The following is a 91876-nucleotide window of genomic DNA, read 5'->3' as shown; positions in this document are numbered from 1 at the left end:
GCAGGAGCGGCGAAACAATCGCCCACTCCTCGTCACTCAAATCATAGCGCGCCATCTTCGCCTCCTGGCTCAAACGCCCACGCCAAGAGTGAATCATGCGTCGCTCAATCTGAGAATCCCCGAATTGGGTACAGACTCTAGTTGTTGTCGCTCAGAGGCTCGCCACGATTTATGTCGCGGAAGGCGGTGTCCACATCACCTTCCATCCGCGCCCAGTCTTCCGGTGTCAGGCAGGTCTGCCGCCGGAACTGCGACCCGGTTTGACGACGCTCGCGGCAGACGAGTTCACCGCTCTCGATCGCAGCCTGACGCGCTGCTTCAACGCGTGACTCGGACGGACCGCCCGAGGTCGCACACGCCGTGAGAGCCAGTCCGGCCACACTCAATATCACTAGGTTTTTCATGGTGTATCCCTTCACTGTACCCGGCACGGCGTATCGCACCATCCCTCGCTCGCAGGTTGCCGCATATCTCGCGGCCTGTCACCTGCTTCACCGTCCGGCGTGCGGAAGTGGAAATCCGTGGCAGAGTGTGGAACAAGCCGGAAAAGCCGAGGGAGCTGCGCCACATGTCCGTTCTTGCCGTCATCCCGGCCCGCTACGGGTCAACCCGCTTTCCCGGAAAGCCGCTGGCGAAGATCGCCGGCAGGATGATGATCGAGCGGGTCTGGCGGATCGCGGCGGCGGCCGACGGCGTGGACCGCGTCGTGGTCGCGACCGATGACGCGCGCATCCTGGATGCCGTGACCGCCGCCGGCGGCGAAGCCGTAATGACGGACCCGGCCTGCCGTAACGGGACCGAACGCGCGCTCGACGCCGTGCGCCGCCTCGACAGCGATGCGGAAATCATCATCAACGTGCAGGGCGACGCGCCGCTGATCCCGCCCTGGGTGATCGGCGGCGTTGCCGAGACGCTGCGCGCAGATCCCTCGCTTCAAATGGCCACGCCCGCCATCGAATTGCCCGCCGATACCGAAGCCCGGATGCGCGCCGACAAGGCGAAAGGCTCAGCCTCAGGCACGACCGTCGTGTTCAACAAGGCGATGGACGCGATGTATTTCTCCAAGGCCGTCATCCCCTTCCGCCGCAAGCCCGCAGAAGGCGCGCCGGCCTATCAGCATATCGGCCTCTACGGCTATCGCCGCGACACGCTTGAAAAACTGGTCGCGCTGGAGCCGACCCCGTTCGAGCTGACCGAGAGCCTGGAACAGTTGCGCGCCCTGGAGAACGGCATCCCGATCCGCGTCGTGCTGACCGATTATCGCGGCCGCTCGGCCTGGTCGGTCGATGCGCCGGAGGATGCCGTGCGGGTGGAAGAGATCATCGCCCGCGAGGGAGAGCTGGTGGCATGACGAAAATCCTGCTCGCCCGCCACGGCAATACATTCGGCCCCGGCGACACGCCGGTCTGGGTCGGCGCGAAGGAAGACCTGCCGCTGGTCGAGAGCGGCGAGGCCCAGGCGCGGGCGCTGGGTGAAGCCCTGGCCGCGGCCGGACTGACACCGGGCCGTATCGTCTGCGGGCCGCTCAAGCGCACGCGCCGCGCCGCGGAAATCGTCGCGGGACTGACCGGCTTTGCCTGCACGCCCGAGATCGACGAACGCCTGAAGGAGATCGACTACGGCTCCTGGGGCGGCAAGTCGAATGACGAGATAGTCGCTGAGTTCGGCCAGGAGGCGCTGGACAGCTGGGACAAGCATCATCGCCGTCCCGACGCCGCCGACTGGTCGCCGGACGAGATAACGCTGAAGGCCAACGCGCTCGCGGCCATGCGCGATGCGGCACAGGGGCCCCTCACCCTCGTCGTCACCTCCAACGGCGTGCTGCGCTATATGCATGCCGCCCTCACCGGTGCAGACAGCAATGCCAAGGTGAAGACCGGCCATATCTGCGCCGCCGATATCGAGGGCGAGGCCGGCGCCCGGCTGTTCTGGAATGAAAAGCCGGATGCCACCCTGCTGACGCAAACCTTCGGTTAGTCGACCCGATCCAGGAAGGTACTGATCTCGGCCCAGGCCTCCGGCTCGGTCATGAAGGGGGCGTGGCCCACATCGGGCACTTCCACCACGCCCAGATCGGGCTTTCGCCGGCGCATTTCGGCCACCGTTTCCGGCGAGAGAAGGTCGCTGATCCCGCCACGCACGACGAGGGCCGGAATGGTGCGGAAAGGTTCCCAGAACTCCCAGAGCTCCGGCAGCGGGCCGTCATCGCCGCCCAGCATGGACAGGATCGCGCCGTCATAATCGAGCACGACCGCGCCATTCTCGCCGTCGATCCAGGTCTTCTTCGCGAAGTCGAGCCAGAAGGCGTCGTCGTCGGCGCGCGCCGGGAAGGCGGCCAGATTGCTCTCACGCGTGCGCACCGCCGCCTCGTCCCAGCTGGCCGCCGGATCGCGGCTGGACGTGTTCAGCTTGATCCGGTCCAGGCCCTCCTTCGAGACCACCGGTCCGACATCATTGATCACCGCCGCCGCGATGCGTTGCGGCTGGATGCCGGCGACGACGAAGGTCATCAGACCGCCCATCGAGGTGCCGACAAAGACCGCGCGGGCAATCCCCAGCGCGTCGAGCAGGCCCAGCATGTCGGCGGCATAGACCGGCGGCTGGTAGCGCTCGACCTGCGGATCGGGATCCGACCGGCCGCGGCCGCGTTGGGAGGCGACGATCACCCGCCGCCCCTTCGCCGCGATCCGCGGTGCCAGATCCTCGAAGTCCTTCACATTGCGGGTCAGCCCGTGCAGGCACAGCACCGGCACGCCGGTCTCCTCGCCCTGGGCCGGATAGTCGCGATAGTGGATGCGCAGCCCGTCGGCATTGGTGAAGAAGTGGTCTGTGAACATGGTACCCGTCATCAGCTGGGTTCAGCCTCGGTCGGCGGCTCCGCTTCCGGCACCGGCACGGTGTCGCCCCCGCCTTCCCAGTCACGGGCCAGATAACGCGATGCCCAGAACATGAAGAAGGCGGCCACCAGATAAAGGCTGGCACCGATCAGGATCGAGATCCGCAGCGAACCGTCCCCGAAAGCCGGCTGCAGCGCGGTCGACAACCGGCCCAGCACGTAGACGCCGCCGCCAATACCCAGAAGATTGTTGATCAGCAGGAAGACCGACGAGGCGCTGGTGCGCATGTGCGGCGGCACCAGGTGCTGGAAGGCCGAGAGAACCGGACCCAGCCAGGCCAGGCCGAGCGCCGTCGGGATGAAGAGCAGGGCGACCGCCATCGTCGCGGACGGCGACATCACGCCGGCCCAGTAAAGCGGCGCGCACAGCAGGAAGGCGACGGCGGGAACCGTGGCGAAGGCCGAGCGCTTGCGCTTGCCCATCCAGTCGCCCATCACGCCGCCCAGGAAGATGCCCAGGCTGCCGGCCACGAACAGCACGCCGCCGAACAGCCAGCCCGTCTCGGTCAGCGACAGCTGGAAGCTGCGCGCAAAGAAGGAGGGCAGCCAGAAGAAGACGCCATAGCCCATCATCGACGAGGCCGAGGCGCCCAGGATCATCAGCCAGAAGCTCGGCTTGCGCAGGGCCAGCATCATGAATTCGCGGAAGGTGGCGAAGAAGAAACCGATCAGCGCACCCGCGATGGCCCGGCCGATCAGCCAGGCGATCGCTGCCGTGCCGATGGGGGCACCGCCCGTCAGGGCCGGCACGAACCAGGCCACCAGGCCCGGCAGGACCATCAGGACAGACAGGCCCAGCGCCAGCGGCAGCCCTTTCGACTGGCGGCCGATCCACTGTCCGCCAAACCAGCCGCACACGGCCGCCACGGCAGCCGTCGCAGCAAGCAGGCCGACCGACTGCACCGGGGTCGCACCGAACACGACGGCATTGAAGATGGAGAGCAGGCTGGGCAGGGCGAGCAGGACCGCACCGGCAATCGAGAGAATGCGGATGCGATCGGCCGGATAGACATCGACCGTTTCGCTGGGTGCCTCGACTTTCGCGGCCACGGCCGGTGCGTCGTACTGACCGCGCTTGGGCTCACGCACGACGAGTTTGAAAATCGGCGCCAGAACGATGCCGGCAATACCGACGATGAAGAAGGCGGAGCGCCAGTCCAGCGCGTCAGAGATGCCGCCGCCGGCAATCTGCGAACCGGCGATGACGCCGAAGGCGCTGCCCACGGGAATGCCGAGCGAGTAGATCGCCAGCGCCCGGGCGCGCTTGGAGGGCGGATAATAGTCGGCGATGATCGTGTAGGCCGGTGCGACACCGCCCGCTTCGCCCACGCCCACGCCGACACGCGCCAGAAAGAGCTGCATGAAGTTCTGGGCGAAGCCGCTGAGCGCCGTGAAGCCGCTCCAGATGGTCAGCGCCGCGGTCATGATCCAGGTCCGGTTGAACCGGTCGGCAAACCAGGCGATCGGCACGCCGAGCGTGGAGTAGAGGAGTGCGAAAGCGATGCCGCCGAGGAGGCCGAGCTGTTCGTCGGTCAGGCCCAGATCTTCCTTGATCGGAATGGCCAGGATGGAAATGATCTGGCGGTCCAGGAAGTTGAACGCATAAACCAGGAACAGCAGCACCATGACCAGGCTGCGATAGCCCGCTCCGGGCAAGTTGCTGCCTTGCGCAGCACCTGCATTCGTATCCGCCATGATCTCTCCCCTCAGGCGTACCGGTCTTTCGACCCACTCTTCTTGTGTGTGGTCAACACCAAACATGAATGGTCATTCAGGTTTGGTCAAACCCCATTTCCGCGCGATCTCAGTGACGCCACCCCTTGTGTGCGACGAGCACGAATGCAGGATGTGCCACAGTTTTGCGCCAAAGCCCAAGGCCCAGTTGGCCGCAACATGGGGGAGAACCATGAAACGACTAGTTTTGAGCACTCTGGCAAGCGGGCTCCTGCTTGCCGCCTGCACACCGGCAGACGAGGCGGACACGGATGCCGCGCCGGCACCGGAGACGACCGCCGAGACAACCGACGCGGGACAGTCCGCGCCGTCAGAAGATACCGGAGTTTCCAGCGCCGCGATCGCGGAAGCCGATATGCGCCGCATGATCTCGACCCTCGCGGACGATGAATTCGAGGGCCGTGCACCGGCCACGCCGGGCGGGATCGCCGCCAGCCAGTGGATCGCCGACGAGATGGCCCGCATCGGTCTCGAGCCCGGCTATGAGGGCAGCTATTTCCAGCCGGTTCCGCTGCTGGAAGTCACGCTCGACGAAAGCACGTCCAGCTTTGACATTTCCCACAATGGCGAGCCGCTCGGCCTCACCACGAATGAAGACGTGGTCTTCTGGACCAAGCGCGCCGCCGGCGAAGTGTCGCTGGACAGCTCGGACCTGGTCTTTGTCGGCTATGGCGTCGTCGCGCCGGAATACGGCTGGAACGACTATGAGGGCGTCGATGTCGAGGGCAAAACGGTGGTCATGCTGGTCAACGACCCCGGCTATGCCGATCCCGATTCCGGCCTCTTCAACGGCAATGCGATGACCTATTACGGCCGCTGGACCTACAAGTATGAGGAAGCGGCCCGCCAGGGCGCGGCCGGCGTCATCCTGATCCACCAGACCGCCCCGGCCTCCTATGGCTGGAACGTGGTCTCGGGCTCCTGGACCGGCGCCCAGCTGGATCTCGCCCGCGAACCGGGCGAAGGCACGTTTGCCGCCGTCGAGAGCTGGGTCACCGAGGATGTGGCCCGCCAGCTGTTCGACCTGTCCGGTCTCGATTTCGACACCCTGACCGCTGCGGCCTCGCAGGCGGACTTCGAAGCCGTGCCGATGGAGGGCCTGACCGCCTCGGCGACGCTGCACAATTCCACCCGCACGCTCGATTCGCGCAATGTCGTCGGTGTCGTGCCGGGCACGACGCGGCCGGACGAGTACGTCATCTACACCGCGCACTGGGACCATATCGGCATCCGCGACGTCGCCGAGGGCGAGGACGGCATCTATAACGGCGCCGTCGACAATGCGACCGGCACCGCGGCCATCCTCGAGATCGGCGAGGCCTTCATGGCCAATCCGCCGGAGCGCTCGGTGATGATCCTGGCCGTGACGGCCGAGGAATCCGGCCTTTTGGGCTCGGCCTATTACGGCGAGAACCCGATCGTGCCCTTCAGCCAGACCGTGGGCGGGATCAATATCGACGCCATGCTGCCCACCGGCCGCTCGCGCGATATCATCGTCGTCGGCCATGGCGCGTCGGAGCTGGAGGAGGTTCTGGAGAGCGTCGCCTCGGAGCAGGACCGCTACATCGTGCCGGATCCCAATCCGGAAGCCGGCTATTTCTATCGCTCCGACCATATCTCGCTCGCCAAGCACGGCGTGCCGATGCTGTATGCCGATGGCGGCGAAGACCTGCGCGAGGGCGGTACCGAAGCCGGCCAGGCCGCCGGCGAGGACTACCGTGCCAACCGCTATCACGGCCCGGCCGACGAATACTCCGCCGACTGGCCGATGGACGGCATGATCGAGAATGTCGAGCTGTTCTACGAGGTCGGTTCGCGCCTCGCCAATTCGGACGACTGGCCGAACTGGTATGAGGGCAACGAGTTCCGCGCCCTGCGCGACGAACAGCGCAGCGAATAGCGCGGGCGCAGGCCTGACAGCAAAGGGGCGGCTCCGCTGGAGCCGCCCCTTTTTCATGTCCGGTATCTGATGCCCGCGATCAGAAGGTCCGGCGGAAGACGATCTTCTCGCCGCGTTCTTCCAGGCGCGAGGTGTAGCGGGACTCGTCCAGCACGGCGCCGGAATGGATGCAGTAGACAGTCCGGGCTTCGGAAATGCGCGGCCAGTGCAGGAAGTCGCACAGGCGCGACTGCATGCCCGAGGACACATTGATCTCCATCGACCCGAGGCTCTGGGCGTAGGCCAGATTGCTCTGGAACATGCCCTCCTCGCGGATCCGCTCCAGCGCCGACATGAAGTCGCCGCCGACGAAGTCGCGGAGATTGCGCCCCTCGATTTCGTGACGCGCCATGCCGAACAGTTCCAGCGCACCGCGCGAGATCGCCTTCACCATGCCCATCGAGTCCGTCACGAACTCGACCGACGGGTTCAGCGTGATGAGATCGACCCAGGTGGGTGCCGGCGCAACCACGAAGGCGTCCTGCACCAGTTCGGCCATGCGGCGCTTGACCCGTTCGGGCGGATCGCTGTCGCCGTTCTCCCAGCGCGAGATCATCGCCTGGGTCACGCCCAGATCTGCCGCCAGCGCAGCCTGTTTGAGCCGTTTCGACATCCGGAAGTTCCGGATCACCGACGGCCAGTTCACCTTGCTGGAAGACACAGACAGTTTGATATCCTGTACCAATTCTGCCCCCCCTTCAGGGCTCAGCGTGCCGGATGGAGCGCGACCTTGCCGGCCAGCTCGCGGCACAGTGTTTCGTATTCGCCCTCGTCGATCGGGGCACCGGACAGCATCCAGCGGATCGCCCCATCCTCGCCCGTGTGCGGCCAGTGCAATCCTTCGATGCACAGGCTGCTCACCTGTCCCTCGCGATCGACGAAGGTATATCGATCCACACTTTCGACGCTTTCGAGCCTGCCGTCAAAGAATCCCGACGCGCCAAGCGTTTGGAAGAGGTCCGGCAGGTCGCCGGAGACCACGTCTTCCAGCCTGGCGCCTTCAACCTCGGCGCGGTCGCGTCCCAGCAGACGCAGCAGCCCGGCGCTGGCTGTCTCGATCACGCCGGCCCGGTCGATCACCGCTGCAATGCCGGGCTGGGCGGCGGTGTGACTGCGCCAGTCGATCAGCGGCGCCGAGACCTCACCGGTCTCGAACATGTCCATGATGCGGGCGCGCATCTCGGCACTCGGGGTCACCACGCCGGACTCCCAGCGCGACACCATCGCCTGGGTGACCCCAAGATCGGCCGCCAGGGCGGCCTGCTTGATATTGTGCGTGAAGCGGAACCGCCGCAGGCGCGCACGCCAGAGATCCGGCGGTTCGACACTCATCGCCCTCTGCGCACGCCGGGGCATGTCAGATGCCCTTGCGGATCACGCGCGGCCCGCCGATCCGCGTCCGCACGTCCTCGAAGACGGCCGGGGTCACCTCGGCCGCCGACAGCAGCCAGACGATACGCGGACCGGGCAGGAAGGTGGGCCGGTGCAGGCCGTGCACGAGCCGTGTCACCGGCGCACCCCTGCCCGGCGGCAGGAACTCGATCCGGTCCATGCTTTCCGCCGACGCGACACGGCCCTCGAAGAAGCCGCTGGCATCGAACGTGTCGAACAGGTCGACGAGATCGCCCTGGAATGCCTCGGCCAGATAGCGCCCCTCGACAGCGTGTCGTTCGCAGCCCAGCGTCCTGACAAGACCGCGGCTGGCCCGCTCGATCCGCCCGCGCACATCGATCACGGCAACGAGAGAGGGGTGCCGCCCGATCCGGTCCATCCAGGCCGCGCGCGAGACCGATGTGTGTGACGACCAGTAGAGGTCGAAAATGCGTTCCTGGATACGGGGGCTGGGGAGCGCCATGCCGCTTTCCCAACGCGACACCATGGTCTGGGTGACATTGAGATCGTGCGCCAGCGCGGCCTGTTTCAATCCCTTGGACAAGCGATAATGGCGGATCACCGAAGGCCAGTGGATGGCCTGGGCCTCGATCGTGCGGGTCATAGAATTCATGTGCGCATCTCCGTTCTGGACGGCGCGCCGGCCACGAGGGGCAGCGGTTATATTTTATAACCCTAAACCGGCCCGATGTGAAGATGGAGGCTTAACGCTACCTTCCGGACGCAGCACCGGACATGCAACACGACAGTTTTGTGAAATTGTCACCCGGTTGCCGTTTGCCGATTGATCCGCCGACAGGGAACTTGCTACCTGCCCCCGCACTTCCCGGAAGAAAGGTAGTCCGTCATGGCTGATCTTACGCTTGCAGCCTGGGTCTTCTCGATTGTCGGCTTTTTGATCGCCTCCTACTCGATCGTGGCCAATGACGCGATCCAGACGCTGGGCACCTTTCTGTCCTCCAACGCCAAGCGCCCCTGGTGGATCCTCTGGCTCTACGCCTGCTCGATCCTCACGGCGGTGATGTTGTGGGGCTATTTCGGCGGCAATCAGGACATCGCCTTCGACCGGCTGAACGAGCTGCCCTATCCCGAAGGCGGCGTGAAATGGTGGCACGCCATCCCGCCGCTCTTCCTGCTGGTGCTGACGCGTTTCGGCGTGCCGGTCTCCACGACCTTCCTCGTCCTGACGATCTTCGCCCTCACCGGCGGCGCCGAGACCGAAGGCGTGCTGCCGAAAATGCTGACCAAGTCGGCCCTGGGCTACATCGTCGCAATCGGCGCGGCCTTCGCGGTCTATCTCGTCATCTCGCGCATCTTCGAGCGCTGGGTGCATCGCACCCACTCCGAGCCGCACAAGCCCTACTGGTTCCTGCTGCAATGGCTGTCGACCGCCTTCCTGTGGTCGCAATGGCTGATGCAGGACCTGGCGAACATCTTCGTCTTCCTGCCGCGCACGACCGAGCTCGTGCCGGTGATGGAAAACGGCGCACCGCTGCTGCAGGACGGTGTCGCCGTGATGCAGACCCAGGTCAGCTTCTCGCCGATGCTGCTGGTCTTCGCGACACTGGTCATGCTGGCGCTGCACGCGATCATCTTCGCGACGCGCGGCGGCGAGATCCAGAAAATCGTCCTGAGCAAGACCAATACGACCGATGTACGCGCCGCCACGCTGATCGACTTCATCTACGGCGTGATCCTGTATTTCTTCAAGGAACTGAACGACATCCCGATGAGCACCACCTGGGTCTTCCTGGGCATGCTGGCCGGCCGCGAGATCGCGATCTCCTATGTCGCCGGCCTGCGCTCGCACATGGACGCACTCTGGGACGTTGTGTCCGACGTCCTGCGGGCCTTCATCGGCCTGGTGATCAGCGTCGTCCTGGCCATCCTGCTGCCGGCCATCGCGCGCGGCGAGTTCGGCCTGTTGATGTCGGACCTGCCGGGCTATGTCGGCCGCGCGCTCGGCTTCTGAGTTTCATTCGCGAGCAAAGTTCATCAAATATGAGTGCCGTCCCGCGGCGGGCTTCCCTAAGACCGGATTCACCTTGGGGACTGGAAGTGACAGCGGGAATGGACTGGGCATCACGCGTTCGTACCGTGCGGCAGAGGCTGCACCTGAAACAGGTCGCCCTGGCTCAACTCATCGGGGTGAGCCAGACCTATGTATCAAGACTTGAGGCCGGCAGTGTCACGCCGCCCGACGACGTGGTGGCGGCGCTGGAACGCCTGAGCGAAGACCCGCGCACGCGCAGCCCGTTCGACGATCTGCTGGCACTGGTCCGCTTCAGCCCGTTTGCCTGTTTCGTTGCGCGCGCCCTTCCCGCCGAAGGCCGGTTTCCCGTCGAGGCCGCGAGCGCGTCGATGCGCGAGACCTATCTCGGGTCAGGCTGCCTTGATCTGGCGGATGATGACGGGCTCGCAGAGCTCTGCGCGCACGCTGCCGCGATCCACGGGGCCGGGCTTTGCGAAGGCCGGGTCCTCGCCGCAACGGCACCGTGGACAGCCCCGAACGGTGAGACCGTAACGCTGCACTATGTGCCGCTGCGTGACGGGGCCGGCGGTTGTTTTCTCCACGCCAGCCTGGCCGCGCATGACGGCTCGGACCGGCTGCGCATCACGCCGGCCGACCACCTCTCCGCCACCGGCTGACGCCGCTCAGCGATAGCGCTTCTGCAGGGCCGCCAGTGCGCCCGCGCCCGGGTTCAGCTGGTCATAGGGCAGCGTGTTGAGCGGTGCGTCCGGCAGCCGGTTGGCGGCATGCATGTCGGCCATATCCTCATTGAGGTAGAGCAGGCCGGTGCGGATCTCGCCATCGCCACTGCCCAGCATCAGCGTTTCGATCGCCTGGGCGCGGTCGCGCGGATCATAATCGCTGTCGGTCTTGCGCAGCCGCAGCTCGCCGCCATCATGCATGGTCACCCGCATCGCACCGTCATCGGCATACTCGCCGGTGATCTCCTCGGCATGGGCCACGAAATCCGTGTGCACCAGCGGGTGATAGTATTTGTAGGTATGGGCATAGCTCTTGGTCGAGCCGGCATGGTCGTTGAAGGTCACGCAGGGCGAGATCACATCGATCAGGGCAAACCCCTTGTGCATCAGCCCGGCCTTGATCAGCGGCACCAGTTGCGACTTGTCGCCGGAGAAGGCCCGCGCCACGAAGCCGGCCCCCAGGGTCAGCGCCTGCACGCACGGATCGATCGGCGTCTGCTCGTTCGGCACGCCCTTCTTCGACTTCGAACCATAATCGGCCGAGGCCGAGAACTGCCCCTTTGTGAGCCCGTACACGCCATTGTTTTCCAGCATGTAGAGCATGTTGAGATTGCGGCGGATGGCGTGGGCGAACTGGCCAAAGCCGATCGACAGCGAATCCCCGTCACCGGAGATGCCGATATAGTGCAGCTTGCCGTTCACGGCATTGGCGCCAGTCGCCACTGACGGCATGCGGCCGTGCACGCAATTGATACCGTGCGACTGGCCCATGAAATAGGCGGTTGTCTTGGACGAACAGCCGATGCCCGAGACTTTCGCGGCGCTTTCCGGCGCCAGGTCCAGCTCCCAGAAGGCCTGCACCAGGGCGGCCGTGACCGAGTCGTGGCCGCAGCCGGCGCACAGGGTCGACATCACGCCTTCGTAATTGCGCACCGACAGGCCCAGCTTGTTCTTGGGCAGGTGCTTGTCGATGAAGGGTTTCGGCATGGAGGTCATGCGGCGTCTCCTGAAGCATTTTCAGCGAAAGTGGGAACCGGTTTCGCGGTTCGAAAATGCGGCAAACAACGCGTTGGAACAGGATGATTGATCATGGAATCAATGATCCTGTTCCAAGGTTTCGAGGTGCGCGGTAATGCCCTCGACGATGAATTTCGGATTGGCGGCCATGCCGGCATAGTCGAGCACCGGAATGAGGCGCGTCTTGTCGGCCGAGGTCTCGTTGATCAGCAGGGTGCGCAATTGCGCATCGCGGTTCTGTTCGACGACGAAGACCTCGTCATAGCCGGCGATGAAGTCGTCGACCTCCTGGCTGAAGGGGAAGCCGCGTACACGCAGATAGTCCAGATGCACGCCGTCGGCAGCCATCCGGTCCATCGCCTCGCGCACCGCGCCGTCACAGCCACCGACCGAGACAATCGCCCGGCGCGCTGGCTTGCCGCACTTGATGACAACCGGCGCCGGCACAGCGGCGGCGGCGTTCTTCCACTTCTGCGTCAGCCGGTCGAGCACCTCCTTGTACTCGTCCGAGTCCTCGGTATAGCCGCCCTTCCAGTTATGCCCGGACCCGCGGGTGAAATAGGCGCCCTTGGGGTGCACGCCCGGCAGGGTGCGGTAGGGAATGGCGTCGCCGTCGCGGTCCTCATAGCGGTAGAATTTCTCGATCGCCTCGAGCTCGTCCTTGCCCAGCACCTTGCCGCGATCGGGCTGGTAGCTGTCATCCCAGGTGAGTTCCGGGATCATCCAGTCATTCATGCCGATATCCAGGTCGGTCATGAAGAAGACCGGCGTCTGGAAACGTTCGGCCAGATCGAAGGACTGCACCGCCATCTCGAAGCATTCCTTCGGATTGGCGGGGAAGACGAGGATGTGCTTGGTGTCGCCATGGCTGGCATAAGCCGCCAGGGTGAGATCGCACTGCTGGGTGCGCGTCGGCAGGCCGGTCGAGGGCCCCGCCCGCTGCACGTCGAACAGCACCACCGGCACCTCGCCATAATAGGCAAAGCCGATGAACTCGCTCATCAGCGAGATGCCCGGCCCGGAGGTCGGCGTGAAGGCCCGCGCGCCATTCCAGCCCGCGCCGATCGCCATGCCGATCGAGGCCAGCTCGTCCTCGGCCTGGATGATGCAGAACTTCTTCTCGCCGGTCTCCTTGTCGACGCGGAATTTCTCGCAGAACGACTTGAACCCGTCCATCAGCGAGGTCGAGGGCGTGATCGGATACCAGGCGCCGAAGGTCGCCCCGGCATAGACACAGCCCAGCGCGGCCGCCGTATTGCCGTCGATCAGGATGTGCCCGGCCGTCCCGTCCATCGCTTCCACGCGCAGCGGCAGCGGGTCGGGATAGTGCTCGCGCACATAATTCAGCCCCAGCTCGATGGCTTTCATGTTGGCATCGATGAGATGCGCCTTGGTACCGAACATCTCGGTCACCAGGCCGCGGATCACCTCGACATCGATCCCGGTCAGCCCCGCCACGGCGCCGACATAGGCCATGTTCTTCATCAGCACGCGGGTGCGTGCATTGTCGAACTGCTCGTTACACATGCGCGCCAGCGGCACGCCGATGGCGGTGATGTCGGTGCGGCCGTGCAGGTCCGGGCGCGGCCAGGTCGAGTCGTACAGCAGGAAGCCGCCCGGCGAGACCTCGGCGAGATCGCGGGCATAGGTTTCCGCATTCATCGCGACGACAAAATCCGCCGTGCCCGAGCGCGCGAAATAGCTGTCCTTGGTAATGCGGATCTCATACCAGGTCGGCAGGCCCTGGATGTTGGACGGGAAGAGGTTCTTGCCGACCACGGGCACGCCCATGCGGAAGATCGCCTTCATCAGCAGGCCGTTGGCCGACGCCGAACCCGTGCCGTTCACATTGCCGATCTTGATCACGAAGTCGTTCACACGCACTTCGCTCGGCGTTTCCACGACGTCCTTCATTCCGCCGCCACCTTTCCGGCTTCATTGTCGACATGCGGAATGAAAATGTCCGCATCCTGCATGTCCCACGCGGCGGTGGGGCAGCGCTCGGCGCACAGGCCGCAGTGCAGGCAGAGATTCTCGTCCTTCACCATCACCCGGCCGGTATCCTTCAGCGGTTCGGAGACGTAGAGCGCCTGGTCCTTGTTGGCCGCCGGCACCCGCATGCCCTGGCGCAGGTCCGCCTCCTCGCCATTGGGCAGGATCGACAGGCAATCGACCGGACAGATGTCCAGGCAGGCATCGCACTCCTTGCACAGGGGCGCCTCGAACACGGTCTGCACGTCGCAGTTCAGACAGCGCTGCACCTCGGTCGCGATCCGCTCGGCGTCGAAGCCCAGCTCGACCTCGGTCTTGCGGTTGGACAGGCGCTGTTTCAGCTCGACCAGCGGCATGTCGCGGCGATGGGCGCCGGTATAGGCGTTGGAATACATCCACTCATTCACGCCCATCTTGGCGGACTGGAGATTCACCCCGCGCGGCATGCGCTCGGTGATCGCCTCGTCCTGGCAGTGTTTGTGGATGGAGATGGCGGCCTGGTGGCCGTGCTCGACCGCCCAGATGATATTCTTCGGTCCGAAGGCACTGTCGCCGCCGAAGAAGACACCCGGCAGGGTCGATTGGTGCGTCGTCTCGTCGACGACCGGCACACCCCACTTGTCGAACTCGATGCCCAGATCGCGCTCGATCCAGGGGAAGGCGTTTTCCTGGCCGATGGCGAGGATCACGTCGTCGCAGGGGATCACTTTTGTGCCCGCCTTGCGCGTCTCGGTGATATTGCCGTCCGCGTCGAGCTCATACTCCATCAGCTCGAATTCCATACCCGTCAGCTTGCCGTTCTCGACGACAAAGCGCTTGGGGGAATGATTGACGACGATCTCGACATTCTCGTCCTCGGCATCCTCCAGCTCCCAGGGGGAGGCCTTGAAGAATTGCCGCGGCTTGCGGGCCATCACCTTCACATCGTCCGCGCCCAGGCGCAGCGAGGTGCGGCAGCAATCCATCGCGGTATTGCCGACACCGATGATGAGAACACGCTTGCCAATCTTGTCGATATGCTCGAAGGCGACGCTTTCCAGCCAGTCGATACCGATATGGATATTGGCATCGGCCTCTTCGCGGCCCTCGATCTGCAAGTCCTTGCCCTTGGGCGCGCCGGAGCCGACGAAGACGGCGTCATAGCCGCCTTCCATCAGGGCGCGCAGGCTTTCCACCCGGCTGTTCAGCTTCAGCTCGACACCCATGTTCAGGATGTAGCCGATCTCCTCGTCCAGCACTTCTTCCGGCAGGCGGAAGGCGGGGATATTGGCGATCATCAGCCCGCCGGGCCGGTGGTGCGCCTCGAAGATCGTGCATTCATAGCCCAGCGGGGCGAGATCGTTCGCCACGGTCAGCGAGGCGGGACCTGCGCCGATCAGGGCGATCTTCTTGCCATTCGTATTGTCCGGCTTTTGCGGCAGGAGATGACTTACCTCGTCGCGATGATCCGCGGCGACGCGCTTGAGGCGGCAGATCGCCACCGGCTCCTCCTCCACCCGGCCGCGCCGGCAGGCCGGCTCGCAGGGCCGGTCGCACACCCGGCCCAGAATGCCGGGAAACACGTTGGAGCGGCGATTGACGAGATAGGCCCCGGTGAAGTCACCCTGGGCGATCAGACGGATGTATTCGGGCACCGGCGTATGTGCCGGACAGGCCCACTGGCAATCCACGACCTTGTGAAAATAGTCGGGATCGCGCGTATCGGTCGGTTGCATTCTCCTCACCCCGGGCGATACCGCCCGTAACCTGTTGGCGCATGTGGTCCTTGCCGGCCACTTTCTTGCGCTCATTCTCACATGGTCACGGCCGCGCCGGTCAAGCGAATTCCCCTTGCATCACAGCGGATTTGAACGGGTTTGTTTGTTTATGAGAGTGAGTTGCAGAGTGTGAGTGCAGTCACGCCCGGTCGCGAGCGCTCTACATACACTGCAACACGCTCAATCCTCCCTCTCCCCCGGGAGAGGGATCGAGGGAGAGGGGGGAGACACCGCGGTGGCAAACAAGGCTCAACACAAGAACCTCAATCTCGCCCGCGCCCTGCGCCGCCGCCAGACACCGGCCGAAGCCCGCCTCTGGTCGCGCCTCAGGAATGGCCACCTGATGGGTGTGAAATTCAGACGCCAGGTTCCGATCGGCCCCTACATCGTCGACTTCGCCTCTCGCCAGGCCCGGCTGATCATCGAAGCCGATGGCGGGCAGCACGGCGAGAACGAAGCAGCCGACCGGGAGCGAACCGCCTTCCTCGAACACCGTGGCTACCAGGTGCTGCGGTTCTGGAACTTCCAGATCCTCGATGGCACCGACGCCGTGATGGAGGTGATCGCCGAAGCCGTGCATTGGGCGACCCATCCGGGAAATCCGGCCAACCGGCGCGAATAAGCCCACCGGGATGTCCCCCTCATCCGCCCCTTCGGGGCACCTTCTCCCCGGGGAGAAGGGGTTTCTTGGTGACGCTCACAAACAGAACTCCCTCTCCCTCGGGAGAGGGTCGGGGAGAGGGGGAAGACACCGTCCAAAAAACTACAACTCATCCACCGAGTGCTCATGCACCCGCGCCTCGCCTCTCAGCCAGGCGATGAACGCCTCGGCGTCCGGGCTCAAGGGTCGGTTGCGGGCCGTGACGATGTGGTAAGCCGAGCGCACGGGTGAGGTGCCGTCGGCGAAGAGGGCGACCAGGCGGCCGGAGGCGAGGTCGTTCTGGGCCAGGGCGCGTTTGGCGAGCGCCACGCCGCGGCCGGCCACGGCGGCATCGATCACCAGGGCGGACTGATTGAAGCGCACACCGCCCGCCGTATCGACCCCGCGGATATTGCGGGCCTTCAGCCAGGACGGCCAGTCGGCGCCATCGACCTCGCTTTCCGGCGAGGCGTCGTGCAGCAGGGTGTGACCGTCCAGATCGCGCGGCGTTGCCAGGCGCGGCCCGTCGCGCAAAAGGTCGGGCGAGCACACCGGCAGCACTTCCTCGGGCAGAAGGGTTTCCTCGTTCAGCGTCATGTCGCCGCCCGGCCCGTAGCGTATGCCCAGATCGGCGGCCCCGGCCGACAGGTCGACCCGTTCCGAGGTTGCCGCGATCCACACTTCCACGCCCGGCTGGGTCTCCTGGAAACGGTGCAGGCGCGGCGCCAGCCACTTGCCGGCAAAGGAGGGCGCCACCGACACGGTCAGCGCGCGGCGCTGCACGGGCTGGCGCATCAGCGACACGGCGCGCTCGAGTGTCTCGAAGGCATCGGAGGCGACATTGGCCGCCGCACGGCCGGCCTCGGTGAGGGAGAGGCCCCGCCCCTCGCGCACGAAAAGCGGGGTCCCGACATGCTCTTCCAGCGAGCGGATCTGCTGGGAAATCGCCCCCGGCGTCACGGCCAGCTCGTCGGCGGCGCGGGCGAAACTTTCCAGGCGCGCCGCGGCCTCGAAGGCACGCAGCGCATTGAGCGGGGGAAGGCGGGAGGATCGGGCCATGGCGTCAGTTTAGTTTTTCTAATCTGAAATGCCAAGAAACGTCGTTTGAAACCGGGGCATCGAATAGAAATATTGCACTCGTCGCGCCACGAAGGCGCAGGATCGGATGAGTGAACATGCAGGTCTTTCCAGCCTCCATTCCCCTAGATGGGCGCACGGTGATTGTCGTCGGACGTGGACCGATGGCCGAACCGAAGGTCCGCCTGTTCGCTGCCTCCCCTGCCCGGTTACTGTGGTTCACCGGAAACACGGACGATCCTGTTCCCGCGGATATCGCCCAATATGCGCGGATCGAACGCCGCATGCCGACGCGGCGGGACCTTCGTGGCGCGACTTTGCTTTTCATCGCCGGCGGCGACGGCATTCCCGTCGACGCGCTGGCCCGCACCGGCCGCCGCCTGGGCATTCCGGTCAATATCGTCGACAGCCCCTCGGCTTCCGACTTCCAGACCCCCGCCATTGTCGACCGGGACGGCATTGTCGTCGCCATCGCCTCGGGCGGTGCCGCGCCGGTCCTGTCGGTGGATATCCGCGCTGCGGTGGAACAGGTCCTGCCCGCGCGCATCGGCACGCTGGCGGACCTCGCCCGCGAGCTGCGCGGCACGGTGAAGTCGGTACTGACGAAATTCGACGATCGCCGCGCCTTCTGGGAACGCGCCCTGCGCGGCAAGGCCCGCGATCTGGCGCTCTCGGGCGACAAGGCCGGTGCCCGCCGCGAAATGCTGCGCGAGCTGAACGGTGAACGCGCCGAACGCCGCGGCATCGTCCACCTGGTCGGCGCCGGTCCCGGGGATCCCGATCTTCTCACCCTCAAGGCCGCCCGCCTCTTGCGCGAAGCCGATGTCATCGTGCACGACCGCCTGGTCTCCGAGGGCGTGATGGCGCTGGCGCGCCGCGACGCCGCGCGCATCGATGTCGGCAAGACCAGGGGCCATCACCCGGTCTCCCAGGAGGAGATCGGCGAAATCCTGGTGCGTGAAGCCCGCAAGGGTCAGCGCGTCGTGCGCCTCAAGGGCGGCGATCCCTTCATTTTCGGCCGCGGCGGCGAGGAGCTCGACGTCGTGCGCGCCGCCGGTATCGCCGCTGAAGTCACGCCCGGCATCACGGCTGCCATGGCCTGTGCCGCCTCGGCCGGCGTGCCGCTGACCCATCGCGATCACGCCCAGTCCGTCACCTTCGCGTCCGGCGTTGTGAAAAAGGACGGGCCGGATGCCGACTACCGCGCCCTCTCGGCCCCCAATTCCACCGCCGTCTTCTATATGGGCGTCGGCGCCGCGCCGGAGATCGAACGCAAGATGATCGCCGCCGGCCGGGCCCCGTCCACGCCCGTCGCCCTGATCGAGAACGGCACGCACGCGAATGAACGCCGCGTCTTCGGCACGCTGGGCGGCCTCGCCGCGCTGGTCGCGCGCGAAGGCATTGCCGGCCCCACCGTCATCATCGTCGGCGAAAGCGCCGGCACGGCCGCGGCCCAGGCCGCCGCCCAAGCCTCCCTGGAGAACTACGCATGAAAGCGATCACCGCAAACCGCCTGACCGACGGCCGCGTGATCTACCGCACGGCCGAGGGGCAATGGTCCAGCCGCCTGGACGAGGCCGAACATCTGGACGGCGACGCCGCCGAAGCCCGCCTGGCCCAGGCCGAGGCCGAGTTCGGCATCGCGGTCGGCCCCTATCTCATCGACATCGAGGACGAGCGCCCCGGCGGCCAGAAATGGCGCCGCGAGGCGATCCGCCTGACCGGCCCGACGACCGGTTCCACTCACGAGCCCGCCTGATCCCATGTACAAGTATGACGCCTACGACCATGCCCTGGTGCGCGAACGGATCGAGGAATTCCGCGACCAGGTCGCACGCCGCCTCGACGGCCGGCTGACGGAAGACCAGTTCAAGCCGCTGCGCCTGATGAATGGCGTCTATCTGCAGCTGCACGCCTACATGCTGCGGGTGGCCATCCCCTACGGCACGCTGAACGGTCCGCAATTGCGCACCCTGGCCCATATCGCCCGGCGCTATGACCGCGGTTATGGCCACTTCACCACGCGCACCAATATCCAGTTCAACTGGCCGGCCCTGGTGGATGTGCCGGACATTCTGGACCATCTCGCCAAGGTCGAGATGCACGCCATCCAGACCTCGGGAAACTGCATCCGCAATGTCACCGCCGATCCCTTTGCGGGCGCCGCGGCCGACGAGATCGAGGACAGCCGTCCCTGGGCCGAGATCATCCGGCAATGGTCGACCTTCCACCCGGAATTCACCTTCCTGCCGCGCAAGTTCAAGATCGCCGTCAATGGCGCCCGCGACGACCGCGCCGGCATCCGGGTGCACGATATCGGCCTGCAGATCGTGAAGAATGACGCCGGCGAGACCGGGTTCGAGGTCTGGGTCGGTGGCGGCCAGGGCCGCACGCCGCGCCTGGCGCAGAAGATCCGCGACTTCCTGGAGCCGCGCGACCTCCTGTCCTACCTCACCGCCATCCTGCGCGTGTACAATCAGCACGGCCGCCGCGACAATCTCTACAAGGCCCGGATCAAGATCCTGGTCGAGGCGCTGGGCGCCGAGGAATTCGGCCGCCAGACCGAAGAGGAATGGGTCGAGATCCGCGAAGGCGAGCTGGAATTGCCCGCCGCCGAGATCGCCCGCATCCGCGCCTTCTTCGACCGTCCCTCCGTGTCGAAGGCACAGCCGGTTCCGGTTTCCAGCAAGCCCGGTTTCGCCGGCTGGCTGCGCCGCAATCGCCGCGCCCACCAGGTCGAGGGCCTGTCCTCGGTCGTCATTTCGCTGAAACCGGTCAGCGGCACGCCGGGCGACATCACCGACGACCAGCTGGACATCGTCGCCGACCTGGCCGAGCGCTACGGTTTCGACGAGGCCCGCGCCACGCCGGACCAGAATCTGGTTCTGCCGCACGTGCGCAACGAGGATCTGGAAACCGTCTGGGATGCCCTCGTTGCTGCCGGTCTCGCCACCGCCAATGCCGGCCTAGCGACGGATATCGTCTCCTGCCCGGGGCTGGATTATTGCAGCCTGGCCAATGCCCGCTCCATCCCGATCGCCCAGGCGATCTCCAGCCTGGTGGAGGCGGAAGGCCTGGCCGAACCCGTCGGCGATGTGACGATCAAGATCGATGGCTGCATCAATGCCTGCGGACACCATCATGTCGCCCATATCGGCGTGCTCGGCGTCGACAAGCGGGGCGAGGAATTCTACCAGATCACACTGGGCGGCGCCTTCGGCAATGATGCGTCAATCGGTGGCATTGTCGGCAAGGGTCTGGCAGGCGAAGACGTACCCGGCGCAATCGTGCGGGTGCTGAAAACCTATCTGGAAATCAGGGACGAAAACGAACGCTTTATCGACACGCTGCGGCGCGTCGGTGCCGATGCGTTCAAGGAGTCGATCTATGTTGCAGCTTGAGCGCAATCCGCAATCCCGCAAGCGCGTCGAGGCCCAGATGGAAGCCGGCGGCGGCGCCGTGGTGGAAATCCCCGGCGAGACCGACTGGCGCGAGGCCGCCGAACAGGCGCGCGGCGCGGTGCAGGTCGATATCCGCTTTGCCAGCTTCAAGGACGGGCGCGGCTTCTCGCTCGCGGCCCTTCTGCGCGAACGCGCCGGCTATGCCGGCAAGCTGCGTGCCGTCGGCGATCTCATCCCCGACCAGGCCATGCATCTCAAGCGCGTCGGCTTTGACGATGTCGCCCCGGACAATGACAATCTGGACGATGACTGGGCCCGCGCCCGCGCACGCTTCACCCACGCCTACCAGCCCGCCCAGGACAAGCGCACCCCGGTCTTCCGCCACCGCCAGGCCGCGCCCGCCGGAGACGACCTCGCCGCACTGAACGCGCGCTATCGCGGTCTCGATGCGATGGAGATCCTGGAAGATGCGATCCGCAATGAGTGGACCGGCAGGATCGCCATGCTCTCCTCCTTCGGCGCGGAAGCCGCGGTCGGCCTGCACATGATCGCCCAGATCGCCCCGGACACGCCGGTCGTCTTTCTCGATACCGGCCGCCTCTTCGCCCAGACCGAACAGTATCAGCGCGCGCTGAGCGAACAGCTGGGCCTGACCAATATCCGCGTGCTGGCGCCCGACAGCGCCGAGGCCGCCACCGAGGACGGCGATGACCGTCTGTGGCAGCGCAATCCCGATGCCTGCTGCGCCCTGCGCAAGGTGCGTCCGCTGGCGCGCGCCATCGGCGATTACGACGCGCTGATCACCGGCCGCAAACGCTTCCATGGCGGCGAGCGCCTGGCCCTGCCTGTCGTCGAGCGCATCGATGGCCGCATCCGGGTCAATCCGCTGGCGGCCTGGGATGCCGAACGTGTGAACGCCTATTTCAAGCGCTTCGATTTGCCGCGACATCCCTTGAGCGATATGGGGTATGCATCCATCGGCTGCTGGCCGTGCACCGCCCCGGTCGAGGATGACGGCGATGTGCGCTCCGGCCGCTGGCGCGGACGCGACAAGACCGAATGCGGCATCCATGCCCCCGCCGAGCGTATCGCGGCGGAATAGGCTGGACAGACAAACCTGGAAGGACACACCCGCGTGTCACATGTGCTCGACCTGATCGGCAATACGCCGCTGATCCGGCTGGACGGCCCGTCGAAGGCCACCGGCTGCGAGATCCTCGGCAAGGCCGAATTCCTCAATCCGGGCGGATCCGTGAAGGACCGCGCCGCGCTGAACATCGTGCGCGAGGCCGAGGCCGACGGCTCGCTGAAGCCCGGCGGCACGATCGTGGAAGGCACGGCCGGCAATACCGGAATCGGGCTCGCCCTGGTCGGCGGCGCGCTGGGCTATGACGTCATCATCGTCATGCCGCGCACCCAGTCGGAAGAGAAGAAACAGGTCATCCGCTCGCACGGCGCCCGCCTGATCGAGGTCGATGCCGCGCCCTTCTCCAGCCCCAATCACTTCGTCCATTATTCGCGCCGGCTCGCCGAAGAGCTGAACGAGAGCCAGCCCAATGGCGCGATCTGGGCCAACCAGTTCGACAATCTCGCCAACCGGCGCGCCCACGAGAAGACCACGGGTCCGGAAATCTGGCAGCAGACCGGCGGCAAGATCGACGGTTTCATCTGCGCGGTCGGGTCGGGCGGCACGCTCGCCGGCGTCGCCGCCAGCCTGCGCGCCAACAGGCCGGACATCGCCATCGGCGCTGCCGACCCGGCCGGCGCGGCGCTTTATAATTACTACACAAAGGGCGAGCTGAAGGGCGAAGGTTCCTCGATTACCGAGGGGATCGGTGTCAATCGCATCACCGGCAATCTGGAAGGCCTGGATGTCGACCACATCTACCGCATCGAAGACGCGGAAATGCTGCCCATCCTGTTCGAACTGGTGAAGACCGAGGGCCTGTCGCTGGGCGGTTCGGCCGGGATCAATATCGCCGGCGCCATCCGCCTCGCCCGCGAGCTGGGTCCCGGCAAGACGATCGTAACGATGCTGTGCGATGCCGGATCCCGCTATGCCGGCAAGCTGTTCAATCCGGAATTCCTGTCCAGCCGGGGCTTGCCCGTCCCGCCCTGGGCCGATAGCGAAGCGCCGCGTGCCACGGCCTGATCTCGGGCCGCCAAGGTAGAAGAGACGATGATGAACGACATGACGATGACCTCGACCGCCCGCGTGAAGAACGCGATCAGCGCCAAGCCGGGCCCCTACACGATCGAGACCGTGCTCGAGGTGAAGCACTATACCGACCGGCTGTTCTGGTTCCGCATCACACGGCCGGACGCGTTCCGCTTCCGCTCGGGCGAATTCGTCATGATCGGCCTGCCCAAGGAAGACGGCAAGCCGCTGCTGCGCGCCTATTCCATCGCCAGCCCTTTCTGGGACGAGGCGCTGGACTTCTACTCGATCAAGGTCGCCGACGGTCCGCTGACCTCACGCCTGCAGCACATCCAGCCGGGCGACCAGGTCCTGTTGGGCAGGAAGCCGACGGGCACGCTCGTGCTCGACGCGCTCAAGCCCGGCAAGCGGCTCTACATGATCTCCACCGGCACCGGCATCGCGCCCTTTGCCAGCCTGATCCGCGATCCGGAGACCTATGAGAAATTCGACCAGGTCATCCTCACCCACACCTGCCGCGAAAGCGCCGAGCTGACCTATGGCAATGAGCTGGTCGAGGCGGTGAAGTCCGACGAGCTGATCGGCGAGATGGCGCAGGAGAAACTGGTGCATTTCGCATCGACCACGCGCGAGGACAGCCCGGTGAAGGGCCGCGTCACCGATCTCATCGAGAGCGGCGAACTGTTCGGTCATCTCAACGTCCCGCCGCTCGACCCTGCGGTCGACCGCGTGATGATCTGCGGTTCCGAAGGCCTGTTGAAAGACACCAGGCAGATCTGCCTCGATCGCGGCTTCATCGAAGGCTCCAACGCCGCCCCGGCCGATTTTGTTGTCGAAAAGGCCTTCGTCGCGACTTAGCAGACGCGCCCTCGCGCCCCTATATAGGTCGCACCATACAGGTCAGGACTGGCAGCGACGGGGAGCGAGCACGCCATGACGGGAATGATCAGGGCCGGGATCGGCGGCTGGACCTATGCGCCCTGGCGCGGCGTCTTCTATCCGGAAAAGCTGAGCCAGAAGCGCGAGCTGGAATACGCCTCGCGCCAGATGAACTCGCTGGAGATCAACGGCACCTATTATTCCGGTTTCAAGCCGGACACCTGGATGAAATGGCGCGACGAGACGCCTGAGGATTTCGTCTTCGCGGTGAAGGCCAGCCGTTTCTGCACCAACCGCAAACTCCTGTCCCAGGGCGGCGAGAGCGTCGAACGCTTTCTCGACCAGGGGCTGACGGCGCTGGGCGACAAGCTGGGCCCGATCAACTGGCAGTTCATGGCGACCAAGAAATTCGATCCGGAGGACTTCGAGGGCTTCCTGAAACTCCTGCCGCAGGAGAAGGACGGGATCCGCCTGCGCCACGCGCTGGAAGTGCGCAGCCCCACCTTCGACACCGAGGAATTCTACGATCTCGCCCGCAAATACGGCGCCGCCATCGTCTATGCCCATGACGACGAGGCGCCCGACTGGCCGCGCATCGACCGGGACACGGCGGACTTCAGATATGCCCGCCTGATGTCGAGCCGCGAGGACGAACCCACGGGCCTCTCCCCGGAAGAACTCGACGGCATCGCCGGCCAGACCCGCGCCTGGGCCAAGAGCGGCGACGTCTTCGCCTATTTCATCGCCGGCGCGAAGGTGCGCAATCCGGCAGCAGCGCAGGCGCTTCTGGCGAAGCTGGGGGAGTAGGCCGAGCGCGACTCCCCGGTTGCTCCCTTCCCACTTTCCCCGGCCTTGTGCCGGGGCCTGCCGGCGTTTCAGGTGCAGGCTCAACCGGGCCCCGGAACGGGGTCCGGGGAAAGCAGCGCTTTGTGCGTCGGGCGACCCGCACACACCGCTTGACACACATAAACATATCTTTATACGTGAAGACGCGCCGATTTGATGTTCAGCTTGCGGGCGCGGAATAAGTACGGCTAAAGCGGAGCGACCGAAGGCATCGAAGCGACTTGTCGCCACCCCCTTCGTTCCGCAAATCGGCGTTCGTTCTTTTCCGCGCATATGGAAAACGACATGACGCAACTTGCGGCCCTCGATTTCGAGCTTCCCTCGCACAATGTCCGTCCCCTCCGCACCCGCCTGCGGGCGGTGCTGCTGGGTTGCGGCACGGTGAATTCCGGTGTTCTGGACGGGCTGGCAGAGATGTCCGAAGCCGTCGAGGTGGCCGCCGTCGTCACACGCCGCCCGCGCGCCGGCAAGGATGGCCGCACCGCCTGGCTGACCGATATCCGCGACGCGTTCGACACCGGGCCGGACCTGGTGATCGAGGGCCTGCCGGACTGCCCGGCCGCCGAAAAGGCGCTGGAACTGGCCGTCGAGCGCGGCATCCATGTCGTCTCCGCCAACAAGGCCGTGATCGCCCGCCGCCCGGATCTGGAAGTGCGCGCCCGCCGCAAGGGCACGCGCTTTGTCTATTCCGCCGCGGTCGGCGGCGGCGTGCCTGTACTGGAAACCGTCATCCGCCTCACCTCGGCCGGCGAGCGTATTGCACGGGTGCGCGGCGTGCTCAACGGCACCTCCAATTTCGTCCTGGGCCTGCTGGAACAGGGCACCGGTTTTGACGAAGCCATCGCCGCCGCCCAGGCCGCCGGCTTCGCCGAGGCCGACCCGTCTGCCGATATCGACGGGCTGGACGCGGCGGCCAAGCTGGCCCTGATCGCCCGCAAGGCCTTTGCCTTCGCGCCGGACGCCGCCAGCATTCCGGCGCAAAGCCTGCTCTCGCTCGATCCCGGCCAGGTGTGCGGCGCCCGCGAGAACGGGCTGCGCTATCGCCAGCTGGCCGAACTGACCCGTCTGGAAGACGGCACGATCGACGCGCGGGTCAGCCTCACCGCCCTGCCGGAAGACCACCCGCTCGCGCGTCCGGAAAACGAAGAGAATACTGTCGAGATCGTCTGTGAAAGCGGCCTGAAGGTCGTGCTTCACGGCAAGGGCGCCGGCCGTTCCCCCACGGCCGGCGCCGTGCTGGCCGACATCCGCGATCTCGTCGAAGCCGGAGAGGTGTGATGGCCGTGACCCTGGAATGCATCCCCTCCACCCGATGTCGTGACATCACCACGATCGCCCTGGCCGGCAATGGTTCGCCCGTGCGCGTCACCGGCCGCGTCACCGGACCGGACGAAGCCCCGGCGGTCGTCGTGCTGGGCGGCATCTCCTCGGGCCGCGCCGTCACCGATCATGAGGGCGAACCCGGCTGGTGGGCCGCCCAGGCCGGACCGGCCCGCGCCATCGACACCGACCGCCGCCGCGTCCTCTCCTTCGACTTCATCGGCGAAGAGCTGTCCCCCTTCCCCACCACCACCGACCAGGCCCGCGCCATCCTCGCCCTGGCCGACGCCGCCGGGATCGAGCGGTTCGACATTATCGGCTCCTCCTATGGCGGCATGATCGGCCTCGCCCTGGCCGCGCTGGCTCCGGCACGGGTCGGCAAGCTGCTGGTGATCTCCGGCGCCCATCGCGCCTGCGCCATGGCGCAGGCCTGGCGCTCGATCCAGCGCGAAATCGTGGAACTGGCCCTGCGTCTGGGCGACGGCGCCGCCGGGCTCGACCTCGCCCGCCGTCTCGCCATGACCACCTATCGCACGCCGGACGAGCTGGAAGAGCGGTTCTACGCCCCCGATCCGGACAGCCGCGACGCCTGCGGCATTGCCGGCTATCTGGAAGCGCGCGGCCGCGACTATGCGCAGACCGTGTCGCCGCAGCGCTTTCTCGCCCTGTCCTGGTCCATGGACGCGCATGATGTGGACCCGGCCGGCATCGCCTGCCCGGTCACCTATCTGGCCGTGTTCGAGGACCGGCTGGTGCCCGCCTCGCAGATCGCCGAAGCCGCCGGCCGCACCCCGGACGGACGCCTGAAAACCCTGCATTCGCGCTATGGCCACGACGCCTTCCTGAAGGAAGAGACGGCCATTGCCGACGCCATCACCGACTTCCTGCGGAGCTGATATGAGCCAGGATCCCCGCACACGGGCCATCCGCGCCGGTCTCAATACCGACCGCAGCTGGAACGCCGTCATCCCGCCGATCTCGCTGTCGACCGCCTATCGCCGCGAGGACCCGGCCGTGCAGCCGGCCTATGATTATGCCCGCACCGCCAATCCGGGACGCTCCCTCTTGGCCGATGCCATCGCCGAGCTGGAGAACGCCGCCGGGGCCGTGGTCACCGGGTCGGGCATGTCGGCAATCGACCTTTTGCTGCACGATCTGCCCTTCGGCGCCCGGGTGATCTGCTCGCACGACGCCTATGGCGGCACGCGCCGCCTGCTCGATGCGCGGTCCTCGGGCGGACGGCTGGTGCCGGTCTATGTCGACACGTCCGACCTCGACGCCGTCTCCGCTGCGCTCAACGAGGATGCGGCCCTGATCCTGGCAGAGACCCCGTCCAATCCGCGCCTGCGCATCACCGATATCCGGGCGCTGGCCAAACTCGCCCGCAATGCCGGCACCGAGCTGGCCATCGACAACACCGTCATGTCGCCCGCCCTGCAGCGGCCGCTCGACTGGGGGGCGGATTATTCCGTCCAGTCGATCACCAAGCTGATCAACGGCCATTCCGACATGGTGGGCGGCGTGGTGTGCTGCGCCGATCCGGAACGCGTCGAGCGCCTGGCCTGGTGGGCCAATTGCGTCGGCACCGGCGCCGGGGCCTTCGACAGCTATCTCGCCCTGCGCGGCCTGCGCACCCTGCCCCTGCGGGCCAAGGCCCAGTGCGAAAGCGCCCAGGAAGTCGCCACCTGGCTCGCCCAGGACGCGCGCATCGCCCATGTCGACTATCCCGGCCTCGACAGCCATCCCGGCCACGACATCGCCGCCCGCCAGCAGGACGGGTTCGGCCAGCTGATCTCGATCCAGCTCTCCGACAGTGCCGCCAGCGCCCGCGATGTCGTCTCCCGGCTCGACCTCTTCACCCTCGCCCAATCCCTGGGCGGCGTGGAAAGCCTCGTCTGCATCCCCGCCCTGATGACCCACGCCTCCATGTCGCCGCAAGCGCGCCAGGAGGCCGGCGTGCCGGACACGCTGATCCGGCTGTCGGTGGGGCTTGAAGGTGCCGCCGACATGATCGCCGATCTGGATAAAGCGCTGGGTTAGGGGGGGGAGGTTTCCGCGCTCTGTTTCCCCAAATTGCTGCTTCCCCCACCACCACCTGCTTCCCCCACCACCACCTGCTTCCCCCGGATTTATTCCGGGGCCTGCCGCTCGTGACGCATCCTGGCACCGAGCCTTGACGGCCACCGCTGCTGGGCCCCGGAACGGGTCCGGGGAAAGTGGGGGGAGAAGGGGAAAGCGGGCGCGAAGTTATTCAACGCCCCTCCATTTTTCCCGGGCGAAAGCCTGCGAAGGCAGGCTGCAGATCCGGGACCGACCGAGGGTCATCTTGAGCGATGCGTTTCCCGTCGATCCCGGCGCTTCGCCCGGCCCAACGCCGGGCGTCCGGCCGGGAAAAGCGCGGAGTGGTTTTCACAGCGTCAGGGATGCAAATGCCGGCCACCGGACAAGGCTTCCCCTGCGTCAGCGGGGGAAGTGGCCGAGCCCGGCCTTGGGCCGGGTGAGGTCGAAGGGGGTGAGTCGCAGGTGCGCGCTGACGCGCTCTGCGCCGCTGCGCGCCGCCCCCTCAGTCCGCTGACGCGGACAGCTCCCCCGCAAGCGGGGCGAGCCCTTTGGTCCTGCACCTCTCCCCAACCCATACTTCCCCCGGATTCATTCCGGGGCCTGCCGCTGGTGACGCATCCTGGCGCCGAGCCTCAACGGCCGCCGCCGCTAGGCCCCGGAACGGGTCCGGGGAAAGTGGGGGGAGAAGGGGAAAGCGGGCGCGAAGTTATTCAACGCCCCTCCATTTTTCCCGGATGAAAGCCTGCGAAGGCAGGCTGCAGATCCGGGACCGACCGAGGGTCATCTTGAGCGATGCGTTTCCCGTCGATCCCGGCGCTTCGCCCGGCCCGAGGCCGGGCGTCCGGCCGGGAAAAGCGCGGAGTGGTTTTCACAGCGTCAGGGATACAAATGCCGGCCACCGGACAAGGCTTCCCCTGCGCCAGCGGGGGAAGTGGCCGAACCCGGCCAAGGGCCGGCTAAGGTCGAAGGGGGTGAGGCACAGGTGCGCGCTACGCGCTCCGCGGCGCTTCACGCCGCCCCCTCAGTCCGCTAACGCGGACAGCTCCCCCGCAAGCGGGGCGAGCCCTGGGTCCGCCCCCTCTCCCCAACCCATACTTCCCCCGGACCTGTTCCGGGGCCTGCCGCTGGTGACGCATCCTGGCGCCGAGCCTCAACGGCCGCCGCCGCTAGGCCCCGGAACAGGTCCGGGGGAAATGGAGCGGTGGGGGAGAAGGAGAAAACCCCGCCTATTCTCCGGCCAGGGCACCCGGCAGATGCGGCGGGGTGGTTTCGTTATTGGCTGCGGACCAGACGTTCGGCAGGATATTGCATTGCAGGCCTTCGGAGTCCTGGCCGATCTGGTAGGGGCCGTCATAGAGGGGGCATTTGCACTCGGCGAGGCCGTCGCCATCCTCGTCCGTGCAGGGCGCGGTCATGCAGCCGGCATAGAGGCGGATATCGTTCTCGCTGCAGTCCTGCGAACCGAAATTATGCACTTCGCTGGAATAGAAGGAGAAGGTGGAGATCAGCGTCGCTTCGCTCTGCGGGTAGAGCGACTGGGTGGCGCCGGTTTCCAGATCGCCCAGCAGGCTGCACACCGGTGCTTCCTGGCAGAATTCATACTCGTCGACATGCGGATCGTCGGCATTGTTGCAGATGCCCGAGGCCAGATGGGCCATGTTGAGGCAGTTCGAGCCGTCAGCATTGCAGCGCAGTTCGGTCTCTGCGCGGGCGACCGGATTGAGGATCGAGCCGATCAGCACGAAATTATAGCGCAGGCCCGGCTCGAGCATCTGCTCGTTGACGGCATAGCAGGTGCAGTCGGCATGCTCGGGACCGCCGATCGTGCACGGCAGGGGCGGCGTTGCGCTCTGGCCCGGCGGGGTGGGCTCTTCCGGCCCGGAATAATAGCACAGCGCATAGGCATTGCCCGAGCAGGCGAGGAATTCGGACAGCTCGTCATACTGGTCGGCGCGCGGCGGCGGATCGTCCTGCGCGCTGGCGGACGGGATGGCCAGAAGGCCGGCCAGGCAAAGCCCCCTGAACAGGTGTGTGGCGAACAGGTGCGCGGCAAACCGGCGGGTGGCGAACAGGCGGGTGGCGAACAGGCGGGAAAATAAGGACGGCATGCGTGTCTCCTCGCGGGGCATCCCCCGGACCGCTGACAGGACGTACGCGTACTCACGACAACAATTCTGCAGCGCGCAAGACACTCAAGCAACCCTGAATGGAAAATAATTTCGCGCCGGCCGCTACCCCGTCCGCACCCGTTCCACGGCCGTGCGCCAGGCGGCCCGGCCGGCGTTGCGCGCGCCGGCCGCGAGGTCCGGCGTGAAGCTGCGATCCTGCGCCCAGAGCCGGCGCCCGTCTTCCAGGCTGGCGAAAATCCCCGCGCCCAGACCGGCCAGGAAGGCCGCGCCCCAGGCGGTGGCTTCCGACTGGACCGGACGCACGACCTCGATCCCGGTGAGATCGGCCAGGCGCTGCATCAGGGCATTGTTGGCCGTCATCCCGCCATCGACCCGCAGGCGTGTCGCCACGACGCCGTCGGCGGCGATGGCGTCGAGCAGATCGCAGGTCTGGTGGACGGTGGAGTCGAGTGCCGCCCGCGCAATCTCGGCCCGGCCTGACCCGCGGGTCAGGCCGATAATCGCGCCGCGGGCATCGGGGTCCCAATAGGGCGCGCCCAGCCCGGTGAAGGCCGGTACGAGATAGACCCCGCTGTCCGGATCGGCCGCCGCCGCCAGCGCCTCGATCTCCGAGGCTTTCGCGATCAGGCCCAGCCCGTCGCGCAGCCATTGCACGGTGGCACCGGCCGACAGGATCGAGCCTTCCAGCGCATAGACGGTCTCGCCGCCGATCCGCCAGGCAATGGTGGTGAGAAGCTGGTTCTGCGACAGAACGGGTTCGGTGCCGGTATTGATCAGGAGGAAGGCGCCCGTGCCATAGGTCGATTTCATCTCGCCGGGCATGAGACAGGCCTGGCCGATGGCGGCGGATTGCTGGTCACCGGCGACACCGCGGATGGGCAGGGCCCGGCCCAGCACGGCCGCTTCCGTCACGCCGAAATCACCCGCACTGTCGCGCACCTCCGGCAGCATTGCCGCCGGCACGCCGAACAGGGAGAGAAGTTCGTCATCCCAGGCATTCGTGCGGATATTGTAGAGCGCGGTGCGGCTGGCATTGGTGGCATCGGTGGCATGCACCGCACCGCCCGTCAGCCGCCAGATCAGCCAGGTGTCCACCGTGCCGAAGACCAGCTCGCCCGCCTCGGCGCGCGCACGGGCGCCATCGGCATGGTCGAGAATCCAGGCGATCTTGGTGGCGGAAAAATAAGGGTCCAGAACCAGGCCGGTCTTTTCGCGCACCCGATCCGCATGACCCGCCTCGCGCAGCGCGGCACAGGTCTGCGCCGTGCGCCGGTCCTGCCAGACGATGGCATTGTGCACCGGCTCGCCGGTCTTGCGGTCCCAGACGAGCGTCGTCTCGCGCTGATTGGTGATGCCGATCGCAGCGACTGCATAACCCGCCTTATCCGCCGCTGCGAGCGCCTCGCGGGCCGTCGCGCGCACGGTCGCCCAGATCACGTCGGGGTCGTGCTCGACCCAGCCGGGCTGGGGATAGATCTGCTGGAACTCGCGCTGGGCAACGGCAATCACCTCATAGGTGTCGGTGAACACGACCGCGCGGGAGCTCGTCGTGCCCTGGTCGATCGCGAGGATCGCCGTCTTGCGCTGCGCCATACTTGTCCCCCTCCCCGGTTTTCGTGTGACTATAGCCATGACGCGCCTGGAAGAAACGGGCTAGGTTCGTCACCTGCAAAGGGGGAGCCCGCATGACCGACGACGCCTTCAAGCCCGAACGGCTTGCCAGCCCCACCGGCGCCGATCTGTGTGTCTATACGCGCGAGGCCGACGGTGCAGCGCACGGCATCGTGCACATCAATCACGGCCTGGCCGAACGCGCGGCGCGCTATGCCCGTTTCGCCAACTATCTCGCATCGCGCGGCTATCACGTCATCGCCCATGATCATCGCGGCCACGGCCTGACCACCGCTGAAGACGGTGCCCCACGCCGCTTTGCCGACGCCGATGGCTGGAGCAAGGTGATGGGCGATGTGAAAGCGGTCGAGGACGAGGCCAAACGCCGCTGGCCCGGCCTGCCGCTGGTGGTCTTCGGTCATTCCATGGGATCGGTCGTCGCGGTCAATCACGCCCTGCGCGAACCGGACAGCATCGCCGGTCTTGCCGCCTGGAACGGCAATATGGCGCTGGGCGGGCTGAAGTCCGTGATGCGTTTCGTACTGTGGTGCGAGGCGCTGGTGGGCGGCCCCTTCACCCCCAGCACGACGATCGACAAGCTGACCTTCAAGGCCTGGAACAAGCGCTTTCCCGAAGGCCGCACCGATGCCGACTGGCTGTCCTCGGACCCGGCCGAAGTCGACGCCTATGTCGCCGACGAATTGTGCGGCTGGCCGTCCAGCGTGTCGCTCTGGCGTGATTTCCTGGGCGGGGTCGCTTTCGCCGAGGACGACCGCAATCTGGAGAAACTGCCGAAGGATCTCCCCGTCCACCTGATCGGCGGATCGCTGGATCCGGCGACCGAGGGCGGCAAAACAGTGCAACATCTTGGCGCACGAATGGAGCAGCTGGGGATGACCCATGTCACCCTTGAAGTGCTCGAAGGTTACAGGCACGAGACAGTCAACGAGGCCGGACGCGACACCGCCATGGCCGATTTCGCCAACTGGCTCGACAGCGTCTGCCCTGCGAAAACCTAGACCGTGACCCGCTACGACGTCGTCATTGTCGGCGCCGGGGCTGCCGGCATGATGTGCGCGATCGAGGCCGGCCGCCGCGGCCGCTCGGTCTGCGTCATCGAGCACGGCAAGGCGCCCGGCGAGAAGATCCGCATTTCCGGCGGCGGGCGCTGCAATTTCACAAATCTGCACACCGGGCCCGGCAATTTCCTGTCGGCCAATCCCCACTTCGCGAAGTCGGCGCTGAAGCGCTACACGCAATGGGATTTCATCGACTGGGTCGACCGCCACGGCATCGCCTGGCACGAAAAGACGCTGGGCCAGCTGTTCTGCGACCAGTCGGCCCGGCAGATCGTCGACGGGCTGACCGGCGATATGCGCGACGCCGGCGTGACGCTGCGGCTGGGTGTCTCCGTGACCGCCCACGCCCGTGAGGGCGAGCGTTTCCGGCTCGACCTGTCGGACGGCAGCACCCTCACCTGCCAGTCCCTGGTGATCGCCTCGGGCGGCAAATCGATCCCGAAAATGGGCGCGACCGGTTTCGGCTATGACGCCGCGCGGCAGTACGGGCTGGCCGTCACCGAGACCCGCCCGGCGCTGGTTCCGCTGACCTTCGATCCGGACACGCTGGCGCGGTTCAAACCGCTGTCCGGTGTCGCGGCCGACGTCTCCGCCCGGTGCAACGGCACGGCCTTCGAGGAAGCGATGCTGTTCACCCATCGCGGCCTCAGCGGTCCGGCCATCCTGCAGATATCCTCCTTCTGGCGCGAGGGTCACGACATCGTGATCCGCTTCCTGCCCGCCCGCGACTGGTTCGACACCCTGCGCGCGGCCCGCACGGAAACGCCGCGCCAGGCGCTGCAGAGCGTGCTCGCCGAGCACCTGCCCAAACGCCTCGCCCAGCTGCTCGCCGAGGAGGCCGGCCTGACCGGAAACATGGCCGACCAGTCCGACAAGAAACTGCAGAAAACCGGTGCTATGCTAGAGACTTGGACGGTGCGCCCGACCGGCTCGGAAGGCTATCGCACGGCAGAAGTCACGCTGGGCGGGGTCGATACCGACGGGCTGGACAGCCGCACCCTGCAGGCCCGCAGCGTGCCCGGCCTGTTCTTTATCGGCGAGGTGGTTGACGTGACGGGCTGGCTTGGCGGATACAACTTCCAGTGGGCCTGGTCGTCCGGCTGGAGCGCCGGTCAGGTGGCCTGAATGCGACAGGTCCCGACGGACATTTCGTGCCGCGAGAAAACCCTCGTCATGTGGCACGTCGAGCGCTATCTAGAGGGGAAAGTAAACACTGTTCTCCGCAAGCAGACCTGCCGGTCTGATGCGGGCAAGCCGGTCGTGACATGAACCGTTCCTATATCGCCGCCCTCGCCATTTTCGTCGCCGTGGTCCTCCTGTTCACAGTGGGCACGCTGCTAAACGGCGATGCCGCCTCCCATGACGCCGAACAGGCCGACACCAGCCACCGCTTCGAAGTTGTGGTGCGTACGGTCGAGGCCCGGATGCGCCCGGCCAGCCTGTCCCTGCGCGGACGGACCGAGGCATTCCGGGAGGTCGTCGCGCGCGCCGAAACCGGCGGGCGCGTCGCCGAAGCCCCCATACAGGAAGGCATGCCGGTTGCGGCCGGCGACGTGCTGTGCCGGCTCGATGTCGATGCCCGCTCGGCGGCGGTCCAGCAGGCCGAAGCCGACCTCCGCGCCCGGCAACTCGACTATGAGGCGGCGGTCGAGCTGAACCGGCGCGGCCACCGCGCGGCCAACCAGGTCGCCGCAGCCGAAGCCGTCCGCGATGCGGCCCGCGCCCAGCTGAGCGCCGCCCGCGAGGAGCTGGCCAATGTGAATATCGCCGCCCCGTTCGACGGCCTCTTCGACGGCCGGGAAGCGGAGATCGGCGACTTCCTGCGCACCGGCGAAGCTTGCGGGACAGTGGTGCAGCTGGATCCGATCCTGGTGGTCGCGGAAGTCGGCGAACGCCATGTCGCCGAGCTGGAACCCGGCATGGCCGGCTCGGCCCGCCTGGTCACCGGCCAGACGATCGAGGGCACGATCCGCTTTGTCGAACGCCGGGCCGACCCGGCCACCCGCACCTTCCGCGTCGAACTGGAAGCGCCCAATCCCGATCACGCCATCCGGTCCGGCATCACGGCGGAAATCCGTCTCAGCCTGCCCGAAGAACCGGCCCATCGCGTCCCGGCCTCCATCCTCGCGCTCAATGCCGAAGGCGTGCTGGGCGTGCGGATCGTCGAAGAGGGCAATCGTGTCCGCTTCGTGCCGGTGGAACTGCTCAGCGATGACGGCGAGCAGGTCTGGGTGGCCGGCCTGCCGCGCCACGCCGAGGTGATCGTGCTGGGACAAGACTTCGTGGCCGATGGGGTCGAGGTCGATGTCTCGCGGGAGGGAGCGGCCCGGTGACCGGCGTCGTCGACTTCGCGATCAATCGCGCCCGCATGGTGCTGGCGATCTTCGTCTGCGCCCTTGCCGCGGGCTTTCTGTCCTTTGTCAGCCTGCCGCGCGAAGCCGATCCGGACATCCCCTTCCCCTTCGTGATCGTGGTCGTGCCGCTGGACGGCATTTCCCCGGAAGACGCCGAACGCCTGATCGTCCGCCCCACCGAGACCGAGATGCGCTCGATCGAGGGCCTGGTCGAACTCAACGGCACGGCGGCGCTGGGCGCCGGCACGCTGATCGCCGAATTCGACGTGCCCTTCGATGCCGACCAATCGGTGCTCGACGTGCGCGAGGCCGTCGACATGGCCCGCCGCGAATATCCCGAGGATGTGCGCGAACCGGTGATCCAGGAGTTCAACTCCGCCCTCGCCCCCACCATCGCCGTGCAGGTCTATGGCGAGGCGCCCGAGCGCACGCTCTATCGCATTGCCCGCGATCTGGAAGACGAGATCGAGGCGCTGCCGCAGATCCTGCAGGTCGATGTTCAGGGCCTGCGCGACGAGGTGCTGGAGATCGTCATCGATCCGGCCCTGCTGGAGACCTATGGCGTCACCTATAACGAGCTGTTCAACGCGGTGCAGTCGAACAACCGGCTGATCGCGGCCGGCTCGCTGGACAGCGGCGAAGCCCGTTTCCAGGTGAAAGTCCCCGGCCTGTTCGAGGATGCCGAGGATGCGCTGCGCCTGCCGCTGACCCGGTCCGGCGACACGGTGGTCACCCTGGAAGACGTCGCCACGGTGCGCCGCACCTTCAAGGATGCCGACAGTTTCTCGCGCTATAACGGCGCGCCGGCCTATACGCTGCAGGTCGTGCGCCGGTCCGGCGAGAACATCATGGACACCGCCGCCGCGGTCCGGGCGCTGACCAACGAGATCTCGGAAACCTGGCCGGAAACCGTCCGCCACGATTTCAGCCTCGACCTGTCCACCTATGTGCGCGACAGCCTGCAGAGCCTGACCTCGTCCATCATGCTGGCCATCGTGCTGGTGCTGATCCTGGTGGTCGCAGCACTGGGCGTGCGCTCGGCCCTGCTGGTCGGCATCGCGATCCCGTCGAGCTTTCTCTTCTCCTTCCTGCTGCTGAGCATCTACGGGCTGACGGTCAACTTCATGGTGATGTTCGCCATGGTGCTGGCCGTGGGCCTGCTGGTCGACGGCGCCATCGTGGTGGTGGAATATGCCGACCGCAAACTCGCCGAGGGCGAAACCCGCAAGGCCGCCTATGCCGCCGCCGGCAAGCGCATGTTCTGGCCGATCGTCTCCTCGACCGGCACCACGCTGGCGGCCTTCGTGCCCTTCCTGTTCTGGAACTCCATTCCGGGCCAGTACATGGCCTTCCTGCCGCTGACGCTGATCTTCGTGCTGACCTCGGCGCTGGTGATGGCGCTGGTCTTCCTGCCCACACTGGGCTCGGTCTTCGGACGCAAGGGCGGCGTGGTGGACGAAAACTCCGCCGTCGCCCACCTCAACGCAACCGAAGAAGGCGATCCCAAATCCCTGCCCGGCTTTACCGGCGCCTATGCCCGCATGATCTCGGTGCTGGTAAAGCGGCCGATCTTCGTCAGCCTGGGCGCGCTGGCACTCGTCGTGGTGATCGTGATGAGCTTCGGCGCCCGCGCCTCGACCATGCGAACCGAATTCTTCCTCGATGCCGAGCCGGAACAGCTCTACGTCTTCATCCGCGCCCGCGGCAATCTTTCGCCGGCCGAACAGTATGAACTCGCCCTGGAGGCCGAGCAGCGGCTGGAGGGGATCGAGGGCATCAAGGGTTATTACACCGTCGCCGGCGAACCGCCGGGCCAGTCGCCCTTCGACGGCACCGGTGCCGCCCCGGCCGACAGCGTGGCCCGCATTTTCGTGGAGTTCGAACCCTTCGGGCAGCGCCCCAATGGCCGGCTGATCGAACGCCGCATCCGCGAGGCGATGACCGGCATTCCCGGCGTCATCATCGAGGTCCGTCCCTTCCAGCAGGGCCCGCCCGTGGGCAAGGACATCCAGGTCGAACTGCGCTCGGACGACGCCGCTGCGCTGGAACAGGCCGCCCGCCTGATCCGCTCCTATATCGACACGATGGAGGGCACGACCGATATCGAGGACACCCTGCCCCTGCCGGGCGTGGAATGGCGCCTCGACGTGGATCGCGAAGAGGCCGGACGCTTTGGCGCCGACGTCACCCAGGTCGGTGCAGCGGTGCAGCTGGTCACCACCGGCACGCTGGTCGGCCGCTACCGCCCCGACGATGCCGACGAGGAGGTCGATATCCGGGTGCGCTTCCCTGAAGGCGACCGCGACATCTCGCGGCTCGACGATCTGCGTGTGAACACCCAGACCGGTGCCGTGCCGATCTCGAACTTCGTCACCCGCGAAGCCCACCAGCGCATCGACTCCATCAACCGTCGCGACGGCAAGCGCGTGCTGATGATCCGCGCCAATGCCGATGAAGGCCATGCCGGCAATATCCTGCTGGCCGAGCTGCGTGCCTGGATCGACGAACAGGTGGAAAGCGGCGCCATCGATCGCCGGGTCGATATCGACTATCTCGGCGCCGACGAGGAGAATGCCGAAGCCGGCGCCTTCTTCGGCAATGCCATGCTGGCCTCGCTGTTCATGATGGCGGTGATCCTGCTCTGGCAGTTCAACAATTTCTGGCATGTCGTGCTGACGCTGCAAGCGGTCGTGCTGTCGGTGGTCGGCGTGCTGCTGGGCGTGCTTTTGACCTTCCCCTACATCTCCATCCTCTTCCTGGGGACGGGTGTGGTGACGCTGGCCGGCATCGTGGTGAACAACAATATCGTGCTGATCGACACCTTCCAGCGTCTTCGCGGTCTGGGCATGGCGGTCGACGAGGCGATTGTGCGCACCGCCGCCCAGCGTCTGCGCCCGGTCATGCTGACGACGGTCACGACGATTTTCGGCCTCCTGCCGATGGTGTTCCAGATCAATGCCGACTTCGCCCATGGCGTATTGTCGATCGGCGGGCCGGCCTCGGAATGGTGGGTGCAGCTGTCCTCGGCCGTGGTCTGGGGTCTGGGCTTCTCGACCCTGCTGACGCTGGTGCTCACCCCGGTCATGCTGGGCGCGCCCATGCGGCTGGGCAATTGGCGGCGCAAGATGCTGTCCGGCACGCCGCTGGCCAGCCGCAGCGAGACGCAGCCGGCGGAGTAGGCCTGCCTACTCCCGGCTCACCCGCACCAGCCGGCCGTTTTCCTCGTCCGTAACCAGCCAGACAGCACCGTCGGGCGCCACCCGGACATCGCGGATACGCGCCTCCAGTTCGCCGAACAGCACCTCTTCGCCGGCCACGGCCCCGTTTTCCAGATCGACCCGGCGCACATGGCCCGACGGCACGTCGGCATCGCCGGAAATCAGGGCTGCGACCAGCAGATCGCCATCCCAGTCCGCGAACATGTCGCCGCGATAGATCGCCATGCCCGCCGGCGCGATCGAGGGCACCCAGACATGGATCGGGTCGGTCATGCCGGCATAGGTCTGAAACGGCGTGACCAGCGCGCCGGTATAGTCGATGCCATGGCTGGCAATCGGCCAGCCATAATTATTCCCTTCGGCCAGCACATTGATCTCGTCGCCGCCCTGCGGCCCGTGTTCATTGGCGTAGACCGTGCCGGTGTCCGGATCGACCACGACAGCCTGGGGGTTGCGATGGCCGATCGAGAAGACGCCCGGCGCTGCGCCGTCGAAGGCCGCGCTCAAGGGCGCCCCGTCATCGGCGAGGTGGACGAAACTGCCGAAATGGCTTTGCGGATTCTGGGCCTGTTCGCGAAAATCGAAGCCCTCGCCGATCCCCAGCAGCAGGCTGCCGTCCGCCAGAAAGGCGACCCGCCCGCCATAATGGACATCGGTGCGGCGGCGCGGCGTGGCCGAGAACAGCGTCTCGAAATCCCTCAGCGCGCCGCTCTCCAGCCGGCCCCGTCCCAGGTGCAGCGTATTGTCCCGCGGGCGTCCTTCAGACCAGGTCAGATAGACCCAGCCATTGGTCTCGAAATCCGGATGCAACGCAACATCCAGCAGACCGCCCTGGCCGGAATAGAGAACCTCGGGCACGCCGGCGAGCGGATCGGACAGCGTTCCATCCGCCGCCACAAGGCGCAGGCGGCCCGGCTTCTCGGTGACCAGCATGCGGCCATCGGGCAGGAAGGCGAGGCTCCAGGGGTGTTCCAGCCCCTCCACCCGCGTCTCCAGCTGCGTCTGGGCATGTCCCGGCGCGGCGGCCAGCATCAGGGCCAGACCCAGCACGATCGATTTTCCGGCCATCTCATCCCCCAAGCGAATTGTCGCCAATGACGTCACACTATAGGCTCGGCTCATCGCTGTTGAGCCCAATTCGGGGGACGCCATGGCCACGGCCCGCATGATTGCCGTCTACCTGCTCGCCGTCGTGACGGGGACCGTTCTGGTCAGCATCGCCAACACGCATGTCGTCCTGCAGGCTCTCGTCCGCGCCGGAGCCAGCATCCCCACCGCCGTCCGGCTGGATGCGATACGGCAAGATCTTGCCGGCTTCGCACCGACGCTTTTCGTGCTGATCCTGGTCGGCTTTGCCGTCGCCTTCCCGATAGCCGGACTGCTGGGCCGTCTTCTGGGACGCGGCTGGCGGCGGCTGGGCTTCACCCTCGCCGGTGGCGCGGCGATTGCCGCCATCATGCTGGGGATCACGGCCTTCTACGGCCAGGTGCTCGACGCGACGATCACGCCGGTCGCCTCCTCCCGCGACCTGCCCGGCCTCTTGACCCTGTGCCTGGGCGGTGCCGCTGCCGGCTTTCTCTTTGCCAGCCTGAAGCCGCCCGCTCACGCCGCATCCCGGCGATAGATCGCATTCGACTCAATTCCGAGCGCGAGGACAGACCTCACCTTAAGTCCGGCCGGTCTATGACACCTGTCTGGGAGGGTCCTCGATGGCACGTGTCCGCGAAACCATGCGCTCGGATCTGCGCAATATCATCAAGGGTGGCGCCACATCGCGGATCCTGGATCTGTATTCGATCGCCCAGCGCTATGGCGAATACGACCGCCACAGCGCCAACCCCTTCTTCCTGCATCCGCGCCTGAACCGCTGCTTCATCATCAAGCACACGGTGCGCGTCCATGAACGCCCCTATGTGATGTCGTCCCAGCCGGTGGTGACCAAGGTTCTGGTGCCGCTGGCCGACAGCGATCTGTCGCTGGGCGGGCATGCCGTCTTCGTCGAGGAAATCGGCTTCGCCCAGAAGATGCGTACCCTGTTCGAGCGCCCGGACGAGCCGCACCTGATGGATCTCGACCTGATCCGGCTGCGCGAGCTGGCTGCGCTGCCCAGTTTCGATCCTTTCATCCTGGCCGAACGCTACCGCGATCACGTCCGGCCGATCGACGAGCTGTATTTCAACATTTCCGATCACGAGAAGGAGCGCATGGAGGATTCCGTGGCGCGCCAGATCGTCGACGTGGTCAGCCTCGCCTTCGGCGATCATTCCCAGCAGGACAAGGAACGCGCCCTGCGCTTCACGCGGCAATTGCTGGCCTGCGACCTGGACGGTCGCCTGAGCGATCTGCGCCGCTCGCTGGACATGACCGAGATGGAGTTCCGCTCCGGCATCTTCGGCTGGCGGGGGATCCTCTACTATCGCTATCACATGAACGAGGCCCTCTCGGCACTGAAAGGCTTCATCCAGCAGATCAAGGCGGTCTCGATCGTCGGCGCCAGCGAGCACGAATATTCCGAGCTGCAGCACATGCGCCGCGCGATCATCGACGAGACCCGGCATCGCTGGGCCTGCCTGACGACGGTGATGGAGGAGTACGAGACCGTGTTCGGCCGCTTCTGCCGCGGCGAGGATGCCCATGGTTTCCGCAACTTCCTCCTGAAAGCGCCCTCGCTCTTCTATGACGTGGGGAGCGATCTTTCGGTGGTGGGGCACGTGCCCGGCTACTGGCGCTACTGGGCGAAGCAGAATTCCAAGGGCTTCCTGCATGCCCGCGAGGCTGTGACGCTGTTCTCGGACTTCATCGCCAGCGTGACCCGCACCTCTCCCGGCGCGAGCCATACTGCCACGGAAGCGCGCCGGCGCCTGCGCTCACCCATCCCCCAACCGGTCGTCGTGACGACGGACGCGGCCTGAGACCGCGCCATCGTCCTGCCCGCCGGGGCTGCTGCCCACCGTTCAGGCAGCAGCCCCGCATGCAGTGCAAAAGCGCAAGGTCATCCGATATTAAACTGTTCCCGCTAGCGTTGCAGCGATGGGGCAATCAGGACGGAATGGATGAGCGGGTCAGACAGAAGCAGCCTTCGCCGGATCGTGCGCGGCGGTGCGACACCCCGCATTCTCGACCTGTGGTCGATCCACCGCAAATACGGCCAGACCCTGGAATTCGCGGCGAAGCCCTTCTTCCGCAATATACGGCTGAACGCCAGCTTCATGCTGAAGCACACCGTTCGCCCCCATGACCGCCCCTATCTGCTGACCGAGAATCCGGTCGCCACCAAGCTGATCATCCCCGTTTCCGTCGATGACCTGGCAATGGGCGGGCACTCCTTCTTTGTGGAGGAAAAGGGTTTTGACCGCCGGCTCAAGGAATTCCTGGGCACCGGCTCGATCAATCCGAAATTCGAGGCCGACCTGCAGCGGGTGAAGGAACTCGCCGCGATGCCCTCCTTCGACCCTTTCCTGCTCGCCGACCGCTATGCCACCGGCGAACGCCCCGTCGGCCGCTTCTATTTCAACATCTCGCCGGACGAGCAGGAAGCGATGCTGGGCCATGTGACCCGGCAGATTTTCGGCATCGTCAATCTGGCCTTCAACGACGAGATCCTGAGCCCGAATGACGACCGCGCCCGCAAGTTCGCCCGCCAGCTTCTGGACGGCGAGGACAAGCAGAAACTCGTTGGCCTGCGCGAAACTCTCGGCATGAGCGAAGAGCAGTATGAAGAGGGCATTTTCGGCTGGAAGGGCATTCTCTACTACCGCTGGCGCATCCGCGAGGCCCGCGACGGGCTGCGGCAATTCCTGGTCGAGCTGAACAATGTCACCGTTCGCGGCGCAACCTGGGAAGAGAACAAGGAAGTCAACGATATCCGCCGCGCCATCCTGAAAATGGCGAAGGATCGTTGGAGCGCCCTGACCACGGTGATCGACGATTACGACGCCCAGTACACGCGCTTCTGCAAGGGCGGCGACCCGACGGCCATCCGCGACTTCCTGCTCAAGGCGCCGGCCTATTTCGGCCAGCTGGGCAGCGACCTCTCGGCGGTCACCCACGTGACGTCGTTCTGGAATTACTGGTGGACCGACCGGGAGAAGGGCAGCCTGTCGGCCGACGACGCGCTGGACATCTTCCCCAGCTTCCTGCGCTCGCTGACCCGCACCTCCGAAGACATCCACTATACCGACGTGCACGCGGCAATCTGACGGTCAGGCGCTCGCTCCGGAATCAAAACGGCCGGCCCGCCAGGCGGACCGGCCGTTCTGTTTTCTGCTTTCGCTATTCGACTGTCACACGGACGAGATTGTCGTCGGAGTCGCGGTCGATCAGCTTGTTGTAGGGATCGATACCGGCATAGAGCGGCTGCTCGTCGACGATGAGCTCGATGCGCATTGTGGTCTCGTCGATCCGGTGTTTCTCCATGTAGAGCACGTGATCGCTGCCTTCATAGGCATCGTCGAGATTCTCCGAGAACAGGCCGATATCGATCATGTAGTCGATATCCTCCTCGGTCTGTTCGCCGGCCCCGTCGGCCTCGAACTTGTGCGCCTCGATCTCCAGGGCCACATCCCAGCGCCCGTCCTCGCGTTCGGTGGCGGTCGCCGATGTGACCTCCAGATCGAACAGGACGATGCGCTCGAAGAAGTCGTGGATCACGCCTTCCCATTCCGGCCCGGCTTCGGCGCGCAGGATGCGCAGGAAGTCGAGCGTGGTAGCATACGGGTCGGTGGAATAGGCCCGTTCGGCGATCAGCTGCTGCATGACGCGGTTCACCACATCCTCGCCGAGATAATCGGCCAGGGCATACATGATCACGGCACCCTTGCGGTAGTGGATGTAGGCCTGGTTCTCGACCCGGTAGAGCGGCAATTCCTCGATCGACTCGGAGCCGCGAGCCGACAGATAGCTGTCGAGCTCGTATTTGAGGAAGCGGCGCATATGGTCTTCGCCATATTCCTCGCGCATCACCATCAGCGCCGAGTACTGGGCGAAGGTTTCCACCAGCATGGTGGAACCCTGCACATTCGCCCCCAGCACCTGGTGTGCCCACCACTGGTGAGCCGCCTCGTGCGCGGTCACGTAGTAGACATAATCGATATCCGACGGGTCCGAGAGGTTTGCGATGAAGCCGATGCCCTCGGAATACGGGATCGTGTTGGGGAAGGACTGGGCGAAGGTCTGGTAGGCCGGGAATTCCAGGATCCGGAACTGGCGGTACTGGAAGGGGCTGAAATGCTCCGAGAAATAGGCCAGTGAGTCGGCCGAGGCCTCGAGCATCCGGTCCACATTCCAGGCGTGGTCGGGATGGTAGAAGACCTGCAGATCGATCCCGTCCTGCTCCTGCTCGGCCACCGCATAATCGGCAGAGAGCCACGAGTAGAAGTTCAGGATCGGCCGGTCCATCACGTATTCGAAGTACCGGCGGCCATTCTCCTCCCATTCGCGTTCCAGATAGCCCGGCGCGACGGCGATCTGGTCGGCCGAGGTCGACACGATCGTGCGGAAGGTGACGTAGTGGGACCCGGTCAGACCGTTCTCGTCCCAATGGCTTTCGTCTTCCAGCGGGAAGGCCCGGTCGATCGGTTCCAGTCCTTCACGCCGGCGTTGCTGGCGATCCTGCAGACGCCAATTGCCGTTGAAGCCGATATTGGCCATCGATTCGCCATTGTTGAAGAAGGTGCCGTTGTAATTGACCGTGCTGACATTGCCCGCATTGCGGAAACCGGGATTGGCCCGCTCGACCGAGAAGCCGAACGTGCGCGTCTCGCCCGGCTGCATGGGCGTGTCGAAGCGGAAGGAATAGGTCAGGAAACGCATATCCTCCGCGTCGGCCTGCCCGCCCTGCACCTCTTGCGACAGCACCGTCGTACCGTAGCCATAGGACACCCACAGCGTATCGATCGGCGCGTCCGTCTGGTTTTCCAGCACATACTGGCCACGCGCGGTATAGCGACGCTCGGAGGGGTAGATGTCCACCTCATAGGCCGTTTCCACGATGGTCGGCTGGTCGACGTCCTGCAGATAGAGATACTCCCGCTCATATTCGGCTTGCAGCCCGCGGAAGTCGTTAGAGGACAGGTACTCGTTGCGGATATTCGTGTTGTAGAAGATCCAGCCGCCTGTGCCGGCAATGCCGGCCAGGGCGACAACGATCAGACCCGCCGTTGCCGGCGTCATGCCGCGGCCGAAGGCCCCGAGACGGGCCAGGATCGGCGACAGCGACCCGCGGCTCCAGAGCCGGTAGGACAGGACGAGCAGAAGCAGCGCCCAGAACGACCAGTAGGCATAGAACCACAGCGAAATGCCGAGGAAGTGGCCATAGCCGTTCATGTCCGAATAGGGCGCACCGGGCGTGCCGCCATACTGGTAGAGATTGTGATCGAGCCCCATCTGCGACATCACGATGGAGACGATCAGGAAGACCAGCATGAAGGCCATGCCCAGCCAGCGATTATTCATCAGAACCTGGGCGAAGATCGCCAAGGCTGCGAAAATCGCCGTCGGCAGGATCATCCCGACCAGGCCGCGCAGGGCGTACTGATCCCACTCAACCGGAGCAAAGCCCTGGATCATCTGGGATACGCCACCGGCAAGCAGAGCCAGGCCGATCAGGCTGACGACAACCAGGCAGAGCGCGAGGAATTTGGTCGCCATGAACACCCAGCTCGGTGTCGGCGTCGCGTCCACGATGTAGGAGAAGCCGACCCGGCGCTCGCGCCACATCACTTCCGCCGCATAATAGATCACCACAACGCTGGGCAGCCAGGAGAAGGCCCCGTTGATGACGTCGATCATGATCCGCGTCACCGGGTAATTCGGTGTGCCGTAATATTCATTGCCCAGGAAGAAGCCCGGAACGGTGTTGAGCAGACCCAGGACCAGAAGGATCCAGAAGGCCACGTTGAACACCACGCCCTTGAACTCGAAGCTGAGCCGGGCGAGGAATTGCTGGAAGGCGGCTCCACCATCGAGTTTCGGCGTCACGCGCGGCAGCTCGATTTCGGAGATGGCATTGGCCGCGCCGGCCGGAGCAACGGCGCCCGCGGCCTTGCGGCCGGGAAGCTTGAAACTGCCCTGTCGGAAGCGGAAGGTCGCGACATTGATCGCCAGCAGCACCAGGCCGATGCCGATCCAGAGCAGGCGGTTCTGCATCATCACGCCTTCGAAGGCGACAACCCGCTCGTTCTGGTCGAACACCGTCCAATAGCGCGTAACCTCGCCGAATGTGTTGAAACCGAAGGGGTCGATCAGCGCGAGCGTGTCACGCAGGTCCGGTTGGGACTGAGACAGGCCGACGCCGACAAAATAGAGGACCAGCAGCGCCACGAAGGCCGCATAGGTCGCAATGGTCGAACGCGTGAAGTTGGCGACCGTGAACAGGATCGTGCCGATCACCCACAGATTGACCAGCCCGAACACGGCAAAGAGATAGGGATACCAAGCGAGATTTGTGGGCCCGACCAGTTCCGGGTCGAGCCAGGGCATGACGCTGCCGATGAGGAAGGCCAGCGGCACGGCCGAGAACACCAGGGCCGTGATCACGAAACCGCCGATGAAGCGGCCGAGCACGAAATCGAATTCCCGCACGGGCCGCGAATAGAACAGTTCAGACGTCTTGAACCCGAAGTCCCGCAACACGCCGGACGACAGGAAGACCGTCGGTATGATCGCGCCGAATATCGAGAAGACAAGGATGTTGATGGTCAGCGCATTGGGCGAGTTGATGTTGACGGATCCACCACCGCCGACCTGGATCTGGTCGATCGTCACCCCGCCGAATACGAGCAGGAAGAAGATCGCAAAAATGGCAATGGATGCCGGCGAAAAGAGCTGAAACCGGAATTCGAATCCGGCGATTTTCCAGAGCATGGCTGAGCCTCCCTCGCGCCGCTTATGCAGCGTTGGCGGCCCGGCGGCCGTCGGTGATGGTGGCGAAATAGACATCCTCGAGATCCGGCGTCGCAGCTTCGAAGCCCTCGCCCGGATCGGTGTCCGACAGGACCCGCACCAGAACCTGGCCCATCGTCAGGCGTTCGGAGATGACGTTGAGACGGGAGCGGACAGCCGGCAGTTCACCCTTGGCCACCGTCTTCGCCCAGACCTTGCCGTTCAGCTGGGCAATCAGATCCGCCGGAGCGCCCTGCGCAACGATCTTGCCGCCATTCATGATCGCCATGGCCGGGCAAAGATCGGCAACGTCCTCGACGATATGGGTCGACAGGATGACGACGACATTCTCGCCGATTTCGGACAGGAGATTGTGGAAGCGGTTGCGCTCTTCGGGGTCGAGGCCGGCGGTCGGCTCGTCGACGATGATGAGTTTCGGATCACCGAGCAGCGCCTGGGCAATGCCGAAGCGCTGGCGCATGCCGCCGGAATAGCTGGCGACGGACTTGCCGGCATGCTGGGTCAGATTGGTCTGCTCCAGCAGGGCTTCGACGACCTTCTTGCGCTCCTTGCCGTTGGAAATGCCCTTGAGCACCGCCAGATGATCCAGCATCGCGCGGGCTGACATGCGCGGATAGACGCCGAAATCCTGCGGCAGATAGCCCAGCACCGAACGCAGCGCCTTGGGTTCGCGCACGACGTCGATACCGTCGAACGTCGCCGTACCGCTGTCCGGCGCCTGCAGCGTTGCCAGCGTGCGCATCAGCGTCGACTTGCCCGCACCGTTCGGGCCGAGCAGACCGAACATGCCCTTGGGAATGTTCAGCGTGACACCGTCCATGGCGCGCACACCGCCCGCGTAAGTCTTGGTAAGATTGTTGATTTCCAGCATATCCCGTCGCGACCCCTGTGAGCCGCCTCCCCTGAAAATGGCAAAATTGGGGCAAGACTAGGCCTGTCCCGGTTCGCGCACAAATGAGCCTTTGTACAGAAACCCCACCAGAGGGACGGTTATTCCCTTTGTCCCCCCTTAATGTGCGCGATGCCGGAAACCCGTGACGACAGGCCCGCGCAATTGTATGCGTCGGCGCATGGCACCACCGCTTCTCACCCTGCAGGGCATTCATCTCACCTTTGGCGTTACGCCACTGCTCGACGGCGCCGACATGCAGGTCGGCGAAGGCGAGAGGCTGTGCCTCGTCGGCCGCAATGGCTCCGGCAAGTCGACCCTGATGAAAGTCGCCGCCGGGCTGGTCGAAGCCGATGGCGGCGATCGCTTCGTGCACCCCGGCGCGACCATCCGCTATCTCGAACAGGACCCGGACCTGACCGGTTTCGCGACGGTGCGGGACTATGTCGTCGCCGGGCTGGCCCCGGGCGATATGGACTATCGCGCCGACTATCTGCTCGAACAGCTCGGACTGACGGGCGAGGAAAAGCCCGACGTGATCTCGGGCGGGGAAGCCCGTCGTGCAGCGCTGGCCAGAGCACTCGCACCGGATCCCGATATCCTGATGCTCGACGAGCCGACCAACCACCTCGACCTGCCCGCTATTGAATGGCTGGAAGGCGAGCTGGCCGCCTGCCGTTCCGCCCTGGTGCTGATCAGCCACGACCGGCGTTTCCTTGAAACCCTGACCCGCAAGACGCTGTGGCTGGACCGCGGCCGCACGCGCCTGCTTGAAAAAGGCTTCGGCGCCTTCGAAGCCTGGCGCGACGAGGTGTTCGAGCAGGAGCAGGAAGAACTGCACAAGCTCGACCGCAAGATCGTGCGCGAGGAAGACTGGCTGCGCTATGGCGTGACGGCACGCCGCAAGCGCAATGTGCGCCGCCTCGCCGACCTGCAGGACCTCAAGCGCCAACGCGCGACCCATCGCGGGCCGCAGGGCCAGGTGAAGCTGGAGGCGAGCCAGGCCCAGGATTCCGGCAAGCTGGTCGCCGAAGCCCGGCATGTCTCGATCGGTTTTGGCGGCCGTTCGATCGTGAAGGACTTCTCCACCAAGATCGCCCGCAAGGCGCGGATCGGCCTGGTCGGTCCCAATGGCGCCGGCAAGACGACCCTGCTCAACATCCTCACCGGACAGCTTGCACCCGACGAGGGAGAGGTGCGCCTGGGCACCAAGCTGGAGATCGCCAGCCTCGACCAGAAGCGCGTGGCTCTGAGGGACGACTGGACCGTGTCGGAAGCGCTGACCCAGGGCGGCGGCAGCCAGGTCGAGGTGGCCGGCAAGACCAAGCATGTCATGGCCTATATGAAGGACTTCCTGTTCCCGCCGGAACAGGCCAACACGCCGCTGCGCGTGCTGTCCGGCGGCGAGAAGGCCCGCCTGATGCTCGCCCGCGCCCTGGCCCTGCCCTCCAACCTGCTGGTGCTCGACGAACCGACCAACGATCTCGATCTGGAAACGCTCGATCTCCTGCAGGGGCTGATCGACGACTATGCCGGAACGGTCTTCCTGGTCTCGCACGATCGCGACTTTCTCGACCGGGTCTGCACCAGTGTCATCGTCTCGGAGGGCGACGGGCGCTGGCGTGAATATGCCGGTGGCTATTCCGACATGCTCGCCCAGCGCGGCCGTGGCGTCTCGCCGGATGACCGCACAGGCAATGTAGCCGCCGCCAAGCCGGCATCCGCTACGTCGTCGAAACCGCAACCGGCGGCCCCCAAACAGGAAAAACGGCGGATGGCGAACAAGGATCGCTATGCGCTGGAACGCCTGCCGGGCGAGATCGACGCGCTGGGCGAAACCATCGCGAAGCTCGAAGCGCAGATGGGCGACCCGGCGCTGTTCGCCGACAGCGCGCGCTTCGCCCAGGTCTCCCAGCAGCTGGCCGACGCCCTCGCCGAACGCGACGCAAAGGAAGAACAGTGGTTGGAGCTGGAAGCCTTGCGCGAGGAAATCGAGGGCGAGGGCTAAAGCTTCGTCAGCCTGAGCCTCCGGGGCGGAACCCCGGAGGCTGCAAGGCGATTGGCTAGCGGAAGGCGCGGGAGCGCGACGGGCCCAAGATCACGGCGTTGAGCAACAGAAGATCAAGACCGTCGAGATAGGCCCGGGTGGTCGGGGACTGGGTGAAGGCCACGACCTGGCCGCTGCCATAGCTGCGCGACAGGACAAAGGGCTTGTAGGCCAGTTGTCCGGCATAGTCGTCCCACAGATACCCGCCGGCAACGAGCTCGTCCGGGCCGGCAAAGCGCAGCGCGGTATCGGCATCGTCCATCTCGACAGGCGCATAGATGTCCGATCCGGTCACCAGCGCCGCCGCCCCGCGGTCATACCCCGCCGACATCCACACATCCGGATTGGCTTCAACGCGGGCCAGAGCGCCCGGCGAAGAATCCGGCATGGCGCCGGAAGCCGTCTCGCTGGCACGCAATTCTTCCCGGTTCGCCAGGATCCGTCCGTCGATCACCTCGCCACTGGCCGAGGCTTCGCGGGGCGAGTCTGCGGCGCGCTCGCGCTGGGCCGGCATCATCGCGACCTCGCTGTCCGCCAGCCAGCGGGTCGCGTCGCCCAGGCCGACAACGACGCCGCCGCCGCGGGCAAAGCCCTGGATCGCCGTCCGGCCGCCATCGCCCAGTTCCGAACCCAGCTGACCCCAGCGTTGCTCGGGCAGGATCAGGACATCGTAATTGTCGAGATTGGCCCGGCTGATCGTGCCTGTGCGAATGACCGCAACCGGAATGCCGAAGCGGCGTTCCAGCACATAGCGAGTCGCGCCGGCAGAGGTCGGATCGACTCCGTCACCCCAGGCCATCGCCACCCGCGGCTCGCGCACCGGGTAGAAATTGTCCGAACCGGGATTGGGACCGTCATCGACCCAGCTGCTGGGCATGCCGTCGAAACGCGCGCCGATCTCGGCCGCCAGCCGCGTGATCAGATTGTCCAGATCGTCCGGCGCGGAATGACGCGGCACAACGACGCTGCCCCGCGGATAGGTGATGTCACCGATGCGGAAGCTGGCATTCGTCGTGCGCATGGGCACGCCTTCCTGGGCGAGAGCCGCCACCAGATAGGCCTGGCCGGCATCGCTCCAGGGGATGACATAGCCCCACTCTGACGAGCCACCACCGGCGATCCGTTCGATCGGCATTTCAGCGTTAACCGGCTGGGCATCGACCGCCGGCGTACGGCGGCACTCGACGGCATCCACATTGCCCATCAGCGGCAAGGACCAGGCGGTCACGTCATAAAGCTCATGCCCCAGACCTTCACTGCGGCGGCGCTCCTGCTCACGCATGAAGTCGGCGGGCAGATCCGTCGTCGCTTCCATCAGGGTGCGGGCGAGACGGCCGGAGGGCTGGTCGAAGCGTACGAGGAAAGCGCCCGCCTCGAAGCTTGCACCACAGGCCGACGCACCCGGCGCCAGCCGCGACACGGCAATATCCTGGGCTGCCAGGTTCCGCGCCATGCGCTCGGCGCCCCAGCGATTAGAGGCGATGTCCAGAAGCACGGCTTGCGGCGCGTCAGCGCTCGTCGAAGCACTGTCCCGGAAAGCCACGAAATCGCGCAGGAAGCGCGGCCGGTTCTCGGCCACCACCTGCGCCGTTGAAAGGCTGGCGATGAAGTGACGGTCGACCCCGTCGGCATAGGTCAGCAAAGACCCGTCACGGCGGCGCCATTCCAGACCCCGCGCCGAGGCCTGTTCATAGGTCATCGCGATGGCGCCCTGCAGGGTCGGCCACATGTCACCATAGCCGGGATAGAAGGCGTCGAAGACTTCGCGCGTGTAGTAGTCGTATCCAAGACGGTCGAACCATTCGCCATGATTGCGGCCGATCAGCGCCTGGGCGGCGCGCTGGCTGTCGACAATGTTCGGATTGAAGGGTTCCGCCGACGGCGCGAAGAAATAGCTGCTGTCCCCGCCCATCTCGTGGGCGTCCACCACCACGACGGGCCGCCAGTCCAGGATGGCATCGACGCGTCCGCGCGTCTCCGGCTGGGTGCGGGCGAACCAGTCGCGGTTGAGATCGAAGAGATAGTGGTTGAACCGCCCGCCGGGCCAGGGCTGATCATGCTCGGCCGTGAACCGGTCTTCGCTGGGCGACAGCCCTCGCGCTGCCCGGAAGGACTGGACGAAGCGGTTGCGGCCGTCCGGATTCTGGCTCGGATCAATGATGACGATCGTATTGTCCAGGATGGTGTCGACCACGTCGTCGCCGCGCGCGGCGAGCAGATGATAGGCCATGCGCAGGCCGGCATCGGTCGACGAGATTTCGTCGCCATGCACGCCATAGGACAGCCAGACGACAGCCGGCAGGTCGGCGATCAGACGATCCCGGTCCGCCGCATTCAGGCCTGCCGGATCGGCAAGCTGTTGCAGGCCGGACTGGATCGTGTCGAGCCGGTCCATCGTTTCGGGACGGGCGATCACGGCATAGACGAGCGGACGGCCCTCCCAGCTGCGGGCGTATTCGACAACGCGCATCCGGTCAGCCGATGCTTCGGCGAGCGTATAGAGATAGTCGACAGCCTCGGCCGGCGGCGTGATCTCGGCACCGAACTCGTAGCCGTATTCGGACAGGAGGCTGGGAACAGCATCATCATACTGGACCGTCAGCGGCGCCGTTTGCGCCCCCGCCCCGATGGTTCCGAAAAGCGCCGCCAGAATTGCTGTCGCCAGTGCACGCATCGCCATACCCCTCATGTCCTTTGTCGCGGCAATTAATCAGGTTTTCGTCGCAGCGCAAAAGCTTCAACGCGCATCAGGCCGCCCGGTGACGATCGGAAAGTCCGGATCGGGCTGCTCCAGCAAGGCAAAGAAGCCCAGAAGCGCGCGCCGGTCGCCACGAATGGCAAACTCCTGCGAGGCGAGCATGTCGAGCAGGCCGGCCTCCTGTTGCAGCAGGCGCATCCAGAAGGTGCGGGTCAGCTCGACTGTCGCATCCGCATCCGGCCGGGCCTCCCCGCGGTGATGGTGCATGACCCCGTTGGACAGCTCGATGACGTGTGTCTCGCCGACGTCCGTGAAGACGAAGTTGAACACACGGTTCTGGCGGGCAGCGCGCAGCCCGTCGATCCGCGTGGCCATCGCCGCAAAGAACATGTCGAGCGGGATCGCGTCCAGAATACCTTCCGATGCCCGCACCGCGTCTGTCTGCGGAATGCCGTGCCGCAATTCACGGGCAGCCGACAGATATACATCCCGCCAGGGCGCCGACTCGGCGCGGTAGCCGAGCTGTTCATAGCTGCGTGCCAGGATGGCGGCGGCCGCCTCATTGCCCGGAACCGCATAGACTGCATGCTGGGCCAGCTCGGCGGACCAGCGATAGTCGCCGCCTGCAAACGCGGTCTCCGCCGCCGCGATGACGGCCTCCGCACCACCAAGCAGATCAACATAGCGCTGCGCGGCCTCCCCCCTGGGCAGAGGGTCGAGATTGGCCGGAACACCGTCATACCAGCCAAAATAGCGTTGATAGACCGCGCGCGAATTGTGCCGCAGCGTGCCGTAATACCCGCGCACGGCGAACCGGCCGGCGAGCGCGTCCGGCAAGACAATCGTCTCGGCGATCTCGTCCGGCCCGAGGCCGCGGGCCGCCAGCCGCAGGGTCTGGTCGTGGATGTATTTGTATATATCGCGCTGGGCGACGAGGAAGTCGTCGACATCGCCCGCGCCCCAGACCGGCCAGTGATGGCTGTTGAAGGCCACCTCCGCGCGCGCGCCGAAGACGCGGCGGGCTTCCTCTATCCCTGCCGACCAGGCCAGCGCGTCGCGCACCTGCGCGCCTCGCAGTGTGTAGAGATTGTGCAGATTGCGCGAGACGAGCTCGGCGCCGCACCAGGCCTGGAAATCCGGGAAAAACACCGTCAGCTCGGCCGGGGCTTCGGTGTCCGGCGCGTACTGGAATTCCATTCGCACACCATCGATTTCCAGCATCTGGCCGGTATGGTCGATAATGATATCGGGCTCAGCGATGGTGTGGCGGCCCAGTGCGGGATGCTTGCCAAGGCCGGAGCCGACATGCCCGCGTGCGGTGCGCGGCAGATGCGTGCCATACATGTAGCCGGCACGCCGGGCCATCACGACACCAGCCATGACATTCTCGCTGACGGCCTCCTCGAGAAAGCCGGCCGGCGCGATGACAGGGACAGGACCCTCGCCCAACGCGCCCTCGATCGCCTCGACGCCGCCGAAATGGTCGATATGGCTGTGCGTGAGGATGACGGCGGATACAGGCCTGGGGCCGAGCTCGCGCTCGACGAGCGCCAGCGCCGCCTGTGCCGTCTCGACCGATGTCAGCGGATCAATGACGATCCGTCCGGTCTCACCCTCGACGATCGACATGTTGGCCAGGTCATAGCCGCGGACCTGGTAGATGCCCGGAACAACTTCGTAGAGACCATATTCGGCATTCAGGCGGGCCTGCCGCCACAGGCTGGGATGAACCGTATCCGGCGCGTCTTCCCCATCGAGGAAGGCATAGTCGGCGGGTCGCCAGATCGAACGCCCGTCAGCATCGCGGATATCCAGGTCGTCGTCGCGTGCGACAAAACCGCGCCGCACCAGCGCCCAGTCTTCATCGTCGATCAGCGCGGGATCGCGCGCGATTTCCGCGTTCAGACGGCCGGTCGCAGCGGTTGCCGGAAAGGCCCCGTCTGTATCGGCCTCATTTGCTGAAATCTCCGGCGGCTGTTGCGGTGAAGGCCCGGAGCACGCCGCCACGAAAAGAAGAGCAGCCATGGCCATAATCGTCGCCCGTTTGCACACCATGTTCGAACCTCCCCGCCTGAACACTGTTTACTCCACGCTAACCTCTCAGCTCACGCTTGGCGACAAATCCCGTTCGTTCGGTACTTTCTCCGGCAGAGTGCCTTGGTTTTCCCGGCAGGTCCCGACTATCATTCGCAAACGTGCGGGATCGATTCGGAGAAATGCGGATGGAGCAGGACGAGGCTTGGACCATAGCCCTGGACTCGCTTGACATTCCCGAGCCGGGGGCCCGCGAGGCATTGATCGCGATGTCCGAGATCCGTCATGTCGAGGTCGGCACCACGATTATCGCCCAGGAAGAGGATGAGGATCATGTCTTCATCCTGCTGGAGGGGTCGGTCCGCGTGGTATTGCTGTCCGAGAACGGTCAGGAGATCTGGCTGGACTGGTTCGGTGCCGGCGCCATCTTCGGTGAGCTCGCAGCGCTGACCGGTAAACCGCGAACCTCGGAGATCGTGGCGGAGACACCGTGCCGGATCGCGGCACTCACCGGCGCACAGTTCTTCGACCTGCTGCGTCGGCATGGCAGTATCGGTCTGGCCCTGTGCCGCATTCTGGCGACCCGCATCCATCACACCACACAGCGCATGTTCGAACTGTCTTCGCTGTCGGCGCCGGGCCGCATCTACGCGGAATTACTGCGCATGTCCGAACCGTCGGACAAGGCCGGCAACAGCCGGACCATCCAGGTCGCCCCGTCCATGACCGAACTGGCCCGCCGCGTGAACACCACGCGCGAAACCACATCCCGCACCGTGAACGATCTGGAACGTCGCGGCCTGCTCAAGCGCAATAACCGGTCATTCGAACTGGTCGATCCCGATCTGCTGAGCCGCATGCTCGGTTCGAGCTGACGCCCGGATTTCTCCCGATGCCGGAGACCCGGGCGCGACGCTGCGCAGCGCGTAGAGACGTGTCATCGGCAGCAGCGGATCGATTTCGGTCCGGCCGACATATTCGCATCGAAATTCGGCGGGTCTGGACATCGACAGAAGTGCGGCGAAGGCTTCGCTGACGAAGATCGATCCGGGCACCGTCACGGACTCGATTCGTGAAGCGACAGCCACTTGCCCGCCGAACGGGGCCGTCCGTTTCTGTACCGGGTCCATACCCTCCTGCACCGGCCCGCAATGGCCGCCAATCCGCAGTCCGAGCCCGGGCGGCAGGTCCAACGCATCCAGGTCGATCGCATCGAATGCGCGACGCAGACCGACGGCGGCGCGCGCGGCCTCCGCGACACTGCCGAAGACGAGGAAGAGCCCGTCGCCCCAGCTGTCGGTATAGAGCGGGCGGTCGGGCCCGCTCTCGCAAACTTCCGCAAGCCTGCCGAGAACCTTCTGGACAAAGGTGGGGATACGATCGTCGGGCACGGAGGTGGAACCGCGAATGTCGAGAAAGAGCATGGTGCGGATCACGAGATTGAAGTCGTCGCTTGCGGCATCGCCGGCGATGACCGGCAGCGATGCCGACGGCACGCTGCGCTCGAAGCGAAGGATATGCTGCGGCAGTCCGGACTGGCGCCAGACCGCGGCATCCCTGGCCGTACCGGATTCCGAACGCCCGGCTTCGCCATCGAAGACAAGCAGCTGGACCGGTGTGCTGGCCAGCACCGACGCCCGCATCCGCGCCATGCCCATGGCGACCACGCTGGCATGATTGAGGCTGAACTCGGAGAGGATCCGGCGGTCGGTCGTGACTTCCACGATGTCTGCAGCCGCTTCCAGACACACCTCGCACCGGCGCACCCAGGCCTGTCCGTAGGGACGCACGGACGCATCGATGAAGACCGCAACGGGTACCGGCAGAACGACGGTCAGAGCGCACCCGGCCGCCAGACCCGCTTCGGCAATCAGTATGTCGGATCCCGCCGCGAGCGCCCCGTGCAGGGGACCGATATTCTCGCGCTCCAGCAGGGTGGCGATGGCGGTCTTGAGCCGCACTTCACGATCGGGCGCGACCATCCCGTCACCGGCTCCCGAGCGGAAAAGATGACCGGCATAATGCGCCGGCCGCGGCGGTTCGAGCGCATCGAGCCAGGCGTCGGGCATGTCCAGTGCCGCAGCGATCAGACGCAGCTGGCGCAGCGTCGTCGCATGAGCGAGATAGTTCTCGCGATCGCACGCAATCGCGGACCGCAGCGCCATATTGGCCGCGCCCGGCTGGGCGAGCAGGAGATGGGCTTCGGCCTCGGAGGCTTTCTGGTAGTAGGCGGCTTCGGGGTCCAGCGGCAGGCCGGAGCGGCAGCTTTCCAGGACCCGGCGTGCAAGATCGACCGAACGCTCGCGATCGCCGGCCAGCAAAGCCATGGTCGCTGCATTGATACCGGGATAATGACCGCCCGTCTGTTCGAAGACTGCGGCGTATCGATCCGCGGACGATCGCGCCAGCGTCGGGAAGTCTTCCGCGTTGGCCTCGAAGGCCATGGCCTTGAGAAGACGCGCACCGAGCGCCAGACAGTCCTCGTTGTGGCGTGCTTCGGCGAGGCGGAAACGATAGAAGTCGCGCTCGGCACGCTCCAGAGCGCCGGAACGGATGAGACACAGGACAGCCCGGTGGCGCAGCCACAGATCGTCGGGCCGGTGGCGCAGGGCGTCCAGGCACAGATCATAGGCCCGTGCCAGATCGCCCTGCTTGAACCGGTCGGCAATGTCGTCGCGTTGCGTCATTCAGTCCTGCCCGTCCCGGCCCGGCGGCCGGGCGGTTTCAATCAGGGAATGACCTTGATCTTGGGATCGATAATGACGCGTGTCGACTGGTTGCCTGCGTCCTGCGAGGCCTTGATGAAAAGCGAGTAATCATACTCCCCGGCCTGCGCACAACTAGCAAAGAGCTCGAAACTGTAGGGTTCGCACGTCGCGCCGTTCAGCATCAGCCAGGCCAGGCCGCAGAATTCGCCGGCCGGCACTTCAGACTTGAACTTGATCCGGGCAGGCTCGAAACCCCATCCTGGAATCTGCACATGGAAGATGAGACGCGCCGGTGCTTCGACCGTTTCGTCGAAGGGGCTGGCGCCCATGGTCGCGCTGGCTGTCCATTGTCCGGCCAGCGCCGACAGCACCGCGGTGCGAAGCGTCGACGTGTCGGCCAGCGGGTACTGGGCGACGGTATCGGCGAAGGTGACAAAGATCGCCGAGATGTCGGCGTCATCGAAATTCTCGCGCCCGGCATCGCTGCCCTGGACGACGAGAAATCCGTCGGTTGCCTTGGCGATCAGGCTGATCTGGGTCACGCCCACAGCCATGGCGCATGCGTCGGTCAAACCGGATTGTGTCTGGCTGCCATCCAGCCAGGTTGCGTCGATCGTGCTCATGATTTCCCCTTGCTTGCCCGTTTCGGGTGGTCACATATCCCCACTAGGGCGGATGTCTCCGCCCTGTTGTCACCAATCATTCGGCACTGATGCGCTCTCGTTGCAGGACCGCACGGGCCCTGTCGTATTCTGCCCGCGTGTCGGCCGGAACGCGCGCGATTACCGGCATGAGCCGGTTCACCATCGCCTCGCGCACACGCGCTGCTTCCCGGTCTTCCCCCTGCTGATCAAGGAGTTCGGCCAGCGTGTTGGAAACAGCCGCATAGAGGTAGGTCCCCTTGCTCAGGCGGTTCTGCCAGTCATCGATCTGCTCGAGCTCCGACAGCAAATGCTGCAACGCCAGGCTGGCGGCATCGACGTCTCCGAGGCCGGCCAGAATGCGTGCCTCCATCAGCGATGCATGCAGGCGCGTATCGTCGAACACATCCCCTTCGGCAGAAATCCACGAGGGATGCGTCATGTAGGCCGATGCATCGAGATAGGCCTCGCGGGCCGCGTCGAGGTCGCCGGCCAGCAATTGCGCATCGGACAGCCACAGCCGCTGGCGAATGACGACCAGCCGCCATTGCAGGTTTGCCGGGTCGTGCGCAACGAGCGCATCGGCCTCGTGCGATGCCGGAATGAGGATCTGGAGCGCCGCCTCGATATCGGCCCGGCTTGCCCCGCGCCCTTCGGCGATGTGCAGGCGCGCGAGTGCATACTCAGCGGTCATCGTGTCACGGCGGATCGTCCAATTGTCGGCACCACCACCCAGCTGCTCGTCATAGATGCGGATCTGTTCGCGCAGCGCCTCCATGGCGGCGTCCCGGCCGTCAAGCGGTTCGGCGACATAGGCCATCCAGCCCCAGGCATCGGCCAGATCGATCAGGGCCGACTCGGAGTCCGGCGACTCGTCCGCGATCGACTGGAACAGTTCCAGCGCCTGGCGGAATTCGCGCTGGGCATCGCGCAGGCGTTCATGGCCGATATAGACCGTGCCGAGATTCGAGTGGGCATAGGCGGCCTCGGCCTGCCATTCCAGATTTTCCGGCTCGTCGGCCAGCAGCTGGCGCGACAGGTCGCGATACTCGATGAAACGGGCCTCTGCCGTATCCAGATCGCTGCGGCGCCAGGCAAAATACCCCGCCCAGAACGCACTCTGAGCATGTTCGTAAATGCGTGCCGGCGAGGACGGATCGACCGCGAGAATGCGACTGGTTGCTTCGTAGGCCGTGTTGAAATGGCGGTACGCGCTCTCCAGATCCCCCTCGTCGGAGTCGATCTCGCCGAGCAGGTGGAAGGCCCGGGCCCGCCGGCCCAGATCGTCGGACGACATCTGGCGAGGGTCGCGCTCGTCATAATACGCGATCACCTTCTCGCCGACGGCATCGAGAACGTCGAGGCGCCCGACCGGTTCGAGTTTGGCGCGCAAGTCACTCAGCATGAACTCAATCAAATCCTCTGCCTCCGCCTTGCGACGTTCGGCTTCGGATCGGGCCGAGATCGCGAAAAAAGTCAGCGTCGACATCGTAAGAGACAAAGCAATGGCTGCGCCTGTGATCACCGTCACGCGGCGCTGGCGGCGTTGCAGGTCCCGCTGGATCAGCTGGTCAAGCCGCACATCGATCAACCCCGCCACAAGCTTCAGCACAGCCATGCGCCAGCCATCGCCGGACCGGCGGAAATCGGCGGCGACCGGTTCAGTCACCAGACCGTCCGGCGCCCTCATGTTCGGCGGGAAACACTCCTGGCCGGCCGGCCGGCCCGCAGCAATCGCATCCGGCTCACCGGACAGGATCGCGGCGAGCACATCCCCGCCGGGATTGAGTTCGCGGAAGACCCGGATTTCCTCATTGACCCAGCGCGAATCCGCCGCGGCCGGCGAGCAGATAACGATCAGCGTGTCGGATCGCGCCAGGGCATCGCGCACCGAGGCGGACAGGTCGCCGGAGGCCGACAGATCGTCGCGATCGCGGAAGATCGGCGACAGGCGCCGCGGCACATCGCCCTTGCGTGTTTCCTGTCCGACAAGACGGGTCGGAACACGATAGGTTTCCAGCGCGCGGTGAAGCCGGCGCGCCCAGGTCTGATCGGCATGGCTGTAGCTGATAAACGCCCGATAGCGGTTGTCCCCGGACATGCCCTGCTCCCCCGTTTCGGACGCACCATCATTGGGCGATTGGCGGGGACAGGCAACCGTGGGGAGAAAGGTTTTCCCGCGCGCTGCCTATGCCGTCGGGGCCTTCAGCATCGCCCTCGACGAACTCTCGGGCGCTGGACGGGGGTGGTGGGGAGCGAATTGCGAAGTTGGGGCTTCGCATCGGGCAAGGATTCGCGCCCCACCGGATCCCCGGCGCAGGTGGACCTCCGACGGAGAGGAGTTTGGGGCCGCTCTTTCAAGCGGCATGTTCCGAATAGCAACTTTGTGTCAGCGACATACGTGATTGAGATCACGCCTGATGCAGAAACCCGCTTTTTCTAGACCGTTTCTGCAGTCCGCTCAGCAGCCGCCTCTGCAAGGCCCGGAATGGACAGCGCGCCCTCTTCGGCCGGTCCGCACAATTGCCGGAAGCCGGTAAAAAGCTCGCGTCCCATGCCGGCCTGCACCGTGGCGGGAGCAATAGCGGGCGATCGGGCGGCGAAACCATCGGCAGACACCGTCAACCGGCCGGCGGGCGCATCGACGCGCACGATGTCACCATCGCGCACCCGCGCAATCGCGCCGCCCAGCGCCGCCTCCGGACTGACATGGATCGCAGCCGGCACCTTGCCGGAGGCGCCGGACATGCGGCCATCGGTCACCAGGGCAACGTGGAAGCCGCGATCCTGCAACGCACCGAGCGCCGGGGTCAGACGGTGCAGTTCCGGCATGCCATTGGCCCGCGGCCCCTGGAAGCGCAGCACGGCGACAAAGTCACAATCGAGCTCACCGGCCTTGAAACGCGCGATGAAGTCGTCCTGGGTTTCGAAGACGATCGCCGGGGCCTCGACAAGATGATGCTCCGGTTTCACAGCCGAGATCTTGATCACGGCCCGGCCCAGATCGCCGTCGAGCACTTTCAGCCCGCCATCGGCCGAGAAGGGTTCGGCAACAGGGCGGACGACGTCGGTGTTCGCGCTCTGCTCCACGGCCGGCCGCCAGGTGACCCCGGCCTCGCTTTCGAAGGGCTCGCTCGCATAATGGCGCAGCCCCCGGCCGCTGACCGTCAGCACGTCCTCGTGCAGCAGGCCGGCATCGAGAAGCTCGCGAATGACAAAGCCCAGCCCGCCGGCCGCGTGGAAATGGTTCACATCTGCCGGCCCGTTCGGATAGACGCGGCACAGCAGCGGCGTCACACCGGCAAGATCGTGGAAGTCCGACCAGTCGACAAGCAGCCCGGCCGCCCGCGCGATCGCGATCAGGTGGATCGTGTGGTTGGTCGAACCGCCGGTGGCGTGCAGGCCGACAATGGCGTTCGCGATGGCGCGCGCATCGACGATCTCGGCCAGAGGAGCAGGCTCGGCACCGCCGGGAACGATGGCCGCCGCCCGGCGCGCCGCCTCCGCCGTCATGACGTCACGCAGCGGATCGTCCGGATTGATGAAGGCCGCGCCGGGCACATGAAGCCCCATGATCTCCATCAGCATCTGGTTGGAATTCGCCGTGCCGTAGAAGGTGCATGTGCCCGGCGAGTGGTAGCTTTTGCTTTCGGCATCCAGCAGCGCATCGCGACCGACCTTGCCCTCGGCATAAAGCTGGCGCACGCGGGCCTTCTCCGGATTGGGCAGGCCGGAGCGCATCGGGCCCGCCGGCACGAAGACGACCGGCAAATGACCGAAGCGCAGCGCGCCGATCAGCAGGCCCGGAACGATCTTGTCGCACACCCCCAGGCACAGCACCGCGTCGAACATGTTGTGCGACAGGGCGATCGCCGTCGCCATCGCGATCGCATCGCGGCTGAACAGCGACAGCTCCATCCCCGGCTGCCCCTGGGTCACGCCGTCGCACATGGCCGGGACGCCGCCCGCCACCTGGCCGACAGCGCCGACTTCGTTCAGCGCTGCCTTGATGATGCCCGGAAAGCGCTCGAAAGGCTGGTGCGCCGAGAGCATGTCATTATAGGCCGTGACGATGCCGACATTGATGCTGCCGCCCTCCTTGAGGGCCTGTTTGTCGCCACCGGGACACGCGGCGAAACCATGGGCGAGATTGCCGCAGGACAGGACGGCCCGGTGCCGTCCGTCGCGGCCCGCCGCGCGCATCTGTTCGAGATAGGCCGACCGGCTCGCCTCGCTTCGGCGGCGGATACGGTCGGTGACCGCTTCGAGCGTGGAGTTGAGACGTTGAGCCATGTGTCGCATCCGTTTGCGTGTGTGGTGTTTCAGTCGGTCCAGTGGATATCCAGAGGCAGGGCCCCATCGCTCAGCAGGGCGCGAACCGGCATGTCTTCCACCGGACCCGGTGCGCGTGCGGCCTCCAGCGCCGCAAGCTTGTCCTCGCCGCGTATCATCAGCAACAGATGCCGCGCCTGGTTCAGCGCAGCCCGGGTCAGCGTCATGCGCAGCAGGTGATCGCCGGTCACGGCACTGGGCCGGGCCTCGATTGCGGCGACCGGCGGACCTTCTGCGGACAGCGCTGCCTCCAGCCCCCGGGCATGGGGGAACCAGGACGCTGTATGGCCATCGCTCCCCATGCCCAGCACGGCAAGATCGATCCGGCCCGCGTCCCGCACCCGCATGGCCAGTCCGGCCGCGGCATCGAAGGGCGACAGGTCCGGGGTTTTCAGACCGATGAAGCGAGCGTCTGCCGCCTTGCCCGTGAGGAGTGTCTCACGAACGAAGCCTTCATTCGATCCCGCTTTATCCGGTTCGACCCAGCGCTCGTCGACCAGCAGCACCGTCACCCGGGCCCAGTCGATGTCGAGCTGCGACAAGGCGCGGTAGAGCGGCGCCGGCGTCGAACCGCCGGATACTGCCAGCACGGCCGATCCGCGCGCCCGGATCGCAGCATCCAGCACCGCCGCCACCTGTCCTGCCAGCTCGGCCGTCATCGCCTCGATCCCGGCATGACGCTGCACGGGATGGAGCGGTGCGTCAGTGCCGGATGGCATCGAACCACTCCCTGTCCTCACGGGCGAGCAGCAAGGCCGCCTGTGTCGGCCCGTCGGTGCCGGCCTGGTAGCCATACAGCTTGGCTTGGCCCTCGTCCCAGGCACGGATGATCCCGTCGACCCAGCGCCAGGCCGCCTCGACCTCGTCGCGCCGCATGAACAGGCTGAGATTACCCCGCACGACCGCCATCAGGAGGCGCTCATAGGCGTCGGGATAATTGGCCTCGAAATGCTCGGCATAGGACAGGTTCAGCGGCACATAGCGCAGGCGAAGCCCGCCGGGGCCCGGATCCTTGGTCATCAGCATCAGCTTGACGCCCTCATCCGGCTGCAGGCGGATCACCAGCCGGTTGGGGTGCAACACGCCATCGACTGCGCCGACAACATCGTGCGGCACCGGCTTGAACTGGACGATGATCTCGGAGCGCCGCGATCCCATGCGCTTGCCCGTCCGCATGTAGAAGGGCACGCCCGCCCAGCGCCAGTTCTCCAGCTGGGCCCGGATCGCCACAAAGGTCTCGGTCCCGGTATCCGACCCGACCTCTTCGGCATAACCCGGCACAGGTGAACCGCCGACCGCGCCGGCCTGATACTGCCCGCGCACCACATCCTGCGACACATTGGCCGCCGTGATCGGGCGCAGCGCCTTGAGCACTTTCAGCTTTTCAGTGCGCACCGAATCCGGATCGAGCGAGGCCGGCGGCTCCATGGCAACCAGGCAGGCCAGCTGCAGCAGATGGTTCTGCACCATGTCGCGCAGAGCGCCGGAGCGGTCGTAATAGCCGGCCCGCTCACCCGCCCCCAGCGATTCCGCGACGGTGATCTGGACGTGATCGATCCCGTTGGCATTCCAGATCGGCTCGAACAGATAGTTGGCAAAGCGCAGGATCAGCAGGTTCTGGACGGTTTCCTTGCCCAGATAGTGATCGATCCGGAAGATGTTGTTTTCCCGGAAGACTTCACCGACCTGGTCGTTGATCCGGCGGGCGGAGTGAAAGTCCGTCCCGATCGGCTTCTCCAGCACGATCCGGGCATTCGGCGTGTTCAGCGATTGCGCGGCAAGTCCCGCGCAGGCCTGGCCATAGGTGGAAGGCGGAAGCGCGAGATAGTAGAGCCGGATCTTGTCCTCGTCGGGATCCAGTGCCGCCTTGAGATCAGCCCAGTCTTCGCCCTGAGCGCTGACATCGACGGCGACATAGTGCATGCGCTCGGTGAATTCCGACCAGGCTTTGCGGCGCGCATCCGTGGGATCCCGCTCGAAAATGTGCCTTGCGGCAATATCGCGGAACGCATCATCGCTCATCGGTTCCCGGGACGCCGCGATGATCCGCGAATCCGCCGTGATCTGGCCGTCGCACCAGCGATGGAACAGCGCCGGGATCAGCTTGCGCAGGGCAAGATCGCCCGTAGCGCCGAAGACGACGATATCGAACGGTTCAACGGGGACGAGTTCGGCCATGCTGCCTTCCGGGGTTTGCGGCGTGTGTCCGGGGAGGATCTATTACAGCAATGTTACCCCTAACATAAGCGCCCGGGCGAAAAACTTTCCATGTCCCGGCCTGCGCGCTTTGGGCGCATCGCGCGGTCGCGGCGCGGGACGTAATGTCCGCAAAAATAATCACATGATTGCGTTCCCGCCATGACCGACATTCTCCACACGCCCGTTTTTCTGCCCGGCTACGCCCTGGAGGCCGTGCCGCGCTACACCTCCTATCCGCCGGCAACCCAGTTCAATGACGGGATCTGCGGCGGCGCCTGGGCGGGATGGATGTCGGAAACGCCGGCCGAACCGGTGCTTTCGCTCTACGTCCACATCCCGTTCTGCCGCTCGATGTGCTGGTATTGCGGCTGCAACACCACCGTGCCCAATCGCGACAGCCGGATCGAGCGCTATCTGGAGGCCCTGCTGACAGAGATCGCGACCCGTCCGGCACCCGCGCGCGGCAAGGTGCATCACCTGCATTTCGGTGGCGGCTCGCCGGACATGCTGTCGCCGGCGCGTTTCGGTGCCGTGATGGATGCGCTGCGCGCCCGCTACGACTTCGCCGCCGACGCGGAGATCGCCGTCGAACTGGATCCGCGCGGGCTGGACAGCCGCCTGTGCGAGGCGCTGGCTGCAAACGGCGTAACCCGCGCCAGCCTGGGCGTGCAGGACCTGTCCGAAGAAGTGCAGACCCTGATCCACCGGATCCAGCCACGCGAGCAGGTGGAAGCGGCCGTGCGGGCACTGCGCGGCGCCGGCATCTCCCGGATCAATATGGACGTCATGTACGGCCTGCCCGCCCAGACGATCGAGCGCGTCGAGGCGACAGCGCGCGCCGTCGCCGAGATGGATGCCGACCGTGTCTCGGTCTTCGGCTATGCGCATGTCCCGTGGTTCAAGAAACACCAGCGTGCCATCCCCGAAGACCGGCTGCCGGGCGCCCAGGCCCGGTTCGATCAGATGCTCGCCGCCGCTCAGGCCCTCACCGAGGCCGGCTATTCAGCAATAGGTTTCGACCATTTCGCCCGGCCGGAAGACCCGCTTGCCCGGGCCGCACGCGACGGATCGTTGCGCCGGAATTTCCAGGGCTATACCGACGATCCCTACGACATCCTGATCGGTTTCGGTGCCTCCTCGATCTCCGAGGCCCCGCAAGGCTATGCCCAGAATATTCCCGACCCGGCCCGCTATGCCGAGGCGCTGGCGACCGAAGGCTCCGCCATCGTGCGCGGCGTCACCCGATCCTGGCGCGAAGGCCGGATCGGCGAACGTATCATGCGGCTCCTGTGCACATTCGACATTCCGCTGGATGGCGACCTGTTCGACCCGGACGCGCTGGACGGGGTCATTGCTGACGGTCTGGCCCGGCTGGAAGACGGCCACCTCAAGGTAACACCGGCCGGCCTGCCCTATGTGCGCAACATCGCTGCGCGCATCGATCCGGGCTTCCAGCCTGCCAGCCAGAAGCACAGCCGCGCCGTCTGACAGGGTTTTAATGTCGCAGGATGGGGACGACAGCCCCGGGCAGGTTCTATAGAACCGGGGCAATTGCCCTTGGTGATATCGCGTGACCTTCAAACTCGTACCCGTCCTGGCATTGCTGGTAACCGGTCCGGCCCTCGCCGATCCGTTGGCCCGGATCGAGGGCGTGTCGGATGCGTCGCTGCGGGCTGCGCTGGAAACCGCAATCGGCGAGCGCGAAGCGCAAGCCGGCGGGGTTTCGAGCGCCCTGAGAGATGCAAGGACTGCGGCCGACCGTGCCCGCCGCCTGCTGCGCTCGCGCGGCTACTACGCGGCCACGCTGGAACCGATGATCGGCCCGCAGCAGGAGGCCCTTGTCCAGATCACCCCTGGCCCGGTCTTCATCATCGCCGACATAGCAACGGAAACCGGCGACGACGAGGACGCCCGTGCCACCGCCCGGGACGCGATCGGCCTTGAGACCGGAACGCCCCTGCGGGCCCAGTCTGTCATCGACGCCGAAGCCCAGGGTCTCGTTGCCCTGCACAATTCCGGCTGGCCCGACGCCCGGATCGAGGACCGGCGCGTGGTGGTCGATCACGCCACCGAAGAGGGCCGGATCACCTTCCGTTACACACCGGGACCCTGGTCGACCTATGGCGAGATCGAGCGGGATACGGGCCCGTGGAACCCGCAATTCATCGCGCGCATGTCGCCCTTCACCACCGGGGAGCCTGCAAACCGCGAAGAGATACTGGAATACCAGAAACGCCTGACCGAGCTGGACAGCGTCGGCGCCGCCGACATCACGCTGGGTCCGGTCGGCGAGGACGGCAACCGGCCTGTCGATGTCGAACTCACACCCTCGGCCCGCCATTCCATCGAGACCGGGCTCAGCTATTCCACCAGTGAAGGCGGCGGCGGCAATGTTCGTTGGATCCGGCGCAATCTGCGCGGCAATGACGAGACGCTGACCCTGTCGGCAGGGATTGCGACGCTGAACCAGTCGCTGTTGGCCAGCGTGTCGCGTCCGCATTGGCGCCGCTTCGACCAGACACTGCGCCTGCATGCCGGTCTCGTCAGCGAGGACACGGACGCCTACCAGCAGGAAGAGGCCGAGATCGGTGTGGAAGTCACCCGGCGCGATGGCCGGCGGACCTATGGCATCGGCCCACACATCGACTGGTCGCGCGTCACCGATGCCTTCGGCGAGCGCGACGTCATCACGGCCGCCGTCGATCTGGTGGCCAGCTATGACTCCCGGACAGACCCGCTCGATCCGGACAGCGGTATCTATGGCATGGTTCAGGTAACGCCCGCGACGACGCTGGGCGATTGCGGCTGCCAGTATGTGCGTCTGGAAGGCCGCGCCAGCACCTATTACCGCCTCAGCGACAACACCGTGGCCGCCCTGCGTATGCGGGTCGGGTCTGTCTTTGGAGCCTCGGCGACGGCCATGCCGGCCGACCAGCGTTTCTATGCCGGCGGCGGCGGTTCCGCGCGCGGCTTCGACTATCAGTCCCTCAACCCCCAAGCGCCGGACGGAACGCCCTTCGGCGGGATTTCTGTGGTCGAGACAAGCGCCGAGCTGCGCTGGCGGGTGCGCGAACGTTGGGGTGTGGTCGGCTTTGTCGACTCCGCCATGGCCTCCAGCGACCGCCAGCCCGACTTGTCCAACCTTCGCACCGCCGTCGGGGTGGGCGTGCGGTATTACTTCGATTTCGCCCCCGTGCGGGTCGACATCGCCACGCCGCTCGACCGGCGCGATGGCGAGGATCCCGTGCAGATCTATTTCAGCCTCGGCCAGGCCTTCTGATCCATGACAGCGCGCCAGGTCATAGTCCGCGTCCTGCGCTGGAGCGCGATCACGGTCGTGATCCTCGCCGCGCTCGTGGCCGGCCTGCGCCTGGCTGCAGGCGGTGCGCCGGGGCGCTGGCTGGTGACAAGCCAGCTGGACGGCCGCGAGATCGGCGGCCAGACGATCGCGATCGAGGGCCTGTCCGGCGATCCGCTGTCCCGCCTTCATCTGGACCGTCTGACGCTCGCAGACGCCGATGGCATCTGGCTGACGGCCGAAGACATCAGCCTCGACTGGCAGGCCTCGAGCCTCTTGTTCAAACCCTACAGGATCCGCAGCATCAGCGCGGCCCGGGTCGAGGTGTTGCGCCGGCCGGACGGACGCGAGAACGCGCCGGACAGCGATGGCGGCCTGCCCGACCTGCCGGCCCTCATTCTGGGTGAGCTGACCGTTGCGGAGCTCGCCCTTGCCGAAGGCGTCGCGGGACCGGCGTCGCGCCTGCGCATCGACGCCTCGGCGGAAGCCGGTGCGGGCGATGGTGCACGCCTTCATCTGGATGCCGAGCGGATCGATGCCGAGGGCGACCGTCTGGCCGCCGACCTGCGGATCGACGGCAACGGCATCGCTGGCACGCTGGATGCCTTCGGTGCAGCCGACGGGCCGCTTGCCAGCCTGCTGCGCCTGTCCGGGCGGGCGATCCACGCTGAAGGCGAGATCGCGGGCGATGGCGACGCGGGTGAAGGCGATGTCGTCCTTCGCGCCGGCAATCAGGAGATGGTACGGGCCCGGATCAACTGGACGGAACGCGACTGGCGCGCCGAAGGCCGGGTCGATGTCGAGGGCTGGGGCGTGGTTCCGGAAAGCTATCGCGACCTGGCGGGAGACGCCGATATCGTCGCCGAGGGCAGCCGCGAGGCCGGTTTCACCTTCACCCGGCTGGAAGCCGAAACCAGCAGCGGCTCTGCCACCCTCGCACCGGCGGGCGAGAACGCCTGGACGGTCAGCGCCCGTGCCGGCGCCGGCACGATCGCTGCCCTCACCTCCGGCCGTGTCACCGCCCGTACCGCACGCTGGTCCGGCCGGGTCGAGACAGGCAGCGGATTGCGGCTGGACGGTGAGCTCACCGCAGAGGCGCTGGCCGTCGACTATGTCACGGCGGGACAGGTCTCCGGGCCTGTCACGGTGGTGCGCCGTGATGGACGCTACATGATCGAGAGCCGGCTGGACCTGCAATCACCGCACCTGTCCGTCGAACAGGCCGCCCCCCTGATCGGCGATACGGCGGCGCTGGACTTTGCCGGCACCTGGGACGGGCAAGCCCGCGCGCTGGAGATCGATCGCCTGGCCGTCGAGACCGGCCATGCACGCCTCGACGCCTCCGGCCGATACCCGCTCGGCGAAGACGATCCCACGCTGGATGCGGTTCTGGCGATCAACGACATTGCCCGCCTCACATCGCGCGCATCGGGCCCGGCCCGCCTGACCCTGAACGCACAGTCCTGGCAAAGCGCACACCTGACCGTCGACGCAGCCTCTGTCGTCTGGGACCCGGCCTATGCCGACCTGCTGCAGGACCTGGAAGGAGAAGTGACGGTCGCGCGGACCGACGAAGGCTGGCAGATGCGCGATATCCGCGCCCGCGCCAGCGGCGTGGATCTTTCCGGCCGGGGACAGACACGCGGCGATGGCTGGACAGCCGAAGGCGATCTCGCCCTGTCCGGCCAGCTGCCGGTCGAGGCCGCAGAGATCGACGGCGCCCTGGCGACGGCCTTCCGTGTCAATGCCGCCGGAAACGGACGTATCGAGATCCGCACGGCGACACGCAGCAATGCCATCACCGCCGGCCAGCTCACAGTCAACGAACCCAATCTCGCAATCGAGACCGTCTGGCAGGACGGCAGCCTGACGGCCGACTGGATCCTGGAAGCAACGCGCAACGGCAAACCGGTCCGCATGACCGGCGCCGTCACCCGTGCCGGCGACACCTGGTCGGCGCATATCGATGAAAGCCTGATCGGCCCCTTCCGGATTTCGGCCTCGGCCGAGCAGACGACGCAGCGGCTCGACGCCGCTTTCGACATGGAACTGGGCGACCGGGCCCGGTCCAGCATCCGCTATTCCGCCTCGCCGGAAGCCCTGCGCGACGGTGTACTGGACGCCGAACTCATCGTAACCGGTCACTCCTTCTCCGGCGGCTACCTCGCCGAGGCGACGCTGCGGCTGGACGGGCCCCTGTCGGACATGGCGGTGCGGACGACGGCAACCGGGCGCCTGCGCAGCCCACTGACCCTCAATGCCGCCGGCCGCCTGGGTATCAGCGAGGACGGCGTCGTGTCGCTGAGCCTCAGCCCGTCGGGCCGCTGGAGCATTCACCGCATCCGCACGGCCGAACCGATCACGCTGGACTATGCCAATGGCGATTACCGGGCCGGCGGTGCCACCACGATCGGCGACGGCACACTGTCCTGGCGCTATGCCCGCACCGGCGGCCAGGCCGAACTGGAGGCCGGGCTTGCCGGACTGCCCGTGGCGGTCATCGCCGATATCACCGCCTTCCCGCCGGCGGCGGGCATGCTGTCCGGCGAGGTCCGGCTGGAACGTATCGACGGCCTCTGGCAAGGCGGTGCCGAGCTGGGCATTGACGATCTCGCTGCTCTTGCGGCCGACAGCGCGCAACCCGTCGATGCCGATCTCGTCCTCGACGTCGCCGAAAACGCCCGTGTCGAGATGACGCTGACCGGCGACGATCTCTCCGGCAACGCCACTCTCGTGCGGGAAGGCCCCACGCCCCGCCTCGCCATGCTGGCCGGCGAGGATGGCAGCCCGATCTCCGGCCGGTTGCGCCTTCGCGGCGATATTGCCGACCTCGCCACTCTCCTCGTGCCGCCGGATGCGCGCATCGAGAGAGGTGAGCTGGTGGCCGAGGTCGATCTCACCGGTGTCCGCGGCGCGCCGGAACTCGCAGGCCTGCTGCAACTCTCCGGCGGTCAGGTCACGGCCACTGCGACCGGCGCCACGATCCGCGACCTGGAACTCGCAGCCACCTTCGATGGCAGCGGCCTGGAACTGACCGAACTGTCGGCCAGCGATGGCGAGAGCGGACGGCTGACGGGTTCCGGCGTCCTGCGTCTGCCGACCGAGGGGCCCCGGGGCGAAGCCGAACTGGAATTCGACCGGTTCCAGGCGGCGCGCCGCGACGACATGACCATCCAGGCAACCGGCAATGCCAATCTGGCGCTCGACGCCCGGGGCCTGCTGATCTCGGGCTCGACCCATGTCGATCGCGCCCGTATCCGGCCCTCGATGAACGGCGCCGCCTCGATCCCGGAGATCGACGTGCAGGAGATCAACCTGCCCAAGGGCCGGCAGAGCTATTCGCGCAATGTACTGCCGATGCGGCTCGATTATTCCGTCGAGGCGGACCGGAACATCTACATCGACTCCTCAACCTTCTCGTCCGAGTGGGGGCTCGACCTCAACGCCAGCGGCGCCGTGGGCAAGCCCGAACTGAGCGGCCGGGCCATGCTGCTCGACGGCACGGCCTTCGTTTTCAACCGGCGCTTCCGGCTGGAGGGTGGCGAGGTCCGCTTCGACGGCGCGCCGGAAGATGCCCGCGTCGACCTGACCGCCGCGCATGAACGCCCCGGTTTCTCGGCGACGGCCAGGATCGAGGGACCTGTGCGCAGTCCCAGCGTGACGCTGAGCAGCGATCCTGCCCTGCCGGAAGACGAAATCCTGTCGCGTCTGCTGTTCGACGAGTCGGTCAGCGAGCTGGGCGCCTTCGAGGCAGCCCAGCTGGCGGCCCAGCTTTCGGGTCAGAGCCTGTTGAACATTGTCGGCCAGCTGCGTGACCTGGCCGGGATCGACCGGCTGTCCGTCTCGACCGACGCCGATGGCAATATCGCCGTCACCGGCGGCGTCCGGCTAGGCGACAATGTCTATGTGGAACTGGGCACCGGCGGCACATCGGCGCTCGGCCAGGCGCTGGTGGAGTGGCAGCTGACCCCCGATCTCAGCGTGCTGTCGCGCCTGTCTGCCGACACCGATGCCTCGGTCGCGATCCGCTGGCGGCGCGACTACTAGCGCGCTCGAACCCGCCGCTGGCACCTCGCCCGGTCCTTGCCTGTCCGCGCGGCCAGAGGTAGGCAGGAAACAGCGCAATTCATCCGGATCATCGCCAAACGCATGAAGAACTTCCTTCTTTCGATCATCAAGCCGAGCGGGCTCTGGGCGCGCATACTGGTCTTCGCGACACTGGCGGGGATCGTAGCCGCGGGGTTCACTGGCCATTTCGAACTGCTGCGCCAATACCTCGACACGGACAGCCTCACTTACCAGGTCGGCGATGTCCGCATCAGCGCCTACACCGTCTTGCGGGGCATACTGGTTCTGGCGCTCGTCTTCTGGACGGCCGCCATCCTGTCCGACCTGATCGAGAAGCGCCTCGCCCATCTCAGCCGGATGCGGAAGACGACGCGCGTCCTGGTCACCAAGGTTTTCCAGATTGCCCTCTACATCCTCTCCGGCCTGGTGGCGCTGGACCTGATCGGGCTCGACCTGACCACGCTGACCGTCTTCGGCGGCGCGCTGGGTATCGGTCTGGGCTTCGGCCTGCAGAAAGTCGCCTCGAACTTCGTGAGCGGCCTGATCCTGCTGTTCGAGCGCTCGGTGGAAGAAGACGATCTGATCGAACTGCCCGACGGTACCAGCGGCTATGTGCGCCGCTCCAGCGCGCGCTTCATCCTGATCGAGACTTTCGACGGCAAGGAGGTCCTCGTCCCGAACGAGGACTTCATCACCAACCGGGTGACCAACTGGACCCTGTCGAGTTCGAAGGCACGGGTCGAGGTACCGGTCGGTGTGGCCTATGGCTCGGATCTGGAGAAGGTGCATGCCCTGATGCTGGAAGCCGCACGCGAGCACCCGCGCTGCCTGGAAGACCCGGAACCGGTGTGCTTCCTACGCACATTCGGCGACAGCTCGATCAACTTCCTGCTCTATTTCTGGGTCGGAAATATCGTCGACGGCCGGTGGGGTCCGCAGAGCGAGGTGATGTTCGCGATCTGGCGGAAATTCCGTGAGAACGGCATCGAGATCCCCTTCCCGCAGCGCGATCTGCACATCCGGTCCGGCCTGCCCGGCCGTGAGGAGCCGCTGCGCGAACCCGGCGGAACCGGCGAACCCGACGAGGCAAGCGGATCCGATGAGGCTAGCGATGCCTGACGACGGTGCCATCCTCTACGCCGCCGCGATCAATGGCGACGGGTCCGGAACGCGGTTGTCGCATGACGAGGCCTCAAGCCATGCCCGCGACGACGGGCTCGCCTGGGTGCATCTCGACGGACGCCACCCCGACACACGCCGCTGGATCGAAACCGAGCTGGAGTATCTCGACCCGCTGGCGATCGACGCCCTGCTCGCCGAGGAGACCCGGCCGCGTCTTGTGGAATTCGAGCGCGGCGCGCTGCTGATCCTGCGCGGCGTCAATCTCAATCAGGACGCCCAGCCGGAGGACATGGTGTCGATCCGGCTGTGGGTCGATGCGCACCGCATCGTCTCGGTGCAGTTGCGCACGCTCAAGGCCGTGCGCGATATCCAGGACCGGCTCGATGCCGGCACCGGTCCAACGCATTCCGGCGACTTCGTCGCCACCCTGTCGGCCCGCCTGTTCGAACGGATGGAACCGGTGATGACGGACCTTCACGTCGCCCTCGACGATGTCGAGGAAGAGGTGATGGACTCCCCGTCCGTCGAGGAACGCCAGACCATCGTCACCCTGCGCCGCCAGGCGATCATCTTCCGGCGCTATTTCGCGCCCCAGCGCGATGTGGTCGCGCAATTGCGCGCGCTCGATTTCGCCTGGATCGACGTGCCCGCCAAACGCCGGCTGCAGGAAAACCTCGACCGGATCACCCGCTATCTCGAAGACCTCGACGCGATCCGCGAACGAGCCCAGATCGTCAAGGACGAGCTGGCCAACGCCCTTGCCGACCGGATGAACAAGACGCTCTACGTGCTCTCGCTCGTCGCCGCGATCTTCCTGCCTCTGGGCTTCCTGACCGGCCTTCTGGGCATCAATGTCGGCGGCATGCCCGGCGCCGATTCCGGTGCCGCTTTCTGGATCGTCACCGGCATGATGGCCGCGATCGGCGCCTGCCAGGTCATGTTCTTCCGCCTGATGAAGTGGCTTTGATCCACCGCCTCATCGCGTATGCGCAATGTGGTAGAGCCATTGCAGGTGACGTTCGAAATTGCGCATCACCTCGCGGATGATCTGCACTTTCGAGAAGCCGTAGACGCAGTAGTGCTGCCCGCCATCTGACAGGACGACCTCGGCGCGGGCGAACTCTTCCTCGCTCTTGTCCGGGTCGATGCCCGGCTCGCCTTCTTCTTCGGGCGTCGCGAAATAGGGCTCGTCATAAAGGCGCCGTTCGACCCGGAAGACGAATTCCGGCCGGTCCTCATCCTTCACCCGCATGGAGGCACAGCCGCGCGCCTGGTCGAGCTCGGTCTCGTAGCCGTACTTCTTCAGCTCCTCGGCCACCGATTCCAGCGCCGGCATGACGGTTTCCTCGATATAGACGTCGACTTCCTTGCCAGTCGGCCGCGAGAACATCATGCGCAGTCGCGCCTTCCAGGGCACAGCAGCGCCCTCGACGGGCAGCTGGGAGGCGGTCTTGCGCCCGGCCCGGCGGGCCGTCTCGATCGACCAGGCCCGAAACAGGCCGACAAAGGCGAGCATGATCACCAGGGTGAAGGGCAGCGCCGCCGCGATCGTCGCCGACTGCAGCGCGCCAAGTCCGCCCACCATCAGAAGAACGGCCGCAACCACGCCTTCCAGCAGGGCCCAGAAAAGCCGCTGCGAGACCGGCGGGTTGAGCGACCCGCCCGAAGCCAGGGTCGATTTCACCAGCGATCCCGAGTCCGACGAGGTGACGAAGAAGGTCGCCACCAGGGTGATCGCGAGCACCGAAGTCACGCCGGTCAGGGGCAGGTTTTCCAGAAAGGCGAACAGGGCCAGCTCGCTCTGCCCGTTGCGCACGGCGTCGACCATCGGTTCGGCGAGCCCGGCAAGCGCGAGACGCAGGGCGCTGTCGCCATAGACCGTCATCCAGAAGAAGGTGAACAGCGTCGGGCCCAGCAGGACACCGAAAATGAACTCGCGCACTGTCCGGCCGCGCGAGATGCGGGCGATGAACATGCCCACAAACGGCGACCAGGAAATCCACCAGCCCCAGTAGAACAGGGTCCAGTCGCTCACCCACACACCGTCGCCATAGGCGTCGACATTGAAGGTCAGCGTCGCCAGCTGGTCGAGATAGTCGCCGATATTCTGCACGAAGGCGCTGATCAGGAAGAGCGTCGGACCGGTCAGCAGCACGAAGAGGATGAGGGCGATGGCGAGATAGAGGTTCAGCTCGCTGAGCCGCTTGATGCCCGCGTCCAGGCCCGCAACAACGGAAATCGTGGCGAGCGCCGTGATCCCGGCGATCAGGGCCAGTTGCACGACCGGCGCGATGGGGACGTCGAACAGCGTGTTCAGACCGGCATTGATCTGCGTCACGCCGAAGCCCAGCGAAGTGGCGACACCGAACAGCGTGCCCAGTACGGCGATGGTGTCGACGGCATGACCGATCGGACCGTAGATGCGGTCGCCGATCAGCGGATAGAGGGCGGAACGGATCGTCAGCGGCAGGCCGTGGCGATAGGTGAAATAAGCTAGGCTCAACCCGACGACGACATAGATCCCCCAGGCATGGACACCCCAGTGGAAGAAGGTCAGGACGATGGCCTGACGTGCCGATTCCAGTGTTTCCGGATCGCCGTCGGGCGGGGTGAGATAGTGGGTCAGCGGTTCGGCGACGCCGAAGAACATCAGGCCGATCCCCATCCCCGCCGAGAACAGCATCGCGAACCAGGGCGCGAACCCGTATTCCGGCTCGCTGTCATCCGGGCCCAGCTTGATCCGCCCCCAGTCGGAGAAGGCGACGACGATCAGCGCGATCAGGAAGAAGCCCACCCCGACGGAATAGAGCCAGCCGGTGGTTTCGGTGATCGCATTGCGCAGGCCCGTGAAGGCCGCCTCAGCCGAGTCGCCGGCCAGCACCGCATAGGCCACCCCGGCAAAGACCAGGGCGGCGGCTGGGAAGAAGACGGCAGGTTCGATCTTTTTCATGGGATCAGTCCTCGCTTTCGCGGCGTGTGTCAGGCTCCGGAACGATAGCTCGTGAGGGCAGGCCCCAGAGCCGACTTCAGCGGATCGAGATGGCGTTCGAAATGCCGCCATTGCTCGACGCCGCTGTCATAGATGGGCTGGCGCACCTGTTCGGAACTCGCGGTCCGCACGGCGCGCTCGGTGGTGTGGAAATCCAGGCAGGCCTGTTCGAAGGGCAGGCCGCAGAAGTCGAGGATGCGCCGGACCTGGGTCTCCAGATCGGCCACGACATCCTCGTACTGCACGCGCAGGATCTGGCCGGGCAGCACCCGGTCCCAGTGGTCCATCAGCTCGACATAGCCGCGATAATAGCGGCCGACCTCGTCGAGCCCGTAGGTGAATTCCTGGCCCTCTGCGAATAATTGCTTGAAGCCGGAGAAGCAGCACGCCATCGGCGCGCGGCGCGCATCGATGATCTTCGCATTGGGCAGGATCAGCTTGATCAGACCGATATGCCGGAAATTGTTCGGCATCTTGTCGGTGAAGAAAGGCGCGCCCTGGCGGTGGATCCGGGTGTTCTCGATATAGGCCTCGCCCAGCTCGCGCAGCTGGCCGGCATCGAGTTCGTGCAGGATAGCGGGATAGCGGCCCGCCCCGTCCTCGCCGCGCGTGCGGCCGCGCAGCCGGTGGGCGGTGGCGAGAATGTCGGGCAGTTCCAGCGTGCCGTCGACCTGGCTGTGCGAGGCCAGGATCTGTTCAAGCAGGGTGGAACCCGCGCGCGGCAGGCCGACGATGAAGATCGGGTCCGGCGCCGGACAGCCCTTGCCGCCCTGCGCCTCGAACAGCGCGTGCGTGCACGTCGCCGCCTGGGCGTTCAGCTCCTGCGCCATGATGTCGGAGGTATAGCGCGTCTGGATGCGTTTCAGATCATTGCCGCGCTCATAGTATTCAAACGCCGTGTCATAGGCGCCGGCATCCTCATAGGCCTTGCCCAGGGCAAAGCAGATGTGAATACGCTCATGGGTGCGCAGGCCCGGCGCGGCCGCCTGCTCGCGCATCCGCACGATCTCGTCCTCGGTGAAGCGGTAGGTCTTCAGATTGGCCAGCCCGTACCAGGCCTCGCCATAGTCCGGCCGCAACGCGCAGGCCCGGCGGTAGGCCTCGACAGCCTCGCCGGTGCGGCCCATCGTCTTGAGCGCGTGCGCGCGGGCGGCATGGGTGCCGGCATCGTCCGGCAGGGCGGCGAGCACTTTGTCGAACCCGGCCAGCGCCGTCTCGTATTCGCCCACAGCCAGCGCCTCGACAGCGTGCCGCGACAGGAAGACCGGGCTGTCCGGATCGCGCGCCAGCAGGGCTTCGGCCCGGGCCAGCGCCTCGGCGTGCTTCTGCCGCTTGCGCAGCACCTCGATATGATCGAGCCGCACGGCGATATTGTCCGGCTCGAATTCAGCCGCGCTTTCCAGCAGAAACTCGGCATCGTCGAGCACGCCGAACCGCTTGCCGATCTCGGCCAGGATGCGCATCCCCTCGACATGCTTCGGGTTCTTCTGCAGGAAGGCGCGCGCCAGTCCTTCGGCCTTGTGCAGGCGGTTCTCGTGCAGATGGTTCATGGCCGCCAGCAGCGGCTTGGGCAGGCGGGTCAGCGCCTCGGCCTGGGCCCGGCACTGGCGGGCCTCGGCCGGTTCACCGGTGCGCTCGAGCACTTCGGCCAGTCCCGCCCAGGCCGCCTGCAGGGCCGGGTTCGCCATCGTTGCGGCACGGTAGGCGGCGATCGCAGCGGCATCGTCGCCGGTCTCGCGGAAAAGATGCCCTTCTTCCTGCAAGGCCCGGCCGAAATCCGGAGCCTGTGCCTTCAGCGTGTCGAGCGCCTTTCGCGCGCCTGCATGATCCTTGCCGTAACGCAGGCAGACCGCCTTCATGTAAAGCGCGTCGACATGCTGCGGATCGGCCGCCAGAAGCGCTTCGAGCTGAACGAGCGCAGCGTCGAACCGGCCGGCATACATTTCGGCCTGGGCAGTCTTGAGGGCTTCGGAAGGATCGGCTTCGGACACACGGGCTCCGGGCTGGAAAAACAGAACGAAAAGCGCCCCGCCGTCTGGCGGGACGCTTTCCGGTTATACATGCGGTCAGGTCGAAAGAACCGTCACGGCTCCCGACCTAGTACTGCACTCCGACGCGAACACCGATGGTGCGCGGACGCGTGACGCTCACCCGGGCCCGGTCAAAGATGAAGTTGCCGGACAGGGCCGCATTCTCGTTCGTGAGATTGTTCACGTAGAGCTCGACATTCCACTGGTCCGACCGCAAGCCGGTGCGGACACCCAGCGTGGTGTAGCCATCGAGATCCATCGAGTTGATCTCGATGATGTCGGTGCGGCTGTCGCCGGTGTGGACGATCTGGCCCTGGACGTGCGCCGTGTAGTCGTTGAACACCGGCCACTCATAGCGCGCCCGCAGGTTCGCCTGGAATTCCGGCGCGAAGGCGAGTTCGGAGCCCAGCACGACGTCATCGGTCGGCGTGAGCACTTCGGTGATCTCGGTGTCGAGGATCGAGAAGGCACCGGCAACGGTCAGGCCCGGCATCTCGATCGGCGCATAGGTGACATCACCCTCCACGCCCCGGATTTCCGCGTTGGCCGCATTGTCCGAGAAGAAGAGATTGGTGATCTCCGGATCGAAGATCGTCGTCTGCAGACCCTCGATCTCGACGAAGAAGGCATTACCGTTAAAGCGGACCTGCTGGTCGAACAGGTCGAGCTTCCAGCCCAGCTCGTAATTCTGCACCTCGTCGGTGTCGATGGCGTAGGGCGTGGTGTAGCCCGGCACGCTGGCCGGCGTGATGCCGCCCGGACGGTTCAGCAGACCCGGACGATAGCCTTCCGAATAGGTCGCGTAGAACAGCATCGTGTCGTTCGGCGTCCAGTTGCCGGTCACCTTGAAGATCGTGCCTTCGCTGGCCGCGACTTCCGGCGCGCCGGCCGGGCCGTTCGGGCCGAACTGACGGGAGATATTGGTGCCGTACGTCTGGGCGTCGACCGGATCGCCATTGGCGTCGGTCAGCGGGTAGAGGATGTCGTAGGCCGAATTGGCGCTGCCTTCGAGATCGACTTCGACATCGTAGGCGCGCGCGCCGAGAACGATCTCGAACACGTCCGGCACGAGGTCGTAGCTGAACTCGCCGAAGAAGCCGAGCTGCTCGTCGGTGCGCAACACGTCATTACGGAAAATGGTTGGCGCCAGGATCGGACCCGGATCCGAGAAATACCCCTGGGTTTCGTTGCCGATATCGCCTGCCGTGGCCCCGCCATTGGTCAGCGGATACTGGTCGATCCCCAGCGCGTTGATGCCGACGGAACCGTCCGCATTCACCCGGTCCATCGAGCCGAGATAATTGTAGTCGTTCCGCTCGGCGAGTTCCGTCTTCGAGTAGAAGACGCCTGCCGTGACGCGCCAGCGGTTCTCTTCCGGCGTATTGAAGCGGAATTCATGGCTCTCGACGGTGGTCTCGGTGTGCGAGGTCACGTTCGCGGTCGGCGCATGGCAGGTGCCATACGGGTCCAGACCGCCGCCCGGATAGCTCACCGAGCTGTCGCAGGTGTAGACCGGGAAGTACTGACCCACGAACATGTAGTCCGTGTAGTCGATCACCTGGTCCGTCTCCCGGTCGGTATAGGCACCGGTATAGACGGTTTCCAGAGCACCGACGCGGCCCTCGATCGTCCAGGCCACATTGGTGAACTCGTCTTCCAGATCGTCCGGCTGGTAGCGCTGGATTTCCCAGTCATCCAGATCCGGGTCCTGGAAGAAGACGCCTTCGCTCTCCAGCGTCTGCTGCATCACCGAGACGGTGGCGCGCCAGTCGATATTGAACTCGTAGCGGCCGCTGACGCGGAAGCCGGAATAGGTCGTGTCGTTGAAATCGTCCTCGACCAGCGCGCTGTTGTCGGCATTGATGAAGGTGACGTTCGACAGGTCGTCATTGGCCTGGAAGCCTTCACGGCGCGGCGCGACCGGCACGCCGTTGTCGCGCACCGTACCGGCGGAGCGGTAGCGGCCAGCCTCGGCCGTCGAGCGCGTACCCTGGACATTGTCGATGAAGCCGCCGCGATCATCGACAAAGGCGACGCCGCGCAGGGCGAAATTGTCACCGACCGGGATGTTGACCACGGCCTGGACGCTCTGGCTGCGCTCACCGTTTTCGGTGAACGAGACGTCGAAATTGGCATAGGCAGAGTACTCGCCCAGCACCGGCTTGCTGGTAATCAGGCGCACCGTACCGGCCTGCGAGCTGGCACCATAGAGCGTGCCCTGCGGTCCCGGCAGGACCTCGACGCGTTCCAGGTCGACAGCATAGACGTCCAGATTGCGGCCCGGCTGTGCCAGCGGCTGCTCGTCCAGATAGAAGGCGACGTTCGGCGCCAGGCCGGCCACGCCAGCCACGGTCAGGTTCGGCGTCGTCGATGCGAGACCGCGGATATAGATCGTGTTCTGGCCGGGACCGCCACCGCCGGCGGTCACGCCGGGCATCTGCTGGAGATAATCGGTGAAGATGGTGACGCCCAGTTCCTCGAGCGTTTCGCCATCCATCGCGTTGACGGCAACGGGGATGTCCTGGGTGGAGCTTTCGCGCTTGGTCGCGGTCACCGTGATGACGTCGACCTGGGCGTGGGCGGTACCGGCGATAGACAGCGCGGCGGCGGACAGGATCGTGGTTGTAAGTGCTCGTTGCTTCAGCATAACGCGGTGGAAGCCCCCTGAATTTCGTTAATGAGTGGATTGAGGGCGGTTTAGAGCCTCGACCGCCGATTGACCATACTTGCTTCGAGTTGAAATCATTTCCAGCCCGGATACGTTGCAATGGCGATCGTTGTCGAGCCGCCGGTTCTTCTTGTTTTTGCGCTGTTTTTGAAGAACCGTTACATAGAAGCGACAGTCCGGATGCAATTCATCATACCGGGACCTCGATTGCAGACGGCCACCGCATGATACGCATTCAAAGCATATATCGCCCGCCCCGGGCTTTAGCTGTTGGATTGCCCGCAAAGCGGCGATACATCGGTCAGACAGGACCCGAACGGTTGAACGAATGAGCGATCACGACGAAATTCTCATTGCCCTGCGGCGCATCACCCGCGCCATCGACCTGCAGTCGAAACGTCTGGTGAAGGCGACGGGCCTCACCGCGCCGCAGCTCGTCGTGATCGACACCTTGCGCAAGGGCGGAGAGATGTCGCCCAGCGCCATCGCGCGGGCCGTGTCGCTCAGCCAGGCGACGATCACCTCCATCCTCGACCGTCTGACCCAGGCCGGGCTGGTCGAGCGGGTCAAGAGCGACAAGGACAAGCGCGTCATTCTCGCCCAGCTGACCGACAAGGGCCGCGAAGCCGGCGACAATTCGCCCGAATTGCTTCAGGCCGGTTTCCTGCGATCCTTCCGCACACTCCAGCCGTGGGAACAGAACATGCTGATCGCCTCGCTCCAGCGCATCGCGGAACTGATGGACGCCGAGGACCTGGACGCCTCGCCCTTCCTCGATACCGGCGAGATCGGCCGATGAGCACCGCCCTGCCCGGGGGCGCTCAGACGGGGGGCGCCCTGGACGGTATCCGCGTCGTCGAACTAGCCCGCATCCTCGCCGGTCCCTGGATCGGCCAGACGCTCGCCGATCTCGGCGCCGATGTGATCAAGGTGGAAAGCCCCGCCGGCGACGATACCCGCACCTGGGGCCCGCCCTGGATCGACCATGCCTCCGGCCGCGCCGCGGCCTATTACCACTCGTGCAATCGCGGCAAGCGGTCGGTGATCGCCGATTTCCGCAATGCGGACGATCTGGCGATGGTGAAGGCGCTGATCGGCACGGCCGACGTGGTGGTGGAAAATTTCAAGGTGGGCGGACTGGCCAAGTTCGGGCTCGATTATGACAGCCTGAAAGCCGAGCATCCGCGCCTCGTCTACTGTTCGGTGACCGGTTTCGGCCAGACCGGCCCCTACGCCCATCGCGCCGGCTATGACCTCGCCATCCAGGCGATGAGCGGTGTCATGGACCTGACCGGTGAGCCGGACCGTCCGCCCCAGCGCCTCGGCGTCGCCTTTGCCGACATCTTCACCGGCCTTTACGGCACGATCGCCATCGAGGCCGCCCTCCTCCAGCGTGAGCGCACCGGCAAGGGCCAGCATATCGATATGGGCCTGCTGGACTCGATGATCGGTGTGCTGGGCAATCAGGCGATGAACTATCTGGCCACCGGCAAGTCGCCCAAGCGGATCGGCAATGCCCATCCCTCCATCGTGCCCTATCAGGAATTTCCCTGCTCGGACGGGCATATCATCATCGCCTGCGGCAATGACGGCCAGTTCGAACGCCTCGCCGGCCTGCTCGGCCTCGGCGAGGACGCGCTCGCGGAAAACCGTACCAATGCCCAGCGCGTCGCCAATCGCGAGCAACTGACGACGCATATCGCCAATATCATGCAGCACAATTCGCGTGGTTTCTGGCTCGACGCACTGGAGCAGGCCGGCATTCCGGCCGGGCCGATCAACACCGTTGCCGAAGCCCTGGACGATCCGCAGGTCGCCCATCGCGGCATCCTCATAGAACGCGACGGCATTCCCGGCATCCGCAGCCCGATCCACATGTCCGGCGCCCCGGTCGGCGAGACCGGCCGCTCACCCGGCCATGGCGAACACACCCGGGATATCCGCCGCGAACTCGGCCTCGACGGGGACGATTAGGCTTCCGGACACGACAAGGCCGGGCCCGCCTGTCGGCAAACCCGGCCTTCGTCATGGGCGCTTGGCCGCCGCGATCAGAGACTGTCGATCCAGTCCTTCACCTCGCGCTCGGCCTCTTCCTTGTCCTTGCCGTAGCGTTCGCGGATCTTGCCGGCAAGCTTGTCCGCATCGCCTTCGACGACGGCCATATCGTCTTCGGTCAGCTTGCCCCACTGGCGCTTGGCGTCGCCGGTGAATTGTTCCCATTTGCCTTTCAATTGCGTGGCATTCATCGAACATCTCCTTTTCAGCGTCACCAAAGCAACGCCCATAGACGGGAGGCGTTCCGGGAGCGGCCGAGACAACACGGAAAAGGAGCATTTACACACAATGCAATCATAATAATATGAAAGGGCGCCCGAACACCCAATGCCGGCAGGCGTCGTATGAATTTCCAACACCTTCTCGGCCTGCATACCGGTTCCCGGACGGACACGATGGTCGTCTGCAATGTAGACCCGGCTGTCTCGGTCTATCTCGGGAGCCGGACGAACAGGGTACTTCTATCCTACGAAACCGTACAAAAGCAGCTGGCACACCACCCTGAACTTCCGATCAGCCACTATCAGATCGTCCATTCTGCGCTGCGCCTGGGCGCGTTCCACCGCTGCAACAAGAGGCCCAGGGCAGCCGTCGTTCTGTACGTCGACACCCGCCAGTTCCACACGGTTTTCCGGCTATACGTAAAGGGAACCGCATGCGGCCGCGAAATCTACCTCGTTTCGCTGACCAGAATTAATGATCGCGTCTACCGAAAGGAACTTCGAAAGGGTCGCCGTGTGCTGCGCGCACATCGATAAAGCCGTCACATCAACAAAAAAGGGGGCCGAAGCCCCCTTTGTGTGAGATGGGGCCTGCCATGAACCCCATAAAGCGCTCCTGCAGTCCAAACGGACGGCAGTGCTACGGCAGGCAGAATTTCACCGCGTCACTCACACCCGCACTATAGCGCAACTTCGCGCGCAATGCACCCGGAAACCCGCCCTTCCGGGAAAGGCGCCGGATCGCCGGCTCCCGCCGCCGAAACATCATCCGCAAACAAAAAAGGAGCGGGCCCGGGGAGTTTTGGGACCCGCTCCTTTGCGTCCAGGGACGGCTGACCTAGTTGAAGGTTTCGCCCTTGGCCGCCTTGTCTTCGAGCAGTTTGCAGATGTCCGGCTCGGCGCCCGCTGCGGCGGCATGCGCCTTCAGGCCGGCGACGACCTTGTCCAGCCCGATCGTGTCGGCCCAGAACATCGGCCCGCCGGTATAGGCCGGCCAGCCATAGCCATTGATCCACACCGTATCGATGTCGGAGGCGCGCTGGGCCATGCCCTCCTCGAGGATTTTCGCGCCCTCATTGATCATCGGGAAGAGCAGGCGTTCGCGGATTTCATCCTGCGAGAATACGCGCTGCTCCAGACCGGATTTCGCCGCGAATTCGTCGATGACCGCCTCGACCTCCTTTGACGGAGACGGCCGGCGGTTCTCGTCGTAATCGTAAAAGCCCTTGCCGGTTTTCTGGCCGCGGCGGTCGCGCTCGCACAGCACGTCGCGGATGGTCTCGCTCTTCGAATTCGCCTTGTCCCAGCCCAGATCGAGACCGGCCAGGTCCGACATCTGGAAGGGGCCCATCGGCATGCCGAAATCGGTCAGCGCCTTGTCGACATCCCAGGGCTTGGCGCCCTGCAACAGCATGGCCTGGGCGGCGCGCTGGCGCGGCGACAGCATACGGTTGCCGATAAAGCCGAAGCACACGCCGGAGACGACCGCCACCTTGCCGATCTTCTTGGCCAGATCCATCGCCGTCTTGAGCACGGCCGGCTCGGTCTTTGCCGCGCGGACGATTTCCAGCAAGCGCATCACATTGGCCGGCGAGAAGAAGTGCAGGCCCAGCACCGAACCCGGCCGTTTCGTCTCGGCCGCCATCTCGTCGACATTCAGATAGGAAGTGTTGGACGCCAGGATGGCGCCGTGTTTGACGATGCCGTCGAGCTTGCGGAACACGTCCTTCTTCACATCCATGTTCTCGAACACGGCCTCGATCACCAGATCGCAATCGGCCAGATCGTCCATGTCGAGTGTAGGCGTGAGCAGGCCCATTGCCCGCTCGACCTGGTCGGCCGTGAAGCGGCCCTTGGCGGCCGAGCGCTCGTAATTCTTGCGGATGATGGAGACGCCGCGATCCAGCGCCGCCTGTTCGCGCTCCAGAATGGTGACGGCATAGCCGGCGGTGAGGAAATTCATCGCGATCCCGCCACCCATCGTACCGGCACCGAGAATGCCGACCTTCTTGACCGGCAGCACCGGCGTGTCGGCCGGGATATCGTCGATCTTGGCCGCCGCCCGTTCGGCAAAGAAGACATGGCGCAGCGCTTTCGACTGCGTGCCGGTGACCAGCTTTCCGAACAGTTCACGCTCCTTCTTGACGCCTTCCTCGTAAGGCAGGTCGATCGCGGCCTTCACGGCTTCGATACAGGCCTCCGGCGCCTCGAACCCTTTCAGGCGGCGCATCTGGGTCTTGCGGAATTCGTCGAAGAAATCGCTGTCCGAAGCGATCTCGCCGATCTTGTCGGTCCGCTTCGAGGACACCGGGTGGTCTGCCTTGCCGATCACGCTGCGGGCAAAGGCCACACCTGACTCGGCCAGACCGTCTTCGGCCACCAGCTTGTCCACCAGGCCGATCTTCTCGGCCTGGGCCGCCGGGATCGGATTGCCGGTGACGATCATGGGCAGGGCGTCTGCCACGCCGACCACGCGGGGCAGTCTTTGGGTACCGCCGGCGCCGGGGAGGATGCCAAGCTTGACCTCGGGCAGTCCGAGCCTGGCAGAGGCGACGGCGATCCGGTAGTGACACCCCAGCGCAACTTCCAGCCCCCCGCCCAGCGCCGTGCCGTGAATGGCCGCGATGACGGGTTTCGCACTCGCTTCGATGGTGTCGATGACTTCTGGCAGGGAGGGGCCGACCGGCGGCTTGCCGAACTCGGTGATGTCGGCACCGGCAAAGAAGGTCCGCCCCTCACAGCAGATCACGACCGCCTGGATGGCATCGTCGCCGGCGGCCTCGGCCATGGCCGCTGCCAGACCGGCGCGGACGGCCTGGCCCAGCGCGTTGACAGGCGGATTGTTGGAGGTCACGACCAGGACCTCGCCTTCCCTGCGTGTGGTGATCACGGACATTGCCGTCTCCTGTTGTATGGGCCGTTCCGGCGCCCCGTGCACCGGCGGCCTTTGATGTTCTGTGGTGAAAGCGCGCACCGCGATGGATGCATACCCTTCATTCGATATCGTTGACAACCGCCTCAATGCGACTGGCTTTTAGCTTAAGCCTTGTGCCCCATCCCGATCAACACTATCGTTCAACCAACAAACACAATCGCAAACCGAAAACAGGATTGCCGGGGATGGAAAAGCAAACCGGGGCGTCCGACGCGGCGCCGGCATACCAATTGCCCGAAGGCTGGCCCGCCGCCTCGATCGGCGCGATCAAGCAGGCTCTCTGCGCACCAGGTGCGCGCTTCGAGATGGAGACGGTCGAGATCCGCGGTGTCCCGACGCGCGTCTGGAAGAACGCCCTGCCATCCCTGCCCGACCTCGCCCGCCATGCCCGCGCCACGCATCCAGACCGGCTTTTCACCATCTATGAGGATGAGCGCGTCACCTACGACGCCTGGTTCCGCGCCACCGCCACCCTGGCCGCCGAGCTGGCGCGGAGCGGTGTGAAGCCCGGCGACCGGGTCGCCCTGTCGATGCGCAACCTGCCGGAATGGCCGGTCGCCTTCTTCGCCATCACCAGCCTCGGCGCGATCGCCGTACCGCTGAACGCCTGGTGGACCGGCGCCGAGCTGGCCTACGGCCTGTCCGACAGCGGCGCCCGCGCACTGATCTGCGATGCGGAACGCTGGGAACGGATCGCTCCCGTGATGGGCCAGCTTCCCGGCCTCGACACCGTCCTCGTCAGCCGCTCGAATATCCCGCTCGCCGCGCCGGCCCGCCGGCTGGAGGATGTGATCGGCGCACCGTCCGACTATGTCACCTTAAGTGACACGGACCTTCCCTCTATGGGGCTCGAACCGGACACTTATGCGACCATTTTCTACACCAGCGGCACCACCGGGCACCCGAAGGGCGCGCTGGGCACCCATCGCAACATTCTCACCAATATCTTCTCCTCGGCCTACTCCGGTGCCCGCACCTTTGCCCGCCGCGGCGAGGTGCCGCCGGACCCGGTGCCCAAGACGATGCTGACCGTGATCCCGCTGTTTCACGTCACCGCCTGCAATGCCGCACTGATGGGCGCCATCTTTGCCGGCAACACCATGGTTTTCATGCGCAAATGGGATCCGGTCGACGCCTTCCGCATCATCGAGCGCGAGAAGGTCAATGTCACCGGCGGCGTTCCGACCATTGCCTGGCAACTCATCGAACACCCCGACCGCGAGAAGTATGACCTCTCCTCGCTGGAATCGATCGCCTATGGCGGCGCCCCCTCCGCGCCGGACCTCGTGCGCAAGATCCGTTCGGTGTTCGGTGCGCTGCCGGGCAATGGCTGGGGCATGACCGAGACCTCGGCCACCGTCACCCACCACGCCTCGGAGGATTATCTCAACCGGCCCGACAGCTGCGGCACGCCGGTTGCCGTCTCCGACATCAAGATCATGAGCCCGGACGGCACGCGCGAACTGCCCGTCGGAGAAGTCGGCGAGCTTTGGGCCCGCGGCCCGCAGATCGTCGCCGGCTACTGGAACAATCCGGAGGCCACGGCCGAGACCTTCATCGATGGCTGGGTGCGCACCGGCGACCTTGCCCGCATCGACGAGGAAGGCTTCTGCTACATCGTCGACCGCGCCAAGGACATCATCATCCGCGGCGGCGAGAACATCTATTCCAGCGAGGTGGAGAATGTCCTCTACGACCACCCGGCCGTCACCGACGCCGCCCTGGTCGGCATCCCCCATCGCACACTGGGCGAGGAACCCGCCGCCGTGGTCCATCTCGCCCCGGGGATGAGCGCGACCGAAGCCGAGCTGCAGGACTGGGTGCGCCAGCACCTGGCCGCCTTCAAGGCGCCGGTGCGCATCCTCTTCACCAGCGAGACCCTGCCGCGCAATGCCAATGGCAAGATCATCAAGAGTGAACTCAAACCCATGTTCGACAAGGAGGCGGCCGAAGCCGTCTAGGGGAGACCTGCATGCTGTTTACGACACTCGTCCTGGCCGGCGCTGCCAGCCTGGCCCAGCCCGCCGGCTATACGCCGCCGAACTATGACGCCGCGGAAAACTGGCTTTGCCGGCCCGGCCGCGAGGACGCCTGCACGATCGATCTGGACACCACGATCGTCCATGCCGACGGCACGACCGAAATCGAGACCTATGAGGCCGCGGACGATCCGGCTGTCGACTGTTTCTATGTCTATCCGACCGTCTCGAACGACCCGGGCGGAAACAGCGACCTCGTCGCCAATGACGAGGAAAACCGCGTCATCGCCGCCCAGTTCGCGCGCTTCGGTTCGGTGTGCCGCACCTTCGCGCCGATGTACCGCCAGGTCACACTGACCGCCCTGCGCCAGATGATGGCCGGCAATACCGAAACCGGCGCCGACGGGATGCAGGCCTACATGGATGTCCGTGCCTCGTTCGCCCACTATCTGGAGCACGACAATAACGGCCGCCCCTTCGTGCTGATCGGCCACTCCCAGGGCGCCCGGATGCTCGAGGCGCTCGTCAAGAACGAGATCGACGGCCAGCCGGCGCAGGAACGGATGCTGTCGGCCATGCTGATCGGCTTCAACGTCACCACGCCCGTCGATGCACCGCTTGGCGGCTCCTTCGAGGCTGTCCCACCCTGCGCCGCGCCGGACGATACCGGCTGCTTCATCGGCTATGTCACCTTCCGCGCCGACGCGCCGCCGCCGGAGGGCTCGCGCTTTGGCAAGGTGAGCGATCCCGCGCTGGAGGTGGCCTGCACCAATCCGGCCGACCTTGCGGGCAATGCCGACGCCCCGCTGGGCGCCTATCTCGCAACCGGCGGCGCCTTCACCTCTTCGGCCGAGGCCGGGCCCTGGATCGAGGACGGACCGGAGATCGAGACGGACTATGTCCGCGTGCCCGGCCTTCTGACCGGTGAGTGCGTGAACAGTGAGGCCGGTCACTATTTCGCCGTCACGGTTCATGGCGACCCGGACGACCCGCGCGCCGACGATATTGTCGGCGATGTGGTGACGCCAGACGGCATCATCCTCGCCGACTGGGGCCTGCATCTTCTGGATGTCGGCATCGCCCAGGCCGATCTCATCGATCTGGTGGAAAGCCAGGCGGCCGCCTACGGCCGCTAACCGCTTCCTCTTGTGCAAAAGGCGGGCTTGCGGGCCCGCCTTTCTTTTTGCTTCCGCTGAAAATCCCGGTCAGACGAAGATCGCCACGCTCTGCATGCCCGTCACGACTGGCTGGCGGTCGGCATTCCACAACTGCATCACCTGACTGGACGAGCCGTCGCGCACGAGATCGGCGGTCGAGCGAGACAGCCACCAGCCATCCCGCGTGACCGGTTCTGCGGTGAGCACATTCAGCATCCAGGTCATCGAGCTGATCGGGCCGGGCTTTTCGAACAGAGCCATCGCCGCGGGCGGCAAGGCATCGCCGATCGCCATCAGCTCGACCATCGGATGCAGGCCGTCGCGCTCTTTCAGGCGCACCCAGCGCATGAAGTCCGGCGTGTGCCTTTCCTCGATCGGCAGGGCGTGGCGGTATTCCAGGTTGCCGGTGAAGAATTTCGGATCCGGATTGGCCATGGCGGGCGCGGCATCTTCCGGAGCCGGCGCATCGGGGCGGGCCGCGTCGGCATAGTCGATGGCCGACTCCAGGGCCGTCATGAAGACAAAGAGCGCCTTCAGGCCCAGCTTGCCCTCGCCGAAGACATTCGCCTCGATATAGGCTGCCGTGCGGCCGCGGCGCAGAAGGCGGGTCTCCACCGTCACCTCGCCGGCCAGCGGTCCGACAAAGGCGATCTGCGCCGAGCGCAACGGCGGCAGGTCCGGCTGCGACCGGATTGCGGCCTCCAGGGCCAGCGCAGCGGACAGGCCGCCATAGGCCGTGCGGCCCTGCATCCAGGTATCGGGAACACGCGCCGTCAGGGTGTTCTCCCCCGTTTCGGCGCCAGCAAGAATATCGACCAGACTCACGCTCTCGGTATCTCCGCAGCTATGGCTTCCGCCTTTTCGAACAGGGCCGGATCGATCGTGAGGCCCGAGGCCGCCACATTGGCCGCCAGTTGTTCGGGCCGGCTGACGCCGACGATGGCGGAGGCAACATTGGGTTCGCGCAGCACCCAGGCAAGGGCAAATTGCGCCATGGAGACACCGGCCTCCCCGGCCAGCGGCTTCATCCGGTGCACCGCCTCGATCACTTCCGGCCGGTTCCAGTGCCCCATCTGCCGGTTCATCTTGTCGCTGGAGGCACGGCTGTCCTGCGGCGGGGTATCGCCCGGCACATACTTGCCCGACAGCACGCCCTGGGCCAGCGGCGACCAGACGATCTGGGAAATCCCGTTTTCGGCACACAGCGGAATGACCGCCTTTTCCGGCCGCCGCCAGAGCAGGGAGTATTGCGGCTGGCTGGAGACGAACTTCTCGACGCCGGGCAGGTCCAGAGAGTCCTGGATCTGTTTCGGCGACCATTCAGAAAAGCCGATATAGCGGACCTTGCCGGCCTTCACGGCATCGCTCAGCGCCTCCATCGTCTCTTCCAGAGGCGTGTCCACGTCATAGCGGTGGCACTGATAGAGATCGACATAGTCGGTGTTGAGACGTTTCAGCGAAGCATCGAGCTGTTTCTCGATCTGGGCGCGGGACAGGCCGTAATCGGTCTCGCTCATCGGCACGAAGACCTTGGTGCCCAGGATATAGCTGTCGCGCGGCCGGTCCTTCAGCGCCTCGCCCAGCAGGCTCTCCGCAGCGCCATAGCCATAGGCATTGGCCGTATCGATGAAGTTGATCCCCAGATCGAAAGCCTGGTCGAGACTGGCGATGGCCTTCTCGCGCTCGATGCCGACACCGAAGGTCAGCCAGGTGCCGAGCGAGATTTCCGAAACGGTCAGATCGCTGTCGCCGAGTTGCCGGTACTGCATGGCCTAAAACCCCTTGATCATGATGGCAGTGGAGCGCGCGCCCGCACGCCTGTCTTCGGAGATGGCCTGGTAGTCCGGCCCTTCGAGGAAAGCGCGTGCTGCGGCCTCATCATCGAAGGCCATCACCACGACCTTGTCGCCGGACCACTCGCCCTCGAGCACGACCGGGGCTTCATCGGCCGCCAGGACGCGAATGCCCTTCTCCATGAAGAGTTTTGTCGCGGCCGCCTGATAGGTGCGGTAGCGGGCCTCGTCGGTAAACTTGAGCTGAGCGATGACATAGACGGTCATGACAGGCGCGCCTTCATGCCCTCAATCGCCGCCCGGCCTTCCTGGCTGAACAGGGACATGCCCCCTCCCTCGGATTTCTGGCTTGCGCACGGATCTCTCCTACCCGTGCACCACAACCGGCACGCTACAGCATACTCATTCTTCGGTAAACACGGGAGCACCCTGCTCAACCGTGAGAATTTCCCCTGTTTCACGGACGCATAGACACTGGACGGGTGGCGGAATTTTTTCAACGAAATCCGTACCGCTTCTGTTATACTACGCGTAATGGAGGTGAAGCAGTGAAGCTCTCCACTCGCGTGACGATAGGCGCGAACTCTGCTAAGCGAATGATATGAATGCGACCCCTGACACACTGGACAGCGCGAAGACGCGCCGCTTCCAGGAGAAACGCGAGCGGATCCTCGATGCCGCCGCCACCCTGATCAACCGGCACGGCGTGCGCGGCATGACCTTTGTCGATGTCGCACAGCTGGTGGACCTCAACACGACCAGCATCACCTATTATTTCAAGCGCAAGGAATTGCTGGCCTCGGCCGTGCTGGAGCGCTCGCTCGAGCGGATCGAGGCGCTGATCGAGGATGCCGCCCAAGGCCGCACGCCGCAGGAGCGCATCGCCCGCTATATCCGCAGCAATTTCGAGCTCCAGGCCGCCATCAATGCGCAGGAAGAGCGCCCGGTCGCGGTGCTCTCTGACATCCGCGCGCTCAACGAGCCCTATAATTCCGACCTGACGGCGCGCTATGTCCAGGTCTTCCGCAAGCTGCGCACCTTCTTCGACCCGCCGCGCAATGACGAGGAAAAGGTGCTCGGCACGATCCGCGCCCACGTGCTCGTCCAGAACATGTTCTGGCTGCCGGCCTGGATCTCGCAATACTCAACCGGCGACTATGACCGTGTCTGCAAGCGGCTGATCGAGCTGTTCGAGACCGGCTTTGCGCCCAAGGGCTCAAGCTGGGAACCGCGGCTGCTGCAGATCGACGAGTCCTCGCTGAGGGTCGGGATCGAGGGCATGCCGGGCAATTTTGCCCGCGCCGCAACCTTCCTGATCAATGAACGCGGCTATCGCGGCGCTTCGGTCGAACAGATCGCGTCCGAGCTGAACGTCACCAAGGGCAGTTTCTATCACCACCTGGAAGCCAAGGACGAGCTGGTGCTGGAATGCTTCCGGCGCAGCTATGGCCGTGTCTCGCTGGTCCAGCGCGCCGCCGTTCGCGCCGGTGGCAGTCATTGGGAACAGCTGGCCTCCTCGATCGCGACCCTCTTGGACATCCAGCTCTATTCGGAATTCCCGCTGGTGCGCACAACCGCGCTGCAGGCCCTGCCGAACGAGCTGCGCAATGACGTCATCGCCCAGTCCAACCGCATGGCGCGGCGCTTTGCCGGCATGATGATCGACGGCATCACGGAAGGCTCGGTCAAACCCATCGATCCGCTGATCGCCAGCCAGGCCGTCATGGGCTCGCTGAACTCGGCCTATGACCTGCGCAACTGGATCCAGCGCGTGCCGCCGGCCCAGGCCTTTGCCTACTACGCCTCCACGATCGCCTACGGGCTGTTCTCCGACCCGCCCAAGGCCTGGCCGCGCTGACCCGCTGCTTGACCCCACAAAAAGGCCCCGGTCGCACGACC

General features: G+C 65.5%; 66 protein-coding genes. 35 read left to right on the top strand and 31 right to left on the bottom strand.

What is annotated here, in order from left to right; genetic code table 11:
• Window positions 1–137: 137 nt before the first annotated feature.
• Window positions 138–404 carry a hypothetical protein gene (locus ABJO18_RS08945; RefSeq protein ID WP_348506871.1) on the bottom strand — a complete coding sequence of 89 codons (267 nt, stop codon included), beginning with the start codon at window positions 402–404 and terminating at the stop codon, window positions 138–140.
• 164 nt (window positions 405–568) lie between these two features.
• On the opposite strand from ABJO18_RS08945, the gene kdsB reads away from it, so the two are divergent.
• Window positions 569–1351 carry a 3-deoxy-manno-octulosonate cytidylyltransferase gene (gene kdsB / locus ABJO18_RS08940; protein ID WP_348506870.1) on the top strand — a complete coding sequence of 261 codons (783 nt, stop codon included), beginning with the start codon at window positions 569–571 and terminating at the stop codon, window positions 1349–1351.
• Complete coding sequence (locus ABJO18_RS08935; protein WP_348506869.1) at window positions 1348–1977, top strand: histidine phosphatase family protein; 630 nt, start codon at window positions 1348–1350, stop codon at window positions 1975–1977. The genes kdsB and ABJO18_RS08935 overlap by 4 nt, the downstream gene beginning before the upstream one ends.
• Here the strand turns inward: ABJO18_RS08935 and ABJO18_RS08930 are convergent.
• Together ABJO18_RS08930 and ABJO18_RS08925 are read right to left on the bottom strand one after the other, a co-directional pair.
• Window positions 1974–2837, bottom strand: a complete 864-nt coding sequence (locus tag ABJO18_RS08930) for an alpha/beta hydrolase (protein WP_348506868.1) — start codon at window positions 2835–2837, stop codon at window positions 1974–1976. The two genes, ABJO18_RS08935 and ABJO18_RS08930, sit on opposite strands and share 4 nt — an antisense overlap.
• A gap of 11 nt (window positions 2838–2848) precedes the next feature.
• Window positions 2849–4591 carry an MFS transporter gene (locus ABJO18_RS08925; protein WP_348506867.1) on the bottom strand — a complete coding sequence of 581 codons (1743 nt, stop codon included), beginning with the start codon at window positions 4589–4591 and terminating at the stop codon, window positions 2849–2851.
• Window positions 4592–4802: 211 nt separating this feature from the next.
• On the opposite strand from ABJO18_RS08925, the gene ABJO18_RS08920 reads away from it, so the two are divergent.
• Window positions 4803–6530 (top strand): M28 family metallopeptidase, encoded by a 1728-nt coding sequence (locus ABJO18_RS08920; protein WP_348506866.1) that lies wholly within the window; start codon window positions 4803–4805, stop codon window positions 6528–6530.
• A gap of 79 nt (window positions 6531–6609) precedes the next feature.
• Here ABJO18_RS08920 and ABJO18_RS08915 read toward each other — a convergent pair whose 3' ends face one another.
• Genes ABJO18_RS08915 through ABJO18_RS08905 form a run of 3 tightly spaced genes read right to left on the bottom strand, consistent with a single transcriptional unit; the run spans window position 6610 to window position 8574 of the window.
• Window positions 6610–7230: a helix-turn-helix domain-containing protein gene (locus ABJO18_RS08915; RefSeq protein ID WP_348506865.1), complete on the bottom strand. Its 621-nt coding sequence runs from the start codon at window positions 7228–7230 to the stop codon at window positions 6610–6612.
• A gap of 44 nt (window positions 7231–7274) precedes the next feature.
• On the bottom strand, window positions 7275–7901 hold the full coding sequence (locus ABJO18_RS08910; RefSeq protein WP_348515841.1) for a helix-turn-helix domain-containing protein: 627 nt from the start codon (window positions 7899–7901) through the stop codon (window positions 7275–7277).
• Window positions 7902–7926: 25 nt separating this feature from the next.
• Window positions 7927–8574 carry a helix-turn-helix transcriptional regulator gene (locus ABJO18_RS08905; protein ID WP_348507488.1) on the bottom strand — a complete coding sequence of 216 codons (648 nt, stop codon included), beginning with the start codon at window positions 8572–8574 and terminating at the stop codon, window positions 7927–7929.
• Between the two features lie 234 nt (window positions 8575–8808).
• Here ABJO18_RS08905 and ABJO18_RS08900 point away from each other — a divergent pair, with 234 nt between their 5' ends.
• On the top strand, window positions 8809–9933 hold the full coding sequence (locus ABJO18_RS08900; RefSeq protein ID WP_348507489.1) for a hypothetical protein: 1125 nt from the start codon (window positions 8809–8811) through the stop codon (window positions 9931–9933).
• 98 nt (window positions 9934–10031) lie between these two features.
• Entirely contained in the window at window positions 10032–10610 is a 579-nt protein-coding gene (locus ABJO18_RS08895; RefSeq protein WP_348507490.1) for a helix-turn-helix transcriptional regulator, read from the top strand.
• A 6-nt stretch (window positions 10611–10616) separates the two neighbouring features.
• On the opposite strand, the gene ABJO18_RS08890 is transcribed toward ABJO18_RS08895, so the two are convergent.
• From ABJO18_RS08890 to ABJO18_RS08880, 3 genes are all read right to left on the bottom strand, one after another.
• Window positions 10617–11669, bottom strand: coding sequence for a 2-oxoacid:ferredoxin oxidoreductase subunit beta (locus ABJO18_RS08890; protein ID WP_348507491.1), 1053 nt, complete (start codon window positions 11667–11669; stop codon window positions 10617–10619).
• 99 nt (window positions 11670–11768) lie between these two features.
• Window positions 11769–13604: a 2-oxoacid:acceptor oxidoreductase subunit alpha gene (locus ABJO18_RS08885; protein WP_348515840.1), complete on the bottom strand. Its 1836-nt coding sequence runs from the start codon at window positions 13602–13604 to the stop codon at window positions 11769–11771.
• The gene (locus ABJO18_RS08880; protein ID WP_348509188.1) at window positions 13601–15397 is read right to left on the bottom strand and encodes an FAD-dependent oxidoreductase; all 1797 of its coding nucleotides are present in this window, start codon (window positions 15395–15397) and stop codon (window positions 13601–13603) included. The genes ABJO18_RS08885 and ABJO18_RS08880 overlap by 4 nt, the downstream gene beginning before the upstream one ends.
• Window positions 15398–15674: 277 nt before the next feature.
• Here ABJO18_RS08880 and ABJO18_RS08875 point away from each other — a divergent pair, with 277 nt between their 5' ends.
• Entirely contained in the window at window positions 15675–16061 is a 387-nt protein-coding gene (locus ABJO18_RS08875; protein WP_348509187.1) for a DUF559 domain-containing protein, read from the top strand.
• Window positions 16062–16202: 141 nt separating this feature from the next.
• On the opposite strand, the gene gcvA is transcribed toward ABJO18_RS08875, so the two are convergent.
• A complete protein-coding gene (gcvA, locus tag ABJO18_RS08870; RefSeq protein ID WP_348515839.1) occupies window positions 16203–17138 on the bottom strand; it encodes a transcriptional regulator GcvA in 936 nt (311 codons plus the stop codon).
• A gap of 182 nt (window positions 17139–17320) precedes the next feature.
• Here gcvA and cysG point away from each other — a divergent pair, with 182 nt between their 5' ends.
• The 10 genes from cysG (at window position 17321) to ABJO18_RS08820 (ending at window position 27800) form a co-directional block, all read left to right on the top strand.
• Window positions 17321–18649 carry a siroheme synthase CysG gene (gene cysG, locus ABJO18_RS08865; RefSeq protein ID WP_348509657.1) on the top strand — a complete coding sequence of 443 codons (1329 nt, stop codon included), beginning with the start codon at window positions 17321–17323 and terminating at the stop codon, window positions 18647–18649.
• Window positions 18646–18915 carry a DUF2849 domain-containing protein gene (locus tag ABJO18_RS08860; RefSeq protein ID WP_271186251.1) on the top strand — a complete coding sequence of 90 codons (270 nt, stop codon included), beginning with the start codon at window positions 18646–18648 and terminating at the stop codon, window positions 18913–18915. Before cysG ends, ABJO18_RS08860 begins: the two co-directional genes overlap by 4 nt.
• A 4-nt stretch (window positions 18916–18919) precedes the next feature.
• Window positions 18920–20557: a nitrite/sulfite reductase gene (locus ABJO18_RS08855; protein WP_348509658.1), complete on the top strand. Its 1638-nt coding sequence runs from the start codon at window positions 18920–18922 to the stop codon at window positions 20555–20557.
• Window positions 20544–21659: a phosphoadenylyl-sulfate reductase gene (locus tag ABJO18_RS08850; RefSeq protein ID WP_348509659.1), complete on the top strand. Its 1116-nt coding sequence runs from the start codon at window positions 20544–20546 to the stop codon at window positions 21657–21659. Before ABJO18_RS08855 ends, ABJO18_RS08850 begins: the two co-directional genes overlap by 14 nt.
• 33 nt (window positions 21660–21692) lie before the next feature.
• Window positions 21693–22709, top strand: a complete 1017-nt coding sequence (locus ABJO18_RS08845; protein ID WP_348509660.1) for a cysteine synthase A — start codon at window positions 21693–21695, stop codon at window positions 22707–22709.
• A 45-nt stretch (window positions 22710–22754) separates the two neighbouring features.
• Complete coding sequence (locus tag ABJO18_RS08840) at window positions 22755–23573, top strand: ferredoxin--NADP reductase (protein WP_348509665.1); 819 nt, start codon at window positions 22755–22757, stop codon at window positions 23571–23573.
• 75 nt (window positions 23574–23648) lie between these two features.
• A complete protein-coding gene (locus ABJO18_RS08835; protein ID WP_348509661.1) occupies window positions 23649–24401 on the top strand; it encodes a DUF72 domain-containing protein in 753 nt (250 codons plus the stop codon).
• Between the two features lie 324 nt (window positions 24402–24725).
• The gene (locus ABJO18_RS08830) at window positions 24726–25718 is read left to right on the top strand and encodes a homoserine dehydrogenase (RefSeq protein ID WP_348509662.1); all 993 of its coding nucleotides are present in this window, start codon (window positions 24726–24728) and stop codon (window positions 25716–25718) included.
• Entirely contained in the window at window positions 25718–26656 is a 939-nt protein-coding gene (locus tag ABJO18_RS08825; RefSeq protein ID WP_348509663.1) for a homoserine O-succinyltransferase, read from the top strand. The genes ABJO18_RS08830 and ABJO18_RS08825 overlap by 1 nt, the downstream gene beginning before the upstream one ends.
• A 1-nt stretch (window position 26657) precedes the next feature.
• A complete protein-coding gene (locus ABJO18_RS08820; RefSeq protein WP_348509664.1) occupies window positions 26658–27800 on the top strand; it encodes a PLP-dependent transferase in 1143 nt (380 codons plus the stop codon).
• A 1247-nt stretch (window positions 27801–29047) separates the two neighbouring features.
• Here ABJO18_RS08820 and ABJO18_RS08815 read toward each other — a convergent pair.
• The gene (locus ABJO18_RS08815) at window positions 29048–29929 is read right to left on the bottom strand and encodes a hypothetical protein (RefSeq protein WP_348506347.1); all 882 of its coding nucleotides are present in this window, start codon (window positions 29927–29929) and stop codon (window positions 29048–29050) included.
• 123 nt (window positions 29930–30052) lie between these two features.
• A complete protein-coding gene (glpK, locus tag ABJO18_RS08810) occupies window positions 30053–31543 on the bottom strand; it encodes a glycerol kinase GlpK (protein WP_348506345.1) in 1491 nt (496 codons plus the stop codon).
• 92 nt (window positions 31544–31635) lie between these two features.
• Between glpK and ABJO18_RS08805 the strand changes: the two genes are divergently transcribed.
• From ABJO18_RS08805 to ABJO18_RS08790, 4 genes are all read left to right on the top strand, one after another.
• Window positions 31636–32580, top strand: a complete 945-nt coding sequence (locus ABJO18_RS08805; protein WP_348506343.1) for an alpha/beta hydrolase — start codon at window positions 31636–31638, stop codon at window positions 32578–32580.
• A 3-nt stretch (window positions 32581–32583) separates the two neighbouring features.
• Complete coding sequence (locus tag ABJO18_RS08800) at window positions 32584–33765, top strand: NAD(P)/FAD-dependent oxidoreductase (protein WP_348506341.1); 1182 nt, start codon at window positions 32584–32586, stop codon at window positions 33763–33765.
• Window positions 33766–33905: 140 nt separating this feature from the next.
• Window positions 33906–34973 carry an efflux RND transporter periplasmic adaptor subunit gene (locus tag ABJO18_RS08795; RefSeq protein WP_348506339.1) on the top strand — a complete coding sequence of 356 codons (1068 nt, stop codon included), beginning with the start codon at window positions 33906–33908 and terminating at the stop codon, window positions 34971–34973.
• Window positions 34970–38173: an efflux RND transporter permease subunit gene (locus tag ABJO18_RS08790; protein ID WP_348506337.1), complete on the top strand. Its 3204-nt coding sequence runs from the start codon at window positions 34970–34972 to the stop codon at window positions 38171–38173. Before ABJO18_RS08795 ends, ABJO18_RS08790 begins: the two co-directional genes overlap by 4 nt.
• Before the next feature lie 6 nt (window positions 38174–38179).
• Here the strand turns inward: ABJO18_RS08790 and ABJO18_RS08785 are convergent, their stop codons facing one another.
• Window positions 38180–39280, bottom strand: a complete 1101-nt coding sequence (locus ABJO18_RS08785; protein ID WP_348506335.1) for a PQQ-dependent sugar dehydrogenase — start codon at window positions 39278–39280, stop codon at window positions 38180–38182.
• An 82-nt stretch (window positions 39281–39362) separates the two neighbouring features.
• Here ABJO18_RS08785 and ABJO18_RS08780 point away from each other — a divergent pair, with 82 nt between their 5' ends.
• The 3 genes from ABJO18_RS08780 (at window position 39363) to ABJO18_RS08770 (ending at window position 42411) form a co-directional block, all read left to right on the top strand.
• Entirely contained in the window at window positions 39363–39836 is a 474-nt protein-coding gene (locus ABJO18_RS08780; protein ID WP_348506333.1) for a hypothetical protein, read from the top strand.
• Window positions 39837–39921: 85 nt separating this feature from the next.
• On the top strand, window positions 39922–41124 hold the full coding sequence (locus ABJO18_RS08775) for a hypothetical protein (RefSeq protein ID WP_348506332.1): 1203 nt from the start codon (window positions 39922–39924) through the stop codon (window positions 41122–41124).
• Window positions 41125–41265: 141 nt separating this feature from the next.
• Complete coding sequence (locus tag ABJO18_RS08770) at window positions 41266–42411, top strand: hypothetical protein (RefSeq protein WP_348506330.1); 1146 nt, start codon at window positions 41266–41268, stop codon at window positions 42409–42411.
• Window positions 42412–42484: 73 nt separating this feature from the next.
• Here the strand turns inward: ABJO18_RS08770 and ABJO18_RS08765 are convergent, their stop codons facing one another.
• Window positions 42485–46075: a M1 family aminopeptidase gene (locus ABJO18_RS08765; RefSeq protein WP_348506328.1), complete on the bottom strand. Its 3591-nt coding sequence runs from the start codon at window positions 46073–46075 to the stop codon at window positions 42485–42487.
• A 22-nt stretch (window positions 46076–46097) separates the two neighbouring features.
• Entirely contained in the window at window positions 46098–46985 is an 888-nt protein-coding gene (locus tag ABJO18_RS08760; RefSeq protein WP_348506327.1) for an ABC transporter ATP-binding protein, read from the bottom strand.
• Between the two features lie 199 nt (window positions 46986–47184).
• Between ABJO18_RS08760 and ABJO18_RS08755 the strand changes: the two genes are divergently transcribed.
• Window positions 47185–49011, top strand: a complete 1827-nt coding sequence (locus tag ABJO18_RS08755) for an ATP-binding cassette domain-containing protein (protein WP_348506325.1) — start codon at window positions 47185–47187, stop codon at window positions 49009–49011.
• Between the two features lie 55 nt (window positions 49012–49066).
• Here the strand turns inward: ABJO18_RS08755 and ABJO18_RS08750 are convergent, their stop codons facing one another.
• Both ABJO18_RS08750 and ABJO18_RS08745 read right to left on the bottom strand, forming a co-directional pair.
• Window positions 49067–51730 carry a M14 metallopeptidase family protein gene (locus ABJO18_RS08750; RefSeq protein WP_348506323.1) on the bottom strand — a complete coding sequence of 888 codons (2664 nt, stop codon included), beginning with the start codon at window positions 51728–51730 and terminating at the stop codon, window positions 49067–49069.
• Between the two features lie 57 nt (window positions 51731–51787).
• A complete protein-coding gene (locus ABJO18_RS08745; protein WP_348515838.1) occupies window positions 51788–53773 on the bottom strand; it encodes an alkyl sulfatase dimerization domain-containing protein in 1986 nt (661 codons plus the stop codon).
• 197 nt (window positions 53774–53970) lie between these two features.
• Here ABJO18_RS08745 and ABJO18_RS08740 point away from each other — a divergent pair, with 197 nt between their 5' ends.
• Complete coding sequence (locus ABJO18_RS08740; protein ID WP_348507837.1) at window positions 53971–54657, top strand: Crp/Fnr family transcriptional regulator; 687 nt, start codon at window positions 53971–53973, stop codon at window positions 54655–54657.
• On the opposite strand, the gene ABJO18_RS08735 is transcribed toward ABJO18_RS08740, so the two are convergent.
• The 6 genes from ABJO18_RS08735 to zwf form a co-directional block, all read right to left on the bottom strand.
• Complete coding sequence (locus tag ABJO18_RS08735) at window positions 54604–56469, bottom strand: adenylate/guanylate cyclase domain-containing protein (protein WP_348515837.1); 1866 nt, start codon at window positions 56467–56469, stop codon at window positions 54604–54606. The genes ABJO18_RS08740 and ABJO18_RS08735 overlap by 54 nt on opposite strands.
• Before the next feature lie 41 nt (window positions 56470–56510).
• Window positions 56511–57113, bottom strand: coding sequence for a hypothetical protein (locus tag ABJO18_RS08730; protein ID WP_348507835.1), 603 nt, complete (start codon window positions 57111–57113; stop codon window positions 56511–56513).
• Between the two features lie 76 nt (window positions 57114–57189).
• Window positions 57190–59232, bottom strand: a complete 2043-nt coding sequence (locus ABJO18_RS08725; protein ID WP_348507834.1) for a toll/interleukin-1 receptor domain-containing protein — start codon at window positions 59230–59232, stop codon at window positions 57190–57192.
• A gap of 338 nt (window positions 59233–59570) precedes the next feature.
• The gene (gene edd / locus ABJO18_RS08720; RefSeq protein WP_348507833.1) at window positions 59571–61424 is read right to left on the bottom strand and encodes a phosphogluconate dehydratase; all 1854 of its coding nucleotides are present in this window, start codon (window positions 61422–61424) and stop codon (window positions 59571–59573) included.
• 29 nt (window positions 61425–61453) lie between these two features.
• Window positions 61454–62182 carry a 6-phosphogluconolactonase gene (gene pgl, locus ABJO18_RS08715; protein WP_348507832.1) on the bottom strand — a complete coding sequence of 243 codons (729 nt, stop codon included), beginning with the start codon at window positions 62180–62182 and terminating at the stop codon, window positions 61454–61456.
• A complete protein-coding gene (gene zwf, locus ABJO18_RS08710) occupies window positions 62166–63641 on the bottom strand; it encodes a glucose-6-phosphate dehydrogenase (protein ID WP_348507831.1) in 1476 nt (491 codons plus the stop codon). Before zwf ends, pgl begins: the two co-directional genes overlap by 17 nt.
• A gap of 180 nt (window positions 63642–63821) precedes the next feature.
• On the opposite strand from zwf, the gene hemN reads away from it, so the two are divergent.
• From hemN to ABJO18_RS08685, 5 genes are all read left to right on the top strand, one after another.
• Window positions 63822–65150, top strand: coding sequence for an oxygen-independent coproporphyrinogen III oxidase (hemN, locus tag ABJO18_RS08705; RefSeq protein WP_348507830.1), 1329 nt, complete (start codon window positions 63822–63824; stop codon window positions 65148–65150).
• Between the two features lie 82 nt (window positions 65151–65232).
• Window positions 65233–66942, top strand: coding sequence for an autotransporter assembly complex family protein (locus ABJO18_RS08700; protein ID WP_348507829.1), 1710 nt, complete (start codon window positions 65233–65235; stop codon window positions 66940–66942).
• 3 nt (window positions 66943–66945) lie between these two features.
• The gene (locus ABJO18_RS08695) at window positions 66946–71007 is read left to right on the top strand and encodes a translocation/assembly module TamB domain-containing protein (RefSeq protein WP_348515836.1); all 4062 of its coding nucleotides are present in this window, start codon (window positions 66946–66948) and stop codon (window positions 71005–71007) included.
• Window positions 71008–71109: 102 nt separating this feature from the next.
• Entirely contained in the window at window positions 71110–72147 is a 1038-nt protein-coding gene (locus ABJO18_RS08690; RefSeq protein WP_348508567.1) for a mechanosensitive ion channel domain-containing protein, read from the top strand.
• Window positions 72140–73117: a zinc transporter ZntB gene (locus ABJO18_RS08685; RefSeq protein ID WP_348508566.1), complete on the top strand. Its 978-nt coding sequence runs from the start codon at window positions 72140–72142 to the stop codon at window positions 73115–73117. The genes ABJO18_RS08690 and ABJO18_RS08685 overlap by 8 nt, the downstream gene beginning before the upstream one ends.
• Window positions 73118–73126: 9 nt before the next feature.
• Here ABJO18_RS08685 and ABJO18_RS08680 read toward each other — a convergent pair whose 3' ends face one another.
• The 3 genes from ABJO18_RS08680 to ABJO18_RS08670 form a co-directional block, all read right to left on the bottom strand.
• Window positions 73127–75100 carry a BCCT family transporter gene (locus tag ABJO18_RS08680; RefSeq protein WP_348508565.1) on the bottom strand — a complete coding sequence of 658 codons (1974 nt, stop codon included), beginning with the start codon at window positions 75098–75100 and terminating at the stop codon, window positions 73127–73129.
• A 29-nt stretch (window positions 75101–75129) separates the two neighbouring features.
• Window positions 75130–77130 carry a sulfotransferase gene (locus ABJO18_RS08675; protein ID WP_348508564.1) on the bottom strand — a complete coding sequence of 667 codons (2001 nt, stop codon included), beginning with the start codon at window positions 77128–77130 and terminating at the stop codon, window positions 75130–75132.
• 106 nt (window positions 77131–77236) lie between these two features.
• On the bottom strand, window positions 77237–79816 hold the full coding sequence (locus ABJO18_RS08670) for a TonB-dependent receptor (protein WP_348508563.1): 2580 nt from the start codon (window positions 79814–79816) through the stop codon (window positions 77237–77239).
• A gap of 349 nt (window positions 79817–80165) precedes the next feature.
• Here ABJO18_RS08670 and ABJO18_RS08665 point away from each other — a divergent pair, with 349 nt between their 5' ends.
• Together ABJO18_RS08665 and ABJO18_RS08660 are read left to right on the top strand one after the other, a co-directional pair.
• Entirely contained in the window at window positions 80166–80636 is a 471-nt protein-coding gene (locus ABJO18_RS08665; protein ID WP_348508562.1) for a MarR family transcriptional regulator, read from the top strand.
• A complete protein-coding gene (locus tag ABJO18_RS08660) occupies window positions 80633–81811 on the top strand; it encodes a CaiB/BaiF CoA-transferase family protein (RefSeq protein WP_348508561.1) in 1179 nt (392 codons plus the stop codon). The genes ABJO18_RS08665 and ABJO18_RS08660 overlap by 4 nt, the downstream gene beginning before the upstream one ends.
• A 74-nt stretch (window positions 81812–81885) precedes the next feature.
• Here ABJO18_RS08660 and ABJO18_RS08655 read toward each other — a convergent pair whose 3' ends face one another.
• Complete coding sequence (locus ABJO18_RS08655) at window positions 81886–82083, bottom strand: CsbD family protein (RefSeq protein WP_348508560.1); 198 nt, start codon at window positions 82081–82083, stop codon at window positions 81886–81888.
• An 868-nt stretch (window positions 82084–82951) separates the two neighbouring features.
• Window positions 82952–85009 carry a 3-hydroxyacyl-CoA dehydrogenase NAD-binding domain-containing protein gene (locus tag ABJO18_RS08650; protein ID WP_348508559.1) on the bottom strand — a complete coding sequence of 686 codons (2058 nt, stop codon included), beginning with the start codon at window positions 85007–85009 and terminating at the stop codon, window positions 82952–82954.
• A gap of 224 nt (window positions 85010–85233) precedes the next feature.
• Here ABJO18_RS08650 and ABJO18_RS08645 point away from each other — a divergent pair, with 224 nt between their 5' ends.
• Both ABJO18_RS08645 and ABJO18_RS08640 read left to right on the top strand, forming a co-directional pair.
• The gene (locus ABJO18_RS08645) at window positions 85234–87009 is read left to right on the top strand and encodes an AMP-binding protein (RefSeq protein WP_348508558.1); all 1776 of its coding nucleotides are present in this window, start codon (window positions 85234–85236) and stop codon (window positions 87007–87009) included.
• Between the two features lie 11 nt (window positions 87010–87020).
• Window positions 87021–88163 (top strand): DUF3089 domain-containing protein, encoded by a 1143-nt coding sequence (locus ABJO18_RS08640; protein ID WP_348508557.1) that lies wholly within the window; start codon window positions 87021–87023, stop codon window positions 88161–88163.
• A gap of 69 nt (window positions 88164–88232) precedes the next feature.
• Here ABJO18_RS08640 and ABJO18_RS08635 read toward each other — a convergent pair whose 3' ends face one another.
• Genes ABJO18_RS08635 through ABJO18_RS08625 form a run of 3 tightly spaced genes read right to left on the bottom strand, consistent with a single transcriptional unit; the run spans window position 88233 to window position 90244 of the window.
• A complete protein-coding gene (locus tag ABJO18_RS08635) occupies window positions 88233–89009 on the bottom strand; it encodes a thioesterase family protein (protein ID WP_348508556.1) in 777 nt (258 codons plus the stop codon).
• Window positions 89006–89953 (bottom strand): aldo/keto reductase family protein, encoded by a 948-nt coding sequence (locus tag ABJO18_RS08630; RefSeq protein WP_348508555.1) that lies wholly within the window; start codon window positions 89951–89953, stop codon window positions 89006–89008. The genes ABJO18_RS08635 and ABJO18_RS08630 overlap by 4 nt, the downstream gene beginning before the upstream one ends.
• 3 nt (window positions 89954–89956) lie before the next feature.
• Window positions 89957–90244, bottom strand: coding sequence for a DUF1330 domain-containing protein (locus ABJO18_RS08625; RefSeq protein ID WP_348508554.1), 288 nt, complete (start codon window positions 90242–90244; stop codon window positions 89957–89959).
• Between the two features lie 334 nt (window positions 90245–90578).
• Here ABJO18_RS08625 and ABJO18_RS08620 point away from each other — a divergent pair, with 334 nt between their 5' ends.
• Complete coding sequence (locus ABJO18_RS08620; RefSeq protein WP_348508553.1) at window positions 90579–91835, top strand: TetR/AcrR family transcriptional regulator; 1257 nt, start codon at window positions 90579–90581, stop codon at window positions 91833–91835.
• Window positions 91836–91876: the final 41 nt, after the last annotated feature.

Origin of the sequence: Maricaulis sp. (genome assembly GCF_039978735.1) — a bacterium.
Taxonomy (GTDB): domain Bacteria; phylum Pseudomonadota; class Alphaproteobacteria; order Caulobacterales; family Maricaulaceae; genus Maricaulis.
The sequence above is the reverse complement of the archived record's forward strand: the minus strand, read 5'-3'. Positions and strand labels throughout refer to the sequence as shown.

Coding starts and splice junctions, on each gene's coding strand:
- ABJO18_RS08945 (WP_348506871.1), bottom strand. CDS start 404: ATGAAAAACCTAGTGATATTGAGTGTGGCCGGACTGGCTCTCACGGCG.
- kdsB (WP_348506870.1), top strand. CDS start 569: ATGTCCGTTCTTGCCGTCATCCCGGCCCGCTACGGGTCAACCCGCTTT.
- ABJO18_RS08935 (WP_348506869.1), top strand. CDS start 1,348: ATGACGAAAATCCTGCTCGCCCGCCACGGCAATACATTCGGCCCCGGC.
- ABJO18_RS08930 (WP_348506868.1), bottom strand. CDS start 2,837: ATGTTCACAGACCACTTCTTCACCAATGCCGACGGGCTGCGCATCCAC.
- ABJO18_RS08925 (WP_348506867.1), bottom strand. CDS start 4,591: ATGGCGGATACGAATGCAGGTGCTGCGCAAGGCAGCAACTTGCCCGGA.
- ABJO18_RS08920 (WP_348506866.1), top strand. CDS start 4,803: ATGAAACGACTAGTTTTGAGCACTCTGGCAAGCGGGCTCCTGCTTGCC.
- ABJO18_RS08910 (WP_348515841.1), bottom strand. CDS start 7,901: ATGAGTGTCGAACCGCCGGATCTCTGGCGTGCGCGCCTGCGGCGGTTC.
- ABJO18_RS08905 (WP_348507488.1), bottom strand. CDS start 8,574: ATGAATTCTATGACCCGCACGATCGAGGCCCAGGCCATCCACTGGCCT.
- ABJO18_RS08900 (WP_348507489.1), top strand. CDS start 8,809: ATGGCTGATCTTACGCTTGCAGCCTGGGTCTTCTCGATTGTCGGCTTT.
- ABJO18_RS08895 (WP_348507490.1), top strand. CDS start 10,032: ATGGACTGGGCATCACGCGTTCGTACCGTGCGGCAGAGGCTGCACCTG.
- ABJO18_RS08890 (WP_348507491.1), bottom strand. CDS start 11,669: ATGACCTCCATGCCGAAACCCTTCATCGACAAGCACCTGCCCAAGAAC.
- ABJO18_RS08885 (WP_348515840.1), bottom strand. CDS start 13,604: ATGAAGGACGTCGTGGAAACGCCGAGCGAAGTGCGTGTGAACGACTTC.
- ABJO18_RS08880 (WP_348509188.1), bottom strand. CDS start 15,397: ATGCAACCGACCGATACGCGCGATCCCGACTATTTTCACAAGGTCGTG.
- gcvA (WP_348515839.1), bottom strand. CDS start 17,138: ATGGCCCGATCCTCCCGCCTTCCCCCGCTCAATGCGCTGCGTGCCTTC.
- cysG (WP_348509657.1), top strand. CDS start 17,321: ATGGCCGAACCGAAGGTCCGCCTGTTCGCTGCCTCCCCTGCCCGGTTA.
- ABJO18_RS08860 (WP_271186251.1), top strand. CDS start 18,646: ATGAAAGCGATCACCGCAAACCGCCTGACCGACGGCCGCGTGATCTAC.
- ABJO18_RS08855 (WP_348509658.1), top strand. CDS start 18,920: ATGTACAAGTATGACGCCTACGACCATGCCCTGGTGCGCGAACGGATC.
- ABJO18_RS08850 (WP_348509659.1), top strand. CDS start 20,544: ATGTTGCAGCTTGAGCGCAATCCGCAATCCCGCAAGCGCGTCGAGGCC.
- ABJO18_RS08840 (WP_348509665.1), top strand. CDS start 22,755: ATGACCTCGACCGCCCGCGTGAAGAACGCGATCAGCGCCAAGCCGGGC.
- ABJO18_RS08835 (WP_348509661.1), top strand. CDS start 23,649: ATGACGGGAATGATCAGGGCCGGGATCGGCGGCTGGACCTATGCGCCC.
- ABJO18_RS08830 (WP_348509662.1), top strand. CDS start 24,726: ATGACGCAACTTGCGGCCCTCGATTTCGAGCTTCCCTCGCACAATGTC.
- ABJO18_RS08825 (WP_348509663.1), top strand. CDS start 25,718: ATGGCCGTGACCCTGGAATGCATCCCCTCCACCCGATGTCGTGACATC.
- ABJO18_RS08820 (WP_348509664.1), top strand. CDS start 26,658: ATGAGCCAGGATCCCCGCACACGGGCCATCCGCGCCGGTCTCAATACC.
- ABJO18_RS08815 (WP_348506347.1), bottom strand. CDS start 29,929: ATGCCGTCCTTATTTTCCCGCCTGTTCGCCACCCGCCTGTTCGCCACC.
- glpK (WP_348506345.1), bottom strand. CDS start 31,543: ATGGCGCAGCGCAAGACGGCGATCCTCGCGATCGACCAGGGCACGACG.
- ABJO18_RS08805 (WP_348506343.1), top strand. CDS start 31,636: ATGACCGACGACGCCTTCAAGCCCGAACGGCTTGCCAGCCCCACCGGC.
- ABJO18_RS08795 (WP_348506339.1), top strand. CDS start 33,906: ATGAACCGTTCCTATATCGCCGCCCTCGCCATTTTCGTCGCCGTGGTC.
- ABJO18_RS08785 (WP_348506335.1), bottom strand. CDS start 39,280: ATGGCCGGAAAATCGATCGTGCTGGGTCTGGCCCTGATGCTGGCCGCC.
- ABJO18_RS08780 (WP_348506333.1), top strand. CDS start 39,363: ATGGCCACGGCCCGCATGATTGCCGTCTACCTGCTCGCCGTCGTGACG.
- ABJO18_RS08775 (WP_348506332.1), top strand. CDS start 39,922: ATGGCACGTGTCCGCGAAACCATGCGCTCGGATCTGCGCAATATCATC.
- ABJO18_RS08770 (WP_348506330.1), top strand. CDS start 41,266: ATGAGCGGGTCAGACAGAAGCAGCCTTCGCCGGATCGTGCGCGGCGGT.
- ABJO18_RS08765 (WP_348506328.1), bottom strand. CDS start 46,075: ATGCTCTGGAAAATCGCCGGATTCGAATTCCGGTTTCAGCTCTTTTCG.
- ABJO18_RS08760 (WP_348506327.1), bottom strand. CDS start 46,985: ATGCTGGAAATCAACAATCTTACCAAGACTTACGCGGGCGGTGTGCGC.
- ABJO18_RS08755 (WP_348506325.1), top strand. CDS start 47,185: ATGGCACCACCGCTTCTCACCCTGCAGGGCATTCATCTCACCTTTGGC.
- ABJO18_RS08750 (WP_348506323.1), bottom strand. CDS start 51,730: ATGGCGATGCGTGCACTGGCGACAGCAATTCTGGCGGCGCTTTTCGGA.
- ABJO18_RS08745 (WP_348515838.1), bottom strand. CDS start 53,773: ATGGCTGCTCTTCTTTTCGTGGCGGCGTGCTCCGGGCCTTCACCGCAA.
- ABJO18_RS08740 (WP_348507837.1), top strand. CDS start 53,971: ATGGAGCAGGACGAGGCTTGGACCATAGCCCTGGACTCGCTTGACATT.
- ABJO18_RS08735 (WP_348515837.1), bottom strand. CDS start 56,469: ATGACGCAACGCGACGACATTGCCGACCGGTTCAAGCAGGGCGATCTG.
- ABJO18_RS08730 (WP_348507835.1), bottom strand. CDS start 57,113: ATGAGCACGATCGACGCAACCTGGCTGGATGGCAGCCAGACACAATCC.
- ABJO18_RS08725 (WP_348507834.1), bottom strand. CDS start 59,232: ATGTCCGGGGACAACCGCTATCGGGCGTTTATCAGCTACAGCCATGCC.
- edd (WP_348507833.1), bottom strand. CDS start 61,424: ATGGCTCAACGTCTCAACTCCACGCTCGAAGCGGTCACCGACCGTATC.
- pgl (WP_348507832.1), bottom strand. CDS start 62,182: ATGCCATCCGGCACTGACGCACCGCTCCATCCCGTGCAGCGTCATGCC.
- zwf (WP_348507831.1), bottom strand. CDS start 63,641: ATGGCCGAACTCGTCCCCGTTGAACCGTTCGATATCGTCGTCTTCGGC.
- hemN (WP_348507830.1), top strand. CDS start 63,822: ATGACCGACATTCTCCACACGCCCGTTTTTCTGCCCGGCTACGCCCTG.
- ABJO18_RS08695 (WP_348515836.1), top strand. CDS start 66,946: ATGACAGCGCGCCAGGTCATAGTCCGCGTCCTGCGCTGGAGCGCGATC.
- ABJO18_RS08690 (WP_348508567.1), top strand. CDS start 71,110: ATGAAGAACTTCCTTCTTTCGATCATCAAGCCGAGCGGGCTCTGGGCG.
- ABJO18_RS08685 (WP_348508566.1), top strand. CDS start 72,140: ATGCCTGACGACGGTGCCATCCTCTACGCCGCCGCGATCAATGGCGAC.
- ABJO18_RS08680 (WP_348508565.1), bottom strand. CDS start 75,100: ATGAAAAAGATCGAACCTGCCGTCTTCTTCCCAGCCGCCGCCCTGGTC.
- ABJO18_RS08670 (WP_348508563.1), bottom strand. CDS start 79,816: ATGCTGAAGCAACGAGCACTTACAACCACGATCCTGTCCGCCGCCGCG.
- ABJO18_RS08665 (WP_348508562.1), top strand. CDS start 80,166: ATGAGCGATCACGACGAAATTCTCATTGCCCTGCGGCGCATCACCCGC.
- ABJO18_RS08660 (WP_348508561.1), top strand. CDS start 80,633: ATGAGCACCGCCCTGCCCGGGGGCGCTCAGACGGGGGGCGCCCTGGAC.
- ABJO18_RS08655 (WP_348508560.1), bottom strand. CDS start 82,083: ATGAATGCCACGCAATTGAAAGGCAAATGGGAACAATTCACCGGCGAC.
- ABJO18_RS08650 (WP_348508559.1), bottom strand. CDS start 85,009: ATGTCCGTGATCACCACACGCAGGGAAGGCGAGGTCCTGGTCGTGACC.
- ABJO18_RS08645 (WP_348508558.1), top strand. CDS start 85,234: ATGGAAAAGCAAACCGGGGCGTCCGACGCGGCGCCGGCATACCAATTG.
- ABJO18_RS08640 (WP_348508557.1), top strand. CDS start 87,021: ATGCTGTTTACGACACTCGTCCTGGCCGGCGCTGCCAGCCTGGCCCAG.
- ABJO18_RS08630 (WP_348508555.1), bottom strand. CDS start 89,953: ATGCAGTACCGGCAACTCGGCGACAGCGATCTGACCGTTTCGGAAATC.
- ABJO18_RS08625 (WP_348508554.1), bottom strand. CDS start 90,244: ATGACCGTCTATGTCATCGCTCAGCTCAAGTTTACCGACGAGGCCCGC.
- ABJO18_RS08620 (WP_348508553.1), top strand. CDS start 90,579: ATGAATGCGACCCCTGACACACTGGACAGCGCGAAGACGCGCCGCTTC.